Raw genomic sequence first — 113,919 nt, 5'->3', positions numbered from 1 at the left:
TCCGGCCGGTACCACTCGACGATCGAGTTGATCATGCCGAAGACCAGCCTCGTGGCCAGCCGCACCTCCACGTCACCGCGCACGTCCCCCTCCGCGGCGGCCGCCTTCAGCAACTCGGCGACCCGGTGGTCGAAGTCGCGGCGCCGCTCCAGCGCCCACCGTTCGGTGTCCGTGTTGCCGCGCACCCGCAGCAGCAGCGTCACGTACGGCAGTTCGGCGATGAGCACCTCGACCATGCGCCGGACGACGTACTCCAGCCGCCCGGACGCCCGCCCCACGCGCGCGTGCTCCTCGCCGAGGATCCCGAAGAGCTCGTCCAGCGCCCGGCTCACGGCCCGGCGCAGCAGCTCCTCCTTGCCGGTGACGTGGTGGTAGATCGACGACTTGGAGATGCCGGCCGCCTTGGAGAGATGCTCCATGGAGGTGCCGTCGTAGCCGCGCTCGTTGAAGACCCGCACGGCGACCGACAGCAGCGTCTCCGGGGTGTACGTGTCGCGCTTCGCGGTGGTCATGACGTGCTGCCCTCCCGCTTGTCGGAGGCGTACGCGTGGCGGTAGAGCGCGAGGGAGGGGGCGTAGCGCCCCGAGGGGTCGCGCAGGTGCAGGTCGTCCAGGAGGGCGTACGCCCAGTTGCGGCCGAGCCGGCGGCTCCATTCGAAGGGGCCGAGCGGGTAGTTGACGCCCAGGCGCATCGCGGTGTCGACGTCCTCCTCCGTGGCGACGCCCTTGGCGACGGCGTCGTGGGCGAGGTCGACGATCCGCGCGACCGTGCGGGCGACGATCATGCCGGGGACGTCGCCGATGACGCTGACCTTCTTGCCGAGCGCCTGGAACAGGCCGGTGGCCTCGGCGAGGGTCTGCGGGGAGGTGTCCTGGGACGCGGACAGGGCGATGCGGGTGGCCCGGCGGTAGTCCAGGGCGAGGTCGAAGTAGACGACGTCCCGGAACTCCACGGAGGTCTGGCCGTCGGCGAGGGCCAGCTGGCCGCCGCTGGGCAGCACGAACCGGGTGCCGTGGTCCTCTTCCTCCTCGCGGACCTGGATTCCCGCCTCACGGATCAGGGCGAGCAGCTCGGACGCGGGACCCAGGTCGCCCTCCGCGACGACGTGCGCGGGCGGCCGGACGGTTTCCGCGGTGTGCGGTTCGGCGCGCTCGGCGCCCTCCCGGTAGTCGTACCAGCCCTGCCCGGACTTGCGGCCGAGCCGACCGGACTCGACCAGGCGGCGCTGGGCGAGCGACGGCGTGAAACGGACGTCCTGGAAGAAGGACTGCCACACGGACCGCGTCACGGACTCGTTGACGTCCTGCCCGATCAGGTCGGTCAGTTCGAAGGCGCCCATGCGGAACCCGCCGCACTCGCGCAGCACGGCGTCGATGGTGGCGGGGTCGGCGCCGTGCGCCTCGTAGACGGCGAAGCTCTCGGCGTAGAAGGGCCGGGCGATGCGGTTGACGATGAAGCCGGGGGTGTCGGCGCAGGCCACCGGCGTCTTGCCCCAGGCGCGGGCCGTCTCGTACGCGCGTGTGGCCGAGGTGACGTCGGTGGCGAACCCGGAGACCACCTCGACCAGCGGCAGCAGTGGAGCGGGGTTGAAGAAGTGCAGGCCGACGAAGCGGCCCGGGGCGCGCAGTCCGCCGCCGATGGCGGTCACCGACAGCGAGGAGGTGTTGGTCGCGAGCAGACAGTCCTCGGCGACGAAGTCCTCCAGCTCGCGCAGCAGATGCTGCTTGACGTCCAGCCGTTCCAGGACGGCCTCGACGACGAGGGCGGAGTCGGCGAGCTCGGCGAGGCTTTCGGCGGGGAGCAGACGGGCGCGTGCGGCGTCCCGGTCGGCACCGCTGAGCCGCTCCTTCTCGACGAGCCGGTCGAGCCGGGCGCCGATCGCTTCGGCGGCTTCACGGGCGCGCCCGGGGACGGCGTCGTACAGCCGTACGGGGTGGCCCGCGACCAGCGCCACCTGGGCGATGCCCTGGCCCATGGTGCCGCTGCCGACGACGGCCACCGGGCTGCTGAGGTCGAGTGCTGTCATGAACGCGATCCTCCCGCACGGGGTTTTCCACAGATGCGGCGGACCCCCTTGAACCGACCGATCGTTCGGTTACTCTAACTCTGACCGCCTGATCCTGCCCATGTTTCTGCCCAGGTCATGAGCTCGACGAAGAGCTCACAAGACGAGGAGTTGGTCCCGCATGGCCGCCGAACTCACCGCGCACGAGCTGATCGCCCAGCACCGGCCCACCCTCGACCAGGCGCTGGAAGCCATCCGCACACGCGCGTACTGGTCCCCGCACCCCGAGCACCCGAAGGCCTACGGGGAGAACGGCAGCCTGGACGCGGCCGCGGGCAAGGCCGCCTTCGACGCCCTGCTCGGCACCCGCCTCGATCTGGACCAGCCGGGCACAGACGACTGGGTGGGCGGCGAGGTCTCCCCGTACGGCCTCGATCTGGGCATCAGCTACCCGCACGCGGACGTCGACGTGCTGCTGCCCGCCATGCGGGCCGGGCAGCGCGCCTGGCGCGACGCGGGGCCGGAACTGCGCGCGATGGTCTGCCTGGAGATCCTCAAGCGGATCAGCGACCGGACGCACGAGTTCGCGCACGCGGTCATGCACACCTCCGGCCAGGCGTTCATGATGGCGTTCCAGGCGGGTGGCCCGCACGCGCAGGACCGCGGCATGGAAGCGGTGGCGTACGCGTACGTGGAGCAGGTCCGCACCCCCGACACCGCGGAGTGGACCAAGCCGCAGGGCAAGCGCGACCCGCTCGCGCTGACCAAGCGCTTCACGGCGGTCCCGCGCGGCATCGCCCTCATGATCGGCTGTAACACCTTCCCCACGTGGAACGGCTACCCGGGCCTGTTCGCCTCGCTCGCCACCGGCAACGCCGTCCTGGTGAAGCCCCACCCGCGCGCTGTGCTGCCGCTCGCGCTCACCGTGCAGGTCTCGCGCCAGGTGCTCACGGAGGCCGGCTTCGACCCGAACCTGGTCGCCCTGGCAGCCGAGCGGCCCGGTGAGGGCATCGCCAAGACCCTCGCCGTCCGCCCGGAGATCCGGATCATCGACTACACCGGCTCGACGGCGTTCGGCGACTGGCTGGAGGCCAACGCCCGTCAGGCGCAGGTCTACACCGAGAAGGCCGGCGTCAACACGGTGATCGTCGAGTCGACCGGCGACTACAAGGGGATGCTGTCCAACCTGGCGTTCTCGCTGTCGCTGTACAGCGGCCAGATGTGCACCACCCCCCAGAACCTTCTCATCCCCCGGGACGGCATCCGCACCGACCAGGGACCGAAGTCCTTCGACGAGGTGGCCGCCGACCTCGCCCAGGCCGTCGACGGCCTGCTGGGCGACGACGCGCGCGCGAACGCCCTGCTCGGCGCCATCGTCAACCCCGACGTCAAGGCCCGCCTGGAAGCCGCCGCCGGCCTCGGCGAAGTCGCACTCGCCTCCCGTGAGATCACCAACCCCGACTTCCCGGGTGCGGTGGTCCGCACGCCCGTGGTCGTGAAGCTGGACGGCGCCAAGCCGGACGACGAGGCCGCGTACATGAGCGAGTGCTTCGGCCCGGTCGCCTTCGCCGTCGCGGTCGACTCGGCGGCCGACGCGGTGGAGCTGCTGCGCCGGACCGTCCGGGAGAAGGGCGCGATGACCGTCGGGGCGTACACGACCGACGAGGACGTCGAGCGGGCGATCGAGGAGGCCTGCCTGGAAGAGGCCGCGCAGCTCTCGCTGAACCTGACCGGCGGGGTGTACGTCAACCAGACGGCCGCCTTCTCCGACTTCCACGGCTCGGGCGGCAACCCGGCGGCCAACTCGGCGCTCACCGACGGGGCGTTCGTGGCGAACCGGTTCCGCGTGGTGGAGGTACGCCGGGAGGCGTGACCTCTCAGGCCGCCGCGCCCCCGGTGGCGCTCCAGTGGTACAGCGTCATGGCCACGCTGGTCGCGAGGTTGTAGCTGGAGACCTGGGGGCGCATCGGCAACGCCACCAGATGGTCCGCACGCGCGCGTACGGACGCGCACAGGCCGCTGCGCTCCGAGCCGAAGGCGAGCAGGGCGTCGGCCGGCAGCTTCAGGCCACGGATGTCCTCGCCCTCCGGGTCGAGGGCGAACAGCGGGCCGGGCGGCAGCTCCCCCACGTCCAGCCGCTCCACGGCGGTCGCGAAGTGCAGCCCGGCGCCCCCACGGACGACCGTGGGATGCCAGGGGTCGAGCGTGCCCGTCGTGACCACGCCGGTCGCCCCGAAGCCGGCCGCGAGCCGGATCACGGCCCCCGCGTTGCCCAGGTTGCGCGGCTGGTCAAGGACCACGACGGGGGCGGTGCGGGGGGTGCGGGCCAGCGTCCGCAGATTGCCCTCGCGGGACGGCCGTACGGCCAGGGCGGCCACGGCGGTGGGGTGCGGGCGCGGCACCAGGGAGGCGTACACCGGCTCCGGGACCTCGGTGAGCAACGCGGCCAGCGGCTGCCGCAGGTCCGGAGCGAGCTCGTCGGCGAGGGCGAGCGTGGCCGCGCGGTCGGCGGTGACGGCGAGGGGCACCTCGGCGCCGAAGCGCAGGGCGTGCTTGAGGGCGTGGAAGCCGTCCAGCAGCACCGAGGTGCCGGCGAGCCGGTGCCAGTCGCTCACCAGCCGCTGCGCGGAGCCGCCGGTGCCGCTGTCCGCGGGGTCATTCATGCCGTGAAGCCTACGTGGGTCTGTTCGGTGTCCCCGTGCTGATCGGCGGTGTCCGGCGTCCGCTGGGCGGGCACCTTCGGCAGCACGCCCCGGGGCAGCCGTCCCCGCGCGCGTGCCGTCAAGCCGCCGAGGCGGCGCAGGAACGACGTCGGCAGGAAGACCGCGTCCGCCGCGATCATCGCCAGCGAGAAGAACGGCAGCCCGAGCACCACGGCGATCACGGCGTGCTCGATGATCATGGCAGTCAGCAGGACGTTCTTGACCCGCCGGTTGAGCAGTGTGAACGGGAAGGCGACCTGGACGATCACCGTCCCGTACGTCACGAGCATGACGATGGTGCCGCTGGCGGACATCAGGTCGGCCAGGGCGGGCCAGGGCGAGAAGTACTCGAGCTGCAGGGGGTAGTAGACGGCGGTGCCGTCCTGCCAGCGGGAGCCCTGGATCTTGTACCAGCCGGCCGTGGCGTAGATCAGGCAGGCCTCGGCCATGATCACGAACAGCGCGCCGTTGTGCAGGATGCTGGCGATCACGTCGAGCATGATCCGCGGCTCACCGGTGCGGGTGAGGCGCCCGGCGAACCACCACAGGCACTGCGCCACCCACGCGCCCCACAGCAGCGCCGGCACCAGCCAGTCGCCGTCCATCCGGCCGGCCGCGGTCACGACGGTCAGCACGAGCCCGAACACGCCCCACAGCAGCGGGCCCGTCCGATCGGTGACACGCTCCCCACGCGCGCGTGCCTCGCGCGTGCGGCGCGCACGGCGCGCGTCCAGCGACCACACCTGCCCGCACCGGGTGAAGACCAGGTAGATGCACATCAGGTGCAGGACGTTGTCGCCGCCGTCGCCCATGAAGACGCTGCGGTTCTGCAGCGAGAGCACACCGGCCATGAAGAGCACGGACATGGTGCGGGTCCGCCAGCCCAGCATCAGCAGCAGGCTGGAGAGCACACCGAGCGCGTAGACGGTCTCGAACCACAGCTGACCGTCGGACCACAGCAGGGCGGTGAAGGCGCCGTTCTGGCCGACCAGCTGCTCGGCCAGATCCCAGCCCCACGGGCCGTCGGGGCCGTACAGCTCGTGGCGGTGCGGGACCTCCCGCAGCAGGAACAGCAGCCAGGTCGCGGCGAAACCGATCCGGATCACGGCGGTCTGGTACGGGCCGAGGGCGGATCCGGTGACCCGGGCGATGCCACGGGAGACGGCCAGGGTGAAGCGGCTCACCGGGTGCCTCCCTCGGCCTCGTCACGCGGCACCGTCCACCAGGGCAGCTCCCGGTACACCGGCGCGAGCGAGATCCGCTCCTCGCTCCACGCGGGCGGGCGGACGGCGGTCGTCCGCGAGCGGATCTGGACCCGCTCGACGACGCCGCCCGGCCCGGCGGCCTCCGCGCGGTCCAGGCGCAGCACGACGATCCGGCGCACGTACGTCTCGCTCAGGGCGCCACGAAGTCCCGAGGGGCGGTTGCCGGCGTCGTGGGTGGCGGTGAAGAAGTCCCAGGCGCGGCGCAGCTCGTTCTGCTGGGTGTGGCTCGGCAGCGGATTGCCGTCGATGGCCTCGCCGTCCCGTGCGGACAGGTCGTACCAGCCGGTGACGCGGCTGCTGCCGTCACCCGTCCGGATCTGGGCACGGACCTGGACGGCGATGTTCTGCTGGAGCGGGTTGGGCGCGAACAGCTTCCAGTTCTGCTCGAACTCCGGGTAGATCCAGTCGTCGATCGCTTCGCTGTGCTGCTTGGTGACCGTGTTCGACGGGGCGACGTGCAGGAAGACCATCCCGATGTGCACACAGACGGCGATCGCCACGACGGCGAGGGCCAGCGCGACGCCGACCTGATAGCGCGGCGAGAGGGCGGCGACGCCGGTGCGGGACTCCGGCAGGGGCTCGCGCGCGTCAGGGGCTGCGCCCGGCTCGCCCCGCGCGTGCGGGTCGCTCGCCTCCCTGTCGTACGCCCCCCTGTCGTACGAATCCTTCGCGCCCTGCGCGTCCATTCCGCCCCGATTCCGTTCCCGATCCGGTCCACTCCGCCGCCGGCAGCCCCCTCGCACGCGAACGGTACTCAGGCCGACCCGTCGGGCACAGCCCCTTCGATCAGCTCGTCCACAGCCGCGCGGGGTTTTCCACAGCGGTTGACACCTTACGGCGCCCGTCCGACCATGGAATCGCACGAACCGAACGATCGGTCGGGAGCGTGCTCCGGACAGACCCACAGGTCGAGGGGGCCACATGGCGACAGCAGCCGCGCAGAGGACGGACCACACGGCATCGCACACCGACGGGGACAGCACCGCCGGGTACGAGCACGCCTTCGACGCCGCCGTGGCCGCCGAGGAGCGCATCGAGCCGCGTGACTGGATGCCCGACGCGTACCGGGCGACGCTGGTGAGGCAGATCGCCCAGCACGCGCACTCCGAGATCATCGGCATGCAGCCGGAGGCCAACTGGATCACCCGCGCGCCCTCGCTGCGCCGCAAGGCCATCCTGATGGCCAAGGTCCAGGACGAGGCCGGCCACGGGCTGTACCTGTACAGCGCGGCGGAGACCCTCGGCACCAGCCGCGACGAGCTCCTCGACAAGCTGCACAGCGGCCGCCAGAAGTACTCCTCGATCTTCAACTACCCGACCCTGACCTGGGCGGACGTCGGCGCGATCGGCTGGCTGGTGGACGGCGCCGCGATCACCAACCAGGTGCCGCTGTGCCGCTGCTCCTACGGTCCCTACGCGCGCGCGATGGTCCGTATCTGCAAGGAGGAGTCCTTCCACCAGCGCCAGGGGTACGAGCTGCTGCTCGCCCTCAGCCGCGGCACCCCCGAGCAGCACGCGATGGCGCAGGACGCGGTGGACCGCTGGTGGTGGCCGTCCCTGATGATGTTCGGCCCGCCCGACGACGAGTCGCAGCACTCGGCGCAGTCGATGACCTGGAAGATCAAGCGGCATTCGAACGACGAGCTGCGCCAGCGCTTCGTCGACATCTGCGTCCCCCAGGCCGAGTCCCTCGGCCTCACCCTCCCCGACCCGGACCTCCGGTGGAACGAGGAGCGCGGGCACCACGACTTCGGGGCGATCGACTGGACGGAGTTCTGGGACGTCCTCAAGGGCAACGGCCCGTGCAACGAGCAGCGCATCACCCAGCGCAGGCGGGCCCACGAGGAGGGCGCATGGGTTCGGGAGGCGGCCGCGGCGTACACGGTCAAGCACAGCGAGACGGGAGCAACGCGCGCATGACGAACACCGACTGGCCCCTGTGGGAGGTCTTCGTGCGCTCGCGCCGGGGCCTTTCCCACACCCACGCCGGGAGCCTGCACGCCCCCGACGCGGAGCTGGCCCTGCGCAACGCGCGCGATCTGTACACCCGGCGCGGTGAGGGCGTCTCCATCTGGGTCGTGCCCTCCGCCGCCGTCACGGCGTCCTCCCCGGACGAGAAGGACCCGTTCTTCGAGCCGGCCGCCGACAAGCCCTACCGCCATCCGACGTTCTACGAGATCCCCGAGGGGGTGCAGCACCTGTGACCACGACGGTTCCCACGACCGCCGCCCTCGCGCTGGGCGACGACGCCCTGGTGCTCTCCCACCGCCTGGGGGAGTGGGCCGGTCACGCCCCGGTCCTGGAGGAGGAGGTCGCCCTCGCCAATATCGCGCTGGACCTGCTCGGACAGGCCCGAGTGCTGTTGTCGCTGATCGGCGACGAGGACGAGCTGGCGTATCTGCGCGAGGAGCGCGCCTTCCGCAACCTCCAGCTGGTGGAGCAGCCGAACGGCGACTTCGCCCACACCATCGCCCGCCAGCTGTACTTCTCGACCTACCAGCACCTGTTGTACGGCGAACTGGCCATCGGCGACGGCCCCTTCGCCCCGCTCGCCGCGAAGGCCGTCAAGGAGGTCGCCTACCACCGCGACCACGCCCAGCAGTGGACCCTCCGGCTCGGGGACGGCACGGACGAGAGCCATGAGCGCATGACGCGGGCCTGCGCGTCGCTGTGGCGGTTCACCGGCGAGATGTTCCAGCCCCTGGAGGGGCTGGACGTGGACGGCGAGCAGCTGGAGGCGGCCTGGCTGGAGTCGATCGGCGAGGTACTGCACCGCGCCACGCTCACGGTCCCCGAGGGGCCGCGGTCGGGGGCGTGGAGTGCGGGCGCGGGCCGGCAGGGCCTGCACACCGAGTCGTTCGGGCGGATGCTCGCCGAGATGCAGCATCTGCACCGCAGCCACCCGGGGGCGTCATGGTGACCACCACCGCCCTGGAGGAGGAGCTCATCGCGATCGCCGGCTCGGTGCCCGATCCCGAGCTGCCGGTCCTCACCCTGCGCGAGCTCGGCGTCCTGCGCGCGTTGCACCTGCGCGGCGAGGACGCGGTCGACGTCGAGCTGACCCCGACGTACACGGGCTGCCCCGCCATCGAGGCCATGTCCCTGGACATAGAGCGGGCGCTGCACGAGCACGGGGTACGGGAGGTCACCGTGCGCACGGTGCTCACGCCGCCCTGGTCGACCGACGACATCACCCCCGAAGGCCGCCGCAAGCTGCGGGAGTTCGGCATCGCCCCACCCCGGGTGCGCGCGGAGTCCGGGCCGGTGCCGCTGGCGCTGGGCCCGACGCGCACGGTCACCGAGGACCCGGTCACCGCGGAACCCGTGCGCTGCCCGCGCTGCGGCTCCGCCGGCACCGAGTTGCTGAGCCGCTTCTCCTCCACGGCGTGCAAGGCGCTGCGCCGTTGCCTGGCCTGCCGTGAACCGTTCGACCACTTCAAGGAGTTGTGATGGCCCGCTTCCACACGCTCCGGGTGACCGCGGTCGACCGGCTCACCGACGACTCCGTGGCCGTGACGCTCGCGGTCCCCGAGGAGCTGTGCGAGGAGTTCCGGTACGCGCCCGGGCAGCACATCGCCCTGCGGCGGACGGTCGACGGCGTCGACATCCGGCGGACGTACTCGATCTGCTCCCCGGCACCGCGGGATGGCGCGGGGCCGCGTGCTCTGCGGGTAGGCGTGCGGCTGGTGGAAGGCGGGGCCTTCTCCACGTACGCGCTGAAGGAGATCAACATCGGCGACGAGCTGGAGGTGATGACACCGGCCGGCCGCTTCACCCTCGACCCCGCGCCCGGGCTCTACGCCGCGATCGTCGGCGGCAGTGGCATCACACCCGTGCTGTCGATCGCGACGACACTGCTGACGTGCGAGCCCGCGGCCCGGTTCTGCCTGATCCGCAGCGACCGGACGTCCGCCTCGACGATGTTCCTGGAGGAGGTCGCCGACCTGAAGGACCGCTTCCCCGAGCGGTTCCAGCTGGTGACGGTGCTCTCCCGGGAGGAGCAGCAGGCGGGTCTGCCGTCCGGACGGCTGGACAGGGAGCGGCTCACGGGACTGCTTCCGGCGCTGCTGCCGATGGCCGACGTGGCGGGCTGGTTCCTGTGCGGGCCGTACGGGCTGGTGCAGGAGGCCGAGCGGGCGCTGCGCGGACTCGAGGTGCCGCGCGGCCGTATCCACGAGGAGATCTTCCATGTGGACGCGGCTCCGGCGGCCGCCCCGGCGGCCACGCCCGCCCACAGCACGGTGACCGCGCGGCTCGACGGCCGCGGCGGGACCTGGCCGGTCCAGGCCGGTGAATCGCTGCTGGAGACGGTGCTGCGCAACCGTGCTGACGCGCCCTACGCCTGCAAGGGCGGGGTGTGCGGCACCTGCCGGGCATTCCTGGTCTCCGGAGAGGTGCGGATGGACCGCAACTTCGCGCTGGAACGCGAGGAGACGGAGGCGGGCTATGTGCTGGCCTGCCAGTCGCATCCGGTGACGGAGAAGGTGGAGCTGGACTTCGACCGATGAGCCGGCTCCGGACGCCTGCGCCGGCTCCTTGCGGGGCAGCCACCCGGGGCGTCCGGGCCCATTCCCTTCTCCTAGAACCTGTTCTATCTTGACGCTCCGTCAGACAGCCGGAGCCGCCGGGAGGACAGGACCGTGGACTTCACCTTCACCGAGGAGCAGCAGGCGGCGGCCGAGGCGGCACGGGGGGTGTTCGCCGACGTCGCACCGGACACGGTGCCGAGCCCCACGCTGTCCAGGGGCGCCGTGGCCGACGACTTCGACCGCGCCCTGTGGGGCAGGCTCGCCGACGCGGATCTGCTGGGCCTGCTGCTCGACCCGGAGTTCGGCGGTGCGGGCCTCGACCCCGTCGCGCTGTGTCTGATGCTGCGCGAGGCGGGGAAGGTGCTGGCGCGGGTGCCGCTGCTCGAGAGCAGCGCCGCGCTGGCGGCCGTACAGGCCTACGGCGGTGCGGAGTTGAAGTCGGCGCTGCTCGCACGGGCCGGCCGGGGCGAGGTCGTGCTGACCGTCGCCGCGCAGGGACGCACCGGCGGCCACGATCCCGCCGAGCAGGCGGTGACCGCTCGCCCGGACGGGGAGGGCTGGGTCCTGGACGGGGTGCAGACCGCGGTGCCGTGGGTGTACGACGCCGACTTCACCGTCGTACCGGCGCACACCGGCGCCGACCGGAGCGTGCTCGCCCTCGTCCCCCGGGGACACGAAGGTGCCCGGCCGGCCGAGCAGTTCGCGACCAACGGCGAGCGGCTCGGGGAGCTGCGGCTGGAGTCGGCGCGCGTGCCGGAGGAGTACGTCATCGTGGCCGACGGCGCCTGGGAATGGCTGCGGGAGCTCTTGACGACCGGGACATGTGCGCTGGCGCTGGGGCTCGGGGAGCGGGTGCTGCGGATGACCGGCGAGTACACCGGGAAGCGGGAGCAGTTCGGCCACCCGATCGCGACGTTCCAGGCCGTCGCCGTGCAGGCCGCCGACCGCTACATCGACCTGCGGGCGATGGAGGCGACGCTGTGGCAGGCGGCGTGGCGAATCAGCTCGGGAGCGCCGGGGGCGTTGCCCGCCGCCGGGGATGTGGCGGTCGCCAAGATCTGGGCGGCGGAGGGGGTACGGCGGGTGGTGCAGACCGCACAGCATCTGCACGGCGGCTTCGGGGCCGACGTCGACTACCCGCTGCACCGGTACCACGCCTGGGCCAAGCATCTCGAACTGTCCCTCGGCCCGGCGGCGGCGCACGAGGAGGCCTTGGGCGATCTGCTGGCGGCACACGCACCGGGCTGAAGCCCCTGAGCGCCGTCAAGGGGCGGCAGGGCGACACGGGGGCGCCGAGCAGCAGGACGCGTGCGACGCCCCTTACAGAGCCGATGCCCTGCGGAGCCGCACCGGGGCCACGCGGCGTCGCTCACCGCTGGCCGGGGCCGCCGCTCAAGCTCACGCCCGAACGACGACGCGCAGCCCATCACACGCGGGCTCGACCCCCCTGCCCTCTGCTCAAGCTCACGCCCGACCGACGAGGCCCCGGCCGCCACGGGCAGCCCGGACCGCTGCCCCGGCCCGGCCTCACGCCTGGACGACCGCCTCCCGGCCGCCACGGGCAGCCCCTAGACCACTGCCCCCGGCTCCCCGGCGTCCGTGACCACCGGTCGTCCGGTCGCCTGCCACGCCTCCATGCCGCCTGCGACATTCACGGCGTCGATGCCCTGCTGGTTGAGGTACATCGCGACCTGCGCCGAACGGCCGCCGGAGCGGCAGATCACATGGACGCGGCCGTCCCGCGGGGCGGCCTCGGTCAGCTCGCCGTACCGGGCCACGAACTCGCTCATGGGAAGGTGCAGCGCCCTCGCGGCGTGGCCCGCCTGCCACTCCTCGTCCTCACGGACGTCCAGCAGGAAGTCGTCGTCCTTGAGGTCGGTGACCCCGACCGTGGGAACAGCTCCGAAATTCATGGTCCCGACGCTACCCGAACCGCCCCCGGCGACGGGAGGACAGCCTGGCCGGACCGATCACTGGTCGATCAGCGACGCCAGTTCCGCCTCACGCCCCGCGACCTCCCTCAGCAGCTGCTCGGCGATCTCGTCGAGCAGGCGGTCCGGGTCGTCCGGCGCCAGCCGGAGCATGGAGCCGATGGCGCCCTCCTCCAGCTCCCGGGCGACGACCGTGAGCAGTTCCTTTCGCTGGGCCAGCCACTCCAGCCGGGCGTACAGCTCCTCGCTGCGGCTCGGGCGGTGCTCCTCGGGCACCGGTCCGGCGGCCCACTCCTCGGACAGCTCGCGCAGCAGGGCCTCGTCGCCGCGGGCGTAGGCGGTGTTCACGCGGGTCATGAACTCCTCACGCCGCTTCCGCTCGCCCTCCTCCTGCCCGAGGTCGGGGTGGGCCTTACGGGCCAGGTCGCGGTAGAGGCGGCGGGCCTCCTCGCTCGGGCGCACCCGCTGCGGGGGCCGGACCGGCTGGTCCGTGAGCATGGCGGCGGCCTCGGGGAACAGGCCGTCGCCGTCCATCCAGCCGTGGAACAGCTCCTCCACGGAGGGCATGGGCAGCACCCGCGCCCGCAGCTCCTGTGCGCGGCGCACGTCCTCGGGGTCGCCGCTCCGGGCCGCCTTCGCCTCGGCTATCCGCGCGTCCAGCTCTTCGAGGCGGGCGTACATCGGTCCGAGCTTCTGGTGGTGCAGCCGGGAGAAGTTCTCGATCTCGACCCGGAAGGTCTCCACCGCGATCTCGTACTCGATCAGCGCCTGCTCGGCCGCCCGCACGGCCCGCTCCAGCCGCTCCTCGGGCCGGGGCGCGCCGTCCTCGGGCGTCGCCCGCGCCTCACCGGCGACACCACCCTGCTCAGCTTCCGGGGTCGTCACCCGACCAGCGTAGGCCACACCGCGTCCGCCTTCGGAGCATCGGCCTCACACCTCGTGCCGGGCCGATGACTCCCGCGACTGACGCCCGCGACTGACTCACGCGACTGACTCACGCGAAGTCGCCGGCCTCGCAGGGGCTCGGCGTACTTCACCGCGTGCTCCTCAAGGGGCCCACCACGTCCGCCACGTCGCTCACACCGCCGTCTCCGCCGCGATCCTCCCTGCCCGCACCGCCGTCACCAGCGCAGAGTGATCGGCCTCGGTCCGGTCGGCGTACGCGACGGAGAACGTGGCGATCGCTTCGTCCAGCTCCTCGTTCTTGCCGCAGTAACCGGAGATCAGGCGCGGGTCGGCGCTGTGGGAGTGGGCGCGGGCCAGCAGCGCGCCGGTCATGCGGGCGTAGTCGTCGAGCTGGTCGGCGGAGAGCGCCGCGGGGTCCACGCTGCCCTTGCGGTTGCGGAACTGGCGGACCTGGAAGGGGCGGCCCTCGACGGTCGTCCAGCCCAGCAGGATGTCGCTGACGACCTGCATCCGCTTCTGCCCGAGGACCACCCGCCGGCCCTCGTGATCGACAGGCTGCGTCTCGAACCCGGCCGTCCGCAGATGCGGCAGCAGTGCCGAGTCGCGTGCCTCCTTCACCTGGAGGATCAGCGCCTCACCGCGGTGGTCCAGCAGCAGGACGACGTACGAACGCAGGCCGACGCTGCCCGTGCCGACGATGCGGAACGCCACGTCGTGCACCGCGTGCCGGGACAGCAGCGGCAGCCGGTCCTCCGACAGCGTCGTCAGATACTCCTCCAGCGACGCCGCCACCGCCGCCGCCTCGGCGTCCGGGACGCGGCGAAGCACGGGCAGCGCGTCCACGAACCGCCGGCCGCCCTCCTCGGCCGGCTCGGTCGACCGGGCCGCGAACCGCCCGCTGGTGTTGGCCCGCGCCTTCTCCGAGACCCTCTCGAGCGTGCCGAGCAGATCGTGGGCGTCGGTGTGGGAGACCAGCTCCTCGTCCGCGATGGCGTTCCACGCGTCGAGCACCGGGAGCTTGGCCAGCAGCCGCATGGTGCGGCGGTAGGCGCCGGCCGCGTCATGGGCGGCCGCCCGGCAGGTGTCCTCGTCGGCGCCCGCCGCCCGGCCCGCGAGCACCAGCGAGGCGGCGAGCCGCTTGAGGTCCCACTCCCAGGGGCCGTGCACCGTCTCGTCGAAGTCGTTCAGGTCGATGACCAGGCCGCCTCGGGCGTCGCCGTACAGGCCGAAGTTGGCCGCGTGCGCGTCGCCGCAGATCTGGGCGCGGATGCGGGTCATGGGGGTGCGGGCGAGGTCGTACGCCATGAGGCCCGCGGCTCCGCGCAGGAAGGCGAACGGCGTGGCCACCATCCTGCCCACCCTTATCGGCGTGAGCCCGGGAATCCGGCCCTGGTTGGACTCCTCGACCGCGGCCACCGCGTCCGGCCTCGCGCCGTCGACGTCGAGGGTGGCGTGGGCGCGCCTCGGGACCCGCTCGCGCAGGGCCTTCCCCTCCGCCTTCGGCGAGCGCGCGCCCTCGGCCGACCGCTCGGCGAAGCCCCGCACCCGCGGAATCCGCACCGCCCCGGAACCCGCATCCCGCACACCGGCCTCGGTCACCACGACCGCCTCCCCCGTGACTCGCCCGAACATCAACTCGTGCCGACCGTACAACCGCTCGCCGCATCCCGTCAGACCCTGTGGACAACTCCCCACCTGTGGAAAACCACCGAAGCGGGACCGCGTAATGATCCGAGCCCTGGCACCCCCCCGGACCAGCCCCGGCCTCACCCCCGCCCACCCCGCCCACCCCACCGAGCCCCACCGACCCGCCGAGCCACATTGCCCCGCCCAGCCACACCGTCCCGGCCGGCCGCCCCGCCCACCGGCGGACACGTGCCCCCCGGTCGGCGGGGTAGGTCCGGCCACCTGCCGGATGGTTGAACCGGCACGCTTCCTGGAGTCTTGTAGCCAAGTGCCGCGGTCGCCCTCGATCTCCCTCAGGGCTTGCGTGATCCACATGATCCATATCGTGGTGCCATCCGGCGGACCCGCTCATCCCCGCGCGGCCCGCCGGAGTGTATGTTCAGCGGCCGCCAGCCTGCCGGCTTGATCGCACAACCGCCCGGCAGTGTCGCGTACCGATCGGACAAGGAGGTCGGATGGTGACTGTGCGAGTGACGATGCTGTGCATGACCGGCGCGGACGGCAGCGACGGCCCGGTCTTCGGAGACGGCGCCCTGAACGACTGCGGACGGTGGGACGTGGACGCCAGGGTCACGGAAACCCTCCTTCCGGCTTACTCACTGGCGCTCCGGGCGCCCTCCACCCCCTGTGCACGGGCCGCCGAGGCCCTCGCGATCACGGCCAGGCCCGAGAGCGCCCTGCGCGACCTCGACTACGGCAGCTGGTACGGCCGCCGGCATGAGGACGTCGTGGCCGAAGACCCCCTCGGCTTCTCCGCCTGGCTGACGGATCCCGACGCAGCGCCCCACGGGGGCGAGTCCGTCGCCGGGCTCTGCCGTCGGACGGCGGGGTGGCTGAGTTCTCTCCCTACCGGCACGGGCCGCATACTCGCGATCACCGAGGCCGCCGTCGTCCGTGCCGCACTGGTCCACGCCCTGTCCGCACCTGCACGCGCCTTCTGGCACCTCGGGGTTCCGCCCCTGTCCGCGGTCACACTGACCCTGCGCGACGGCTGCTGGAACGCCCGGCCCGGCCGCATGGCCATCCCGCACCAACAGCAGCCGGCCGACCACTCCACCTCCGTCGCGGCACCGGCCACGCGGGCAAGCGGAAGGTATCCGGCGCTCCTGGTCCGGCCCTGACCCCGGGCCCTTGTCGTCACTGGACCGCGTGAACCACGTGACCTGACCCGGAAAACCGGGCTCCCGCCCGGACGGCCGTCCCCGCCCCGACGCAGCGCAGCTCCCGCCCCGACGGCCACCCAGCCCCGCCCCAGCGCAGCTCCCGCCCCGACGCCAGCCCGCGCACCACCGCCCCACCGCCGGACACTCGTCCGACCCCACGCACGTCCACGACGACCCCACCGACCGACGTCCGCGGCGACCCCACCGACGCCTACGCGCCCCCACCCACGTCCACGACGCCCCCTCTCCATCCACGACGCTCCCACCAGCGCCTACGCCACCCCCCACCCCCCTCCTCGCCACCCCACCGCCCCCCACGACCCCCGCCCAGCGGCGGAGCCGCCCTCGACGTGGTACGAATCGGACAGTGGTCCGATATGGCTGGAGCACACGTGATCCGGGTACTGGTGGTCGACGACGAAGCCCTGATCCGCACGGGCTTCCAGCGCATCCTCGACGCCGCCGACGGCATCGAGGTCGTTGGGGCGGTGTCCGGCGGTCAGGCCCTGCGGACGGTGCGCGAGACATGCCCCGACGTCGTACTGCTGGACATCCGGATGCCCGACGTGGACGGCCTCACCGTCCTGAGCCACATTCGTGAACTGCCGGAACCTCCCGTGGTGGCCATGCTGACCACGTTCGACATGGACGAGTACGTCGAGACGGCACTGCGCTCGGGCGCCGCCGGCTTCCTCCTCAAGGACACCGACCCCGAGGCGCTGCCGCTCGCGGTGCGGAGCCTGGCCGGCGGCGGCACGGTGCTGTCGTCCAAGGTGACGCGGGTGGTGGTGGAGGGCTACCTGAGCGCCGGGGCGCAGGAGCACCCGCCGCAGCTCCTCAAGCGCCTGACCGACCGTGAACGCGAGGTGCTCGTCCTCATCGCCGAGGGCCTGTCGAACGCCGACATCGCGACCCGGATGCACCTGAGCACCGGCACGGTCAAGGACCACGTCAGCGCGATCCTCACCAAGCTGGAGGTGAGCGGCCGGGTCCAGGCCGCCCTCTTCGCCCAACGGGCCGGACTGCTCACCAGGGGACCGGGATGACCCGCCGCCCGCCCCCGCTGCTCCTGGACGCCCTGGCGGTGGGCCTGGCCCTCCTCGACGTCTGGGTCCACTGGGAAGCCGAGGAGCCGTGGCGGACGGCCTGCGCCATGGCAGCCGCCGCCGCCCTGCTGCTGCGCCGCCGCCGACCGCTGCTGACCTTCGCCCTGACCCTGCCGGCCGTCCTGCTGTCCGACGCGCTCTTCGCGTGCCTGGTCGCGCTGTACACGCTCGCCTCCCTCAGCCGCAGTCGGGCGTTGCTGGTCCTGTGCGCCCTGATCTACACGGTCAGCGACGCGACGTTCGTGCCGACGCTGAATCTCGATCTGACCGAGCCCTCGACCCTGATCAGGCTCGGCTACACCGCCGCGACGGCGGCCGCCGCCGTGTTCCTGGGGCAGCTCGTGCAGACCCGGCGCGACCTGTCGCTGAAACTGACCGAGATCTCCCAGGCACGAGACCATCAGCAGCTGCTGACCGCGCAGGCCGTCCTGGCGAAGGAACGCGCCCAGCTCGCGCGGGAGATGCACGACGTCGTCTCCCACCAGGTCGGGCTGATCGCCGTGCGTGCCGGAGCGCTGCAGGTCGGAACGAGCGATCCGGAGGCCAGGGAGGCCGCCGCGACGATCAGGCGACTGAGTGTGCAGACGCTCGACGAGCTGCGCCACATGGTCGCCGTCCTGCGCGCCTCCGGTGGCCACCCGACGGAACTGACCCCGCAACCGGCCCTCACCGACCTCCGGAAGCTGGCCGACGGCTGCGGTATCGAGACCGAGCTCAGGACGGACCTTCCCGAAGATCTTCCGCCCACCGTCCAGCGAGCGGTCTACCGCACGGTCCAGGAAGCCCTGACCAACACCCGCAAACACGCCCCCGGCGCCACCGCCCGCATCGACCTGCGCCATGCCGACGGCCGCGTCCGCGTCCGGGTCACCAACACCGCGCCGACCCGGCCGGCCCTGCCCCTCCCCAGCGCACACCACGGTTTGATCGGTCTCCGCCAGCGCACCGAACTGCTCGGCGGCACCATGACCTCGGGCCCGACGAGCGACGGCGGTTACGAGGTCTGCGTGGTGCTCCCGGCGGAGGCCGCGCCCTGAGCCCGTACGAGACCCTGCTCGGCGGCAGCCCACGGCGCGTAGCTGGAGAGGGCGTTGGCGTCGGCTCGTGAGATAGATCACGAGCAGGCTCGTCACGCGGCGTCAGCAAACAGAGAAACGGGCCCCCGCCGTGACTTCCGTCACTTGCGGAGACCCGTCTCATCGGTATCTCTGTGCGCGAGGGGGGAGTTGAACCCCCACGCCCTTGCGGGCACTGGAACCTGAATCCAGCGCGTCTGCCTATTCCGCCACCCGCGCATTGGGTGTGTCTCCGGCCCCGTCCCCTTGGGGTTGGCGCCTTCCGACACCCAGAACATTAGCACGCTGGATGGGGTGGGTTCACATCCCTTATCCAGGGCAGGGGCACCCCCACACCGGCACGCCGAGCGGCCGGAGGACCGCCGCACGTATCAACCTCGTACCGGTCCGGGCCGTCTGCCCAGGAGCCGGACCGAGTCCACAGTCCGGTGCGGGACACTTGTTTGCGACCCCCTCTACGATCCATGCCAGAAGTTCGAAGGGGAGCGCCACAGGGAACTTCGTCAGGCGTCGGCATCCGTCGACACCCGTCGACCGGGCTGACAGGGGGAACCAGCCGATTAACCGGGGCGTGGATACGATCAGTAAGCAGTACCGGGTAGGCAGTACACAGGACGGCAACACCGGAGGAGGTGCCCCATGGGAGTCCTGAAGAAGTTCGAGCAGCGTCTCGAAGGTCTGGTCAACGGCACCTTCGCCAAGGTGTTCAAGTCCGAGGTACAGCCCGTGGAGATCGCGGGCGCGCTCCAGCGCGAGTGCGACAACAACGCGACCATCTGGAACCGCGACCGCACGGTCGTGCCCAACGACTTCATCGTGGAGCTGAGCGCCCCGGACTTCGAGCGCCTCAGCCCCTACTCCGGCCAGCTCGGCGACGAGCTGGCCGGCATGGTCCGCGACTACGCGAAGCAGCAGCGCTACACGTTCATGGGCCCGATCAAGGTCCACCTGGAGAAGGCCGACGACCTGGACACCGGTCTGTACCGGGTGCGCAGCCGTACGCTCGCCTCCTCCACCAGCCAGCAGGCACCGGGCTCCGCGCCCGGCGGTGCCCGCCCCGCCGGTGCCGCCGGTGGCTACGGGTACCCGCCGGCCGGCGCCCCGGCGCAGCCCGCGGGCGCTCCCCCCATGCCCTCGGCACCGCCGCCCGGCGCCCGCCCGGGCGGGTACGGCTATCCCCAGCCGGCCCAGCCCGCCGCCCAGCGTCCCGGGGCCGCGCCCGGCGCCGCCCCTGGCTCCCGGACCAGGTACTGGATCGAGATCAACGGCACCCGCCACCAGATCTCCCGCCAGACGCTGGTCCTGGGCCGCAGCACCGACGCCGACGTGCGGATCGACGACCCCGGCGTGTCCCGCCGGCACTGCGAGATCCGGACCGGAACGCCCTCGACGATCCAGGATCTCGGATCCACCAACGGCATCGTGGTGGACGGGCAGCACACCACCCGCGCTACGCTCCGCGACGGCTCGCGGATCGTCGTGGGCAGCACCACCGTTATCTATAGGCAAGCCGAAGGGTGATCCGGGGGCAATGTCAGAGCTGACCCTCACGGTCATGCGGCTGGGTTTCCTGGCCGTACTGTGGCTGTTCGTGATCGTGGCCGTGCAGGTCATCCGCAGCGATCTGTTCGGTACGCGCGTCACACAGCGCGGATCCCGACGGGACGCGAACCGGGCGCAGCAGGCCACGCGCCAGGCGCCTCCGCAGCAGCGCCAGCAACCGGCCGGCGGCCGGGGGCGGCGCAACGCCCCCACCAAACTCGTGGTGACCGAGGGCACACTCACCGGCACCACCGTCGCCCTCCAGTCCCAGACCATCACCCTGGGCCGGGCGCACGACAGCACGATCGTGCTGGACGACGACTACGCCTCCAGCCGGCATGCCAGGATCTACCCGGACCGGGACGGTCAGTGGATCGTCGAGGACCTCGGGTCCACCAACGGCACCTATCTCGACCGGACCCGCCTCACGACCCCCACGCCGATCGCGCTGGGCGCACCGATCCGCATCGGCAAGACCGTCATCGAGCTGCGGAAGTAGTGCTACATCATGAATGAGCGCGAGCGGAGCGAGCACGCAGCGGCGGTCCACACCCGGGGCCCCGGCGCGCTCCCGACCGGAGGGTGGGCAGTGTGGCTCGACACGATCGGCTGTACCCGGAGCCGACGGGCGAGGTGCGCATGAGTCTGTCACTGCGCTTCGCCGCCGGTTCGCACAAAGGCATGATCCGCGAGGGCAACGAGGACTCCGGATACGCCGGTCCGCGCCTGCTCGCCATCGCCGACGGCATGGGCGGCGCCGCGGCCGGCGAGGTCGCCTCCTCCGAGGCGATCTCCACCATCGTCCAGCTCGACGACGACATCCCCGGCTCCGACGTCCTCACCTCGCTCGGCGCGGCCGTCCAGCGCGCCAACGACCAGCTGCGCCAGATGGTCGAGGAGGACCCGTCGCTCGAGGGCATGGGCACCACCCTCACCGCCCTGCTGTGGACCGGTCAGCGGCTCGGCCTGGTGCACGTGGGCGACTCGCGCGCGTACCTGCTCCGCGACGGTGTCCTCACGCAGATCACCCAGGACCACACGTGGGTGCAGCGCCTCGTCGACGAGGGCCGGATCACCGAGGAGGAGGCCACCACCCACCCGCAGCGCTCCCTGCTGATGCGGGCCCTCGGCAGCGGTGACCACGTCGAGCCCGATCTGTCGATCCGCGAGGTGCGGGCCGGCGACCGCTATCTGATCTGCTCCGACGGCCTGTCCGGCGTCGTCTCCCACCAGACGATGGAGGAGACCCTCGCCAGCTACCAGGGCCCGCAGGAGACCGTTCAGCAGCTGATCGAGCTGGCACTGCGCGGCGGCGGCCCCGACAACATCACCGTGATCGTCGCGGACGTCCTCGACCTCGACACCGGTGACACCCTCGCCGGCCAGCTGTCCGACACCCCGGTCGTGGTCGGAGCGGTCGCCGAGAACCAGAACCACCTGCACGACAACGGCATCATGCAGACCCCGGCCGGCCGTGCCGCGGGCCTCGGCCGCCAGGTGCCCGGGCAGGGCGGCGGGGGCGGCGAGTTCGGCCCGCCCGGCTCCGGCGACACCACCGGCTACATCCCGGCGGACGGCTTCGGCGGCTACAGCGACGACGACTTCGTCAAGCCGCGGCCCCGGCGCCGCTGGCTGAAGAGGTCCTTCTACACCGTCCTCGCGCTGGCCGTCATCGGTGGCGGTCTGTACGGCGGCTACCGCTGGACGCAGACCCAGTACTACGTCGGCACCAACGACGAGCACGTCGCGCTGTACCGGGGCATCAGCCAGGACCTGGCCTGGGTCTCGTTGTCGAAGGTCGAGAAGGACCACCCCGAGATCGAACTCAAGTACCTGCCGCCCTACCAGCAGAAGCTGGTCGAGGCCACGATCGCCGAGGGCGGGCTGAAGAACGCCCAGGCGAAGATCGACGAGCTGGGCGTGCAGGCCTCCGCGTGCAAGAAGGAGGCGCAGCGACGCGCCGCCGAGAGCGAGAACAGCGCGCGGACCGGCCAGGGCGAGGCCGGCGGTACCACGGGAACCACCCGCACCTCCTTCACGTCCAAGGCCACGCCGACCCCGTCGGCCACCGGATCCCCGTCCCCGACCCAGTCCGCGACCGCGCCCACTCCCAGCCCCGGCCCCAGCCTCTCGGAGGAAGAGCAGAAGGTCGTCTCGCTGTGCGGTAAGCAGTAGGCAAGCCGTGAGAGGCCCCGTCACACGATGAGCAGTACTTCCAATCCGTCGACGCAGCACACGTCCACGATCGGCTCGATCGGCACGCCGAGCCGGCGCAACACGGAGCTCGGGCTCCTGGTGTTCGCCGTGCTCATCCCGGTCTTCGCCTACGCCAACGTCGGCCTCGCCGTCAACGACGAGGTACCGGCCGGCCTGCTGGGCTACGGGCTCGGCCTCGGCCTGCTGGCCGGCGTCGGCCATCTCGTCGTCCGCAAGTTCGCTCCGTACGCCGACCCGCTGCTGCTGCCGCTGGCCACCCTGCTCAACGGGCTGGGGCTGGTCGCCATCTGGCGGCTGGACCAGTCCGAGCTGCTGCAGGACATCGGCCAGGCCGGCACCGCCGCCCCGCGCCAGCTGCTGTACACGGCGATGGGCATCGCGCTGTTCATCGTGGTGCTGATCTTCCTCAAGGACCACCGCGCCCTGCAGCGCTACACGTACATCTCCATGGTCGGCGCGCTGTTCCTGCTGCTGCTGCCGCTGGTGCCGGGCCTCGGCCAGAACATCTACGGCGCCAAGATCTGGATCAACGTCGGCGGATTCTCCATCCAGCCCGGTGAGTTCGCGAAGATCGTCCTCGCGGTCTTCTTCGCCGGCTACCTGATGGTCAAGCGGGACGCGCTCGCCCTGGCCAGCCGCCGCTTCATGGGTCTGTACCTGCCGCGCGGCCGCGACCTCGGCCCGATCCTCGTGGTCTGGGCGATGTCGATCCTGATCCTGGTCTTCGAGACCGACCTGGGTACGTCGCTGCTGTTCTTCGGAATGTTCGTCATCATGCTGTACGTCGCCACCGAGCGGACCAGCTGGATCGTCTTCGGTCTGCTGATGTCCGCGGTCGGCGCCGTCGGCGTGGCCTCGTTCGAGCCGCACATCCAGCAGCGCGTCGACGCCTGGCTGGACCCGATGCGCGAGTACACGCTCTCCCGTCAGGGCGTGGGCGGGCACTCCGAGCAGGCCATGCAGGCGCTGTGGGCGTTCGGCTCCGGCGGCACCCTCGGCACCGGCTGGGGCCAGGGCCACTCCGAGCTGATCCGGTTCGCCGCCAACTCCGACTTCATCCTCGCCACCTTCGGCGAGGAGCTGGGCCTCGCCGGTGTGATGGCCCTGCTGCTGCTCTACGCCCTGATCGTGGAACGCGGCGTGCGCACCGCCCTCGCCGCCCGCGACCCCTTCGGCAAGCTGCTCGCCATCGGCCTGTCCGGCGCCTTCGCCCTCCAGGTGTTCGTCGTCGCCGGCGGTGTGATGGGGCTCATCCCGCTGACCGGTATGACGATGCCGTTCCTGGCCTACGGCGGCTCCTCCGTGATCGCCAACTGGGCCCTGATCGGCATCCTGCTGAGAATCAGCGACACCGCGCGCCGCCCGGCGCCGGCCCCCGCCCCCAACCCCGACGCCGAGATGACCCAGGTGGTCCGCCCGTCATGAACAAGCCCCTGCGCCGGATCGCGATCTTCTGCGGACTGCTCGTCCTGACGCTGCTGATCCGCGACAACTGGCTCCAGTACGTCCGGGCGGACGAGCTGGCCTCCGACACCGACAACCGCCGCGTGGCGATCGAGCGCTACGCCACCCCGCGCGGCGACATAATCGTCGACGGCAAGGCCATCACCGGCTCCAAGCGGGCCGCCAGCGGCGACTTCGAGTACGTCCGCACCTACAAGGACGGCCCCATGTGGGCACCCGTCACCGGCTACGCCTCCCAGGCCTTCGGCACCAACCAGCTGGAGAACCTGGAGGACGGGATCCTCACCGGCAACGACGACCGGCTGTTCTTCCGCAACACCCTCGACATGCTCACGGGCAGGAAGAAGGCCGGCGGCAACGTCGTCACCACCCTCAACACGGCCGCGCAGAAGGCGGCGTACGAGGGCCTGGCCGAGCGCGGCAAGGGCGCCGTGGTGGCGCTGGACCCCGAGACCGGGGCGATCCTGGCGCTGGCCTCCTACCCGTCGTACGACCCCTCGACGATCGCCGGGTACTCCGACGACGACCAGAAGGCCTGGAACAAGCTCCAGAAGAAGGACGACGCCAACGACCCGATGCTCAACCGGGCGCTGCGCGAGACCTACCCGCCGGGCTCGACCTTCAAGGTCGTCACCGCGGCGGCGGCCCTGGAGCACGGCCTGTACCCGGAAGCGGACTCGCCCACCAAGACGCCGCTGCCGTGGACCATGCCCGGCACCACGACCGTGCTGAAGAACGAGGGGACCATCCCCTGCAAGAACGCCACCCTCCGGGTCGCCCTGCAGTGGTCCTGCAACACCGTCTTCGGCAAGGTCGGCTCCGACCTCGGCAACGACAAGATGCTGGAGACGGCGAAGAAGTTCGGCTTCACCGAGGAGCAGTTCACGCCCGTCCGCTCCAACGCTTCGGTCTTCTCCGAGGACATGGCTCCCTCCGAGGTGGCGCTGTCCTCGATCGGCCAGTTCAACACCGCCGCGACCCCGCTGCAGATGGCCATGGTCGCCGCCGCGGTCGCCAACGACGGCACGCTGATGAAGCCGTACATGGTCGACAAGCTCCAGGCGTCCAACGTCGACACCATCGAGCAGACCGAGCCGGAGGAGCTGAGCAAGCCGCTGTCCTCGGACAACGCCCAGATCCTGCAGTCGATGATGGAGACGGTCGTCGACAAGGGCACGGGAAGCAACGCGAAGATCGACGGCGTGACCGTGGGCGGCAAGACCGGTACCGCCCAGCACGGCGTCGACAACAGTGAGAAGCCCTACGCCTGGTTCATCTCGTACGCCAAGGCGGAGGACGGCAGCTCGCCGGTCGCCGTGGCCGTGGTCGTCGAGGACGAGGCGGCGGACCGTGGCGATATCTCCGGCGGCGGCCTCGCGGCACCCATCGCGAAGAGCGTGATGGAGGCGGTCATCAAGAGCAAGCAGTGAGAGCCCCGTCACGTCGCCTTCACATTGATGCACGTTGCGATACCGGTCCTGTATCAGCTGACGGGCTTGGCCAGGTCATACAAAGCGAGCCGGGTACGGTAGGCCCGGACGGCAGTCTCCGGCCGCACCACATGCCGGCCGGGACCGACGGAGAGGGCTGGTAGGTAGCTTATGGAAGAGCCGCGTCGCCTCGGCGGCCGGTACGAGCTGGGTCATGTGCTCGGCCGTGGTGGCATGGCGGAGGTCTACCTCGCGCATGACACCCGCCTCGGCCGCACCGTGGCGGTGAAGACGCTGCGTGCGGATCTCGCGCGCGACCCGTCGTTCCAGGCCCGCTTCCGCCGGGAGGCCCAGTCGGCCGCCTCGCTCAACCACCCCGCGATCGTGGCGGTCTACGACACGGGCGAGGACTACATCGACGGGGTCTCGATCCCGTACATCGTCATGGAGTACGTCGACGGCTCCACGCTCCGTGAGCTGCTGCACTCCGGCCGCAAGCTGCTGCCGGAGCGCGCCATGGAGATGACCATCGGCATCCTCCAGGGCCTGGAATACGCCCACCGCAACGGCATCGTCCACCGCGACATCAAGCCGGCGAACGTCATGCTGACGCGCAACGGCCAGGTCAAGGTCATGGACTTCGGCATCGCCCGCGCCATGGGCGACTCCGGCATGACGATGACGCAGACCGCCGCCGTGATCGGCACCGCCCAGTACCTCTCCCCTGAGCAGGCCAAGGGTGAGCAGGTGGATGCGCGCAGTGACCTGTACTCGACGGGCTGCCTGCTGTACGAGCTGCTGACGGTCCGCCCGCCCTTCGTGGGCGACTCCCCCGTCGCGGTCGCGTACCAGCACGTACGGGAAGAGGCGCAGCCCCCGTCGGTCTTCGATCCCGAGATCACGCCGGAGATGGACGCGATCGTCCTCAAGGCGCTGGTCAAGGACCCGAACTACCGCTACCAGTCGGCCGACGAGATGCGCGCCGACATCGAGGCCTGCCTCGACGGCCAGCCGGTCGGCGCCACGGCGGCGATGGGCTCGGTCGGCTACGGCGGCTACCCCGACGACCAGCCGACCACGGCCCTGCGCTCCGACGGCCACGCGGGCGCGACGACCCTGCTTCCCCCGGCCAACCCGGACGACGGCGGTTTCGGCTACGACGACCGCCCGGACCGGCGGCGCCAGAAGAAGTCGAACACCTCGACGATCCTGCTGGTCGTGGCCGCGGTTCTGGTCCTCGTGGGCGCGATCCTGATCGGGCGCTGGGCGTTCGGCGGGGACGGGGTGAGCAACGACAAGGTCGACGTGCCGAACTTCGTGGGCCTGACCCAGGCGGACGCGGAGCAACAGGCGACCAACTCCGATCTTCAGCTGTCCGTCAGCAACAAGCCCTGCGAGGACCAGAAGAAGGGCAACATCTGCGACCAGGACCCGCCGCGGGGCACGAAGGTCGACAAGAACACGTCGATCAACGTGGTGGTGTCCACGGGCGCGCCGAAGGTCGCGGTCCCCAACGTCATCAACGAGAACGTGGACGACGCCACGTCCAAACTCGAGGGCGACGAGTACGAGTTCAAGGTGAAGACGGAGACCCGCGAGTCCTCGGACGACCCGGGCACCGTGCTGGAGCAGGACCCGGTCTCCGGCAAGGAGGTCGAGAAGGGCTCCACGATCACCCTGATCATCGCCAAGGCCGAGGAGAAGGCGACCGTCCCGAACGTGGCCGGCCAGACCTGTGACGACGCCAAGAGGCAACTGCAGGACAACGACCTCACCGGCGAGTGCGCCGACGTCCCGGTCACCGACCCCAACCAGGACGGCAAGGTCATCGAGGTCACACCGCCCGCCGGTTCACAGGTCGACAAGAACTCGACAGTGAACCTCAACGTCGGAAAGCTCCAGCAGAAGACCAAGGTGCCGAACGTCGTCGGGCAGACGGTGGGTCAGGCCAAGCAGACCCTGAACGCGGCCGGCTTCACCAACATCCAGTTCGAGGGCGGCAGCGACCAGAGCGACGGGGCGTTCGTCACGGCCCAGAACCCGCCGGTGGACACCGAGGTCGACGATCCCGCAGGGACGCAGATCACCCTGCGCACCGTGGGCCTGGGCGGTAACAACGGCGGCAACGGAAACGGCGGCGGCATCTTCGGAGGCAACGACGGCGACTGACCGCCACCACGTCGCACGACGGAGCCCCGGCAACCCTCTGAGGGTGCCGGGGCTCGGTCGTACGTCCCGTGCGGCCTAGGGCCGGCGCAGTTCCTCGGGTGGGGTCCGGTCGCCGTCGACCTTCTCGACGCGGTCCAGCTCACCCCAGACGACATACCGGTAGCGGCTGGTGAAGACCGGGGTGCAGGTGGTCAGGGTGATGTACTTGCCGGCCTTCTTGCGGCCGGACTCCTCGGGGATCGCGTCGAGGACCTTGACGTTGTACTTCGAGGTCTCGGGAAGGACGGCGTAGACCTTGTAGACGAACCACTTGTCCTTCGTCTCGAAGACGATCGGGTCGCCCTTCTTCAGCTTGTGGATGTCGTGGAACTTGGCGCCGTGGCCGTCGCGGTGCGCGGCCAGCGAGAAGTTGCCGTTCCCGCCGCTGGTGGGGAGGGTCGCCTTGACGGGGTCGGTGTAGTAGCCGGCGACGCCGTTGTTGAGGAGATCCGTCGCCGTGCCCTTCTTGATCAGGATCTCGTCCTTGTTCATCGCGGGCACGTGCAGGAAGCCGATGCCGTCCTTGGTGTCCAGCCGGCCGGGGCCGGAGGACTCGGAGGTGGCCCAGGTGTCACGGACCTTGTCGCCGTCCTGGTGCGCCTTGCGGTCGGCGAGGACGTTCGTCCACCACAGCGAGTAGACGACGAACAGGCCGAGCACGAGGCCCGCGGTGATGAGGAGTTCACCGAAGACGCTGACCGCCATGGCGATCCGGCCCGCCCCCCGGCGCCTCGGGCCGGGCGCCTCGGGGGCGGTGCCGGTGTGCTCTTCACGATCGGTGGTCGCTGCCACGTGTCATCTGCCCTTAACTGACGAGCGCATCCGGCTTGCCCTTGCTGCGCGGCCGTTCCTCGACCATCTTGCCCCAGACGATCATCCGGTACTTGCTGGTGAACTCCGGTGTGCACGTGGTCAGGGTGATGTAGCGGCCGGGCTCGGTGAAGCCCGACCCGGGCGGGACCGGTTCGAGCACGCTCACGTTGCTCGGCGAGGTCACCGGAAGGATCGAGGCCATGTCGTAGACGTAGTACCGGTCCTGCGTCTCGACGACGATCGGATCGCCCGGCTGCAGCCTGTTGATGTACCGGAACGGCTCGCCGTGCGTGTTGCGGTGGCCCGCGAGCCCGAAGTTGCCGGTCTTGGCGTCAGGCATCGCCGTCTTCAGCGCGCCCTCGGCGTAGTGGCCGACCATGCCCCGGTCGAGCACCTTCTTGCTGTTGATGCCCTCGGCGATCGGCACGACGACGTCCAGCTTGGGGATGTGCAGCAGCGCGAAGCCCTGGCCCGGTTCGAACGTGCCGGGGTTGCGCTTGCCGTTCGCCCAGTCGTCCTGGAGCTGGCTGGCCTCGTTGCCGGCCTGCGCGTGCGCCCGGACGTTGGTCCACCACAGCTGGTAGGTGACGAAGAGGAGCATCAGCACGCCGGTGGTGATGAACACCTCGCCTATCAGCCGGCTGGCGACGACCGCGGGGCCGGGCTTGCGGGCCCGCGCGAGCCGGCGGGCCTCTACGCGGGAGAGCGGGCGGCCCCCGTGGGCGTCCGGTGCCCCCTCCGCGGGCGGGCGGGAGCGCGGCGCGGGGTCGGCGTGGCCGCCATGACGCCCGTGGCGGCGCTTGGCGGCCTTTCTGCGAGCCGCACGGCCGCCCGTGGCGGCTCCGGTGGCTTGGGCGGCTGTTGGCGTTCCTGTGGCCTCTGTGACGCCTGTGGTTCGCGCGGCACGTCGTCCGGCGCCGTGCCGGGCTCCCGCGGAGCCTGTGACACCCCCCGGCGGCTCCGGTATCCGCAGGGCCATCGTCTCCTCGTTCACAGGAGCCCCGCCCAGCGGCGCCTCGCCCGGAGGGACGTCGCCCACCGGTGCCCGGTACGACTGCTGCCCGTACCAGTCCCCGAACCCACCCGCCCCCTCGTACGGCTGCTGCCCGTACGAGGAGCCCTGCTCACCGGCATCGCCGTACGCGGCGGCCCCGGACTCGCGCTCAGGGCGCAGCGCGGTCACGCCGTGGCCCTGCCCACCACCGGGGCGAGCCCCACCGACCTCGCCACCGCACCCTCGTCGCCACACTCCGTCAGCCAGTTGGCCAGCATCCTGTGGCCGTGCTCGGTCAGCACCGACTCGGGATGGAACTGCACCCCTTCGACGGGGAGTTCGCGGTGCCTGAGGCCCATGATGATGCCGTCGTGCGTGCGCGCGGTGACCTCGAGCTCGGCAGGCACCGTGGGCGGCTCGGCGGCCAGGGAGTGGTAGCGGGTCGCCGTGAACGGCGTGGGCAGGCCCGCGAAGACGCCCTTGCCCCCGTGCTCGACCAGCGAGGTCTTGCCGTGCAGCAACTCGGGGGCGCGGTCCACGACACCCCCGTACGCTACCTGCATGGACTGCATGCCGAGGCAGACGCCGAACACGGGCACGCCGGTCGCGGCGCAGTGGCGGACCATGTCGACACAGACGCCGGCCTGCTCGGGTGCGCCGGGGCCGGGCGACAGCAGCACGCCGTCGAAGCCGTCGCCCGCGTGCGTGGTCGAGACCTCGTCGTTGCGCAGGACCTCGCACTCGGCACCCAGCTGGTACAGGTACTGGACCAGGTTGAAGACGAAGCTGTCGTAGTTGTCGACGACGAGAATGCGCGCGCTCACTGGTTGTCCACCGTCACATCGTTGAAGGGCAGCAGTGGTTCGGCCCAGGGGAAGACGTACTGGAACAGGACGTAGACCACGGCCAGGATCAGTGCCAGTGAGATCAGCGCCTTGATCCACGCGTTCCCCGGCAGATGCCGCCAGATCCAGCCGTACATGCCGTCCCTTCCGTCGCACCACGGCACCAGAAACTCACGCCGTACTCCACCAGACTAACGGCGCAGGGCGGCTGGTTTCCCGGCCTCCACAGGCTGCGTGGAATCCAGATGCGCCCAGACGATCAGACGATGGCTGTGGCCCCACTCCGGTTCGCAGGTCGTCAGGGTCAGATAGCGGCCCGGACGTGTGTACCCCGACTTGCGTGGCAGCGGCTCGATCACCTCGACGTCCGTCGGAACTGTCTTGTACGGCCCCTTGTCGATCCGGTACGTGAACCAGGTCGTCCCGTCCGTCAGCACCACCGCGTCACCGGGCCGCAGCCGCGGGAAGTCCTTGAAGGGATCGCCGTAGGTCCGCCGGTGCCCCGCGACGGAGAAGTTGCCCTTCTGGCCGAGCTGCGCGGTCCCGGCGTAATGCCCGAGACCCTTCTTCAGGGTGCTGGTGCCGGTGCCTTCGAGGACGGGCTTGTTCCACGTGAAACCAAGCCGCGGGATGTACATGATCGCGAAGGCCTCGCCGTCCCGGTACGCCACCGGCTTCGGCGGCGCCGCGGTGCCGGAGGTGTCCGCCGGCGCCGTGGTGCGCACACCGCCCATGGCCCACTGCTCCTGGAGCTGGTCGATCTCGTCGTCCATGACGGCGTCGGCCCGCACACCGGTCCAGAACAGGACGTGGACGACGAAGAGCACGATCACGGTGCCGACGGTGATGCACAGCTCGCTGAACGTCCTGATCACTGAGCGCACCGGCGGCTCCTCGGAAGGGGCTCACTCCATGGGCTGGGCGTACCGCAGATCCACTGTGCCCGAGTAGCCCGGCAGAGTCACCGTCCCGTTCTCCTCGACTTTCCAGCCGAGTCCGTAGACGTTGACGTAGACCATGTAGTTCTGGATCGCCGGAGAGGCGGTGAGCGCCTTCTGGAGCTTCTCGGGGTCACCGACCGCCGTGATCTTGTACGGCGGTGAATAGACGCGGCCCTGGAGGATCAGGGTGTTGCCCACGCAGCGCACGGCGCTGGTGGAGATAAGCCGCTGGTCCATGACCTTGATGCCCTTGGCGCCACCCTGCCAGAGGGCGTTCACCACGGCCTGGAGGTCCTGCTGGTGGATGACCAGGTAGTCGGGCTGGGGCTCGGGGTAGCCGGGGAGCTTGGCGGTGGCGTTGGGCGGCGCGTCGTTGAGCGTCACCGTGAGCGCCTCACCGGTGAGCTTGTGGGTCCCGGCCTCCTTCTCCAGGGCGGCGAGCTTGTCGTCCTCCGCCTTGGTGCTGCCGTCGTCCCGCTCGGCCAGGGTCTCCACGTCCTCGCGCAGGGCCGCGTTGGCCTCGTCCAGCTCGCCGTTGTTGCGGCTGCGCTCATGGATCAGGTCGGAGAGCTTCAGCAAGGACGCGTCCGTGCGGATGTTGGTGCCCTTGGCCGTGTGGAAGCTCGTGAAGAAAATGAGGCCCGCGAGAGCGAAGACGGCCACTGTCAGGAGCCGCACAGGCCGCAAGGCCCATCGGCGCCCAGCGCTGGATCCCGTCCCGGGGGAGTCGGCAGAATTGCTCAACGTACCCTTATCTCCTTCGGCGCCACGGAAGCACTACGCTAACGGACGCCCGGGGGAGCGCTCAGTGTCCCCTTGTACGCTGCCCCGAGCCCGACCCACGTTCCCTGCGCGGCCACGCAGCGCATCGACAGGAGAGACCCTCGTGCCGAAGTCACGTATCCGCAAGAAGGCCGACTACACGCCGCCGCCGTCGAAGCAGGCGACCAGCCTCAAGCTGAACAACCGTGCCTGGGTCGCCCCGGTCATGCTCGCACTGTTCCTGGTGGGCCTGGCCTGGATCGTCGTCTTCTACGTGACCAACAGTTCCCTGCCCGTCGAGTCGCTGGGCAACTGGAACATCGTGGTGGGCTTCGGCTTCATCGCGGCCGGGTTCGGCGTCTCCACGCAGTGGAAGTAGCCGCTCTCCGTCCGGTGGGCAGGCCCGTCGAAGGGCGGGCCACCGGACGGTGAACGGAGTTCTGCCCATGGCTATCCGCTGAGTTATCCACAGCCCGGGGAGAATTTCCACACCTGACCTGGGGAAAAGACGACGATCTGTGGATAACCCATCGGACGTTGACGCCGGTACGACCGTCACACGATCCCCCGAAAGCCTGTTCGCCCCCTGTCTGACCTGCGGAAATCACGGTCACCGACAGGGGGCACATACGTTCCCGCACAGGGTGCACAAGATCCGCCACACGCTGTGGACAACCGTGCAGCTCAGTGGATAACCCACCGGCTCAACTGAGCTGGGCCGTGCGCAGCAGCGTCACGCCGACGACCACGGCCAGCATCAACGCACAGACGCCGTACTGCACCAGCGCCCGTCGCTCGCGCGGTGCGTGCACCATCGCGTAGCCGATCACCAGCCCGCCGACCAGGCCACCGATGTGTGCCTGCCAGGCGATGTTGCTCATCGTGAACGTGAAGACCAGGTTGATCGCCAGCAGCGCCAGCACGGGCCGCAGGTCGTAGTTGAGCCGGCGCATCAGCACGGCAGTCGCGCCGAAGAGGCCGAAGACCGCGCCGGAGGCGCCGAGCGAGGCAGTCGTGGGTCCCGCCAGCAGATAGGTCAGGGCGCTGCCCGTGAGGCCGGAGATCAGGTAGAGCGCCAAAAAGCGTGCCCGGCCGAGGGCCGCTTCCAGGGGACCGCCGAGCCACCAGAGGCTGAGCATGTTGAACGCGATGTGCCAGATCGCCTCGTGCGAGAACATCGAGGTCACCAGGCGATACCACTCGCCTTCCGCCACTCCCTCCGTCGGCCCCCAGGGCGCCGGAGGCCACTCGCCGATCAGCACCAGGCTGTTCAGCACCGACGGGCGGGCCTGGACGAGGAGGAACACCGCGAGGTTGATCCCGATCAGGATCTTGGTCAGCAGGCGGGGGTCGGCGGCGACCGTGCCGCCCGCGATGGTGCGGGGACGGGACGCATTCGGCGCGTGGCCGGTGCCGACGGCACCACGGACGCATTCGGGGCACTGGAAGCCGACCGAGGCGCTCACCATGCACTCCGGGCATATCGGGCGCTCACAGCGCGTGCAGCGCACGCCGGTCTCGCGGCCCGGGTGGCGATAGCAGACAGGCGCGCTCTGCGCGTCCGGCTGGCTGCCCTGCGCCTGGTCCATGAGCTCCCCTAAGTCGTGGTGGCACTGCGACGCCCCGCTGCACTGCAACGCCCCGCTCATCTTTACGGACGAGCGGGGCGTTTGGTTCCCCTCCGGGAGGTCCCGGGCCCCTCATCGGGGCACGGTCTCGGCGCTGGCGGGGCCAGGCCCGCGCTTGATCGCGCGGGCCGCGAGCGACCTCGCGGGACTCAGGCCTCGCGGGACTCGACGACGACCGACTCGATGACCACGTCGTTGAGCGGGCGGTCGGTGCGCGGGTTGGTCTGCGCACTCGCGATGGAGTCCACGACCTTCTGGCTGCCCGCGTCCGTGACCTCGCCGAAGATGGTGTGCTTGCGGTTCAGCCACGCCGTCGGGGAGACGGTGATGAAGAACTGCGAGCCGTTGGTGCCCGGGCCGGCGTTCGCCATGGCCAGCAGGTACGGCTTGTCGAACTGCAGGTCAGGGTGGAACTCGTCACCGAACTCGTAACCCGGACCGCCCGTGCCGTTGCCCAGCGGGTCGCCGCCCTGGATCATGAAGCCGCTGATGACCCGGTGGAAGACCGTGCCGTCGTACAGCTTGTCCGTGGACTTCTGCCCCGTCGCGGGGTTCGTCCACTCCCGCTCGCCCTTGGCGAGCTCGACGAAGTTCTTGACCGTGTTCGGCGCGTGGTCCGGGAACAGCCGAACCGCGATGTCGCCGTGGTTGGTCTTCAGGGTGGCGTAGAGCTGCTCAGCCACGATCTGCCTTCCGTTGTCTTCCTGTGACCCCACGATCCTCGCACGGTCCACGCCCGGCGTCGCCCGGCGCCCGCTCACAGCAGCGATTCCGGGCGTTTCGTTCGCGGAATTCCGGACGAGTCGCCCCGGGACACAAGCGCTGGGCGCCGATCCGTGGCATTGTCGACGACAAGCTGATGTTGTCCCTTATTCATCCGCTATTGCGCCGAAATCGTGACCCGGATGCCCGCCCTCGCATGCCGCATCGCTCTCCGACATGCATGATCCGTAAAAGGGTGGAAAGTCGAAATACCGTACGCCACCGAGGAGGAGGAACCCGTGACCCGCATCGACAGCGTGCGCGCCGCAACCGGCTCGGCGAAGGACAGCGTGCTGCACGCCGCGGAAGTGGTGGCGCCCTACGCCGACACGGCCAAGGACCGGGCCGCACACTACGCACACGAGGCACGCGTACGGCTCGCGCCCAGGGTGTCGCAGGCCGCCGGGCAGGCCCGCGTCCAGTACGCGTCGCACCTCGCGCCGCACGTGGAGCAGGCCCGCTACCAGGTCCGCACGCATGTGCCGCCGAAGGTCGACCACGCCGCCCATGAGGCCGCCGTCCGCGCCCGCGAGGCCGCACGGCAGGCCGCAGACTACTCCCGGCCGAAGTTCGAGCAGGCAGTGGCCGCGGCCGGGCCCGTCAAGGACGAGGCGGCAGCCCGGGGCGCCGCTGTGCTGGCCGCGCTGCGCGGCCAGATCTCGCCCGAGGAGATCCAGAAACTCGTCCGCAAGCACGAGCGCCGTGCCAAGGCCGGCCGGGCCATGAAGGTACTGGCCATCGCCGGCCTCGTCGCGGGCGGCGCCTTCGCCGCCTGGAAGTGGTGGGACAAGCAGGCCAACCCGGACTGGCTGGTCGAGCCCCCGGCGGCGACCGAGGTCTCCGAGTCCGGACGGCTCACGTCCGTGGACGGCAGCGGTCAGTCCGTCCTCGACCCCGAGGTGCAGGTCAAGGAGGCCGAGGAGGAGGCCGCGGACCGCGACGACCGCGGCTGAGCCGAACTCGTCCGAACGTCTGTGGGGCGGGTGACCTGAGGGTCACCCGCCCCACAGCGATGTTTCACGTGGAACCAACTGCGATGCGGGTCAGGGGACTTGCCTGCCGCTGCGACGGTGCGCCCCCCGGGGGCCAGGCAGTGATCGCGAATGCAATCCTGAACGGGGCTCATGCCTCGTCACGCTGTGACTGCGGTGGACAGCGGAGGTCATTTGCGCAAAGGGGACCACGCGACGGCCTCGACTCTCGTGCCGGGCCGGACGCCGGGCTCGCCTGGATCAGCTACGAGGGCCGGGGCGAGGATCGGTGCCGAGGGTGGGTGCCGAGGGTAGGTGGGTGCGTGGTGAGTGCGGGCGGCGGCGGTGCGGCCGGGTGGGGAGCCGGGCACTGTGCGAGCCGGTCCGGCCGGGGTGCTTACCGGCACTGGTCCAGCACTGGCGGTGGCATCGGCGGTGGCAGCGGCACAGGCGCTGGCGCTGGCGCTGGCGGCGGCGGTGGTACGAGGCGAAGCGGCAGCCGGCCCCCAGCGGCTCGACCGTGCCGACGAAAAAGCCCTCCGAATCGCGTTTCCGCAGTTCAGAGGGCTTTCGTGCTGTGGAGCCTAGGGGAGTCGAACCCCTGACATCTGCCATGCAAAGACAGCGCTCTACCAACTGAGCTAAGGCCCCGAGTAGGGGACATCCGCCGGAAGTACCGCGTACCGGCAGGCGCCGCAGACCAGAGTAGCGGGTCACCCCCGGTATCTCGCAAAAAGATTGGGGGGTCCCCGTGAACGACCACTCTCCGTAAGATGCTCGGCGTGGTTCGCTACAGCGAACCGCCGTTTTAGGGGAAGCGATGGGGAGACGCAATGGACGCCGCACAGCAGGAAGCCACCGCAAGAGCGCGGGAACTGCAGCGGAACTGGTACGGGGAGCCGCTGGGGGCGCTCTTCCGTAAGCTCATCGACGATCTTGGACTCAACCAGGCTCGTCTCGCGGGGGTGCTGGGACTGTCCGCACCGATGCTGTCCCAGCTGATGAGCGGTCAGCGGGCGAAGATCGGCAATCCGGCCGTGGTCCAGCGGGTGCAACTGCTCCAGGACCTGGCCGCGCAGGTGGCGGACGGCAGCGTGAGTGCGGCCGAGGCCACCGACAGGATGGACGAGATCAAGAAGTCCCAGGGGGGCTCGGTGCTCAGCAACACCACGCAGACGACGAACAGTTCGGGAGCGCCGACGGTCAAGCGGGTCGTCCGCGAGATTCAGTCCCTGCTGCGCTCGGTGTCCGCGGCGGGAGACATCATCGACGCCGCGGACACCCTCGCCCCGACCCACCCGGAACTGGCAGAGTTCCTCCGGGTGTACGGCGCCGGCCGCACTTCCGACGCCGTCGCGCACTACCAGTCGCACCAGAGCTGAACCAGGCGGACCTGTGCCGTAGGGGGTGCGGCACACGTCCGGGAGGGGTCGTACCACTCGTCGAGGGGCAGGCAACGGGGGAGCCCCTGGGACCGACGGGGGCCGAAGGGGGAGGAGCGGCGCACAGCGATGGGTGAGGTCTTCGCCGGACGGTACGAGCTGGCCGACCCGATCGGACGCGGTGGAGTAGGCGCCGTCTGGCGCGCCTGGGACCACCGCCGCCGCCGTTATGTGGCCGCCAAGGTGCTGCAACAGCGCGACGCCCACTCCCTGCTGCGCTTCGTCCGGGAACAGGCGCTGAGGATCGATCACCCGCATGTGCTCGCACCGGCCAGCTGGGCCGCCGACGACGACAAGGTCCTTTTCACCATGGATCTGGTCGCCGGCGGTTCGCTGGTCCATCTCGTCGGGGACTACGGTCCCCTGCCGCCGTCCTTCGTCTGCACCCTTCTCGACCAGCTCCTGTCGGGACTGGCCGCGGTGCACGCGGAGGATGTCGTGCACCGTGACATCAAGCCCGCCAACGTGCTCCTGGAAGCGACCGGCACCGGGCGTCCACGGCTGCGGCTGTCCGACTTCGGGATAGCAATGCGGCTGGGCGAGCCACGCCTTACCGAGACCAATCTCGTGGTGGGAACGCCGGGATACCTCGCCCCCGAACAGATGATGGGCGCGGAACCCGACTATCCGGCCGACCTGTTCGCCGTGGGTCTGGTCGCGCTGTACCTGCTGGAGGGCGCCAAGCCGGACGCCAAGGCGCTCATCCAGTACTTCGCCGAGCACGGGACGCCGGGTGCCCCCAACAAAATCCCGGAACCGCTGTGGCAGGTCGTGGCCTCGCTGTTGCAGCCGGATCCGGTAGCCCGGTTCCGCACGGCCACGGGGGCGCGTAAGGCCCTTGCCGCCGCGGCCGAGCTGCTGCCCGAGCCCGGCCCCGATGACGAGCAGATCGAAATCTTCGACCAACTGGGGCCTCTTCCCCCCGGGTTCGGCCCGAATGGGCCGCTCGCTCCGAGGGCCGGGGCCGGGGCGACGGGGTCGGCCGCGAGCTCCGGGGGCGGAAGCGAGGGGGGCCACTCCGCTGCTCCGCCGAGCGGAAGAAGCGGAGGGCCGGGCGGGGGAGCCGACGCCGGGGGAGCACTCGGCAGCGGCAGCGGCAGCGGCAGCGGCAGCGGCAGCGGCAGCGGCAGCGGCAGCGGCAGCGGCAGCGGCAGCGAGGGGAGCACACCCGAGGCGCCCCAAGGGTGGGGCGGCGGGGTGCGTGCCGAGGGCTCGCAGGCGGGAAGCGGTTGGCCGCAGGCCGAGGGGGCGCATCCGAGGGGCAGCTTCGTACCACCCGACGGATCCGGTCCGGGGAACGGTTCGGTGCCGCCCGAAGTGGCGCAGCCGACGGACGGTCCGGTGCCGCCCGAGGGGGCCCGTCCAGGAGATGGCGCTCCGGTGCTGCCCGATGGGGCCCGGCCGGGAGGCGCTCCGGTGCCGCCCGACGCGCGGGACCGTCAGGAGTTCTCGGACCCCTGGCCCGGCACGGGGTCCGTGACAGCCGGGGCCGGCTCCGTGGACGTACCCGCTGATCCCCGGCATCAGCAGACAGCGCCCCCGCAGTCGCCCAGCATGTCCGACACCGGGAGCTTCCATCTGCCGCCGCCTCAGCCGACGGTCACCACCCGCCGGTCCCCCGCGCAGCCTCAGCAGCCACACCTCGCCACACGGCAACCCCAGCACGCCCCACAACCGGGGCCCGCCCCTCAACCCCCGCATGCCCCAGAACCCCAGCGCGCTCCACAATCCCAGCACGCGCCGCATCCCCAGCACGCCCCAAGGCCGCAACACCCCCCACGACCACACCACGCGTCCTTCGCCTCCCCCCAGCCGCTCGGGCCGCAGCCGCTCCGCCCCACCCCGGTTCCCGCCCAGGCACTCTCGGTGCCGTCGCAGCCCGCTGATGTCTCTACTGCTTCATACACCGCTCAAGACCCGCAGGTTCCGCCCTCGACGGCACCCATTTCACGGCAGCCCTCCGGCCACCGTCGGGCCGGCCGACGGGCCGCCCGCCGCCCCGGACCGCCCGCCAAGGCAGTGATCCCGCTGCTCCTGCTCGCGCTGCTCTGCTACGCCGTGGGGTTCTGGGCGCTGACCCGCATCTGACGGCACCAACCATTGGTCCGGCCGGCGAGCCCAGCCGCAGCTCGCAGCCCCCGCAGCCCCGCAGCCCGCGTCGACCACCCGCCGCCCACCACCCGGGCTTCCGATGGCCCCGGGCTTCCGATGGCCCCGGCCTTCCGGCGGCCCCGGCCTTCCGGCGGCCCCGGCCTTCCGGCGGCCCCGGGCTTCCGGCGGCCCCAGGATTCCGGCGGCCCCAGGATTCCGGCGGCCCCAGGATTCCGGCGCCCGACGATTCCGCCGCCCTACCCGGCGACCCCGCCCCTCCGCCGCGCCACAGCCACCCACACACCGAGCCCCACCAGAATCACGCTGCCCGCGCCGATCCCACCCACGGCGACGGCCGCCATGATCCCGTCCCCGCCGTTTCCCTCCCCCGTATCACCGGCGCCGGCCCCAGGGAAACCGCCCGGTCCCCCACCCCGTACAGCGAAGACGCCCTCCGGCACGGACTCCCCCACATAGTCGGGGCCCCTCTGCGCGTCCCCTTTCACCCCCACCCGCAGCGTCAGCCCGAGCGGCCCGTCCCCGAACTCCTCGGCCACCTCGGCGGACAGGTGCACGACAAGGTGATAGGAGCCGGCGAAGCGCATCGCGCTGACACGGCCCGTGAAGGAGTGACGGTTGGCGTGCTCGACCGGTGGAAGCGCGGCCAGCGCGGCCGTCCGCTGCTTGCCGTCGTAGCCGACGCCCTTGTCCGCGACGAAGGCGCGCACGGGGTTGTAGAGGGAGACGTCCAGCGCACTGCTCACATAGCCGGAACCCCCCGTCGCCGTGCCGAGTTCGGCGGTGGCGGACACCTGCTGACCCCAGTCGACCGGGACCTCGTAGAAGAGCGTCTGGCCGGGTGCGATGTCGTCGGTCCAGACGCCCTGCTCGAGGGAGGCCGCCGTGGTGAAACCGGAGCCACCCCTACGCCGCTGGGGCTCGACCGTAGGCGGTGCCGGTGTGGCCGAGTCCCAGTCCTGCGGCGCCTCGGTGGCGCCGGCCCGCGCCAGTCCCGGCTCCTGCACCGCGGTGAGCTCCAGCTCCCAGTCGGCCGGCGCGGAGTCCGTCGTACCGGCGCGCTCGACGACCACGTAATAGGTGCCCGCCGCCTGGCAGCGGCTTCCGCCGGCCTCGCGTGAACCGCTCGCCGCGATCGGATGCGGGCTGCGCGCGGCGCCGAAGGTCGTCGTCTCGGACGAGCAGGATCGGCCGTCGGCGTCCTGAACGGACACCCTGATGCCTTCGATCGCGGAGACGGTGGCGTCCGGGTCGGGTACGGCGGTGGCGGAGACGTACGCGTTCGACGTCGCGTCGAGTACGAGGCGGTAGTACGCCTCGCCGTTGCCCGGCAGGGTGCTCCGGTACGTGCTGCCCGGCTCCAGGCGTGCGGCGTCGGTCGTCACCGTGGCAGCACGGACGGGAAGGGCGTCGTCCGCGAAGTCGAAGGACGAGGAGACGGAAGAGGCAGATAAGGCCGATGTAGAGGACCAGGGCGAGGCCGACAACGAGGAAGAGGCGGAAGTCGACGATAAAGCTGCCCCGGAGTCACCCGATGTCGCCCCGGCAGCCACCGCCACCCCCGACGACAACCCCGTCGGTCCCATCGGCCCCGCCGACCCCACCGTCCCCTGCAGTACCAGCAGCGCCACGGGCAGCACCACGACCACCGCACGTCCCCACGCCCTACCGCACCGCCCGATCACGTGCAACCCACCCCCGGAAGTTCCGGCCTCGAACCGTCCGTGCCTGGCCCATCCTGCCCCGCGGGTCCCTCGGTGAGCACCGGCATACACGCAAAACCCCGACCGCGAGGCGGCCGGGGTCTGTTCAGATTCGGTTGTCGGTACTCACGAACCCGTGGGCACGGAGTCAGTCGCCTCCGTCCACAGATCCTGCTCGGCGCGATCCGCCTGGATCTGGCGGTACACGAGGAGCCCGCCGATGGCGGCCAGTGCGACCAGGAGAAGCTTCTTCACCGCGCGACCTCGTCTTTCCTTGACGTAGGGGACCTCTGGCGCCCGACTATACACACCGGCCGATATCGATCAGTGACCTGCGTCGGGCCCCCAACTTCCGCCCGGTACCACCGACTAGAAGCGGAGCCGGGGTGGGCTGACGGCGTACGTCGCCACTCCCGTCCGAGGGTGATCACCGCCTTACGGACGGTGAGAATTGCCCTGACTTCGCCCGCCCTCCTCCCCTCATCCAGCTTTTCGGGGTCCTTGCGTCCATCCGTGTGTTGTTCATCGGAAGATCGACGCGCCACGGGCGCAGGTCCAACACTTCGCGAGCCCCATACACATCATGAGGAAAGTACGCAAATCGCCCAACCCGAAAGTGAGGGGCCATGGCCCGGAACACGGTCATGAAGTTGTGGAACGTCCTCGTCACCGCCTTCCTCGCGCTGTTCACGGCGCTCGGACTCGTCACCACCTCCGCCTCCGCGGCGGTAACCCAGCCCGAGCCGGCTCGCAACAGCGCCGCTAGCATCACCGTGCCGACGATGTCCCCCTGGGCCTGGGCACATACAAGGTCCCTGCCCCCCACAATGAAGCAGCGCATCCGGGCCGAGGCCCACGGAAAGTCCCCGAGCTGCCGACAGCGTCCGCTCGCAGAGACCGACCAGGCCGGCACCGCCGACGCCCCGGACACCGCCACCGCCCCTCGGGTCGACGACTGCGACACGGAACCGCTCTTCGCCTCCGGCCCCGATTCCACGCCGCTGCAGCGCTGAGGCTCGCACCGCCTCCCCTTATCCCTTCTGCTCCATCTGCTCCTCCCGCTCTCCCTCCCCCCTCCTTCTCTCACCCTCTTCACACCTGTCGTCGCGGCGAACTTGCGTACCCCGCGTCCATGCCGAGGCCCGGCCACTCCACAGTGGCCGGGCCTTCGCGCTGCCTGGGCCTGGCTGATCACGGTTGCTCGTTCCGGCGAGACCGAGGCCGAACTCATCGCCCGCCTCATGCCCGCCCCCCCAGGAGGTCGCCGCCCACCCCCACTTCGTGGCTGCCGCACATGAAGCCTCTGCTGTGGCGACCGTGGATCCCGTGGCGTTGCGTGACGAAACTTTCGCCGTACGGCCTGGAGGTGGTCCTGGACGAGCTGGCGCTCCGGTTGCCGCAGCGGTGATGACGCGGGTGGACGGCGGGTTGGCCGCAGGGAAGGCGACGCGGGAGGACGGCGGGTTGGCCGCAGGGAAGGTGACGCCGTAGGACGGCGGGTCTGGGCCGAGGACGCGTACGTCATCGGCATAAGGCCCGGTGGCCCCGCCGAGTCGGCCGCGTCCGGGCACCCGGCCACGGAGCCGGAGCTGATCGCCTGAGCCGGCCGGTACGGGACCGCGTCGGGCGCCTCCTCCACCGGGGAGGCGACCGACGTAGGCATGACCAGGCCGCTCCCTGGCGGCTCTGGGAAAATCGGAACAACAATCGGAGACGACCCCCACGACGGCCGCTCCTACGCCGCCCCCCTCATGTGGACGCTCATGCGCCGCCCCCGTCATGTGGAGAGGAACGCCCGTGGACTTCGACGCTGTCGCCGACGAGCTGTACGGGCTGCGGCCTGAGCAGTTCACCGCCGCCCGTGACACCCACGCGGCGGCGGCCCGCAAGGCCGGTGACGGCGCCCTCGCCGGCAAGATCGGCAAGCTGCGCCGCCCGAGCCTGTCCGCCTGGGCCAGCAACCTCCTCGTCCGCGGGCAGCCGGACCAGGTCGAACCGCTGATGCGACTCGGGGAGGGCCTGCGCCAGGCCCACCACGACCTGGACGGCGGACAGCTGCGCGAACTCATCCACCGGCAACGGGTCCTGGTCAGCGCCCTGTCACGCCAGGCCGGCCAACTCGCCGCACAGGCCGGACGCCCGATCACGCCGGACGCCCAACGGGAGGTCGAAAGCACGCTGCAGGCCGTCCTCGCCGACCCGGAAGCGGCCCGGCAATGGGCGGCGGGCAGGCTGGTCAAGCCCCTCGACGCCGCCGTCGGCTTCCCGGCGGTCGCACAGGATGCCGTACGACGGGCTCCTGCCGTGTCCGAAGCGCCACCGCCGGCTGCCTCGCGCAAGCGAGCGGCGGACGCGACGAGGCGCGAGCGTCTTGCGAAGGCGCGCGAGGAGGCCGAGACCGCCGAGAACGACCTGCGGGCCGCCGAGGAGGAGGCGACGCAGGCCACCCGAGAGGCCGAGGACGCCAAGAAGCAGGCGAGCCGGCTCAAAGAGCGCGTCAGCGGCCTGGCCGAGGAACTGGAACGGGCCGAGAAGGAGCACCGGCAGGCCGTCGCCGCCGAGCGCTCGGCCAGGGAACGCACCCGCTTCACCGACCGCCGCGTGACCGAAGCCGCACGCAGGGCCAAGGCAGCGGCCGCCCGCATGGAACGGCTGGCCACGGAAGGCAAGTGACCATGCCCCCTGCCACACCGCGAGCCGGCCCGGGGTCCTTTGGATACTTGCGACGTGGCTTGTCCCTGACAGTCAGCGTCACTGCCACTGAGCACGCGCCGACGGTCCCGGGACGGCCCGGTGACCGGGTCGCCCTTGCGCGCGACCCCAACGCCGGGGGCACACCAAAAAGACCCCCGGTCCAGTGGACCGGAGGTCTTCGTGCTGGTGGGGCTAACAGGATTTGAACCTGTGGCCTCATCCTTATCAGGTCGATTGAGTGTTCTCCCGACCGTGATGTACGTCTGCTGAGCCCTGGCCCGTCTGCCCCCCGAGGTTCGGCGTTGATCGGCGCCGTACGCCGTTGTTGGTGTCAGCCGCTGATGTCAGGCGGCCGAGGCGTCCTTGACAGTTCGACTTCGCTGCCTGCCAGGCTCCGAGCCGCGCTCACATGCCAGGCATCAACCGAGACCAGACGAGAGCAGCAGCACGAACAGGGCAACGGGCGAGAGCAACATCGTCGCCACATGCGCGAGCAGAGCTTTCGGAATGCGCAACAGGGCGAAAGACGCCGCACCTACCACCAGCCAGCCGAAGTACAGCTTCCCGGCAGACTGCCAAGCAGCGGTCTCCTCCGCCCGGGTGGTTGGCTCCGTACCGATGACCCCTATGGACGCCAGGAGCAGCACGGCACACACAAGCAGGTCACCGAGAACGGTGATCGCAGCCACGGGCCCGCCGGCGAGCTTGGCCTGGGCCCAGGGTCGTGTAGCACTCATAAGGTCCGGAGCTTACCCACAGCATCGGAACCCGGTGATGCATCACGTGGCGCAGACGCTGGGCCGGTTGTCCGGCGGGGCGAACGGGACCCGCACAGTGACCATGGACCCGATCACTTACCTCGACCACAATCCACCCTGCTCCCATCCCGTCCGCCGTCGACCCACACACCGTGGAGCGGGCGTGGTTCATGGCGTCCAGGTGGAGCGCGCCACTGTACGAACGACCTGGACGCCATGGGCCGCGTCTGCTCGGCTCTGCCTGGGTCGACGGTGGACGGGATGGGAGCCCACCACGCTCACCACGATGCGCCCGCGGCCAGGAATGGCGCCCCCTCCCACCCGGTGCCGGCCGATCCCCCGCCGGAGGCATCATCGGTGACCGTGGGCCGAAGTCGTCGGGTGCTCGACTCATGTCCTCCGGGCCTATCCACTGTGGGCGGGCGTCGGCGGGAGCGGGGCGGAGCGGGCCGAAGGCAGGAGCGGCAGCCCCAGCGGGAGCCGGGAGCCTGCCCGGCGGAGCGGAGCGCAGCCGGGTGCTTGATGAGGTAGAGAAATCTGTAACAGCTCTCGCCTGGGTCAAGCCGAAGGCGCGTCAGTGGTCAGGAGTCGGCTTGTGAATCCGGCTTGGCACAGGCGCTCGTACGCCTCGAATACGTCGGCGGGTACCGGTTGGCTGATCATGAACCCCTGCTCCGGGTAGATCATCAACCGCTGAAGCGCACCGACCAGCATGTCGATCACCAGGCGGGCGTCACCGATGGAGTCGACGTACTCGTCGAGCGTCATCGGCGTGGAAGCGCTGACGACCTCGATGTCAGGCCAGAGCTTGCGGGCCGTGGCGTACGCTCGCCGCTCCTCGTACGGCTTGCTGATCAGGAGCACCGACGAAACCTCGATACCGGCCTCTTCCAGCAGCTCCCGCGAGAAGCGGATGTTCTCGCCCGTGTTGCGGGCACGCGGCTCCACGAGCACGGCCGTGCTGGGGACGCCAAGCTCCAGCGCCCGTTCCTGGTAGTGGACGGCTTCACCACGGGGCACGCGCTCCCGCGTCGTGGGGCTGGTGGCACCGGTGAACACGAGCAGGGGAGCCATGCCGCGCTTGTACAGCTCTACTGCAGTGTCGGCCACCCCGAGATCGTGGCTGCCGAGCCCGATCGCAACCGAGCACGGCCGCGGTGAGTGGCCCATCTGGTGGTAGTCCCACACGCGCCGGGCATCTGCCCAATCCTGCGTCGAGATCACTGCTGCCCCTCCCTGTCCTTCGCCGAGTCAGGCACCTTGAAGTCGTACTCCCACGCGAAGCGCGACGCCGCGTGTACCCCGATGGCGAACTCCACGACAGTGCCCGCGGCCGTATACGTCGTCCGGTGCAGCTCGACAACCGGTTCGCCGGGCGGCAACTGAAGGAGCTTCACCTCGTCCGGTGTGGCGGCACGGGCAAACAATCGCTCCTTCATGTGATCGATCTCGTAACCGGCGTCGTACAGCACGCGAAATCCGCCGCCCCGGCCGGCGGGGCCTGGCGTGGGGTCCACCAGGCGTGTGCCCTCGACGTGCTCGGGTCGGTAGTAGCTGGTCAGCGTGTGCGTCGGCTGATCGCCTTCCTTGACCAGCCGCGCGCGGGCGTAGACCTCGGCGCCTTCCGGTAGGCCATGTGCGGCTGCCACCTCGGGGGGCGCTACGACCCGACTGACCGTCTGGGTCTGCTCGTTCCGGCGGTACCCCCTTCCGGAGGCCAAACGGTCCGCGATGAAGGCGACCTCGTCACCGTCCCGCCACTTGGCTTTGTCGTACCGCGCGATACCCAGGCGCTTGAGGGGGACTTGCTGGCGCACGACTGTGCCGTGGCCGCGCGACGAGGTGACCAGGCCCTCGGCTTCCAGTGCCTTGTAAGCGGCATGGACGGTGGCCTTGGAGCCCGCGCCGGCCTCGACAAGCTCTCTGATGTGCGGCAGTTGCTGGCCCGGTGCGTAGTCACCCCGCTTGATCTGCTCAGCCAGCTTGTCTGCCAGCTCTCGCCACTTGGGCGCCATCTCGAACCCCTCTCGACGAGGACTAGTGAAACATAGTCCTAGGACTGTTGACAGTCCTAGGACTGAGGTGCACTATCTCTGCGCTGGGGCACCCAGCTCGACGTACGGCCCATCCGCGCCTTCGGCGACGGCGAGGACATCACCGAACAGGCCGTCGCCTCTTACGTCGCCAAGTACGCCACGAAAGCCGCTGAGACGACCGGCACGGTTGACCGCCGCATCGGCAACAAAGAGGCCCTGACCCTGCTCGGTGTGCCCGACCACCCCGCCCGGCTCATCTCCGCCTGCCTCGACCTCCATGCCCTCTACCCGGATCGCAAGCTCCGCGACTGGGCCCACATGCTCGGCTTCCGCGGCCACTTCTCCACCAAGTCCCGCCGCTACTCCACCACCCTCGGCGCCCTGCGCCAGGTCCGCGCCGACTACCGCGCAGCCCAGCAACGCGCCGCCCTCGGCCTGCCCGACCCCGACGACACCGAGGCGACCACGCTCACCCTCGCCCACTGGACCTACGCCGGACACGGCCACACCCCCGGCGAATCCTGGCTGGCCGCCAACATCCGCCGCGACATCCAGCACAACCGCGAGACCGCCCGCGAAGAGCTACCCGCCCTGCTCGACCTGGAAGGAGCCGCTACATGACCACCGCTGCCCCGGAGCTGCTGACCGTGCCCCAGGTCATGGCGCGGCTGAAGGTGGGCCGTACCAAGGTCTACGACCTGATCCGGACCCATCGCCTCGTGTCCATCAAAGTCGACGGGTGCCGGCGCATCCCCGACCACGCGGTCCGCGACTTCATCGTCGGCCAGATCGGGGAGGCTGCCTGATGGCGAAGCGTCGGCCCAACGGCGGCGGCACGATCACCAAGCGGTCCGACGGCCGGTACCAGGGCGCCGCCTACGTGACCGACACGGACGGCAACCGGGTGCGGAAGTACGTGTACGGCCGGACGTGGGACGAAGCGAACGAGAAGCTGGGCAAGCTTCAGGACCAGGAGCGCAACGGCATCCCCGTTGCGGTCCTGGACCCTCGGCGAGTGGCTGGGCTACTGGCTGGAGCACATCGTGGCTCCGGAGCGCGAGCACAACACGTACGTGAAGTACGAGTCCAAGGTGCGGCTGTATCTGCTGCCCCATCTCGGCAAAAAGCCGCTGACCAAGCTCACTCCCGCGCAGATCCGGGCGTTCATGGCCACGCTCACACGGGAGAAGGTCGGCGCCTCGGCCCGCTTCGAGGTCCTGCGGGTGCTCCGCAACGCCCTCAACCGGGCCATGCGCGAGGAGCTGATCACGCGGAACGTCGCTCTCCTGGTCGACATGCCCAAGGTCAGCAAGGACAGGGGTACGGCGTGGAACGCTCGGGAGGCAATCGCCTTCCTGCGCTCCGTGCGCGCCCACCGGCTCTACGCGGCCTGCGTCCTCGTGTTGGTCCTCGGGCTCCGCCGTAGCGAGGTGCTGGGGCTGCGCTGGCAGGACATCGACTTCGAGGCTGGCCGCTTCACCCCGGTCAAGCAGGTGCAGCGCGTCAAGGGCGTCGGCCTGGTACTCAAGACGGAGTCCTCACAGGCCGTGCTTCCGCTCCCCGAGTTCTGCGCCCGAGTCCTGGATGAGCGCCGGGAGCTGCAAGCGCTGGAACGGAAGATCGCCGGTGAGCACTGGTCTCAGGAGCCGGACCATGACCTGATCTTCTCCTCCGAGCACGGCGGCATGATCGACCCGGTGGGCTTTTCCCGCACCTTCGATCGGCTCGTCAAGCGCGCCGGCGTCCGCCGGATCACGGTCCGCCTCGCCCGGCACACCTGCGGGACCCTGCTGGCCTTCCTGAAAGTCCACCCCAAGGTCGCTCAGGCGATCCTCCGACACAGCCAGATCAGCATGACCATGGACGTCTATACGCACGTCGTGGGCGACAGCGAGCGGGAAGCAGTGGGCATGCTCGCCGAACTGCTGGAAGACCCGCTCATCGGATGACATGCCCGCCGGATGGGCGGCGGCGGAACCTGCCGCGCACCCAGATCACGCTGAGAGCCACGGTGCCAACCACGGACAGAAAGATCGCCCCAAGAACCACTGTCACCCCGGCTGAGATCACGAAGATCGCCCACCACGGCGGATCGCCTTCCACAGTCCTCCTCAGCGAAGCATGCGTACCGAGCATGACGCCGGGAGGCTGAGGCTGGTTCCGTGACCGCCGTTGATGTCAGCCATGGATGTCAAAGACCCCCAGCCGTTGCCGACTGGGGGTCTTCGTGCTGGTGGGGCTAACAGGATTTGAACCTGTGGCCTCATCCTTATCAGGGATGCGCTCTAACCAACTGAGCTATAGCCCCGCCGCGCTCTGCGGTGTGTCTCCCGCGCGCTGACTCCTGAAGATTAGCGCACGACTGCGGCACTCCCAAAATCGATAGTCGCTGGATGTTTGGGGGACCGTCACTCGTCCTCTGCCAGCGTCAGCTCCACCCCGCCGACGAAGCCCGCCGAGAGGTTGTAGATGAACGCGCCGAGCGTCGCCAGCGCCGTCGCCAGGACGACGTCGATGACCGCGATGATCGCCGTGAACATCAGGACGTTGGGCAGCGACAGGAAGGCCTGCAGGTCGAAGCCGTTCGACTCGTTCGATCCGGTGGCCTCGGAGATCGTGCCGCCGACCGTGGAGAAGACGCCCATCGCGTCCATGACCATCCACAGCACCGCCGACGCCACGATCGTGCAGATGCCGAGCGCGATGGAGAGCAGGAAGCTGACCTTCATCACCGACCACGGGTCGGCCTTGGCCACCCGCAGTCGTGCCTTGCGCACCCGCGGCGTGGTGCGCGCGCCGGTGCGCGGGCGGCGTACGCCGCTCCCCGGAGCGGCCTGGTAGGCCTGCGGCGGGTGGTACGGCCCGGAAGCCTGCTCCGGCTGCCGCTCCCCGGGCAACGGCGAAGCCGTCTGCTGCGCGCCCGCCTGCTGCGGCTGGGCGCCCGCCGGAGCGGCCGGGCCCGCTCCAGCCGCGTACTGCTGGGTCTGCGGGCCTCGGGTGTCCGTCACAGTTCCCCCCTGGGATCCATGAGTGTCAGGCGAGTTGGAGGGTGTCTGAACGTCCTTCGCGGGCGACTTGATCGGCCGCAGCTGGGTGGTGTGCGGGTCGGTCGCAGGCGCGGCGGAGCCACGGCCGCCGCCGTCCGTCTCCGCGCCGGTCGAGGTACCGGCCGGGATACCGGTCGATCCGGCGCCCGTGGCTCCGCTCACGCTGACTCACTCCTCGTGCTACTCGGACGAGGGCGCCTCGCCCTCGTCCGTGCCGGTGGTGACGGCACCCTCGGCGGATTCGTCGGCGGCCAGAACTCCGTCGACCTCTTCCGCCTCGCGTCCCGCCTCGGCGTTACGAGCGATACCGACCACGGCATCGCGCTTGCCCAGATTGATCAGTTGGACGCCCATGGTGTCACGGCCCGTCTCCCTGACCTCGTTGACTCGCGTGCGAATCACACCGCCGGACAGCGTGATGGCGAGGATCTCGTCGGTCTCCTCGACCACCAGCGCGCCGACGAGCGATCCACGGTCCTCGACGATCTTGGCAGCCTTGATGCCGAGGCCGCCGCGACCCTGGACGCGGTACTCGTCGACGACGGTCCGCTTTGCGTACCCGCCGTCTGTGGCAGTGAACACGAACGTACCGGGTCGAACAACATTCATCGAGAGCAGTTCGTCCCCCTCGCGGAAACTCATGCCCTTCACACCGGATGTCGCACGTCCCATCGGGCGAAGCGACTCGTCCGTCGCGGTGAACCTGATCGACTGCGCCTTCTTGCTGATCAGCAGCAGATCGTCGTCCGGCGACACGAGTTCGGCACCGATCAGTTCGTCGTCGGAACCGTCCTCACGCTCGCGCAGATTGATCGCGATGACCCCGCCCGAACGCGGCGAGTCGTAGTCCTTGAGCGAGGTCTTCTTCACCAGGCCGCCCTTGGTCGCCAGGACCAGGTAGGGCGCCGCCTCGTAGTCGCGGATCGCGAGGATCTCGGCGATCGCCTCGTCCGGCTGGAAGGCCAGCAGGTTCGCGACGTGCTGCCCGCGCGCGTCGCGGCCGGCGTCCGGCAGCTCGTACGCCTTCGCCCGGTACACACGGCCCTTGTTGGTGAAGAACAGCAGCCAGTGGTGGGTGGTCGACACGAAGAAGTGGTCGACGATGTCGTCTTCCTTCAGCTTCGCGCCGCGTACGCCCTTGCCGCCGCGCTTCTGCGCCCGGTAGTCGTCCGTCTTGGTGCGCTTGACGTAACCGCCGCGGGTGACGGTGACGACGATGTCCTCCTCGGCGATCAGGTCCTCGATGGACATGTCACCGTCGTAGGGCACCAGCATGGTCTTGCGGTCGTCGCCGTACTTCTCGACGATCGCGGCGAGCTCCTCGCTGACGATGCCGCGCTGGCGGACCGGCGAGGCGAGGATCGCGTTGTACTGGGTGATCTTCGCCTGGAGTTCGTCGTGCTCCTGGATGATCTTCTGGCGCTCCAGGGCGGCCAGTCGGCGCAGCTGCATCTCGAGGATGGCGTTGGCCTGGATCTCGTCGATCTCCAGCAGCTCCATCAGGCCCGTGCGCGCGATCTCGACCGTCTCGCTGGCCCGGATGAGGGCGATGACGTCGTCGATGGCGTCCAGGGCCTTCAGCAGGCCGCGCAGGATGTGCGCCCGCTCCTCGGCCTTGCGCAGCCGGAAGCGCGTACGGCGGACGACGACCTCGATCTGGTGCGTCACCCAGTGGCGGATGAACGCGTCCAGGGAGAGGGTGCGCGGCACGCCGTCGACGAGTGCCAGCATGTTGGCGCCGAAGTTCGTCTGCAGGTCGGTGTGCTTGTAGAGGTTGTTCAGGACGACCTTGGCGACCGCGTCCCGCTTGAGGACGATGACCAGGCGCTGGCCCGTGCGGGAGCTGGTCTCGTCGCGGACGTCCGCGATGCCGCCGATCTTGCCGTCCTTCACCAGGTCGGCGATCTTCTGCGCGAGGTTGTCCGGGTTCACCTGGTACGGCAGCTCGGTGACCACCAGGCACTGGCGGCCCTGGATCTCCTCGACCTCGACCACCGCGCGCATCGTGATCGAGCCGCGGCCGGTGCGGTACGCCTCCTCGATGCCCTTGCGGCCCACGACCAGGGCGCCGGTGGGGAAGTCCGGGCCCTTGATGCGCTCGATCAGCGCGTCCAGGAGCTCCTCGTGCGAGGCCTCCGGGTTCTCCAGGTACCACTGGGCGCCGGCCGCGACCTCGCGCAGGTTGTGCGGCGGGATGTTGGTCGCCATGCCGACCGCGATGCCGGCCGAGCCGTTGATCAGCAGGTTGGGGAAGCGGGCGGGCAGGACGGTCGGCTCCTGGGAGCGGCCGTCGTAGTTGTCCGTGAAGTCGACGGTCTCCTCGTCGATGTCGCGGACCATCTCCATCGACAGCGGCGCCATCTTGCACTCGGTGTAGCGCATGGCCGCCGCCGGGTCGTTGCCCGGAGAGCCGAAGTTGCCGTTGGAGTCGACGAGCGGCATGCGCATCGACCACGGCTGGGCCAGGCGGACCAGGGCGTCGTAGATGGAGCTGTCGCCGTGGGGGTGGTAGTTACCCATGACGTCGCCGACCACACGGGCGCACTTGTAGAAGCCGCGCTCGGGGCGGTAGCCGCCGTCGTACATCGCGTACAGGACACGGCGGTGGACGGGCTTGAGGCCGTCCCGGACGTCCGGCAGCGCGCGGGAGACGATGACGGACATCGCGTAGTCGAGGTACGAGCGCTGCATCTCCGTCTCGAGCCCGACGGGCTCGACGCGAAGGGTCTGGCCCTCGTCCTCAGGCGTGACAGGAGTGTTCTCGTCGGCCATAGCTGGTGAAGATCCTTCCTGGTGCGGTCAGCTGGGACCGACTCAGATGTCGAGGAAGCGGACGTCCTTGGCGTTGCGCTGGATGAACTGGCGGCGGGCCTCGACGTCCTCGCCCATCAGGACCGAGAACAGCTCGTCGGCCTGCGCGGCGTCGTCGAGGGTGACCTGGCCGAGGACGCGGTGCTCCTGGTCCATCGTGGTGATGCGCAGCTCCTCGGCGTTCATCTCACCGAGACCCTTGAAGCGCTGGATCGAGTCCTCCCGGATCCGCTTGCCGCGCTGCCGGCCCATCTCGATCAGCGCGTCGCGCTCGCGGTCGGAGTACGCGTAGTCGACGTCCTCCCGGCCCCACTTGATCTTGTAGAGGGGGGGACGGGACAGGAACACGTGTCCCGCCTCGACCAGCGGCCGCATGAAGCGGAACAGGAAGGTCAGCAACAGGGTGTTGATGTGCTGGCCGTCGACGTCGGCGTCCGCCATCAGGATGATCTTGTGATAGCGGAGCTTCTCGATGTCGAAGTCCTCGTGCACACCCGTGCCGAAGGCGGAGATCAGTGCCTGGATCTCCTGGTTCTGCAGGATCTTGTCGATCCGCGCCTTCTCGACGTTGAGGATCTTGCCGCGGATCGGGAGGATCGCCTGGTACTCCGGGTTGCGGCCGGACTTGGCCGAGCCGCCGGCGGAGTCACCCTCGACGATGAAGATCTCGCACTTGATGGGGTCGTTCGACTGGCAGTCGGACAGCTTGCCCGGCAGCGACGCGCTCTCCAGCAGGCCCTTGCGGCGGGTCAGGTCGCGTGCCTTGCGGGCCGCCACGCGCGCGGTGGCCGCCTGGATGCCCTTGCGGACGATGTCCGCGGCCTCGTTCGGGTTGCGGTCCAGCCAGTCGTTGAGGTGCTCGTAGACGACCTTCTGCACGAAGGTCTTCGCCTCCGTGTTGCCCAGCTTGGTCTTGGTCTGGCCCTCGAACTGGGGCTCGCTCAGCTTGACCGAGATGATCGCCGTCAGACCCTCGCGGATGTCGTCACCCGTGAGGTTGTCGTCCTTCTCGCGCAGCAGCTTCTTGTCGCGCGCGTACTTGTTGATCAGCGAGGTCAGCGCGGCGCGGAAGCCCTCTTCGTGCGTACCGCCCTCGTGCGTGTGGATGATGTTCGCGAACGAGTAGACACCCTCGGTGTAACCGCTGTTCCACTGCATCGCGACCTCGAGGGACAGGTTCTTGTCCCTGTCCTCCGCCTGGAGGTCGATGACCGACGGGTGCACCACGTCTCCCTTGCGGGAGTTGAGGTACGTCACGAAGTCGACGATGCCGCCCTCGTAGTGGTACGTGACGGTCTTGGGCTCCTGCTTCTCGTCCGCGCCCGCCTCGTCCGCACCGGCCGTGGCCTTGGCCGACTCACGCTCGTCGGTGAGCTTGATCGTCAAGCCCTTGTTGAGGAACGCCATCTCCTGGAAGCGCCGCGAGAGCGTCTCGAAGGAGTAGTCGGTCGTCTCGAAAATGTCGCCGTCGGCCCAGAAGGTGACCGAGGTACCGGTCTCCTCGGTGGCCTCGTGCTGGGCGAGAGGAGCCGTCGGGACGCCCATCTTGTAGTCCTGCGTCCAGCGGTGGCCGTCGGTCCGCACCTCGACGGCGACCTTGGAGGACAGGGCGTTCACGACGGAGACGCCCACGCCGTGCAGACCACCGGAGACCGCGTAGCCACCGCCGCCGAACTTGCCGCCCGCGTGCAGCACGGTCAGCACGACCTCGAGAGCCGGCTTGTTCTCGGACGGGACGATGCCCACCGGAATGCCTCGGCCGTTGTCGACGACCCGGACCCCGCCGTCGGGGAGGATCGTGACGTCGATGGTGTCCGCGTGCCCGGCCAGCGCCTCGTCGACGGAGTTGTCGACGACCTCGTACACGAGGTGGTGCAGTCCTCGCTCACCGGTCGAGCCGATGTACATGCCCGGTCGCTTGCGGACCGCGTCCAGACCCTCGAGGACGGTGATGGCGCTGGCGTCGTACGAGGCCGTGACCTCGCCGCTCGATGCGGGGGCCGCGGCGGTCACGCCGGCGTCGGTGGACGGAATGTTCTCGTTGGGGTTGCCGGAATCGGCCACGAAGCGCCCTTTCTGGCACAGCACGAGCCGGGCTCGTCGGCGGGTTGCCGGAGCGGCTGCGGCATGTTGCGTTGGTAAGCCTTGTTCAGCGTTGCTCAGCTTTTCCCGGACGGTCCCCACGATCGGGGCGGGATTGCCTCCCAGTCTACCGGTAGCGCCGACAGTGATGGGGGTTTGCCGGTACCTGAGTCCGCATGTGCCGCCCTGAACCATCGTCGGCCGGGTCCCGATATGCGGAAGGGGGCTCCAAGAGGCTCACAGAGGCACTCAGCGCTTCCGGGCGTCAACCCTTCGCTACTCCGGCGTCAGGTCAGTATTCGCAACCGCGTGCGGTTGTACGACGATCAGTGCACGCCTGTGGAAAACCCCCGCCACCGGCTCCCGCCGACGTGGCCTGAGTCACTCGCGAAACGTGATGCAGTTCACGCCGAGAGCGGCGTCACTCAGCCGTAGGTGTCGCCGGGTCCGGTGCTCCCCGGGGCGCGCAAGGGGCCGTAGCGACGGGTGGGACCACTGGGACCCTGCACCTTGATCGCCTTGACCGCTCCGTGGCCGAGGTCCTCGTTGAGCCGGGCGACGAGCGTGGGGGCGAGCAGCCGCAGATTGGTGGCCCAGGCGGTCGAGTCGCATCGCACGACGAGCACGCGCTCGTCCTCGTCGTACTTCTCCGGGACGCAGTGCTTGGCCACGTCGTCGCCGACGATCTGCGGCCAGCGGCCCATCACGCCGCCCACCGCGGCCGGGGCCTCCCAGCCGCGCTCACTGATCAGCCGGTTGATCGCGGAGCCGAGCGCCATGGGATCGCGTCCGTCGGCGCGTGCGCCGGAGCGCAGGCCGCCGCGGCGCGCCTGCTTCTTCTGCTGCACCGCGTCCCCACGCGCGCGTGCGGCCTCCTTCGCCGCACGCAGCGCCACACGCGCGAGGTCGACGCCCGAGGGTTCGGGGTTCTTCGGGGCAGGTCCCTGCGTCGTCATGCGCGTTCCACCACCCCGTCGGCCACGCTGTACCGCGCCCCCACCAGCACATGCGGTACGTCGTCGTCGACCGCGGCCGTCACCAGCACCTGCTCGCCGGGCGCGACGAGCTCGGCCAGCCGCTCGCGGCGGCGGGTGTCGAGCTCGGCGAAGACGTCGTCGAGGATCAGCACGGGCTCGTTGCCCTCGGCACGCAGCAGGTCGTAGGAGGCGAGGCGCAGCGCCAGTGCGTAGGACCAGGACTCGCCGTGCGAGGCGTAACCCTTGGCGGGCATCTCGCCGAGGTTGAGGCTCAGATCGTCCCGGTGGGGGCCCACCAGGGTGACGCCCCGCTCGATCTCCTGCTTGCGGGCGTCCGCGAGCGCGGCCATGAGCTGCTCGAAGAGCGCCTCGCGTGTGTGGGCGTCGCCGGGGGACGACGGCTTGTACTCCAGGGCGACCGGACCACCGCCGGGGGCGAGCTGCTCGTACGCCTTGTCGGCGAGCGGCTGGAGGGCGGAGACCAGTTCGAGGCGCTGGGCGAGCAGTTCGGCACCCGCGCGCGCGAGGTGCTGGTCCCAGACGTCGAGCGTGGACAGATCGACGGAACGACCGCCGTGCCGCCGGGCCAGCGCGGCCGACTTCAGCAGGGTGTTGCGCTGCTTGAGGACGCGGTCGTAGTCGGAGCGCACGCCGGCCATGCGCGGGGAGCGGGCGGTGACCAGCTCGTCCAGGAAGCGGCGCCGCTCCCCGGGATCGCCCTTGACCAGGGCGAGGTCCTCGGGCGCGAACAGTACGGTGCGGACGATGCCGAGTACGTCACGCGGCCTGACCTGCGAGGACCTGTTGATGCGGGCCCGGTTGGCCTTGCCCGGGTTGAGTTCCAGCTCGACCAGCTGCTGCCGGTCGCCCTGCCGGACCTGGGCCCGGATGACCGCGCGCTCGGCGCCCATGCGGACCAGGGGCGCGTCGGAGGAGACGCGATGGCTGCCGAGGGTGGCGAGGTAGCCGACCGCCTCGACGAGGTTGGTCTTGCCCTGGCCGTTGGGGCCGACGAAGGCGGTGACGCCCGGGTCGAGCGGGACTTCGACCCGGGCGTACGAGCGGAAGTCGGCGAGCGACAGATGCGTGACATGCATGGTGGTGCGCCGACCTCCCCCAGCGTCCTGTGGTGCTGGTTACTTCTTGTGGGACTTCTGTAGGACTTCTTGTGGGACTTACTTCTTCTCGACCGCGTGGCCACCGAACTGGTTCCGCAGCGCCGCGATCATCTTCATCTGCGGCGAGTCCTCCTGGCGCGAGGCGAACCGCGCGAAGAGGGAGGCCGTGATCGCGGGCAGCGGCACGGCGTTGTCGATGGCGGCTTCCACAGTCCAGCGGCCCTCGCCGGAGTCCTGTGCATAACCGCGCAACCTGTCCAGGTGCTCGTCCTCGTCGAGGGCGTTGACGGCGAGGTCCAGCAGCCAGGAGCGGATGACGGTGCCCTCCTGCCAGGACCGGAAGACCTCCCGCACGTCGGTCACGGAGTCGACCTTCTCCAGGAGCTCCCAGCCCTCGGCGTAGGCCTGCATCATGGCGTACTCGATGCCGTTGTGGACCATCTTCGCGAAGTGGCCCGCGCCGACCTTGCCGGCGTGTACGGAGCCGAAGTCGCCCTCGGGCTTGAGCGCGTCGAAGACCGGCTGCACCTTGGCGACGTCCGCCGCGTCGCCGCCGTACATCAGCGCGTAGCCGTTCTCCAGGCCCCAGACGCCGCCGGAGACACCGCAGTCGACGAAGCCGATGCCCTTGGCGGCCAGCTCCGCGGCGTGCTTCTCGTCGTCCGTCCAGCGGGAGTTGCCGCCGTCCACGACGACGTCGCCGGGCTCCAGGAGCTCGGCCAGCCGGTCGATGGTCGACTGGGTGGCGGCACCGGCCGGGACCATCACCCACACGACGCGCGGGCCGCTGAGCTTGCCCACAAGCTCTTCCAGGCTGTGGACATCGGCGAGGTCCGGATTGCGGTCGTATCCGACGACGGTGTGGCCCGCGCGGCGGATCCGCTCGCGCATGTTGCCGCCCATCTTGCCGAGGCCGACGAGACCGAGCTCCATCAGTTGTGTTCCTTAGGTTGCGACAGGTGTTGCGAGGTGGCGTCGGGCACTTTCGTACCCGTGTCCGAGCCTAGACCCGGACGGTCGCGCACATCTGTGGGCATACGCGCTCACGCGTACCGCCCCACCTGCGGCTTCGCATCCGGTGATCCACAGCCTTCGCGGTCCTGTGGATCACCGGTCTGCCCGGCCCTGACGGCGTCAGCCGCTGAGCCGCACCGGCATGATCAGGTACTTGTACGCCTCGTCCGCCTCGGCGTCCAGCGCCGGCTTGCCGCTGAGCAGCGCGGGCTTGGTGGAGGTCGTGAACGACAGCTGGGCCACCGGGGAGTCGATGGCGCTCAGGCCGTCCAGCAGGAACGTCGGGTTGAAGGCGATCGAGATGTCGTCGCCCTCCAGCTGGGCGTCGACCCTTTCCACAGCCTGTGCGTCGTCGCTGGAACCTGCCTCCAGGATCAGCACGCCCTGCTCGAAGCTCAGCCGCACCGGGGTGTTCCGCTCGGCGACCAGGGCCACACGCTTGACAGCCTCCACGAACGGGGCGGTCTCGATGACGGCGACGCTGTTGAACTCCGTCGGGAACAGCGTGCGGTACTTCGGGAGGTCGCCCTCCAGCAGACGGGTCGTCGTCCGACGGCCGGCGCCCTCGAAGCCGATCAGGCCCTCGCCCGCACCAGAGCCGGACAGCGCCAGCGTGACGCTGTCGCCGCTGGTCAGCGCCTTGGCGGTGTCCAGGAGCGTCTTGGCGGGCACCAGGGCGACCGCCGAGGCCTCCGGGTTCTCCGGCTTCCACAGGAACTCGCGGACCGCGAAGCGGTAGCGGTCGGTGGACGCCAGGGTGACCTTGTCGCCCTCGATCTCGATGCGCACACCGGTCAGCACGGGCAGCGTGTCGTCCCGGCCGGCGGCGATGGCGACCTGGGCGGCCGCGGCGGCGAAGACCTCACCGGGGACCGTGCCCGTCGCGTTCGGCATCTGCGGGAGCGCCGGGTACTCCTCCACAGGCAGGGTGTGGAGTGTGAATCGCGAGGAGCCGCACACCACCGTCGCCCGTACACCGTCTGTGGAAATCTCGACCGGCCGGTTGGGGAGAGCGCGGGAGATGTCGGCGAGCAGCCGGCCGGAGACGAGGACCGTGCCGTCCTCCTCGACCTCGGCCTCCACCGAGACGCGTGCGGAGACCTCGTAGTCGAAGCTGGACAGGCTCAGCTGGCCGTCCTCGGCCTTCAGCAGCAGGCCGGCGAGGACAGGCGCCGGCGGCCGGGCCGGGAGGCTGCGCGCCGCCCAGGCCACGGCCTCCGCGAGTACGTCGCGTTCCACCCGGATCTTCACTGTTGCCGCCTCCTGCTGTTGCCGGCGCTTCTCGCCCTGCCTGGCTTCGTCGTCTGTCTCGGTGTCATCGGACCCTGTGGAGGGAAGGACACCGGGACCAGTCTGACGCACCGCACTGACAGTAGGTGCCTCTCGGGGTCAAGTCGTGACGAGGGGCAGCCGGGCACCGAGCAGCGAGTTGTGCACAGGACCCCCTTCGAAGCGAATTCCCCGCTCTCTCTAGTCGGGAGTAGTAGTAGGGGCTGTGGATACCGTGGATAACCGCGTTTACGCAGCTCAGAGCGGAGATTTTGTCCACGGGCCCTGTGGGCGGCGGCGGTGGACAACCAGGTCTGTCTGTGGAGAAAAGAAAGTTCTGCACACCCCGTGCACAGGCCGGGCCGACTTCTCCCCAACGCTGTCCCCAGCTTTACCCACCTTTCCCACAGCCCAACCTGGCACCTTTGTGTGACGCCTTTCACTCGACCCGGTGATCAGGCGCGTCGGGTTGCCGAACAGTGGACAGCGCTGTGGAGAAGCTGGGGATCGCTGGGGACAACCGCCCCCAGCCTGTGGGTTGCCCGTGGACAACTCCGTGCACAGCTTGTGGACGCGCTCGCTTTCCACAGTCTGTGGAGATCGTTCGTCCACCAATCCACAAGCAGTTGACCTGGTCTGATGGTCTTTCAACAGGCGTGGCTGTGGACACGATCTGGACAACTTCCCAGTCCCCAGCATGTGGACGGGAGAAACTCACCGAATCTGTGGAGAGTGGCCGTAACCCGGCAGGTATTCGAACAGCGGGTTGCCGCGGAACGGCGAAGGGCGCCCCGGGGAACTCGTCCCGGGGCGCCCTCGGCGGCGTACGACGGCCGCTGTCAGCCGTTCTTGATGCGGTTCGTCAGCTCGGTCACCTGGTTGTAGATGGAGCGCCGCTCGGCCATCAGATTGCGGATCTTGCGGTCCGCGTGCATCACCGTCGTGTGGTCGCGGCCGCCGAACAGCGCGCCGATCTTCGGCAGCGACAGGTCCGTGAGCTCACGGCACAGGTACATGGCGATCTGGCGGGCCGTGACGAGCTGGCGGCCCCGGGAGCTGCCGCACAGGTCCTCGACCGTCAGGCCGAAGTAGTCGGCGGTGGCGCTCATGATGGCCGTCGAAGTGATCTCCGGGGTGGAGTCCTCACCGCCGGGGATCAGGTCCTTCAGGACGATCTCCGTCAGGCCCAGATCCACCGGCTGCCGGTTGAGCGAGGCGAACGCCGTCACCCTGATCAGCGCGCCTTCCAACTCACGGATGTTCCGCGAGATCCGCGAGGCGATGAACTCCAGTACCTCCGGCGGGGCGTTGAGCTGCTCCTGCACCGCCTTCTTGCGCAGAATCGCGATCCGGGTCTCCAGCTCCGGCGGCTGGACGTCCGTGATCAGTCCCCACTCGAAACGGTTCCGCAACCGGTCCTCCAGCGTCACCAGCTGCTTCGGTGGCCGGTCGCTGGACAGCACGATCTGCTTGTTCGCGTTGTGCAGGGTGTTGAAGGTGTGGAAGAACTCCTCCTGGGTCGACTCCTTGTCCGCCAGGAACTGGATGTCGTCGACCAGCAGGATGTCCATCTCGCGGTACCGCTTGCGGAAGCTGTCGCCCTTGCCGTCGCGGATGGAGTTGATGAACTCGTTGGTGAACTCCTCCGAGCTCACGTACCGCACGCGCGTGCCCGGGTACAGGCTCCGCGCGTAGTGTCCGATCGCGTGCAGCAGGTGCGTCTTGCCGAGGCCCGACTCCCCATAGATGAAGAGGGGGTTGTAGGCCTTCGCCGGAGCCTCCGCGACGGCCACGGCGGCCGCGTGGGCGAAACGGTTCGAGGCGCCGATGACGAACGTGTCGAACAGGTACTTCGGGTTCAGCCGCGCGGTCGGCTCCCCGGGACCGGTCGCCGGCGCGGGCTGCGCGGCGAGCGGACCGGGGGCGCCGCTGGACACCGGCAGCGAGGCGCCGGCCGGGCCGCGGTGCACCTGCCCGCCGCCGATCTGCTGCTCGGGCAGCTCCCGGCGGGCGTCGCGCTGGTCGTAGTCGCCGCGTGACGGCTCGTACTCCGAGCGCTGCTGCTCGTACGGCCGCTCCCGGCCCTGCGGGCGGTAGTCCTGGGCGGGCGGGCCGTAGGAGTCCTGCGACGGGGCGCCGTACGAGTCCTGTGAGCCGTACGTGTCCTGTGAGCCGTACGTGTCCTGTGAGTCGTACGGCTCGCGCGACGGCGTCGCGTACGGATCGCGCTCGGGGAAGCCGAGGCGTTGCTGCTGCCAGCTGTACTCGTCCTGCGACGGCCGCGGCCAGGCGCCCGGCTCTGGGCGCTGGTACTCCGAGGGATAAGCGGGGCGCGGGCTGGGGAGCTGGTCGCCGGGCGAGCCCGGGAGCTGCTCGGCGCGGTGCCGGCCGTACCTCTCGTACTGCCCGGGCGGGCGCTCCGGCTCCTCGTAGCGCTGCTGGGGCGGGACCGGGGGCGCCGGCGGGGACGGCGGGGGCTCACCCGCGGAGTCGTCGACGGTGATAGCGATCCGGATCGGGCGGCCGCACTCCCGGCTCAGCGTCTCGCTCACGATCGGTGCGAGGCGCCCCTCCAGCACACCCTTCGCAAACTCGTTCGGCACGGCGAGCAGCGCGGTGTCGGCGACCAGCGCGAGCGGCTGGCAGCGCCGGATCCAGTGTTCGTCCTTGGTCTCGACGCCCTGTCCACGGCCCTCACCGAGAAGTTGCTCGAGTACTCGTGGCCACACTGCGGCAAGATCGGCAGGTACGTCAGCCACAGGGCACGCTCTCTCACGGGTCCCACGAACGTGTGGTTGTGGGACGGGTCGGGATGTAAATCGGGTCGGGCGGGGATAAGGGAACGAATCGGAGTCCAGCCACGGTAGTCAGCGCGACGGGTACGGTTCAAGTTGTTGTCCCCAGGCTGTGGACAGTGTCTCCCCGTGGCCCTTGGTTTGACCGGATGGCGTAGCCGCGCGTACCGTAACCAGGTCGAGTTGTCGATGGCTGCTGCCGCCTGCCTCCGATGGGCACAGATCGCGTCAAGGTGATCGGACAGCGGTGCACTCGGGCGTAACGCGAGCTACTCGTGGGCGCACGGTGACAGCCAGGACGGCACCCCGCAAACCCCGATTTCTTCTGGAGCCCCCGAGTGAGCAAGCGCACCTTCCAGCCGAACAACCGTCGTCGCGCCAAGACCCACGGCTTCCGGCTGCGTATGCGCACCCGTGCCGGCCGCGCGATTCTCGCGTCCCGCCGTAGCAAGGGTCGCGCCCGCCTGTCCGCCTGATTCCGATCAGGTCATGACGTCGTGCTGCCCACCGAGAACCGGCTGAGGCGGCGCGAGGACTTCGCGACCGCGGTACGACGAGGACGCCGGGCCGGCCGCCCACTCCTCGTCGTCCACCTTCGTAGCGGTGCCACGGACCCGCACGCGCCTGGGGAGAGCGCTCCCCGGACACGTGCGGGTTTCGTCGTGAGCAAGGCTGTGGGCGGCGCGGTCGTACGCAACACAGTGAAGCGCAGACTGCGCCATCTGATGCGTGACCGGGTCGACCTGCTGCCCCCCGGTAGCCTGGTAGTCGTACGAGCGCTGCCCGGTGCGGGTGACGCCGACCATGCACAGCTGGCCCGAGACCTGGACGCCGCCCTGCAGCGGCTGCTGGGAGGGGGCGCGCGATGAAGTACCCGCTGCTGGCGCTGATCAAGCTGTACCAGTGGACCATCAGCCCGCTGCTCGGGCCGGTGTGCAAGTACTACCCGTCGTGTTCCCACTACGGCTACACGGCCATCGACCGGCACGGTGCCCTCAAGGGCACAGCGCTCACGGCCTGGCGCATCCTGCGCTGCAATCCGTGGTCGCTGGGCGGCGTGGACCATGTCCCGCCGCGCAAGCGTCCGCGGTGGCACGAGATGCTGCGCAACACATGGCGCGCACGCAAGGGCGGGCCCTCCGCCGCCGAAACGGCCACCGAAGCGAACGGACCTTCGAGTCCTTCGAGCGACGTTCCTTCGAGCCCGGCCGCAGAGACCTCGTCCCATGCCCAAGGAGCATGATTAGTGGACACGATTGCCAGCCTCTTCAGCTTTATCACCACACCCGTTTCGTGGGTCATCGTCCAGTTCCACTCGCTGTACGGTGCGCTCTTCGGCCCTGACACGGGCTGGGCCTGGGGCCTGTCCATCGTGTCGCTGGTGATCCTGATCCGCATCTGCCTGATCCCGCTCTTCGTGAAGCAGATCAAGGCGACCCGGGCCATGCAGACGCTCCAGCCCGAGATGAAGAAGATCCAGGAGCGCTACAAGAACGACAAGCAGCGTCAGTCCGAAGAGATGATGAAGCTGTACAAGGAGACGGGCACCAACCCGCTCTCCTCGTGCCTTCCCATCCTCGCGCAGTCGCCGTTCTTCTTCGCCCTGTACCACGTGCTCAACAGCATCGCGTCGAACGACACCATCGGCGTGATCAACACCCGGCTGCTGGAGAGCGCGCAGAAGGCACACATCTTCGGTGCCCCGCTCGCTGCGAAGTTCACCGACAGCGCGGACAAGGTCGAGGCGCTCGGCTCCTCGATCCTCGACGTACGGATCGTCACGGCGATCATGATCGTCCTGATGTCGCTGTCGCAGTTCTACACGCAGCGCCAGCTGATGACGAAGAACGTCGACACCTCGGTGAAGACGCCGTTCATGCAGCAGCAGAAGATGCTGATGTACATCTTCCCGGTCATCTTCGCCGTCTTCGGCATCAACTTCCCGGTCGGCGTCCTCGTCTACTGGCTGACCACCAACGTGTGGACCATGGGCCAGCAGATGTACGTCATCCACAACAACCCGACCCCGGGTTCCAAGGCCCAGGCCTCCTACCTGGACCGGCTGTACAAGCACGTCACGCACCACGGCAAGACCCGCAGCCGGCGTGAGCGTGCGATCGTCAAGGCCATCGTCGCCAAGGGCCGGGACCGCAACGACTACGAGCGCAAGTTCATCAACGGTCTGAGCAAGGCCGGTCTCGCGGCCCAGCCCGACGGCAACGTCGTGAAGAGCGAGGGTGCCGTGGCCACGGTCGCCGAGGACGGTACGCCGACCACCGCCGCCGCTCAGAAGCGTCAGCAGCCGAAGCGGCAGCCGAAGTCCAAGCGTCAGACCACCGGCGGATCCAAGCCCGCGGGCGGGGCCGAGAGGACCGACGCCGAGAACACCTCCGCGCCGGCGACCTCGCTGAGCAAGTCCGACGAGCCGCAGGACGCCGCGGCGGAATCGGCCGGTAAGGCGGCGCCGAAGTCCGGTGGCGGGGGCCGCAGCCGGGCCCAGTCCGGCCAGCGCAAGGGGCCGCAGCGGCCCAAGTCCTCGTCCAAGAAGTAAGAAGGAGTCCATCCCGTGACGGAAGGCACCACCTCCGCCGCTGCCGAGGGTGCAGACACCCTGACCCGCCTGGAGCAGGAGGGCGAGATCGCGGCGGACTACCTCGAAGGTCTGCTGGACATCGCCGACCTCGACGGCGACATCGACATGGACGTCGAGGGCGACCGCGCCGCTGTCTCGATCATCAGCGACGCGGGAACCCGCGACCTGCAGAAGCTGGTCGGCCGGGACGGTGAGGTGCTGGAGGCGCTCCAGGAGCTCACGCGCCTGGCCGTGCACCGGGAGACCGGTGACCGCAGCCGGCTGATGCTGGACATCGCGGGATACCGCGCCAACAAGCGCTCCGAGCTCTCCGAGCTCGGCGCCAAGGCCGCTGCCGAGGTCAGGAACAGCGGTGCTCCCGTGAAGCTCAAGCCGATGACGCCGTTCGAGCGCAAGGTCGTGCACGACGCCGTCAAGGCCGCGGGGCTGCGCAGCGAGTCCGAGGGCGAGGAGCCGCAGCGCTTCGTCGTCGTGCTGCCTGCCTGAGCGGTCCCACGCTCCACCGGCCCCGTCTGTTGCGCAGGCGGGGCCGATCTTTGTCAGCCTGGTAGTCAGCGCGTGCGCGCTGGAGGGTACGGAAGGACGGTCCCCGTGACGGAGGCAGCGGAGCTCCCCACCGCTCCCGAGGAGGCCCGGGCGGTATTCGGCGATCGCTTCGCGGACGCGGTCCGGTACGCGGAGCTGCTGGCCGAGGCAGGCGTGCAGCGAGGGCTCATCGGTCCCCGGGAAGTGCCCCGGCTGTGGGAGCGGCATCTGCTGAACTGTGCGGTGCTCTCGGAGGTCGTGCCTGAAGGGGTCACCGTCTGCGATGTCGGTTCCGGTGCAGGTCTGCCGGGTATCCCGCTGGCCCTGGTCCGCGAGGACCTGAAGATCACGCTGCTGGAGCCTCTGCTGCGGCGGACGAACTTCCTCACCGAGGTCGTCGAGCTGCTCGGCCTGGACCATGTCACGGTCGTGCGAGGCCGCGCCGAGGAAGTCATGGGCAAGCTCCCACCGGTCCATGTGGTCACGGCACGGGCGGTGGCCCCACTCGACCGATTGGCGACCTGGGGCATTCCGTTGCTCCGTCCTTACGGTGAGATGCTCGCGCTCAAGGGCGATACCGCGGAGGAGGAGCTCAAGGCCGCGAGTACGGCGCTGAGCAAGCTCGGCGCAGTAGGCACTTCCATCCTGCACGTGGGAGAGGGCGTCGTGGACCCCCTGTCCACGGTCGTGCGTGTCGAGGTCGGGGAGAGCCCCGGCGGGGTGCGGTTCGCGGCGAAGCGGGCGAAGGCTGCGCGCACGGGACGGGCACGCCGGCGACGCTGATCCGTCCTGAGGACGAGACGTACTCCACACAAGCTGCCAAACCTATGCATCACGGAGTGTCGCGACAGTCCGGTCACGGCTGCTGTGCATCGTGTTTCACGTGAAACGTCGCTCACTGCTGCACGGCATTATCAGCCGCGGCCGCGCCGCGGCCGAACCCCGAGACCGCAAGCCTCTCGGCTCACTCGGCGAGGCCCCGGCCGCTTCCGATGACACTCCGTCCCCCTCACAGGGCACGGAGTTGTCCACAGAGGTGGATTTCTCCACAGAACACCAGGCCTCACTGGTTCACGACCCCGAAGGCATGGGAGGCTCTGTTCATTGCGAGCCTGAAGTCGAGGAGAGTGAATCCTTGCGGTCCGACGCCAACATCGCGGGACCGATGACCGATCCGGTCCCCGGTCCCCGTACCGAGTCGCCGGGGGACGATGTTTCACGTGAAACACCGCCCCCGATGGACGACACTCCCATCGGTCGTGCTGCCCAACTGGCGGTCGAGGCTCTGGGCCGGGCCGGTGAGGGTCTGCCGAGACCTGATCAGACCCGTGTCATCGTCGTCGCCAACCAGAAGGGTGGGGTGGGCAAGACAACGACGACGGTCAACCTGGCCGCTTCGCTGGCTCTGCATGGCGGGCGTGTCCTGGTGATCGACCTCGACCCGCAGGGCAACGCGTCCACCGCTCTGGGAATCGACCACCACGCGGAAGTCCCGTCCATCTACGACGTGTTGGTCGAGAGCAAGCCGCTCTCCGAGGTCGTCCAGCCGGTCCCCGATGTCGAGGGTCTCTTCTGCGCCCCAGCCACGATCGATCTCGCCGGTGCGGAGATCGAGTTGGTGTCGCTGGTGGCGCGCGAGAGCCGTCTTCAGCGGGCGATCCAGGCCTATGAGCAGCCACTGGACTACATCCTCATCGACTGCCCGCCCTCCCTGGGCCTGTTGACCGTCAACGCGCTCGTCGCGGGCCAGGAGGTCCTGATCCCGATCCAGTGCGAGTACTACGCACTGGAGGGTCTGGGGCAGCTGCTGCGCAACGTCGACCTGGTACGGGGGCACCTCAACCCCGCGCTGCATGTCTCGACGATCCTGCTCACCATGTACGACGGCCGGACACGCCTGGCCTCCCAGGTGGCGGACGAGGTTCGTAGCCACTTCGGCGAAGAGGTACTGCGGACGAGCATCCCGCGCTCGGTCCGTATCTCCGAGGCGCCGAGCTACGGGCAGACGGTCCTGACCTACGATCCAGGTTCGAGCGGTGCCCTCTCCTATCTGGAGGCGGCCCGAGAAATCGCGCTGAAGGGTGTGGGCGTCAGCTATGACGCGACGCACGCACACATCGGCGCCCAGAGCGACCAGAGCATGGTGGAGGGGATCCAGTGAGCGAGCGACGGAGGGGACTGGGCCGTGGTCTCGGGGCGCTGATCCCTGCGGCCCCGACCGAGAGGACGCCGGCCCAGACAGCGGTGGGAGGTGCTGCATCCACGTCTCCCACGGCGGTGCCGGTGCTGACATCTGACCGTGGCGTGGCCGCGGCCAAGGTGGCCACACTGCCGCCTGTTTCACGTGAAACCGAAGAGCCGTCGGTGGACGACGGAGTGGACATGCCCGCACCTCCCATGGGCGCCCATTTCGCCGAGCTGCCGCTCGACTCCATCACACCCAACCCGCGTCAGCCCCGTGAGGTCTTCGACGAGGACGCACTGCAGGAGCTCGTCACCTCCATCAAGGAGGTCGGTCTTCTCCAGCCGGTCGTCGTACGTCAGCTGGGTTACGCCCGCTATGAGCTCATCATGGGCGAGCGGCGCTGGCGGGCTTGCCGTGAGGCGGGCCTTGAGGCGATCCCGGCGATCGTGCGTGCCACGGACGACGAGAAGCTCCTCCTGGACGCACTGCTGGAGAACCTGCACCGGGCGCAGCTGAACCCGCTGGAAGAGGCGGCCGCCTACGACCAGCTGCTGAAGGACTTCAACTGCACCCACGACCAGCTGGCCGACCGCATCGGCCGGTCCCGTCCGCAGGTCTCCAACACGCTGCGTCTGCTGAAGTTGTCTCCGGCGGTTCAGCGCCGGGTGGCGGCGGGTGTGCTGTCCGCCGGACACGCACGTGCGCTGCTCTCCGTGGAGGACTCGGAGGAGCAGGACCGGCTGGCGCACCGGATCGTGGCCGAGGGGTTGTCGGTGCGCGCCGTCGAGGAGATCGTGACTCTCATGGGATCGCGGCCCAAGGCGGCTCAGCGTTCCAAGGGGCCGCGGGCCGGCGCTCGCGTCTCCCCGGCACTGACCGACCTCGCGACGCGTCTGTCGGATCGCTTCGAAACCCGGGTCAAGGTCGACCTCGGTCAGAAGAAGGGCAAGATCACCGTGGAGTTCGCCTCCATGGAGGACCTTGAGCGGATTCTCGGCTCTCTCGCTCCGGGCGAGGGACCTGTCCTGCAGAAGAGCCTCCTGGAGGGCGGCGACCCCGAGGAGTCGGACGACTGAGTCTCCGGGCGGCGGCGTGATACCGCTCCGTGGACTTCGCGCGCCGTGCGGGCCGTGTCCGGTGTGTACCGGAACACGGCCCGCACTTTGCTTTCTGGCGGTATCGAGGGAATCGCTTCATGGATACGATGCGTTCGGGTATGGCGCATCCACCTGGCAGTACGTCTGCGGTACGTCTATGGGAGGCGGAGGCCGTGCGAACGATGAGCCGGACCGGACTGCTGAGCGCGGGACTGGGCCTGGGAGCGGTCGGCGGGTTCGTCGGCAGCCTGCTCAGGGAACGGAGTGCTCTGACTGCCGCTCGTGATGCCGCGAGCGAGGGAAGCGAGGAACAGCCTTCATGGGGCGTCGGCTCGTACCGCTCACGCTGGACAACCTTCAGGACCTACCCCGGCGCTGCCGCACGTGTGTCTTCTGGGAGCTCGACCCAGTCAGCGGCGAGGCCGCGGTAAGAGCGGGTACGCCCGCCCTGGAGAAGGAAGCCTGGATCTCGGCTGTCCTGCTCGAGTGGGGTTCCTGCGGCCGGGTCGTCTATGTCGACGACGTACCGGTGGGCTTTGTGCTCTACGCGCCTCCGGCCTATGTGCCCCGTTCGACGGCGTTCCCGACGAGTCCCGTGTCGCCGGACGCGGTGCAGTTGATGACCGCGTTCATCGTGCCGGGGTACCAGGGGCAGGGGCTGGGCCGCGTGATGGTGCAGACCGTGGCCAAGGACCTCTTGCGGCGAGGCTTCAAGGCGATCGAGGCCTTCGGGGATGCGCGGTGGAAGGAGCCTGCCTGTGTGCTGCCCGCCGAGCATCTGCTCGCGGTGGGCTTCAAGACGGTCCGGACGCATCCCACCTTCCCGCGTATGCGACTGGAGCTGCGAACAACCCTCTCCTGGAAAGAGGACGTGGAGATGGCACTGGACCGGTTGCTCGGGGCCGTGCAGAAGGAGCCGGCACTGCGACCGCTGTAGTCGGCAGGGCGATCGCTGGTAAGACGCCGGGCGATCGCCGATACAGCGAATGGGCCAACCCGGCGGGGTTGGCCCATTCGTGTTTCACGTGAAACATGCGCCGCGGTGCGGCGGCGCCGCCTGCTACTCGGCGATGAAGTCCGCGAGGTCGCGCAGGATCGCAGCCTTCGGCTTGGCACCGACGATGGTCTTGGCGACCTCGCCACCCTGGTAGACGTTCAGGGTGGGAATCGACATGACGCCGTACTTGGCGGCCGTGCCGGGGTTCTCGTCGATGTTCAGCTTGACGATTTCGATCTTCTCACCGAACTCGGCTGCGATGGCCTCGAGCGACGGCGCGATCTGGCGGCACGGACCGCACCAGGCGGCCCAGAAGTCCACCAGCACGGGCTTGTCGCTCTTGAGGACGTCCTGCTCGAAGGAGGCGTCGGTCACATTCTTCAGGGTGCCGGCCACGGCGGGCTCCTTAACTGGTTGGTGCGTGGGGGTGGGCGAGGGGTCAGACAGTGGTCTTCTCGGGCTCGGCCTTCTCTTCGTCCGCGAGGGCGGCAAGGAAGCGCTCGGCGTCGAGGGCGGCGGAGCAGCCGGTACCGGCCGCGGTGATGGCCTGGCGGTAGGTGTGGTCCACCACGTCGCCGGCACCGAAGACACCGGTCAGGTTCGTGCGGGTGGAGGGGGCGTTCACCTTCAGGTAGCCCTCCTCGTCCAACTCCAGCTGGCCCTTGAACAGCTCGGTGCGCGGGTCGTGCCCGATGGCGATGAAGAGACCGGTCACCGGCAGGTCCGAGAGCTCGCCGGTCTTCACGTTGCGCAGCTTCAGTCCGGAGAGCTTCGGGTCACCCTGGATCTCCGCGATCTCGCTGTCCCAGACGAAGGAGATCTTCGGGTCGGCGAAGGCACGCTCCTGCATCGCCTTGGAAGCGCGCAGCGTGTCCCGGCGGTGGACGACCGTCACGGACTTGGCGAAGCGCGAGAGGAAGGTGGCCTCCTCCATCGCGGTGTCACCGCCACCGATCACGGCGATGTCCTGGTCCTTGAAGAAGAACCCGTCACAGGTGGCGCACCAGGAGACGCCGCGGCCGGACAGCGCGTCCTCGTTGGGCAGACCCAGCTTGCGGTGCTGCGAACCGGTGGCCACGATCACGGCCTTCGCTCGGTGCACCGTGCCGGCGGTGTCGGTGACGGTCTTGATCTCACCGGCCAGGTCCACGGAGACGACGTCGTCCGGAACGAGCTCGGCACCGAAGCGCTCCGCCTGGGCGCGCATGTTGTCCATGAGCTCGGGGCCCATGATCCCGTCCTGGAAGCCCGGGAAGTTCTCCACGTCCGTGGTGTTCATCAGGGCACCACCGGCGGTGACGGCACCCTCGAACACCAGCGGCTTCAGCGACGCGCGCGCGGTGTAGAGCGCCGCCGTGTAGCCGGCGGGCCCGGAGCCGATGATGATCACGTTACGGACGTCGCTCACGGCTTGATTCCTCGTCTCTGGACTGCGTCGTTCGACCGGTGAGGGCCCTCTCCGGACTCTCACCCCACCCAACGGATCCTAAGGGGCTCGCATTCCCGCTGTGCCCGGGTACACGGAGAGCCGTCTCCGGAGCGGATACCCGTTGGGGCAACTGGCCAGACGAGGGGTGCGGATGCCCTCTGAGGCGCTCTTGCGTTCCAAGGAGGACCGGTGTCCTCAGGAGTGCGCGTAGGAATGCTTCAGCAGCACCTCGGCCGAGGCGGAAGGCGAATCCTTCACGCACGTGGCGTCCACGACATAGGCCGTGACCCGCGAGGGATCCGAGGTGTCAGGCATGACCACGAGCAGGGCAGTCGTCCCCTGATACGTGCCGTTCTCGGTCGCCAGGGCGTCGTCGTCCCGACCGATACCGTTCTGGACGCACTCGGGCACCGGAACGGTGGGTTTGGTGAGGACGCGCGGACCGTCGCTGCGGGGGTCGGATTGCCCCTCCAGGTCGCGGGGGGTACGCGAGGACCCACCGGATTTCTCGCTCTTGGCCAAGAGGTCCGCGACCTGCTGTTCCAGCTTGCCCGCCGCGAAGGTGTCCCCGGCCGAGGGCTTTCGTCCCTGCGCGGTGGTGCCCTGGTCGCCCTGCAGGGAGGACACGAGCAGGGAGGCCAGCCCCAGGGCGCCGGCGGAGAGTACAGCTCCCAGGACGGCCACCCTGCGACGCCCGCCGGGCTTGCGTCCCTTGCGGCCCGGCCCCGTGGTGGCCGTGCGGGCACGCCCCGCGGGACGAGCCGCCGCGGTCGATGTTTCACGTGAAACATGCGCACCGTCGTCCACGCGGGTCGGTTCCACGGGGGCAGCGGCGTTCACCGTGTCCGGCGCCGTGGCATCGAGCAGCGCTTCCGCCGCGAGGGCGGCATCGATGCGCTCTGCGACATCGGCGGGCATGGGTGCCGGTCCCGGCAGCGTGCCGAGCATGCCACGGATCTCTTCCAGTGAGGCGAAAACGTCTGCGCAGAGATCGCACTCGTCGAGATGGCGTCGTACGTCCGCTGTCCGGGACGGTGGCAGCAGGCCCTCGGTGAGGTCGGAGATCTCCGTGACGTCCGGGTGCCCGGCCGTGTCCGTCGTGGAAGTCACGCTCGCCCACCTCCGCCCTTCACAGCAGCTGAGTCGCTTGGCCCTGCATTCCGTGGGCCCGCATCGTGCGGTCCCGCTGCGGGTGGGACGGATGTCCCCTGGGCCCGGTTCCGTCCGGCGGCCGGCTCTTCGTCGTCGCCGGCTTTCTCCGGTCGCAGATGGGTGAGCAGCGGCAGGAGCTTGGCTCTGCCACGGGCGCAGCGGCTCTTGACCGTCCCGGTCGGGACGTCGAGGACGCGGGCGGCCTCGGCGACCGGATAGCCCTGCATGTCCACCAGGACGAGGGCCGCGCGCTGATCGGGCGGGAGAGTGCCGAGCGCTTCGACGAGCTGGCGGTGCAGATCGTTGCGTTCGGCGGGCGCCGAGGCCGACTCATGTGGCTCCAGCAGTTGCTCCAGCCGCTCGGTGTCGTCGACCGGAGCCGTCTTGCGGGACGCCGCCTTGCGGGCGCGGTCGAGGCAGGCGTTCACCGTGATGCGGTGCAGCCATGTTGTGACGGCCGACTGCCCGCGGAAGGTATGGGCGGCACGGTAGGCGGAGACGAGGGCGTCCTGGACGGCGTCAGCGGCCTCCTCGCGGTCTCCCAGCGTCCGCAGTGCGACCGCCCAGAGCCGGTCGCGGTGCCGCCGCACGATCTCACCGAAGGCGTCGGGGTCGCCTTCCACATGGCGGGCGAGCAGATCCTGATCGCTTGCCGTCTCGTACCCGGCGCCTTCCGCCATCGGACCCCCTCCCCCTTCGGTGAGACGTCAGCCCGTGAACTTCACGTCGGTCACGGCCTGCTTGTAACCGGCGCCGCTGTAGCCGTCGGTGGGTGCGTTCGGCACTGCGGTGATCCACAACAGCACGTACTGGGTCTTCACCGACTTCGACGCCTTCACGCTGAGAGAGGTGCCGCTCGCCGTGGCGGTTCCGATCTCCTGCATTCCGTCGACCCCGGTCGAAGGGGTCAGCGAGTCGGTGGCGTAGAGGTGAACCGTCGTGTGGTCACCCGGGTACCGGAGCCCTATTGACGCGGCCGAGACCTCCTGGGACGAGCCGAGGTCGTAGACGATGCCCACGCCGGGCTTGTAGGGAGCAAGTTCCGGACCGTCGTTGTAGCGGTTGGTGCGCCAGTACGTCGAGCTGTCGCCATCGTAGGTGAGGCCGACGTCGCCGGGGGCCTGGGCCTCGCCGCTGGCGACGTACTCCTGTGCCCCGTCGATGGTGAGCGGCTCGGCAGCCGGCTTCTTCTCCCCGGAACCCTTTTCGTTCCCGTCCGTCGTCTGTGACCTGTTCGGGTCGTCCGACTGGTTGCCGCGCTCCATCAGTGCGTCCGCGAGCTGCCAGCTGCCCAGCCCCAGCGCGGCGATGAGCAGCGCGGAGACGGCCCACTTCAGGGCCTTGCCGGTACGGCTCTGCAGCGGAGGCGGCGGGGACGCGACCGGCTGGGTGCTGCCGGGGTGGGGTGCGGGGCGGCCGTACGTGCCCTGCTGGTATGTCGTGCGCTGGTAGTCCGGCGGCGCGCTGAACGTGGTCTCCGGCGGGCGGATGCGGGGCATCTCGCCGATCGCCTTCACCAGCTCCTCCGGCGTCGTGCAGGGGGACTCGTGCCGGGACGCGGTCGCACCGTCGTTGACGAGGGCACGCATGGCGAGCTCCGACAGGCCGCGGTGGACCCCGGCCCGCACCTGGTCCGGAGGAATGAGGCCGACGTCCTTGGGCAGCCCTGCCAGACCGTAGGCGTCGCTCTCGTACGGCCAGCGCTGCACGAGCGACGCGTACAGCAGGGCCCCGATCGCCTCGGTGTCGGCGCGCTGCGGGGTGTCGGAACTGATGCCGCGCAGCGCGGCGTTCACGGCCAGTCCGCGGATGCGCCACTGCCCCGTGGACGTGCGCAGGAGGGCGTTGGGGTTCAGCCGGAGATGCGCGAGGCCCTCGCGGTGGGCGGCGGCCATGGCGGCGGAGACCTGGCTGACCATCTGGTAGGCGTCGTGCGGCTCCAGCGGCCCGGCGGACAGGAGCGTGGTGAGCTCCGTGGCGTCGGGCAACCACTCGTGCACGACGTACACGAGGTCGTTCTCCTCGACCGCGTCGAGAACCTGGACGAAGCGGGGGTCGCCGAGCAGCGCGGAGGAGCGGGCGGCGGCCAGGACGGCCCGTGCCCGCGAGTGGTCCGCCGGCAGGACGTGCACGCCGACGGCGCGGCGCAGCTTCTCGTCCACCGCACGCCAACTGCTGAAACCGTCCAGACGGGTGACGCAGTCCTCGAGTCGGTAGCGTCTTGCGAGCTTGTGACCGCTGTGCAGTTCGGGCGGCGTCGCCTTTGCTCCGGGACCCTCGGCCCCGCCACTCCCCTGTGCCACGTCGTGTTCCGTGATCCGCTCCGGGTTCTTGGCCACCCCGTCGGCCGTGGACTGGTCCGCCTTGGCGGTCAGCGGCTCGTCGCCGCTGTTGTCTGCCACGTCGACGGCAGCCGTGCTCCGTTCCGCCACCGTCGTTCCTGCCTCCCCATCCATAGCGCGCCGGACGAACTCCGTTGCGCGCCGTCCGACGCCGACACCAATTGTGCCCACAGTCCGCCGCTATGCACGACACGCGATGGCGGACGATGGTTGTGCGCGTACCCCCCGATTCAGCGGCCCAGGCGCCCTCGGACCATACCGACCAGCGAGTTCAGCTCCTCGATACGCATACGCCGGGCGGCCACGTAGAAGACGCCCAGCAGGATGGCTCCGCCGGCCACCAGCGCGGCCAGCGAACCGGCGACGCCCTGTCCAAGAGCCTTGGAGATGTAGTAGCAGGCCGCGCCGCTCAGCAGGGCAGCGGGTACCGAGGCGATGCTCAGGCGCGCGTACGTCCGCATGACGCGGGCACCGTCCAGGTCACCGCCCAGCCGCTTGCTCAGCCGGCGCCACGCGACACCGACGCCGATCACGTAGGCCAGGCCGTAGGAGGCGGCCATGCCGACCACGGCCCAGCGGGACGGGAGTACGAAGTAACACAGGGCCGATGCCCCGGCGTTGACGCCGGCCACGATCACCGTGTTGTAGAACGGGGTTCGGGTGTCCTCGTACGCGTAGAAGGCCCGCAGGACGACGTACTGCACGGAGTACGGGATCAGTCCGAGGCCGAAGGCCATGAGCATGAAGCCCATGTTGGTGGCCTCGCTGGTGCCCGAGGAGCCGAACATCAGCGTGCACATCGGGATGCCGAGCGCGAGGAAGCCGAAGGCGACGGGAACGATCGCCACGGCCGTCGTCCTCAGACCCTGGGAGATGTCGTCGCGGACGGCACCGGCGTCCTCCTCCGCCGCGGAGCGCGCGAGGCGGGGCAGCAGGGCGGCCATGAGGGAAACGGTGATGATGGCCTGCGGAAGGCCCCAGATCAGCTGGGCGTTGGCGTAGGCGGCGAAGCCCGTGCCGTCGACGGGCGAGGCCTTGCCGGCCGCCGTGGACAGCTGGGAGACGACGATGGCGCCCGCCTGGTTCGCGAGGACGAACAGCACGGTCCACTTCGCGAGCGTCACGGCCTTGCCGAGGCCGTGACCCTTCCAGTCGAACCGCAGCCGGAGCCGGAAGCCGGTCTCGCGGAGGTACGGGATCATCGCGAGCGCCTGCACGACGAGGCCGAGCAGCACGCCGATGCCGAGGAGCCGCTCGCCCTCCGGCGGGATGCTCGTGACCTTCATCCCGGAGTGCTCGGCCGTGCCGTAGACCCACAGGAACATGCCGAGCGTCGCGATGATGACGATGTTGTTCAGGACCGGCGTCCACATCATGGCGCCGAACCGGCCGCGTGCGTTGAGGATCTGGCCCATCACGACGTGGATGCCCATGAAGAAGATCGAGGGCAGGAAGAAGCGCACGAAGGTGACGCCGACCTCGTTGGCCGCCGGATCGCTCGCCACCGCGTCGGACAGCAGGCGGATCAGGAGGGGTGCGCCGAGGAAGGAGAGCACGGTGAGCGCGCCGAGCGCCACCATGACCAGTGTGAGCAGCCGGTTCGCGTAGGCCTCGCCGCCGTCGTCGTCCTCCTTCATGGCCCGTACGAGCTGCGGTACGAAGACCGAGTTGAGGCCACCGCCGACGGTCAGGATGTAAATCATGGTCGGCAGCTGGTAGGCGACCTGGAAGGTGTCACCGAGCAGGCCGACGCCCAGCGCCGAAACGATCAAGGCCGACCGGATGAACCCGGTGAGCCGGGACACCATCGTGCCCGCCGCCATCACGGCGCTCGACTTCAGCAGACCCGCGGCCCGCCCGCCCTTCGCCGGGGCGGCGGCAGCGGGCGCGGACTCGGCGGCGTGCCGCGGCGCGGGCGCCTGGTGCTGCTCGGTGGGCGCCTGGGCTCCGCCGCCGTACTGGCCCTCCGGGGCCGGCATCCCGTCGTGCCGGCCCGCCGGCCCGTGCCCGGTGCCCGGAGCGGCGGCCGGACCCGGCACGCCCGCGTAGTCCATCGGGGGGCGGGCGCCGGTCTGCTGCTGGTCGCGGAACAGGTGCGCGAAGGCGTCGTGCTCGTGACGCTGGTCACCGGCCTCGGTCACCAGGTCGTCGACACCCACGTACTGGGTGGTCCGCGGGTCGTCGCCGTACGGCAGGTGCTGTGTGGGGCCCTCCGGCTCGGGGGCCGGGGTCTGGGCCCACACGCGGGGGTCGGGGGCGTACGGCGACTGCGGCGGCTGGGCGTACAGGTGCTGCTGCGGCGGGTACGTACCCGGGGGCGGCGGCGGGTGCGCGGCGCGGTCGTAGAGCGCCTCGGTGACCGGGTCCTGGGCGGCCAGGTCCTGCGCCCGGTAGGGGTCCTGCTCGTAGGCGTCCTGGAGGTACATGTCCGCGGGGTGCTGCGGCGGCACCTGGCCGTGCCCGGGCGGCGGGCCCTCGGGGTGGCCCGAGCTGCCCGCGGCCTGGCCGCGGTCACCGTCGTACGGCGCGTTCATGGTTACCCCACCTCATCGTCCCGGGCCCACCGGCCACGACATATCAACGGTCCACTCTCTCACCCGTCCCGGACGGGTCGGCGCTTTCCGCTGGGGTGTCCGGCCCAGGGTCACTCGGCTGCTCCGGGGCGCCTGCCCCGGGCCGCGGGCCGGACTCCTCCTGGAGACGGTCGGCGGGGCCGTCGGGGTTCTGCGAGGCCTCGGCGGAGTCGTCGGACATCTCCGTGCCGTCCTCCTCGGTCTCCCGGGCGGCCGCCCGCTTGCGCTGGGTGTACATCCGGAAGCCGGCGAGGACGAGGAGCAGCACGCCGCCGCCGATGACCAGCATCACCGTGGCGGTGATCTCGGTGACCTTCACGTCGAAGTACACGGCCCGCCCGTAGGCCCTGCCGTCCTTCGTGAACAGCTGGGCCTTCACGGTCACCCGGCCGTTGGCGTTGGCCGAGGTGCCGAACTTCACCGACTGGCTGTGCCCGCCCGAGACGGTGACGGGCTGTTCGGCGTAGCCCTTGCCGCTGAACTCCAGCCTCGTCGGACTGGTCGAGGTGAGGCGGAGGACCAAGTGGTCGACGTCCTGCACCAGGTTGTTCTGGACGGTCACGGGGATCGTCGCGCTGCGGCCGGAGAGCTTGGTCTCCGACTTGTCGATCAGCGTGACCCCCTCGGCGAGACCGTCCAGGTAGTCCTCCACCCCGTCGCGGTAGTTCTGGGCCTCGGTGGCCCGGCCGCGCCAGGACGTGGACATCTCCCGGTTTATGGCCCTTCCGAAGGGCGTCACCACGCGGGACTGGTCGGTGAGGATGACCCGGAAACCGTCGAGTTTGGTCTGCGTCCGCGCGATCTGCTCGAAAGCCCAGCGCGGCAGTTCCTGCTTGCGCAGCGACGAGGGGTAGTCGGAGGCCGACGGCACCTTCCTGGTGGCCGCGGGGTCCGGCTTGGCCTTGGCGGCCGCGGCCAGGCTCTGGGACTCGCTCCAGCCGCCGGTCTGCAACGACGAGATCGCCTCGGCCATCGCCCGGGCCTGGCTGGCGGTCGGCATGCGCTGAGGGGCGACGACGATGCTGCGCTGCTGGTTCGTCTGGAGGTTGAGGGCGAGGCTCTGGGCGAGGAACTGCTGCACGGACAGCGTCTTGGCGGAAGCCCTCGTCAGATCGCCCTGGAAGGCCCTGGACAGCCGCGCGTCCGCGACCACCGCAGTGGTGCCGCCGCCGATGGGACGCGCCGCGGAGGGCGTGTACGACAAAGTGCTGGTCTCCTCCAGGCTGTCGCTGCGGGCGATCACCTTGTCGGCGCCGGCGGAGGTGGCGACCTTGACGATCGACGGGTCCACGGCGCCGTCGACGGGCCAGGCGAACTCTGTGTTCGGCTTCACATGGAGGATGGGCTCCACGGTGTTGGCGACGACGTCCGTCGCTTCCTTGAGGCGGCTTAGCGAGCCGGTGACGTTCGTGCCGTTGTGGGCGAGGGAGGCCAGGTCCGGATCGGCGTAGGGCAGGGCGACGACCTCCTTGTCCGTCACCGCCTTCTGCAGATCGGCCAGCCACTTCTTGGCGACCGCCTGGTGCTTGCCCGGGACGGTGGCATCGCCTTCGCCCTGCACGCGGTAGCCGCGCGCCATCGCGTCGACGGAGGCCAGCACGTCCGGGTCGATCACCCAGGTGACATCGAGGTCCCTGCCCCGCGACACCAGCTGCTCCAGGCGGCCGCCCGGAGAGATCTCCTTGGCCAGCTCGTCGTTGCGGAAGACCGGCGTCTGCTGCTCGTTCGAACCCGTCTCAGCCGTCATGTGCGCGGTCGAGACGATCGGCCACAGGAACGTCGTCCTCGTCTTGGTCTCGGCCTCTTCCGGCTGCCACGGCAGGAACGTCCGCTGGATGCCGAGCACCTGGTCCCAGGGCTGCGCGGATGTCTCGCCGGAGAGGGCGACACCGAGCTGGTAGACGCCGCTGTCACCGAGGTCCAGTTCGTCGACGGGCACCGAGATGCTGAAGCGCTGGGCGACGCCCGGCGTGAGCCTGTCGAACTCCTGGCGGTAGGTGTCGTCGATCTGTGTGCCGTCGGCCTCCGGGGAGTGGCCGGTGCGCTTGGCGACGCTGTCGATCGACGAGCGGGTGTTGATCTCGGGACCCGTGCGCAGGTCCACATGGGCGTCGGTGATCGTCTGCTTGCCCTTGTTGGTCACCGTGCCGGAGACGGTCAGGGTGTCTCCGCCGGTGGGGGCGCTGGGGCTGAGTGAGTCGAGGGCGACGGAGACGGTACGGGAGCCGGAGGCCTCCTGCACGGGGGTCTGCCCGGCGGCGTCCGCGGCAGGGGCTCCTGGCAGCTGGAGCAGCCCTGCCAGCAGGGGCGCCCCGGCCAGCAACGCTCCGGTACGCCTCAGCCACCGGCAGGCAGCTGAGGGACTTGTCCCCTGGAAGTCTGCCGCCTCGGCCACGCGCTTGCCCGTCCCTCGTCGTCAGTGGTCGTCGGAATGTGCGTCCACGCATGGTAACGATGCCCTCTGAGGGTAAGTGCCGCGGTCCGGCCCACAAGATCGGGGGAGCGGGTGCCGCTGTCCCGATGGTGAGCCTATGAAGAGGAACACTTCCGAACGTCGTGAGGGCGGGCCTTGTGACGGGTCGGCGGCGGTGTTCGCCCGCCCTTAATCGAGACGCTCGCGGTCGTCCGGGCCACGTACCCTGTTCTGTTGTGCCGAACGCCAACGATGACACCCGTGCCCTGAGTCAGGTGCCGCCCCACGCGACGAGTGAGCCGCTGCGGGTCGCGCCTGTCGCCGATGACCTTGCCCGCCGCTTCCAGGAGGCCGGGTTCTCACTCGCCCTGGTCGGTGGCTCGGTCCGGGACGCGCTGCTCGGCCGGCTCGGTAATGATCTGGACTTCACCACCGACGCCCGTCCCGAGGACGTGCTGAAGATCGTCCGGCCGTGGGCGGACTCCGTGTGGGACGTCGGGATCGCCTTCGGCACGATCGGTGCTCAGAAGGACGGCTTCCAGATCGAGGTGACCACCTACCGGTCGGAGGCCTACGACCGGACCTCGCGCAAGCCGGAGGTGTCGTACGGCGACTCCATCGAGGAGGACCTCGTCCGGCGCGACTTCACGGTGAACGCGATGGCTGTCGCGCTGCCGGAGAAGAAGTTCATCGACCCGCACGGCGGTCGTGACGACCTCGCGGCCCGGGTGCTGCGTACGCCGGGCACGCCCGAGGAGTCGTTCTCGGACGACCCGCTGCGGATGATGCGGGCCGCGCGTTTCGCCGCACAGCTCGACTTCGAAGTCGCTCCCGAGGTCGTCACGGCCATGAAGGAGATGGCGGGGCGCCTGGAGATCGTCTCGGCCGAGCGGGTCCGGGAGGAGCTGAACAAGCTGGTCCTCTCCTGCAACCCGCGCAAGGGACTCACGCTGCTGGTCGACACCGGGCTCGCCGATCACGTGATTCCCGAGCTGCCGGCCCTACGGCTGGAGAGTGATGAGCACCACCGTCACAAGGACGTCTACGACCACTCACTGATCGTCCTGGAGCAGGCCATGGCACTGGAGGAGGAGGGTCCCGACCTGACTCTCCGCCTGGCCGCGCTGCTGCACGACATCGGCAAGCCGCGGACCCGTCGTTTCGAGAAGGACGGCCGGGTCTCCTTCCACCATCACGAGGTGGTCGGGGCGAAGATGACCAAGAAGCGGATGGCGGCGCTCAAGTACTCCAACGAGCTCGTGAGGGATGTCTCCCGCCTGGTCGAGCTTCATCTGCGCTTCCACGGCTACGGCACCGGTGAGTGGACCGACTCCGCCGTCCGCCGCTACGTCCGGGACGCGGGGCCCCTTCTGGACCGCCTCCACAAGCTGACCCGCTCCGACTGCACCACGCGGAACAGGCGCAAGGCAGCGGCACTGTCACGGGCGTACGACGGCCTGGAGGAGAGGATCTCCCAACTCCAGGAGCAGGAGGAGCTGGACGCCATCCGGCCCGACCTGGACGGCAACCAGATCATGGAGATCCTGGACGTCAAGCCGGGCCCAGCGGTCGGCCGCGCCTACAAGCACATGCTGGAGCTCCGTCTGGAGAACGGCCCGATGGGCCGCGATGCGGCGGTCGCGGCGCTCAAGGAGTGGTGGGCGGAACAGAGCTGAGGCGGCGTGACGGGTCGACGTTTCACGTGAAACATAGGCCCGTCACAGAGTCTCCAGGATGCGAAGAGGGGCGATGTTTCACGTGAAACATCGCCCCTCTTCGCATGAGTCGGATCAGGCGTTCCCGAGGCAGAGCAGGAACTCGGTCCCGTCACCCGTCTCGGCGTAGTACCCGGTCACGTTCTCGACCGTGCGGCACGCGGGCTCGGCAGTAATCTCAGTGAAGTGGCCGTCGACCTTCTTCAGCACCTTGACTTCGGCCTCGGAGGAGGTGCAGTCCACGACCTCCATGCGGTCCGTGGAGGATGAGGCGGACTTCAGGCAGTCACCCACGGCGGCCTGATCGGCGTCGTCCCGGCTGGCGATGTAGCCGCCGATGGCCGCGGTCAGTACCGCGATGACGATGACCACGTTCTTGATCGTCTTGAAGCTCAGCTTGCGGCGCGGCTGCTCCGGCGGGACCGGGGCATACGGGGCGCCCTGCTGCTGGGGGAAGCCACCCTGCGGCGGGAACGGAGCCTGAGTCTGGCCCTGCGTGAACGGGTTCTGGCCCTGCGGCTGCTGGCCCTGCGCGAAGGGGTTGCCCTGGGGCGGCGGAGTGGTCACTTATGGGTCCCCCAAGAAATCTGGACGTGTGGATGCGCGGCTGCCGCGCGTAAGACCCACGTAAGCCATAGCGCCCCACTGACAACTTCGAACCCAGGAGTGACTCTGTTTCTCTGATGTGATACTCACCGGTGTTCAGAGCGGGCCATAGCCACCGCAACCGAGGCGTAGATCGCTGCGACCGTGAGCACCAGGGGAACCGAGCGTCCGTCCGGGGGCAGCATCAGGGCGGCCACACCGGCGGCGGCGACGAAGGAGGCGTTGAACAGCACGTCGTAGAGCGAGAAGACCCGGCCCCGGTAGCCGTCGTCCACGGAGGACTGCACGAGGGTGTCCGTGGAGATCTTCGCGCCCTGCGTCGTCAGGCCCAGGACGAAGGCAGCGGCCAGCATGGGCTCCGTGGCGAAGGGGAGCCCGAGGGCGGGTTCCAGGACGGCGGCGGAAGCGGCGCAGACGGCGATCCAGCGCCCGGGACCGAAGCGTCCCGCAGCCCATGGGGTCAGTACCGCCGCAGCGAAGAAGCCGGCCCCCGAGATGCCGACCGCCAGGCCCAGCAGAGCGAGACCGTCGTCGGTGTTCGTGCTGAAGGCGTATCGGCAGAGCATCAGCAGCATGACGGTCAGGGCGCCGTAGCAGAACCGCATCAGCGTCATCGACGCGAGCGCCCAGGTGGCTTCCCGCCGTGCGGGCGCGGCGAGATGACGCAGGCCTGCCACGAGATCGCGCACGGTACCGGAGAGCGCGGCTCTCAGCCGCGGCTGCACCAACGCCTTGTCGGGGCCCAGCAGTTCTCGTCCCATACGCAGCGACGCCAGCGCCGAGCACAGGTACAGCGCGGCGCCCAGGAGCACCACGGCGGCGTCCGAGTCCGCGATCAGCAGTCGTACGACGAAGGCGAGGCCGCCGCCGGCGGTCGCGGCCAGCGTCCCCGCGGTCGGGGAGAGGGAGTTGGCCATCACCAGACGGTCCTCGTCGACCACGCGGGGCAGCGCCGCGGACAGGCCCGAGAGGACGAAACGGTTGACGGCGGTGACGCACAGGGCGGAGACGTAGAACAGCCAGTCCGGGGCCTGGCCGAGCGTCAGGACGGCCGTCGCCGAGGCCAGCAGGGCCCGCAGCAGATTGCCGTACAGAAAGACCTGGCGGCGGCGCCAGCGGTCCAGCAGGACGCCGGCGAACGGGCCCACGAGGGAGTACGGGAGGAGCAGGACCGCCATGGCCGAGGCGATCGCGGCGGGCGACGTCTGCCGTTCCGGGGAGAACACGACGTAGGTGGCGAGTCCGACCTGGTATACGCCGTCGGCGCCTTGGGAGAGCAGCCGCACCGCGAGCAGGCGCCGGAAGTTCCGGAAGCGGAGCAGGACGCGTAGATCACGTACGACGGCCATGGGCACAGCCTCACATACGGGGAGGGCCCCCGGGCGCACTGCCTCGGGGACCCTCTGCCCGGAATGAGGTGAGCGCTTAGCGCTCGACCTCGCCCTTGATGAACTTCTCGACGTTCTCGCGGGCCACGTCGTCGAAGTACTGCACCGGCGGGGACTTCATGAAGTAGCTCGACGCGGAGAGGATCGGGCCGCCGATGCCGCGGTCCTTGGCGATCTTCGCGGCGCGCAGGGCGTCGATGATGACACCGGCCGAGTTCGGGGAGTCCCAGACCTCGAGCTTGTACTCCAGGTTCAGCGGGACGTCACCGAAGGCACGGCCCTCGAGGCGGACGTAGGCCCACTTGCGGTCGTCGAGCCAGGCGACGTAGTCGGACGGGCCGATGTGGACGTTCTTCTCGCCGAGCTCCCGGTCGGGGATCTGCGAGGTGACGGCCTGCGTCTTGGAGATCTTCTTCGACTCCAGGCGCTCGCGCTCGAGCATGTTCTTGAAGTCCATGTTGCCGCCGACGTTCAGCTGCATCGTGCGGTCCAGGACGACGCCCCGGTCCTCGAACAGCTTCGCCATGACGCGGTGCGTGATGGTGGCGCCGACCTGGGACTTGATGTCGTCACCGACGATCGGCACACCGGCCTCGGTGAACTTGTCCGCCCACTCCTTGGTGCCGGCGATGAAGACCGGGAGGGCGTTGACGAAGGCGACCTTGGCGTCGATGGCGCACTGGGCGTAGAACTTCGCCGCGTCCTCGGAGCCGACGGGCAGGTAGCAGACCAGGACGTCGACCTGCTTGTCCTTGAGGATCTGGACGACGTCGACCGGCTCCTCGGCGGACTCCTCGATGGTCTGGCGGTAGTACTTGCCGAGACCGTCCAGGGTGTGGCCGCGCTGGACCGTCACGCCCGTGCTGGGCACGTCGCAGATCTTGATGGTGTTGTTCTCGGAGGCGCCGATGGCATCCGCGAGGTCGAGGCCGACCTTCTTCGCGTCGACATCGAACGCGGCGACGAACTCCACGTCACGGACGTGGTAGTCGCCGAACTGGACGTGCATCAGGCCGGGGACCTTGGACGCCGGGTCGGCGTCCTTGTAGTACTCGACTCCCTGCACCAGCGACGCGGCGCAGTTGCCCACGCCGACGACGGCTACGCGAACCGAACCCATTCCGGTTGCTCCCTGTGTGTACTCGGTGAGGCCCTGACAGGGACCTCACATGGCGGTGTCGCCGGGCGAATCCGGCCGGGAGGTGTCCCCGGGCCGGGGCAGGTCGCCCGACGCTCCAGATGTGGTGTCCTGCTGAGCGGACCCCCCGGTGGCGGAACCGCGAAGGTCCCGCCCGGCCCGCTCGCTCTCGATGAGCTCGTTCAGCCAGCGCACTTCGCGCTCCACGGACTCCATCCCGTGGCGCTGGAGCTCAAGGGTGTAGTCGTCGAGGCGCTCCCGGGTGCGGGCGAGGGAGGTGCGCATCTTCTCCAGACGCTCCTCCAGCCGGCTGCGGCGTCCCTCCAGCACGCGCATGCGTACGTCACGGGAGGTCTGGCCGAAGAAGGCGAACCGGGCGGCGAAGGTCTCGTCCTCGTACGCATCCGGGCCCGTCTGCGCGAGCAGCTGCTCGAAGTGCTCCTTACCTTCCGCCGTCAACCGGTAGACGATCTTGGCGCGGCGTCCGGCGAGGGGAGCGGCGAGGGCGTCCTCGGAGGTGTTCCCCGGCTCCTCGATCAACCAGCCGTTGGTGACCAGCGTCTTGAGGCAGGGGTAAAGCGTCCCGTAGCTGAACGCCCGGAACACGCCCAGTGACGTGTTGAGTCGTTTGCGCAGCTCGTAGCCGTGCATCGGAGATTCGCGGAGCAGGCCGAGTACGGCGAACTCAAGGATCCCGGAGCGCCGGCTCATGGTCGCCTCCTCTCTGCTGCGGTCGGGCCGTCACGGTCTTTATGTCGAGCTGATGTATCGACTCGATACATCACGACGATAGAACGGCCCCTCGATTGCGACAAGAGGGGGAATCGTGAGCGGCGTCACATCACTGATTCGTAGGAAGCAACTTGCCTGTTTTGGGGTGAACTTCTGGACTAGGCGCGTTTTGGTGCTGCGTAGTCTGTGCGGCATGCACACCACCGGGAACCAAGTTGCCTCTGGGGGCGTCCTTGTCCCCGGTGCAGTACGGGTGAATGCGGAACCGACCACATCCGTACTTCGGGGGGACCGGAAACCAGCCGCCGTTTCCAGGCGCGCCAGGGTGCGCCTGCCCTAGGAGTAGTCGTTCGATGAGCGAGCACCGTCGCAAACCGCCGCAGCCGCAGGGAGGCGGACGTGCCGCGGCCCGACGCGGCCAGTCCGGTTCGTCCTCCGGCCGCCGTGCGGCTCCGCGAGGCGCCACCGGGTCTCCTTCCGACGCGTACGGGTCGGGTTCCTCTGGGCCGGGAGCCGAGGAGCGGCCGTACGGCGGCCGCGCCGAAGCGCGCCGCGCGGCACAGAGAAGTGGTGGCAGTCGCCGCAGAGCAGCCGAGCCCGGCCGGGGCAGTCGGCGCGCGAGTGCGGCTGGACCGGGCCGGGGGCGCGCAGCGGCTTCCGGCAAGAAGCGGATCATCGACTACCCGCGTGCCGGCCGGTACGGCTGGCGTCGCTGGGTGCCGTCCTGGAAGCTCGTCTCCGGCACGTGCTTGGGCTTCCTCGGCAGCATGGTGGCCGTAGCGGGCATCGGGTACGCCATGGTGGGTGTCCCGAACGTCGCCGATACCGCGAAAGCCCAGAACAACGTCTACTACTGGTCCGACGGCTCCGAGATGGTGTCCACGGGCGGGGAGACGAACCGGCAGATCATCAATCTGTCGCAGATCCCCAAGAACATGCGATATGCGGTCATCTCGCAGGAGAACAAGACCTTCGAGACGGACAGCGGCATCGACCCCAAGGGCATCGGCCGCGCGGTGTTCAACATGGCCCGGGGCGGCGAGACGCAGGGTGGTTCCACCATCACCCAGCAGTACGTCAAGAACGCCATGCTGGACGACCAGTCGCAGACGGTCGCCCGTAAGTTCAAGGAGCTCTTCGTCTCCATCAAGGTGGGCGCCTCCGTCCCCAAGAACGACATCATGGCGGGCTACCTCAACACCGCGTACTACGGCCGCAGCGCCTTCGGGATCCAGGCGGCCGCCCGTGCGTACTTCAACAAGGACGCCGTCGACCTGAACGCCGGCGAGTGCGCGTTCCTGTCGGCCATGCTCAAGGGCGCCACGTACTACGACCCGGCCGGCGCCACGTCCATCGACCCTGCTGCCACGGCGGAAGCCAACCAGAGGCGGGCCCTGCGGCAGATGCAGGACACGCTGGACAAGATGGTCGAGTACGGACATCTGGACGCCGCGGAACGGGCGAAGCACACCAAGCTCCCGAAGGTCGAGAACCCTCGGGCCAACAGGGCACTGAGCGGGCAGATCGGTTACCTCGTCGACCTGGCCAACGGCTATCTGGTCAACAACAGTGAGAAGACCGGCGTCACCGAGCGCAAGCTCCGGGAGGGTGGTCTCTCCGTCTACACGACCTTCGACAAGAAGAAGATCGACCAGCTCGAGAAGTCGGTGAAGAAGGTCCAGAAGGCCAACATCGATCCGAAGAAGCGCCCCAAGACGGATACGCACGTCCAGTTCGGTGGCGCCTCCGTGGATCCGAAGACCGGCGCCATCGTGGCCATCTACGGCGGTGAGGACGCGACCAAGCACTTCACCAACAACGCCAACGAGACCGGTGCCCAGGTCGGCTCGACGTTCAAGCCGTTCGTGCTGGCGGCCGCGATGAAGTGGGGCGTGCGTGATCCCGATCTGGGCCCCACGCAGGCACAGGACGAACGCACCGTCGTCTCACCGAAGAGCCTGTACAGCGGCAAGAACAAGCTCAAGATCGAGAACTACGACAAGACGGTCTGGCAGGACGACAAGGGCAAGGAGTGGCTGCAGGTCAACGACGGTGACGAGACCTTTGGCGACGCACCGAACTACAAGATCGACCTCCGTGAGGCGATGCAGTACTCGGTGAACTCGGCCTATGTGCAGCTCGGCATGGACGTCGGCCTGGACAAGGTGAAGGAGGCGGCCGTCGACGCGGGCGTCCTGGAGACCAGCCTGGCGGGCATCGACTATCCGTCGTTCTCCCTGGGCACCTCCGACCCCAGCGCGATCCGCATGGCCGGTTCGTACGCCACCTTCGCGGCCAGCGGCAAGAGGCATGACCCGTACTCCGTCCAGAAGGTCACGGACAAGGACGGCACGCTCTACGAGCACGAGACGAAGGCCCAGCAGGCCTTCGCCGCGAACGTGGCCGACAACGTCACCGACGTCCTGAAGACCGTGGTCGAGGACGGCACCGGCACCAACGCGGCGCTGACGGGCCGGGAGGTGGCAGGCAAGACCGGTACCACCGACGGCAACAAGTCCGCCTGGTTCGTCGGGTACACGCCGCAGCTGTCGACCGCGATCAGCATGTTCCGGTACCCCGACGACGAAAGCATCAAGAACCGCACGTTCCTCGAGATGTACGGAACGGGCAACCAGAAGTCGATCCACGGTGCCTCGTTCCCGTCCGAGATCTGGCACGACTACATGGAGCAGGCCCTGAAGGGCCAGAAGCCGGAGAAGTTCCCGGTTCCCGAGCCCATCGGTGAGGTGATCAACGAGGAGCCGCTGCCGTCGCCGACGCCGGTAGTCACGGAGACCGAGGAGGAGAGTCCGTCGCCGACACCGACTCCCACGGCGTCCGAGACCATCCCCTCACCCTCGCCGAGTGACACCTGTGAGCCCTTCGACTGGGACTGCGAGGACATCGGTGGCTCGGAGAACGGTGGTGCGGACGTCGGCGGCACCGATGGCGGCGTCACCGCATCGCCCGGGCCCACGGAGACCGGCGAGGAGAACGGCAACGGCGGCAACGGCGGGAACGGCAACAACAACGGAGGCAACCTTTTCGGGGGCCCGGACAATTAGCCGCCGTATCGCCCACGACGGGTGTTTCACGTGAAACAAGATGGTTGTTTCACGTGAAACGTGGGCCGCCGCACCGCTCAGGTGCGGCGGCCCACGACGTATTCCCAGACGCGTACGGCAGGATGTGCCCCATGCCCAGTGCAGAGACGACGCAAGCGAGCGGGAGCGAGCCGGCCGTGGTGCGGCCCACTACGGCCGACGAGGTCGCCGCGAGTGGCAGTGAGCTGATCGGCGGTCCCCTCGGAAGGCGTGCCCTGCTCGGAACGTCCTGGTGGACCCCGGTGCGCGTGATCACGCTCGTCGCGATCGGAATGTTCGCCCTCGGGCTGGTCCAGAAGGCGCCCTGCTACAACGGCGCCTGGTTCTTCGGCGCCAGTTCGCAGTACACGCACGCGTGCTACTCGGATATCCCGCACCTGTACAGCGGGCGCGGTTTCGCCGAAGGGCTGGTGCCGTACTTCGACAGGCTGCCCGGCGACATGGAGTACCTCGAGTACCCGGTGCTCACCGGAGTGTTCATGGAGGTCGCCTCCTGGATCACGCCCGGCAGCGGCAGCATCCAGGACCAGCAGCAGTGGTACTGGATGGTCAACGCCGGGATGCTGATGGTCTGCGTGGCGGTCATCGCCGTCTGCGTGACCCGGACGCACGCCCGGCGTCCCTGGGACGGTCTGCTGGTCGCCCTGGCGCCTGCCTTCGCCGTGACCGCCACCATCAACTGGGACCTGCTGGCGGTCGCTCTGACGGCCGCGGCGATGCTGATGTGGTCCCGGGGCCGTTCCGTCGCCTTCGGGGTGCTCCTGGGGCTCGCCACGGCCGCCAAGCTCTATCCGCTCTTCCTGCTGGGCCCGCTGTTCGTCCTCTGCTGGCGTGCGGGCAAGTGGCGGGATCTCGGCAGGGGGCTGTCGGGCGCGGCCGTCGCCTGGCTGGTCGTGAACCTTCCGGTGATGCTCTTCGCGTTCGACGGCTGGTCGAAGTTCTACACGTTCAGCCAGGAGCGGGGCGTCGACTTCGGATCCTTCTGGCTGATCCTGGTCCAGAACTCCAGTGACCCGCTGAGCACCGAGACGGTCAACACGCTCGCCACGCTTTTGATGCTGCTGTGCTGCGTCGGCGTCGCGGCACTCGCCTTCACCGCGCCGCGCCGGCCGCGCTTCGCCCAGCTGGCCTTCCTGGTCGTCGCGGCGTTCATCCTCACGAACAAGGTCTACTCCCCGCAGTACGTCCTGTGGCTGGTCCCGCTGGCTGCTCTGGCCCGGCCGAAATGGCGGGACTTCCTGATCTGGCAGGCGTGCGAAGTGGCGTACTTCCTGGGGATCTGGATGTACCTCGCGTACACGACCAGCGGGGACGCCCACAAGGGACTGCCGACGGACGGCTACCACTGGGCGATCGCCGTGCACCTGCTGGGCACCCTGTATCTGTGCGTCCTGGTCGTGCGGGACATCCTCATGCCGGACCGGGATCCGGTGCGCCGCAACGGCGAGGACGACCCCTCCGGAGGTGTGCTCGACGGGGCGGAGGACGTGTTCGTTCTCGGGGCCGCTGCCCATCCACCCCGGCACGCGGCCCAATTCGAAGGGCCTCAGGTCGAGTGGGGCAAGGGCAAGGCGAGCGGGGGTTCGCTGTGAGCGAACAGGTTTTCAGGATGCCGTAGGTGCAGGGCAGTCAAGGGAAAGGCCGTACACGGAGACGCCGTGTACGGCCTTTCGGGCTGTCAGGGGGAGGCCGGTGCCGTCAGCGGTCGACGATGCGGTCGAACTGCGTGGTGGTGTGGCGCAGATGGGCCACCAGCTCGTCGCCGACCTTCGGCTCCGGGGCGTCCGAAGGGACGAACAGGATGGACACCTGCATGTGCGGGGGCTCGGCGAACCAGCGCTGCTTGCCGCCCCAGACGAACGGCGAGAGGTTCCGGTTCACCGTGGCGAGGCCGGCCCGGGCGACGCCCTTGGCGCGTGGCATGACGCCGTGCAGCGCCTTGGGGGCCTCCAGGCCCACTCCGTGCGACGTACCGCCCGCCACGACGACCAGGAAGCCGTCCGACGCCGCCTTCTGCTGCCGGTAGCCGAAACGGTCGCCCTTGGAGACACGGGTGACGTCCAGGACCGCGCCGCGGTACTCGGTGGCGTCGTGGTCCCCCAGCCACAGCCGGGTGCCGATCCGGGCGCGGAAGCGGGTCTGCGGGAACTGTTGCCGCAGACGGGCGAGTTCCTCGGCCTTGAGGTGGCTGACGAACATCGTGTGCAGCGGGAGCCGGGCTGCGCGCAGCCGGTCCATCCAGCCGATGACCTCCTCGACGGCGTCCGAGCCGTCGGTGCGGTCCAGCGGCAGGTGGATGGCGAAGCCCTCCAGCCGGACGTTCTCGATGGCGGAGTGCAGCTGCGGCAGGTCCTGCTCGCTGATGCCGTGCCGCTTCATCGAGGACATGACCTCGATGACCACACGGGCGCCGACGAGGCCGTAGACGCCGTCGATCGACGAGACCGAGCGGATGACGCGGTCGGGCAGCGGCACAGGCTCCTCGCCGCGCCGGTACGGCGTCAGCACCAGCAGGTCACCGCCGAACCAGTCCTTGATGCGCGCGGCCTCGTACGTGGTGCCCACGGCGAGGACGTCCGAGCCCAGCCGGGTGGCCTCTTCCGCCAGGCGCTCGTGCCCGAAGCCGTAGCCGTTGCCCTTGCAGACCGGGACGAGGCCCGGGAACTGCTCCTGCACGTGCTTGTGGTGCGCCCGCCAGCGCGCGGTGTCGACGTAGAGCGTGAGCGCCATGGCCGGACCTGGAACCTTTCTGGTGGCTGCGGTGTATCAGAGGTGTGGAAGCGATCGGAGCTGTCGAAGCGAACGGCCGGGGCCGGCCCCGCTCAGCGGCGGGACATGTAGATGTCCAGGGCCTTGTGGAGCAGCTTGTTGAGCGGGAAGTCCCACTCGCCGAGGTACTCGGCCGCCTGCCCGCCCGTGCCGACCTTGAACTGGATCAGACCGAAGAGGTGGTCCGACTCGTCCAGCGAGTCGGAGATGCCGCGCAGGTCGTAGACGGTGGCGCCGAGCGCGTAGGCGTCGCGCAGCATCCGCCACTGCATCGCGTTCGAGGGCCGGACCTCACGGCCGATGTTGTCGGAGGCGCCGTACGAGTACCAGACGTGCCCACCGACGATCAGCATCGTGGCCGCGGACAGGTTCACCCCGTTGTGGCGGGCGAAGTACAGCCGCATGCGGTTGGGGTCCTCGCTGTTGAGGGCCGTCCACATGCGCTGGAAGTACGCCAGCGGGCGGGGCCGGAAGTGGTCACGCACGGCCGTGATCTCGTACAGCCGCTGCCATTCCTCCAGGTCCTGGTAACCGCCCTGGACGACCTCGACGCCGGCCTTCTCGGCCTTCTTGATGTTGCGGCGCCACAGCTGGTTGAAGTCCTTGTGGACCTCTTCGAGCGACCGGTTCGCCAGCGGCACCTGGAACACATAGCGGGGCTGGACGTCGCCGAATCCGGCGCCCCCGTCCTCACCCTGCTGCCAGCCCATACGACGGAGCTTGTCGGCGACCTCGAAGGCACGCGGCTCGATGAAGTCGGCCTCGATGTCCCGCAGGCGCTTGACGTCCGGGTCCTGGATGCCCTTCTTGATGGACGCGGCCTCCCAGCGCCGGATGATCACCGGCGGGCCCATCTTCACGGAGAACGCGCCCTGCTGCTTGAGGTGCGCCAGCATCGGCTGGATCCAGTCGTCCAGATTCGGCGCGAACCAGTTGATGACCGGCCCCTCGGGCAGGTAGGCGAGGTAGCGCTTGATCTTGGGCAGCTGGCGGTAGAGAACGAGCCCCGCGCCGACGAGTTCGCCGGTCCGCTCGTCGAACCAGCCGAGGTTTTCCGCACGCCATTCCGCCTTGACGTCCGCCCATGCCGGGACCTGCATGTGGCTCGCCGACGGCAGGCTCTGGACATAGGCCAGATGCTGCTCTCGACTGATGGTCCTCAGGGTCAGACTCATTCGGGGCGCTCCTCGGGCTGGTGTGTCCCCATGGGTTCAGGGGCTCCGGCTCTCGCGCCGAAGCCTACTGCGCCCCACGAGCGCCCTCACTGGGCGTACGGGTCCTTCGCCCCGGCCTGTCACGGCCGTGACGGTGGGCGCCGGGCCCCGAAGGGCTCGGCGCGGGGTCAGATGAGTGTGCCCCGGCGGGTCAGAACAGTCCGCCGAAGAGCCCACCGTGGGCCATGCCCAGGAAGAAACCGACGGCCGAGGCGCCGAGCCCCAGCACCAGTCCGAAACGTTCGCGGGTCGTCTCCGAGATCCACTGGCCGTACGCCCCGGTGAGGATTCCCACCAGGCCGGTCCAGGAGCTGATCAGATGAAGGCTGTGGAACATCGCCGTGATGAAGGAGACCACTCCGAGTAGCAGGGTCACCGCGAGCAGCGCGTCCTGGACGGGATGAGGCCGCCCGTCGGTGGCGAGAAGGGATCCGGCGGTGTTGGGTCGCAATGCCTGTGCCATGGGGCACCTCCTGCGGAAAACGGCGCATCGTAGCGCCATACACACCCGACGTGTACAGATTGTCGGCCACCCCGGACGGATTTCAACCGGAAGCCGGTGTGCGGGTAGTCTGTACCGTCTGCACCGGTGTCTGCCCAGGCCATGTCAGGAAGCCCCCACAAGGGCATCCGAATGTCAGTGGTGGCCGATACCGTTGCGTACGCATCACAACCCTCCTGCCACGGATCGACCGTGGCCGCTGAGTCCAAAGGAGGTGGGTTCCACATGCGTCACTACGAGGTGATGGTCATCCTCGACCCCGATCTCGAGGAGCGCTCTGTCTCCCCGCTGATCGAGAACTTCCTTTCTGTCGTCCGTGACGGCGGCGGAAAGGTCGAGAAGGTCGACACCTGGGGCCGTCGTCGTCTCTCGTACGAGATCAAGAAGAAGCCCGAGGGCATCTACTCGGTCATCGACCTGCAGGCCGAGCCTGCGGTCGTCAAGGAGCTCGACCGCCAGATGAACCTGAACGAGTCGGTCCTCCGGACCAAGGTCCTCCGTCCCGAGACCCACTGAGCTTCCACTCAGCTGATCCCGGGATTCGAGTAGCACCACCAGCAGCCAGCAGCAAACCCGCCGAGAGGTTCCCCCATGGCAGGCGAGACCGTCATCACGGTCATCGGCAATCTTGTCGACGACCCCGAGCTGCGCTTCACCCCCTCCGGTGCGGCGGTCGCGAAGTTCCGTGTCGCGTCCACGCCCCGCACCTTCGACCGTCAGACCAATGAGTGGAAGGACGGCGAGAGCCTGTTCCTGACCTGCTCGGTCTGGCGCCAGGCGGCGGAGAACGTCGCCGAGTCGCTCCAGCGAGGCATGCGCGTCGTCGTGCAGGGCCGGCTGAAGCAGCGGTCCTACGAGGACCGCGAGGGAGTCAAGCGCACGGTCTTCGAGCTGGACGTCGAGGAAGTCGGCCCCAGCCTGCGCAACGCCACGGCCAAGGTCACCAAGACCACCGGCCGAGGTGGCCAGGGTGGTTACGGCGGCGGCGGTGGCGGCCAGCAGGGTGGCGGCGGCTGGGGCGGTGGCCCCGGTGGCGGCCAGCAGGGTGGCGGCGCGCCCGCCGACGACCCGTGGGCGACCGGCGCTCCTGCCGGTGGCAATCAGGGCGGCGGCGGTGGCGGCGGCTGGGGCGGTGGCTCCGGCGGCAGCGGTGGCGGCTACTCGGACGAGCCCCCCTTCTAGGCCTCACGGCCGAAGGTGGGTCGCACCCACACTTCTTGATCACACAGGAGAATCACCATGGCGAAGCCGCCTGTGCGCAAGCCGAAGAAGAAGGTCTGCGCTTTCTGCAAGGACAAGGTCACGTACGTGGACTACAAGGACACGAACATGCTGCGGAAGTTCATTTCCGACCGCGGCAAGATCCGTGCCCGCCGCGTGACCGGCAACTGCACGCAGCACCAGCGTGACGTCGCCACGGCCGTGAAGAACAGCCGTGAGATGGCGCTGCTGCCCTACACGTCCACCGCGCGATAAGGGAAGGGTGACCTACTCATGAAGATCATCCTCACCCACGAGGTCTCCGGCCTCGGTGCCGCGGGCGACGTCGTCGACGTCAAGGACGGTTACGCTCGCAACTACCTGATCCCGCGGAAGTTCGCTATCCGCTGGACCAAGGGTGGCGAGAAGGACGTCGAGCAGATCCGTCGTGCTCGCAAGATCCACGAGATCCAGACCATCGAGCAGGCCAACCAGGTGAAGGCCCAGCTCGAGGGCGTCAAGGTCCGTCTGGCCGTTCGCTCCGGCGACGCCGGCCGTCTCTTCGGTTCCGTCACCCCGGCCGACGTCGCCTCGGCGATCAAGGCTGCCGGTGGCCCCGAGGTCGACAAGCGGCGTATCGAGCTCGGTGCGCCGATCAAGACGCTGGGCGCTCACGAGACGTCCGTCCGTCTGCACCCCGAGGTTGCCGCCAAGGTCAACATCGAGGTCATCGCTGCGTAAGCGCTGCGCTTGCTGAAGCAGGGAGTGGGGCCGCACCCTCAGGGGCGCGGCCCCATTCGCATGTCGAAGCCCCGTTGGTCGTCGAAGGGGTCGGCGTTTCACGTGAAACATCGGCAAGCAGTCCCGCTGTTGCACGTGAAGCAGCCGCTGTTTCACGTGAAACAGCGAGGCGGGCACGACTCCGCCTCCTGCCCCCTTCCGAACGCCCGATCAGCGGGTCGCCCCCGTGACGAGCCAGCGGCCCGAGCGGGTGCGCAGCCACAGGGTGAGCATGCGGACGGTCATCATCAGCGTCATGGCCACCCAGAGCGCCGTGAGGCCACCACCGACGGTGGGCACGAGAAGCGCCACAGGGGTGTAGATCGCCAGAGTAAGAAGCATCGCCCAGGCGAGATAGCGGCCGTCGCCGGCTCCCATCAGGACGCCGTCCAGGACGAAGACCACTCCGCAGATCGGCTGGGAGAGCGCCACCACCAGCAAGGCGGGGAGAGCGGCGTCCTTCACGGCGGAGTCACTGGTGAACAGAGGGAGGAAGGCCGGCCGGGACACGATGACAAGGACGCCGAGTACAAGACCGACCCCGATGCCCCACTGCACCATGCGTCGGCAGACATCGCGCGCTCCCTGGGGATCGTCGGCACCTAGGTAGCGTCCGATGATGGCCTGCCCGGCGATGGCGATGGCGTCGAGCGCGAAGGCCAGCAGGCTCCACAAGGAGAGAATGATCTGGTGGGCCGCAATGTCGGCGTCACCGAGGCGGGCGGCGACAGCTGTCGCGATCATCAGGATTGCCCGCAACGAGAGTGTGCGGACGAGGAGGGGCGCCCCGGCCTGCGCGGAGGCCCAGAGCCCGGCGGCGTCCGGGAGCAGTGAGGCGCCGTGTCTGCGGGCCCCGCGGACGACAACGACGAGGTAGACCGCAGCCATGGCGCACTGGGCGATCACGGTTCCCCAGGCCGAGCCGGCGATACCGAGGCCGGCGCCGTAGACGAGCGCCACGTTGAGGACGCCGTTGGCGACGAAGCCTCCTACGGCGACCCAGAGCGGTGTCTTCGTATCCTGCAGGCCACGCAGGACTCCGGTCGCGGCGAGAACGACGAGCATGGCGGGGATGCCGAGGGAAGAGATGCGCAGATATGTGGTCGCGTAGGGGGCTGCGGTCTCCGAGGCGCCGAAGAGTTCCACGAGAAACGGTGCGGTGGGCAGGACGACGGCGATGACGCCGGCGCCGAGCAGGAGTGCCAGCCAGATACCGTCCATGCCCTGGCGGATCGCTGCCGGTAGGTCCCCGGCGCCGACCCGCCGGGCCACGGCCGCTGTGGTGGCGTAGGCGAGGAAGACGAAGATGCTGACGGCGGTCGTGAGAAGCGCCGAGGCGATGCCGAGTCCGGCGAGTTGAGCGGTGCCGAGGTGGCCGACGATCGCGCTGTCGGCCAGGACGAAAAGGGGCTCGGCGACCAGTGCGCCGAAGGCCGGGACGGCCAGCGAGACGATCTCCCGATCGTGATGTCGCCGGGCAGCCTTGGAGGTCGCGGGAGCCTGTGTCATGAGCACCAATCTAATCTTCCACAGGTAAGAGACGCAAAGCAATTGTGACCCTTACTCATCTTGTTGCGGAGTGTAGTGTCGCGCACTGTTCGAAGCGATCTTGGGCCGACTGGGAAAGTTTTTCTTCTGCACAGCCGGTGGATGGGAAAGCTGCAGGTCAGAGCCGGTTCCGGTGAAGCGGTGCGGGCTTGTTCACAGCCCTGTCCACCGTGTCGTGCACAGGTTTCGTGGAGTTCTCCACAGCATCCGGCCCGTCGTCCACATGGCCTGTGGATAACCAGATTGGCTGACGGTGCCGGGGGGCCTAACGTGGTCCGGCGCCCGCTCCCTCCGCCAGCCCGTGAAACCGTCACAAAACCGACGCGTCAGAACCGGAGCCGGGCCTCTTAGTTGTCAGTGCCGTGCCGTAGAAATGAGGGGCATGGAGAGGTCCGCTCGGCGGACGGGAGGAGGTGGCTCGGTGAGTATTTCCGAGCCCTTGGACGACCCGTGGGCCGACAGCGGTCCCAGTGATCGTCTGCCCTCCCGCCGCCGTGCGGAAGGCGGCCGGGGCCGAGAAGAACAGCATGAGCGGGGCCGGGAGAACGACAGCTGGGACGGCGGAGGTTCCTCCTTCGAGCGGGTTCCGCCGCAGGATCTCCATGCCGAACAGTCCGTGCTGGGCGGCATGTTGCTGTCCAAGGACGCCATTGCCGACGTCGTGGAGATCCTCAAGGGCCACGACTTCTACAAGCCGGCGCACGAGACGATCTACCAGGCGATCCTCGATGTCTATGCGAAGGGCGAGCCGGCCGACCCCATCACCATCGCCGCCGAGCTCACCAAGCGCGGCGAGATCAACAAGGTCGGCGGCGCCTCGTATCTGCACACGCTCGTCCAGACGGTGCCGACCGCGGCGAACGCCGAGTACTACGCGGAGATCGTCCACGAACGGGCCGTCCTGCGCCGCCTCGTGGAGGCAGGCACTCGTATCACGCAGATGGGATACGCGGGCGACGACGACGTCGACGAGATCGTCAACCGGGCCCAGGCCGAGATCTACGCCGTCACCGAGCAGCGCACCAGTGAGGACTATCTGCCGCTGGGCGACATCATGGAGGGCGCGCTCGACGAGATCGAGGCGATCGGGTCACGCACCGGTGAGATGACCGGTGTGCCCACCGGATTCACCGACTTCGACTCTCTGACCAATGGTCTCCATCCAGGCCAGATGATCGTCATCGCCGCGCGTCCGGCGATGGGTAAGTCGACGCTGGCACTGGACTTCGCCCGAGCCGCGTCGATCAAGAACAACCTGCCGAGCGTCATCTTCTCGCTCGAAATGGGGCGCAACGAGATCGCGATGCGTCTGCTCTCCGCCGAGGCCCGTGTCGCGCTGCACCACATGCGCTCCGGCACGATGACCGACGAGGACTGGACGCGGCTGGCGCGACGGATGCCGGACGTCTCCGCCGCCCCCCTCTACATCGACGACTCCCCGAACCTGTCGATGATGGAGATCCGTGCCAAGTGCCGCCGCCTCAAGCAGCGCAACGACCTTCGGCTGGTCGTCATCGACTACCTCCAGCTGATGCAGTCCGGCGGCTCCAAGCGCGCCGAAAGCCGTCAGCAGGAGGTCTCGGACATGTCCCGGAACCTCAAGCTCCTGGCCAAGGAGCTGGAACTCCCGGTCATCGCGCTCTCGCAGCTGAACCGTGGTCCCGAGCAACGTACCGACAAGAAGCCGATGGTCTCCGACCTGCGTGAATCCGGCTCCATCGAGCAGGACGCCGACATGGTCATCCTGCTGCACCGCGAAGACGCCTACGAGAAGGAGTCGCCCCGGGCAGGCGAGGCAGACCTGATCGTCGCAAAGCACCGAAACGGTCCGACCGCCACGATCACGGTCGCCTTCCAGGGCCACTACTCGCGGTTCGTGGACATGGCCCAGACCTGATCCCCACCCCGCTCATCTGGCACTCGGCGCGGTCCACGTGCAGGTCCAGAATGTGCTGGACGTCCGCCGTCCGGCCGGATGGACTGGGGGCATGACAACAGCTCAGGAAGAACTGCTCCCCGGTACCCGCCGGGCGTTGCTGCACCGGCTCGCGGTGGCCCAGTCCGAGGGACGCGCCCCGTCCATGGTCGCGGCGGTCGTGCGGGGCGGGCGTACCGTCTGGCAGGGGGCGCGCTCGTCGGTGGACGGCGAACTGCCGGACGGGAACGTGCAGTACCGGATCGGGTCCATCACCAAGACGTTCACCGCGGTCCTTGTACTGCGGTTGCGTGACGAGGGCCTTCTCGACCTCGGCGACAGGCTGGAGAAGCATCTGCCGGGTACGGGTGCCGGCGAGGCCACCATCGCCGAACTGCTGGCGCACACCAGTGGGCTGGCAGCCGAGTCCCCCGCGCCATGGTGGGAGCGCAGCCCGGGATCGCTGCGCCCGGAACTGGCCGACGTGCTCGGTGACCGGCCCCTCCTCCATCCGGCCGGGCGGCGTTTCCACTACTCGAACCCCGGCTACACGCTGCTGGGCGCGCTCGTCGAGAAGCTTCGTGGCGCTCCCTGGGAGGAGGTGCTGCGACGTGAGGTGCTTGAACCCCTGGGTCTCGACCGGACGAGTGGGCAGCCGTCCGCCCCGCACGCCGGTGGCTGGGCGGTTCACCCCTGGGCCGATGTGCTGCTGCCGGAGCCTGCTGAGGACCTGGGCCGGATGGCGCCTGCCGGTCAGCTGTGGTCGACCACGGGAGACCTGGCACGGTTCGCCGTATTCCTCGCGGAGGGCGACGAACGAGTGCTGAGTGCGGAGACCGTACGGGAGATGCGGGCACCAGCGGCACCGGCCGAAGCCACGGACCTGGCCGACGGGGCGGCGTACGGACTCGGATTGCAGATTCAGCACCGGGACGGCCGGCTGCTGGTGGGCCACTCCGGCTCGCTGCCCGGTTTCCTCGCGAACCTCACCCTCAGCGTCGCGGACGACGTCGCCGTGGTGGTGCTTGCCAACTGCACCTCCGGTCCATTTCTGTCGTTGGTGGGAGCCGACCTTGTTCGCACCGTCGCCGAGGCCGAGCCGCGGATCCCCGAACCGTGGCGCCCGCTACCCGAAGCCGACCCGTCCGTGCTGGAGTTGGCGGGCCAGTGGTACTGGGGTACCTACGCCTTCGGGCTACGCCTGACGGGAGGCGGTGGGGTGTCGCTGGAGCCGCTGTCCGGGAAGGGACGTCGTGCACGCTTCCGGGCCAACGGGGACGGCACCTGGACCGGCCTGGAGGGCTACTACGCCGGAGAGCTGTTGCGGCCCGTACGGCGGGCGGACGGGTCGGTGAGTCATCTGGACCTCGGGTCGTTCGTGTTCACACGCCAGCCGTACGAGGAGACGGCGGAAGTGCCGGGTGGAGTGGACCCGGACGGATGGCGGGGGATCGGTTAGGGGTCCACGCTCCGGTGCACGGCAAGGGCCATGTTTCACGTGAAACATGGCCCTACGACGTGTGGCGCACTCTTGATGGTCAGTGCCCTTCCGGTGTGCATTGTCCGTCGTACTCCCGAGCCTCAGAGCTGGAGCTTGAAACCCACGTGGGAGGCCGTGAAGCCGAGCCGTTCGTAGAAGCGATGGGCGTCGACGCGGGAGGTGTCCGACGTCAACTGGACCAACTGGCAGCCCTGGCGGCGGGACTCCTCGACAGCCCACTCGATGAGCTGGGTGCCGAGCCCGCTGCCGCGCTCGCGGCTGTGGATACGGACGCCCTCGATGATTGACCTGGTGGCTCCACGTCGGGAGAGGCCGGGAATGATCGTGAGCTGAAGCGTGCCCACGACGCGATCCCCTCGCACGGCGACGACGAGGTGCTGATTCGCGTCGGCAGCGAGCCGTTCCAGCGCGGCCCGGTAGGGGGTCAGGTCGTCCGGTGACTCGCGCTGCGCGCCGAGAGGGTCGTCGGCAAGCATGCCGACGATCACGGGGAGGTCCTCCGTGACCGCGGCTCGTATTTCAAGATCTCCCATGCTCGCACCCTATGCGGGCACGTTGACCGACTCCACGACCCGGACCAGCGGAGCCAGCTCAGGGATCTTCGCCGCCTCGTCGAGCGCCTCGCGCAGGGCGGCGTCATTGGTCGGCCGCGCCTCGGCCAGCAGTTTCAGGCCCGCCTCGGTCACGTTGGTGTAGATGCCGCGGCGGTCGGTGGGGCACAGATACCGCGCCAGCAGGCCGCGATCCTCAAGGCGGGTGACCAGTCGCGTGGTGGCGCTCTGGCTGAGTACGACCGCGTCCGCGACCTGCTTCATCTGCAGATGCCCACCGTCACCGTCGTGCTGCCGGCTGAGTACGTCGAGCAGGGAGTACTCGCGCACGCTGAGGGCGTGCCCAGCCTGCAGGGCGCGCTCGATGTGCCCCTCGATCCTCCCGTGCAGCAGAGAGAGGGCGCACCAGCCCTGGGCGAGGGCGGTGAGCGCGGGGTCCGTCGCTGTCATGGGGTTCCTCCGTCCCGGAGCGGCTGAATCCAGGATAGAGCAACAGCGCAATAGTCATCGGTTGCATATAGCCCGCGTCTGCAACTATTGTGTACGCACGTAAAGCGCTCCTGCAATCTTCTGGGAAGGTTATCCTCCATGCCTCTCGCGCTTCTGGCTCTCGCGATCGGGGCCTTCGGAATCGGCACGACCGAATTCGTGATCATGGGCTTGCTGCCCGAGGTCGCGATCGACTTCGGGGTCTCCATCCCGACAGCCGGCTTCCTGGTGACCGGCTACGCACTCGGCGTGATGTTCGGTGCACCGCTGATGACCGTGCTCGGTACCAAGATCTCCCGCAAGCGGATGCTGATGGTGCTGATGGGGTTGTTCATCATCGGCAACCTGCTCTCCGCCCTCGCCCCCGCCTTCTCCGTGATGCTCGTCGGCCGCGTGGTCGCCTCACTCGCCCACGGTGCCTTCTTCGGTATCGGCTCGGTGGTCGCCGCCGAACTGGTCGCCCCGGACAAGAAGGCCGGGGCCATCGCGATGATGTTCACCGGCCTGACCGTCGCCAACGTCGTCGGCGTCCCCCTGGGCACGCTCGTCGGCCAGTCCCTGGGCTGGCGCGTCACCTTCACGATCGTCGCGGCGCTCGGTGTCCTCGGTCTGGCCGGCATCGCCAAGCTCGTCCCGGAGGTACCCAAGCCCGAGGGTGTGCATCTGGGGCACGAGCTCGCCGCCTTCAAGAACGTCCAGGTACTGCTCGCCATGGCGATGACCGTCCTGGGCTTCGGCGGCGTCTTCGCGGCCATCACCTACATCGCGCCGATGATGACCCACGTCGCAGGCTTCGCCGAAGGCTCCGTCACCTGGCTGCTGGTCCTCTTCGGCCTTGGCATGGTCGGCGGCAACCTCGTCGGCGGCAAGTTCGCCGACCGGGCCCTGATGCCAATGCTCTACGTCTCCCTGGGCGCCCTCGCGGTCGTACTCGCGCTCTTCACACTCACCGCACACGACAAGATCCTCTCGGCCGTGAGCATCGCGCTGATCGGCGCCTTGGGCTTCGCGACCGTACCGCCGCTGCAGAAGCGCGTCCTCGACCAGGCGCACGGCGCCCCGACTCTCGCCTCCGCGGTGAACATCGGCGCCTTCAACCTGGGCAACGCGCTCTCCGCCTGGCTCGGCGGCGTCGTCATCGCGGCCGGACTCGGCTACACGGCCCCGAACTGGGTCGGCGCCATCCTCGCCGCCGCGGCTCTGCTCCTCGCCGTCGTCTCGGCCGCGCTGGAGCGTCGTGACAGCACTCCCAGTGCCGTCGTCGCTGCCGGTGTCCCTGCCGAGGAGCGCGCCGCCGTCCACCGCTGACACTGCCTGCCGGACCCAGCGGGCCGTACGCCCGTCGAAGCTCTCAAACCGTCCCCGCGTCACCGATCGGGAGCCGGGCCCACGTGGGGCCAGGGCCGTCCCCGCGCCGCCGGATCCCTCACCAGCACCACGCGTAAGGAGAAACCGACATGAGTACCACCACCGCCGTCGCGCCTCTGACCATCCATGACGCCGAGGTTCTCGTCACCGCTGCCCACCGGGCCGCCGAGGCAGCCGGAGTGACCGTCAGCGTCACCGTCGTGGACGCGGGCGGACATCTGCTGGCATTCCGGCGCGACGACCAAGCCGTACTGATCTCCGGGGAGACGAGCACCCGCAAGGCGTACACCGCCCTTCAGTTGAACGCGGCGACGGCCGACCTCGTCGACCTGGTGAAGCCCGACGGGCCGTTCCACTCGCTGCAGACCGCTCTCGATCGGCCGCTGTTGTTCATCGCGGGCGGTCTGCCGATCCACCGCGACGGCCGCCTGATCGGTGCGATCGGAGTGGGCGGCGGAGCGCCTGAGCAGGACCACGGCTTCGCCACGGCCGCCGTGGAGAGGCTCGCCTGAGAGAAGTCCCGCGCCACGCTGGACGCCGGTCCCCGAGGGGCCGGCGTCTTCGTCGGTCCTCAGCCCGCAGCCACCGTCAGCGGGGCAAAGCGCCGGCTCCAGTCACCAGGTAGCTCGGACACCCCGTACGTCATCACCGCGTTGAAGGCGACCGATACCAGGCCGCGCTCCTTCACCCACGCCAGAAGCTCCTCGTGGCGGACGTCGATGTCGGTGCGCAAGGGGCGTTCCGTCTGGGCGGCGAGCGAGGCGATCAGCGCTTTGGCGGCCTCCGTGTCCCGCGCGATCAACGGGCCGACGACATGGGTCTCCATGTTGGGCCAGACGGCCGCGTAGCCGATGATCCGGCCGTCTTCCTCGGCGACACGCACGTGGTCGGCGAAGGCGGGCAGACGCGTGATGATGTGCGTGCGGTCGGCGCCGAACACCTCGGCGTCAAGACGGAGGATGGTGGAGAGGTCCTCGCCGGTTGCGGGACGGGTGCCCACCCTGGGCTCGGGGCCGCCGGGCACGAAAAGGCCGCGCAGCATCTCTGCGCGGCCCGTGACCTTGAAGCCGAGTTCTTCGTAGAGCGGCCGACCGTTCGGCGTCGCATGCAGGGTCAGTGGTGTGGTGCCCATCATCGACACCACGTGCCGCATCAACCGGCGCCCGACTCCTTGCCGCGCATACCGTTCGGCGACCAGAACCATGCCGACGGCTCCGAGTTCGGGGTGTTCCGGTGGCCCGTACTCGGTGACCGCACAGGCGGCCACGAGCCCTCCCTGGGGGTCGTCGATGCCATACCCCTTCCCCGCGGTGAGGAGGAAGCCCCACTTGTGCTCCTCGCGCGGCCACCCCCGGTCCTCGGACAAGTCGGCGCAGGCCTTGAGGTCGCGACGGGTCAGGCGGCGGATCGGCAGAGCAGCGAGGGAAGGAGTAGGCACGCAGGTCAGGCTGTCTGACGGGTGCCCTTGACGTCCACCTGTTTCGGCAGAGACGTACGTCCTTTTGGCCAACTGGGCCAAGTGCGGCTGGACGCGGGGACAAGCGCGTGGTGTTTCACGTGAAACATCGGCGAACGACGAGCGTCCATCAGTCCCGTCGATCGGGCCGACCAGCGAGTAGCCCGACGCATGCCGCACTAGCCTCCGTTGTCATGGCGAGACTCCATCTTTTCGATCTCGACGGCACGCTGCTCCACGGCACCTCCGCTCCCCTGGAGATTTCCCGGCAACTCGGGCTGGAGCCTGAAACAATTGCGCTGGAACGGGAGATTGCCGCAGGGTTGATCGGCCCGCCGGAGTACGCGCACCGAGTACACGCGTTGTGGAGCGGCCTCACCGAGGCGCACGTGGTGGCGGCTTTCGAGGCAGCGCCTTGGCTGAGGCGCATCCGCGAAGTCTGGGCGGAGATCAGGCGCCAGGGTGACTACTGCGCGGTGGTGTCGCTGTCCCCCTCGTTCTTCGTCGAACGGCTCACGGGCTGGGGCGCGCACGCGGCGCACGGTTCGCTGTTCCCCGCCGTTCCGTTCACCCAGCCTCTGGACCCCACCGGGGTGCTGAGCGCCGCGGCCAAGGTCCTCATCGCCGACCGCCTGTGCCGGGAGTTCGGAGTGACACGAGCGGACTGTGTCGCGTACGGGGACTCGTCGTCGGACAAGGAACTCTTCGGAGTCGTCCCCGTCTCCGTGGCCGTCAATGCCGACCGGCACCTGACCGGCCTCGCGACCCACTCGTACGCCGGGAAGGATCTGTGGGATGCCTACGAATTGGTGCGGCACGCCCAGTAATTGCGGGAATCGCTGGATCTCCCCATCGTCAAATTCGTGGGCACGCAAGGGGGGACTTGTGTGCGGGGCGGGGGCCGGTAGGGTCGACTCCGGTTCCCGCACGGAAGGCGGAGCATCCTTCCCGTCGGGGCCGAGAGCAAGGCAATGCAGCCTAACGGGACGGAGAGATCGAAACCCGCATTCTCGGCTAAGCGACCGGGTGCCCGGAGGAAGTGGGACGCTCGGCGAGAACACTGCGGCCAATGTCACACTCTCTTCCTACTTGTCCGTACGGATCGGGGACAAGGGTTGACTATGGCTGCGTTGGCAGCGACGCCGAACGGGAAGAGCAACCGGCTGCGGTGGAAGCAGGCATCTTCCGACTGAGGAAGTGCGCAGACCGACCGAAAGATGTTCGAGGCGAGGCACACCATGGACGCTCCGACCACCACGTCGGCCGACAACGGCACTTCGGACGGCGGGGGCGGCTGGTTCACGCCGCGCAGGAAGCCGGCGCCGGCGCAGGGCACCGAGCGGGATGCCGCAGACGGCAGCCGCCTGGCAGGCATGCGTACGGTGGGCAGGGCCACTCCCGGCGCCGATTCGGGCGCGCCCGTGGACGAGGCCGCACCCCACGCCAACTCGCCGCACACGCAGGCGGAGGAACCTCTCGAAGCCGATGTGCCGCTTGCCCGGCCGTACGTCACGGAGGCACTGTCCCGGCCGCACGCGCCGGATCCGGCCGCCGGCGGTCGGAGCACCCCGGCTTCCGGAGGCCGAGCCACCGGTCCTGTGCCGGACACCGAGCCGGGACCGCCGGCACGCGGTACGGGGGCATCCTCGTGGAGGCGGGAGCCGGAGGCGGCTACCTCGGGCTCACCGGCCGGAGCACCGCCCTCTGAGCCGCACGCACGGGCGTACGAGCCAGAGCCGCCCGGACAGGCGCAAGCCCCGCAGACAGCCCCCACGGGGAGCTGGGCCGCGTCACAGACTCACGACATGCGGACCGATGCCCCCGCCTTTGCGGCCGACCTCGGGCGAATAGGCCAGGCGGCCGCGTCCCCACCCGCGCCGCCCTCGACCCGCACCGAAGCGCGCTCCTACGACCAGCGCGCGACAGCCACCACCGAGGCACCGCCTGTCCCGTACCGTGTGCCCACCCAGCGCCACGCCCCGGCAGACCACGCGGACCACACAGAGCCGTCCCCCTTCGCCGACGGCGGCACGTCATCCACGGCTCCTGCCCCGCAGGCCGAGCGCTCTGAGGCTCTGTACACAGAGCCGCCCGGCCGCGCCTCGCACGTGCAGGCACCCGGCCCCGCTCCGGCTCCCGCCCCGCAGGCGAACCGCCACACCCCGGACTCACCCGCGCCCGGACACCCCACCCCGGCTTCGCACTCGGACGCCGCACCTGGTGGTCTCCGCACCGAGCAAGCCGCACCTCCCAGCCCGGCTCCCAACGCCGAACCGGCCGCCTCTGGGGCGCAGGACGCCTCTCCGGACGCCGTCCTCGTCCGGCGCACCATGTCCACGGTGGCTCCCGTCGCCGACAAGGTCACCTCGTACTTCTACGCACTGCTCTTCGTGCGCCACCCGGATCTGCGGCCCCTCTTCCCCGCCGCGATGGACGCCCAGCGGGACCGCCTGCTGAAGGCGTTGCTCACCGCCGCCGAGCACATCGACAACACCGACGTGCTCGTCCCCTACCTGCAGAACCTCGGCCGTGGCCACCGCAAGTACGGCACGCAGGCCGAGCACTATCCGGCCGTCGGCGAGTGCCTGATCGGCGCGCTGAGCCGGTATGCCGAGTCCGTCTGGAACGACGAGACGGAGGCGGCCTGGATACGGACCTACACCACGATCTCGCAGATCATGATCGATGCGGCAGCCTCGGACGAGTTGCGCTCCCCGGCCTGGTGGCACGCGGAGGTCGTCGCGCACGACCTCAGGACGCCCGACGTCGCCGTCGTCACCGTCCGCCCGGACCAGCCCTACCCCTTTCTGGCGGGGCAGTACACCAGCTTGGAGACACCGTGGTGGCCGCGTGTCTGGCGCCACTACTCCTTCGCCTCGTCACCCCGATCCGACGGCCTGCTCAGCTTCCACGTGAAGGCGGTCCCGGCGGGCTGGGTCTCCAACGCCCTGGTCCACCGCGCCCGGCCCGGCGACGTGATCCGCCTCGGCCCGCCGGCCGGTTCGATGACCGTGGACCACACCACCGACAGCGGACTGCTGTGCCTGGGCGGCGGCACCGGCATCGCGCCGATCAAGGCCCTGGTCGAGGACGTCGCCGAGCACGGCGATCGGCGGCCGGTCGAGGTGTTCTACGGCGCTCGGACCGACCACGACCTGTACGACATCGACACGATGCTCAGGCTCCAGCAGGCTCACCCCTGGCTCTCGGTACGCGCGATCATCGACCAGCAGTCGCACCTTCAGCTCCCCGACGCCGTAAGGCAGTACGGCCCCTGGAACGAGTACGACGCCTATCTCTCCGGCCCGCCCGGCATGATCCGCAGCGGCGTGGACGCCTTGAGGGACGTAGGCATCCCGTTCGAGCGCATACGGCACGACTCCCTCGAGGAACTCGTCGCCACCGGAAGCTGACCGCCGCAACACGAGGAGGACGGCAGTGCGGGCAGAGCGCCGATCAGGGGCCGCTCAGCCCAGGTCAGGGGCGTGCATGGCTCGTACGCCCTCGATGTTTCCGTCGAGGTAGTGCCGTAGGGACAACGGCACCAGGTGCACGGAGGCGATTCCGACGCGGGTGAACGGGACTCTCACGATCTCGTACTCGCCCGAGGGTTCTTCCACCTCGGGACCGTGCCGCAGGGACGGATCCATGGACTCGAGCCGGCAGACGAAGAAGTGCTGCACCTTCACGCCGGTCGCGCCGCCGTCCTCGCCGATGTGCTCGACGGTGTCGACGAAACACGGCACGACATCGGTGATCTTGGCGCCCAGTTCCTCATACACCTCGCGGTGCAGGGCGTGGACGACGGTGGGGTCACCGGGTTCGACCCCGCCGCCGGGGGTGACCCAGTAGGGATCGACGCCCGGCTTGGTGCGCTTGATCAGGATCAGGTCGTCACCGTCCAGGAGAACGGCGCGGGCGGTGCGCTTGACCACGGGTCGGACGGTCATGGGAGAAATGTGGCCCGCGATGTTCCACGTGAAACATCGCGGATCGTCACCTTGCGGGCCCGGTGAGTGAAGGTGCCTTGCGCCAGGGCCGCCGCCGGTCAACAGCGCAACCGCACCGCCGGATGAAGCACCCGTCAGCACCAGTCGACAGCCGCCCGCTGAAGCCATTCATGCGCCCGGGCGATGTGCGGCATGGCCAGCGTTCCGGTGCGCACCACCAGGAAGTACGTGCGCAGGGGCGGCACAGCCGGTTCATGCAGCGCGACCACATCGCCGCAGCGCAGGGCAGGGGCACACAAGTAGCGGGGCAGCACCGCGAGCCCCGCCCCCGCGGCCGCGCAGGCCAGGACGGCCCGCAGATCGGGGACGATCACGGTTCCTGACGCGGCGGGACGGGAGTCGAAGACGGAGGCCCAGTACCGGGCCACGAACGGCAGCGACTCGTGCACCTCGACGACGGGGAGGTTCTCCAGGGCGGGAGCGCCCCTGTGGCGCAGGGTCCCGGCGTCGATCTCCTTCACCCAGCGCGGGGCGGCGAGCAGGACGTGTTCCTCGTCGCAGAGCGGAGTCGCCGTGAGCAGGGCGCCACGCGGCCGGGCGGTGCTGATGGCCAGATCATGATGCCCCGCGGCCAAACCCTCCAGCGTCTCCTCCGCGTTGCCGAAGGAGGCGCGCAGGGCGAACCCCTGGCCGTCCTCCCCGGTCAGTTCCACGAGCGCGGGCAGCGCCCGTTCGGCGGTGAACTCCGGAGGACCGGCCAGATGCAACGTACGCAGTGAGGACTCGTCGTCGAGGCCACTCTCGGCGATCTCGACCAGCGCATCCAGATGCGGAGCGGCTTTGTGCGCGAGCTCGTCGCCCGTGGTCGTCGGCGTCACGCCGCGCGCCTGTCGCAGGAAGAGGGGGCGACCCAGCTGCCGTTCGAGGGTGCGGATCTGGGAGGTGACCGCCGGCTGGGAGAGACCCAGCAGGGCGGCGGCACGGGTGAAGGAGCCGGCCCGGTGCACGGTCACGAACGTGCGCAGCAAGGCCAGATCCATGGCGCGCCCACCCCTTCCGTGCGCTGCTCCCACCCCTGAAGCAGGGCCCAACTATAAATAAGTCGATAGGTCTCTGTCGCTACTGTGATTGGACACTGACAGAGAGTCAACTAGCCTTGGTCGCGCGGTTCTTGGCGGCGGAACCGCGGACGGTCCGAGCCACGAGGGGGGAGGCTCGGACCGTCCGGTCTACGTAGGCGGACCTCCCCAGGGTGTCCGGAAAGCGGTCATGGCGCGGACTCGGCCAGCGCGCGCAGCACATCCGCGACGAGGTCGTCGCAATCCTCGGCACCGACCGACAGCCGGATGAAGCCTTCCGGAACCGCATCCCCTCCCCAGCGCGCCCGGCGCTCGGCGGTGGAGCGCACCCCGCCGAAGCTGGTCGCGTCGTCGACGAGTCGCAGCGCGTCCAGGAAACGGTCCGCACGCGCGCGGGTGGGCAGCGTGAACGACACGACGCACCCGTAGCGGAGCATCTGCTCCGATGCGATCTTGTAGGACGGGTCGCTCATCAGTCCCGGATAGCGCACACCGAGGTCCTCGGGCCAGTCCCGCAATGCCTCGGCCACCGCCAGGGCACCGGCGTTCTGCCGCTCGACGCGCAGCTGGAGTGTGGCGATCGAGCGATGCGCGAGCCAGGCCTCCATCGGTCCCGGAATCGCCCCGACGATCTTGCGCCAGCGGCGTACGGCGGCCATGGCCTCGGCGTCGCGGCCGACGACGTAGCCCAGCAGGATGTCGCCGTGCCCCGTGAGCTGCTTGGTGCCGCTGGCCACGGAGAAGTCCGCGCCCAGCTCCAGGGGGCGCTGCCCGAGTGGTGTGGCGAGCGTGTTGTCGACGGCGACCAGGGCGCCACGCGCGTGCGCCGCGTCGGCGAGGCGCCGGACGTCGCACACGTCGAGCCCGGGGTTCGAGGGGGTCTCGATCCACAGCAGCTTCGCCCCGTCGAGGACGCCGAGCTGAGCGTCCGCGCCGGTAGGGGCGGTGCGCACCTCGATGCCGTAGGCCTCCAGCTGCTGTCGCACCAGCGGCAGCACCTGGTAGCCGTCGCTGGGCAGTACGACCGCGTCACCCGCGCGCAGCTGCGAGAAGAGCACCGAGGAGATGGCGGCCATCCCGGAGGCGAACACGAGCGTCTCGGCGCCGGACGTGCCGGGCGCCTCCAGCTCGCCGATCGCCCGCTCGAGGTGCGTCCACGTCGGATTCTCGTCGCGGCCGTAGGCGTACCCTCCCGTCGGGTCGCCCGGCAGATGGAAGTGGGCGGCGAACACGGGGCCCGGCAGGGTCGGCTCGTGCTTCACCGGCTCGGGCAGCCCCGCCCGCACCGCGCGCGTGCCCTCTCCGATGCTCCGCCCCGCGCCCGTGCCGCCTGCCGAATCACTCATGCCGCCCGTCCTTCCACGTGCTCGCGTACCGCGGCGAGCAGTCCCGTGCTCGCCGCCTCCACCATCTCAAGGACCTCCTCGAAGCCCTCCCCTCCCCCGTAGTAGGGGTCGGGGACGTCGAGATCGTCGCCGGCGGCGGGGTCGTACGAGCGCAGCAGGCGCACCTTCGCCGCCTCCTGCTCGGTGGGAGCGAGGCGGCGCAGCGCCTGCAGATGGCCGGTGTCGAGTGCGATGACGAGATCGAGCCGGGCGAACCACGACGGCTGGAACTGCCGGGCGATGTGCGCACCGTCGTAGTCGTGTGCCTCCAGCACGGCCACGGTGCGTGGGTCGGCCGGCTCACCCTCGTGCCAGCCGCCCGTGCCGGCGCTGTCGACCTCGACGAGCCCGTCCAGCCCGGCCTGCGCCGACCGCGCCCGGAAGACGGACTCGGCCATCGGGGAACGGCAGATGTTGCCGGTGCAGACGAAGCAGATGCGGTAGGTCATGGGGCTCAGTCCCGGTCGGGCAGGATGACGTTGAGAGCCCAGGAGACGATCGAGATGATCAGGCCGCCCAGGACGGCCGTCCAGAAGCCCTCGACATGGAAGCTCAAGTCCAGCTTGTCGGCGAGCCATGAGGTCAGCAACAGCATCAGGGCGTTGACGATCAGGGTGAACAGGCCGAGCGTGAGGATGAGGAGCGGCAGGCTCAGCAGGTTAACGATCGGCTTGACCAGAACGTTCACCAGGCCGAAGATCAGCGCGACCACGAGCAGCGTGCCGACCTTCTTCCCGGTGCTGTCCCCGGTCAGGGTGATCTTGTCGAGCAGCCATACGGCGACCGCCAGGGCGCCCGCGTTGGCAATCGTCTTGACTGCAAAATTCATCATGTGTCTGATCGTGGCAGACGAGATCGGATACGAGTACGGGTGTGAGGGCGACGAAGCGATGAAGGCATTCCGGCTGGACGAACTGGAGGCGGAGCGCGCCGCCAACGACGGCGCCTACCTTCAGTTTCTGCGCGAGCGGAACATGTCGGTTGGTCTGTACGCGCTCAACGCGGGCGAGCACGACCCGCAGAAACCGCACAACCAGGACGAGGTGTACTTCGTCGTCAGCGGCCGTGCAGCGATCACCGTCGGCCTGGAGACCACCGAGGTGGCCCGGGGCAGCGTGGTGTACGTCCCGGCCGGAGTGGCACACAAGTTCCACCACATCAGCGAGGACCTGCGGGTAGTCGTGGTCTTCTCGCCGCCCGAGACCTGACCGCGGGCCGTGAACCGACCTGCGGGCTAGGGGTTTCCGGCTTCCGCGTCCTCGGATTCCCTAGGGGATCGGTCAGGGGAGGACAAGGGCTGCGAGGCCCCCGTCCGGCGTCGGGCCGGCCATAGCATCGAGGCAGGACACCAAAGGACCTGGCGGGACCGCAGGGCTCAGTGGGAGCCGTGCGGCCGTCGGGCAGAGAGAGGGACAAGGGCGATGCGAGAGATCTTCGCGGGTCTGCCGTGGTGGGTGAAGTGGATCGCGGTGCCGGTCATCGCTCTGGTCGTGTTCGGCGGCGTGATCGCCAGCGTCGTGGGCTTCGTGATCGGACTGCTGTTCAAGCTGCTGGTCTTCGTCGCACTGGTCGGGGGACTCATCTACGTCGTACGGAAGTTCACGGCCGGCTCCTCGTCGCGGGGCGACTGGTAAGAGGAGTGGGTGACGGGAACCGGCAGCGACAACTGCCGGTTCCCTCGGGGGAGGGAAGTTTCCCGGGCGGAGGGTCTGCGAGCGGTGGCAGGCCAATAGAGTCCGGAACTCGACGCGGGGAGTGCCCCGCGAGCGGCGTACGAACCCATACACCCCCTCCCGTGTTACCCCTGCACGGGCTGCCCCCCCTCGCGCTTCGGGAGTGACCCTTGGCCACGGCAGACACCGCACCCGCAGATCCCTGCTCACCCCCCACGTCCCCGCACAACGCCACGCTCATCGGCTCCGTGCAGCGCGCCATCCGCCTGCTGGAGGCCGTCGCCTCGCACGAGTACGGCGCCCCCGCCAAGCAACTGGCCCGCGAGACAGGCCTGGCGCTCCCCACGACGTACCACCTGCTGCGCACCCTGGCGCACGAGGACTATCTGCGCCGGGAGAGAGGGCTGTTCTTCCTCGGTGAGGCGGCCGAGAGGCTGAGCAGCAGTGGAGCCGCGCAGAAACGTCGCAGCACGGTCACCGACACGATGGCCCGCTGGCGGGATTCCATCGGGGTGCCCGTCTACTACGCGATCTACCGCGACGGCGAGATCGAGATCATGTGTGTCTCCGACACCCCCGGCAACCCGGCGGTGGAGGAATGGGCCGACTTCCGCGAGACCGGCCACGCGCACGCCATCGGTCAGTGCCTGCTGTCCCAGCTGAACGAGAACATCCGCCGGGACCATCTCGCTCGTCATCCCGTGCAGTCGATCACCCCGTACACCGTCCGCGACAGCCGAACCCTGCTGCAACGACTCGAACGCACGAGCCGGATGGAACCGGTGACCGAACGCCAGGAGTACGCACTGGGGACGGTGTGCGCCGCGATTCCGATCACTGTGGGTGACATGGCCGGAACGATGGCCATCTCCCTTCCCAGTAATCAGGCGGACCGACTGCTGCCCGCGGTACGGCAGTTGCAGCGCGAGGTGGGCCGTGCACTCGGGTCACTCGCGATCTCTATCAGTATCTGAAAACTCACTCCTTGTGATCTGGTGTGTACTTTCAGCAAGATGCCACCAGGTATCAGAGGTTTCATTCCCGGCCAATCGAAGCGGCAAGTGACGGGGTAGGCGATGCGCGAGTCCGTACAGGCAGAGGTCATGATGAGCTTTCTCGTTTCGGAGGAGCTCTCCTTCCGCATCCCTGTGGAGCTGCGCTACGAGACGTGCGATCCCTACGCCGTGCGGCTGACCTTTCATCTGCCCGGGGATGCCCCGGTGACCTGGGCCTTCGGCCGGGAGTTGCTGATCGACGGGGTCGGGCGGCCGTGCGGGGAGGGTGATGTGCGGGTCTCACCGGTCGAACCCGAGTCGCTGGGCGATGTGCTGATCCGGCTTCAGGTGGGCAGCGACCAGGCGCTGTTCCGTTCCTCCACGGCACCGCTGGTCGCCTTCCTGGACCGCACGGACAAGCTCGTGCCGCTGGGCCAGGAGGGAACCCTCGCCGACTTCGACGCGCACCTCGACGAGGCGCTGGACCGGATTCTGGCGGAGGAGCAGAGCGCGGGGTGAGCCGCGCCATGGGAGAGCGTGGTGTAACGCTTCGCCTGGGGTGAGTGGGGTCGGTGTGCCCGGCTGAGGCTATGTGTGGCTGTGTGAGGCCTGAGTTGCGGCTTGTGGTGGCCGGGTAGCCGGCCCGGCTTGCTGGGCGGCTCGCGGCGCGCGGTAGTTGCGGCTACGGCCGTGGCAACCGGCCGTGCAGGAACGCTTCTGCCGGGCGTCCAGAGGGTGAGGGGCCGCCCGGGACGCCCGGGGGCGTGACGCGGCGCCGTGGATGCCGGCGTCGACGGCGCTCAACGCTTGCGCCGTCGCCCCCTGCCCGTGCGGGCCGGAACGGGAGCCTCGCCGCCACCGCCGGCGGCCGACGCCGTGCCGGGCGTCTGGCCGGGCCGGTCTGCCGACACCACCAGGGCCGCGAGCGCCGTGGTGACCGGCACCGAGGCCACCAGGCCGATCGAGCCGACCAGTGTGCGCACGATCTCCTCGGCGACCAGCTCGCTGTTGGCAACCGTGCCTACGCTGCTCTGAGCGATGGAGAAGAGCAGGAGCAGCGGCAGTGCGGCGCCCGCGTAGGCGAGGACGAGGGTGTTGACGACGGAGGCGATGTGGTCGCGGCCGATACGGATGCCCGCCCGGTACAGTCCGCGCCAGCCCATCGTGGGGTTGGCCTCGTGCAGCTCCCAGACCGCTGAGGTCTGGGTCACCGTCACGTCGTCCAGGACACCGAGCGAGCCGATGATGATGCCGGCCAGCAGCAGACCGCTCATGTCGATCGACGGGTACAGGCCGTGAATGAGCCCGGTGTTGTCGTCCGTGTTGCCCGTGAGCGCCGCCCAGTCGATGAACACCAGACCGAGGATGCCGATCAGCACCAGCGAGATCAGCGTGCCGAGCACGGCCACGGATGTTCGGGCCGACAGGCCGTGACACAGATAGAGCGCGATCAGCATGATGGCGCTCGCCCCTACCACCGCCACGACGAGGGGGTTCGAGCCCTGGAGAATCGCGGGCAGGATGAAGAAGTTGAGCACCAGGAAGCTGATGGCCAGCGCGATCAGCGCCATGACACCGCGCAGCCGTCCGACGGCCACGACCGCCAGGGCGAAGATGCCGGCGAGGACTGTCATCGGGAGGCGGCGGTTCACGTCGGTGACCGAGTACTGCAGGTCCTCGGGCGCGGAGGGCTCGTAGGCGACCACCACCTTCTCGTCCTGGTGCAACTGCCGTGACTGGTCGGGCTGCACGATCTCGGTGAAGGTGCGGCCCTTGTCCTCGCCGGTGTCGATCCGGATCGTCGCGCGTTTGCAGGTGCCGTCCGCCTGCTGCTGGGCCGAGGAGCCCTCGGCGGTGGACGTGTCGCCGTTGGGTGTGGCCGCGGAGCCGTTGACGCGGTCGCAGGGCAGCTCCTCGACCTTGGTGACCGTGGCCTGCTGGGTCTGCCGGTCGAAGCCGACGCCGGTGCGCTCGTGCGGCGGAGCACCGCCGGGCCACAGAACGGCGAGGCCGACCACGACAGCGGCGGCGAAGGGGATGAGTACCGCCGCGATGATCTTGCGCAGGTGCATGGAGACGGGGGCAGCGGGGCCGTGGGCGTGGCTGTGCGAGTGGCCGTGACCCTGTCCGCCGCCGGAGCCGTGCCCCGGGCCGTCGTCGTGCCCGTGGCCGCGTCCTTGGCCACTGCCGGGTCCCTGTCCACTGCCCGAGCCCTGCTGGCCGCCGCCGGGCCCACGGCCCTGTGGTGGGCCTCCAGCCGGCCCGGCGTGGCCGTACCCCTCACCGTGGTCCGGATCGTCACCGTGGCCGTGACCGGCGCCGTGTCCACCGTGCCGGCCCTGATGACCGTCCCAGCCCTGACCGCTGCCCTGACCCGGATCCCCGCTCCAGCTCTCATTCATGGCCCGGCCTTGATCACTGCCCGGGCCAAAACCACCGCTGTGGCCGTAACCACCGGCCGGTCCGAAACCGTGGCCCCGGCCACCGTCCGCGGCAGCAGCACGCCCCGGTCCGTCTCCGGGACCGGAGCCCTGCCCGGGCACGCCTCCGGCACCGGCCCCGTGTTCGTACCGGCCGCGCGAGCCCATTCCGGAGGCAGACCCACCCTGCCCGAAGCCCGCCCCGCCCCGCGAGCCGAAGCCGGGCTCGCCATCCGCACCGAAGCCCGCCCCGCCCCGCGAGCCGAAGCCGGGCTCGCCATCCGCACCGAAGCCCGCCCCGCCCCGCGAGCCGAAGCCGGGCTCGCCATCCGCA

The 113,919-nt window shown here is 69.4% G+C and carries 103 protein-coding genes, 3 tRNA genes and 2 pseudogenes (1 of these 108 cut by a window edge); 52 read left to right on the top strand and 56 right to left on the bottom strand.

Translation table 11 applies throughout. The features are described 5' to 3' along the window. Nucleotides 1-512, bottom strand: partial view of a TetR/AcrR family transcriptional regulator gene (locus ACIHCM_RS05690; protein ID WP_399889567.1) — the 5' portion only. It extends 109 nt beyond the left edge of the window; only the first 512 of its 621 coding nucleotides appear in the window; it begins with the start codon at nt 510-512; its stop codon lies off the left edge, out of view. After that, a complete protein-coding gene (locus tag ACIHCM_RS05685; protein ID WP_399889564.1) occupies nt 509-2,026 on the bottom strand; it encodes a 3-hydroxyacyl-CoA dehydrogenase in 1,518 nt (505 codons plus the stop codon). Before ACIHCM_RS05685 ends, ACIHCM_RS05690 begins: the two co-directional genes overlap by 4 nt. Nucleotides 2,027-2,186: 160 nt before the next feature. Here ACIHCM_RS05685 and paaN point away from each other — a divergent pair, with 160 nt between their 5' ends. Continuing rightward, a complete protein-coding gene (paaN, locus tag ACIHCM_RS05680; protein ID WP_399889561.1) occupies nt 2,187-3,878 on the top strand; it encodes a phenylacetic acid degradation protein PaaN in 1,692 nt (563 codons plus the stop codon). 4 nt (nt 3,879-3,882) lie between these two features. On the opposite strand, the gene ACIHCM_RS05675 is transcribed toward paaN, so the two are convergent. From ACIHCM_RS05675 to ACIHCM_RS05665, 3 genes are read right to left on the bottom strand one after another with little or no spacing between them, the layout of a single operon-like run. Next, nucleotides 3,883-4,668 carry a TrmH family RNA methyltransferase gene (locus ACIHCM_RS05675; protein WP_399889557.1) on the bottom strand — a complete coding sequence of 262 codons (786 nt, stop codon included), beginning with the start codon at nt 4,666-4,668 and terminating at the stop codon, nt 3,883-3,885. Continuing rightward, nucleotides 4,665-5,891, bottom strand: a complete 1,227-nt coding sequence (locus ACIHCM_RS05670) for an HTTM domain-containing protein (RefSeq protein ID WP_399889554.1) — start codon at nt 5,889-5,891, stop codon at nt 4,665-4,667. Before ACIHCM_RS05670 ends, ACIHCM_RS05675 begins: the two co-directional genes overlap by 4 nt. Further along, entirely contained in the window at nt 5,888-6,658 is a 771-nt protein-coding gene (locus ACIHCM_RS05665; protein WP_399889551.1) for a DUF5819 family protein, read from the bottom strand. The genes ACIHCM_RS05670 and ACIHCM_RS05665 overlap by 4 nt, the downstream gene beginning before the upstream one ends. Before the next feature lie 235 nt (nt 6,659-6,893). Here ACIHCM_RS05665 and paaA point away from each other — a divergent pair, with 235 nt between their 5' ends. The 6 genes from paaA to ACIHCM_RS05635 all read left to right on the top strand — a co-directional run bounded on the left by paaA (nt 6,894) and on the right by ACIHCM_RS05635 (nt 11,749). Continuing rightward, nucleotides 6,894-7,892, top strand: coding sequence for a 1,2-phenylacetyl-CoA epoxidase subunit PaaA (gene paaA / locus ACIHCM_RS05660; protein WP_399889548.1), 999 nt, complete (start codon nt 6,894-6,896; stop codon nt 7,890-7,892). Then, entirely contained in the window at nt 7,889-8,176 is a 288-nt protein-coding gene (gene paaB / locus ACIHCM_RS05655) for a 1,2-phenylacetyl-CoA epoxidase subunit PaaB (RefSeq protein ID WP_399889545.1), read from the top strand. Before paaA ends, paaB begins: the two co-directional genes overlap by 4 nt. Further along, nucleotides 8,173-8,892: a 1,2-phenylacetyl-CoA epoxidase subunit PaaC gene (gene paaC, locus ACIHCM_RS05650; RefSeq protein WP_399889542.1), complete on the top strand. Its 720-nt coding sequence runs from the start codon at nt 8,173-8,175 to the stop codon at nt 8,890-8,892. The genes paaB and paaC overlap by 4 nt, the downstream gene beginning before the upstream one ends. Beyond that, entirely contained in the window at nt 8,886-9,422 is a 537-nt protein-coding gene (gene paaD / locus ACIHCM_RS05645) for a 1,2-phenylacetyl-CoA epoxidase subunit PaaD (RefSeq protein ID WP_399889540.1), read from the top strand. Before paaC ends, paaD begins: the two co-directional genes overlap by 7 nt. After that, a complete protein-coding gene (locus tag ACIHCM_RS05640) occupies nt 9,422-10,480 on the top strand; it encodes a 2Fe-2S iron-sulfur cluster-binding protein (RefSeq protein ID WP_399889537.1) in 1,059 nt (352 codons plus the stop codon). Before paaD ends, ACIHCM_RS05640 begins: the two co-directional genes overlap by 1 nt. 132 nt (nt 10,481-10,612) lie before the next feature. Next, entirely contained in the window at nt 10,613-11,749 is a 1,137-nt protein-coding gene (locus ACIHCM_RS05635; RefSeq protein WP_399889534.1) for an acyl-CoA dehydrogenase family protein, read from the top strand. A gap of 320 nt (nt 11,750-12,069) precedes the next feature. On the opposite strand, the gene ACIHCM_RS05630 is transcribed toward ACIHCM_RS05635, so the two are convergent. The 3 genes from ACIHCM_RS05630 to ACIHCM_RS05620 all read right to left on the bottom strand — a co-directional run bounded on the left by ACIHCM_RS05630 (nt 12,070) and on the right by ACIHCM_RS05620 (nt 14,970). Beyond that, complete coding sequence (locus ACIHCM_RS05630; protein WP_399889531.1) at nt 12,070-12,414, bottom strand: rhodanese-like domain-containing protein; 345 nt, start codon at nt 12,412-12,414, stop codon at nt 12,070-12,072. Nucleotides 12,415-12,471: 57 nt separating this feature from the next. Continuing rightward, nucleotides 12,472-13,317 (bottom strand): hypothetical protein, encoded by an 846-nt coding sequence (locus ACIHCM_RS05625; protein ID WP_399889528.1) that lies wholly within the window; start codon nt 13,315-13,317, stop codon nt 12,472-12,474. A 192-nt stretch (nt 13,318-13,509) separates the two neighbouring features. Beyond that, nucleotides 13,510-14,970, bottom strand: a complete 1,461-nt coding sequence (locus tag ACIHCM_RS05620; RefSeq protein WP_399889525.1) for a DUF2252 domain-containing protein — start codon at nt 14,968-14,970, stop codon at nt 13,510-13,512. A 509-nt stretch (nt 14,971-15,479) separates the two neighbouring features. On the opposite strand from ACIHCM_RS05620, the gene ACIHCM_RS05615 reads away from it, so the two are divergent. The 3 genes from ACIHCM_RS05615 to ACIHCM_RS05605 all read left to right on the top strand — a co-directional run bounded on the left by ACIHCM_RS05615 (nt 15,480) and on the right by ACIHCM_RS05605 (nt 18,330). Next, on the top strand, nt 15,480-16,145 hold the full coding sequence (locus tag ACIHCM_RS05615) for a histidine phosphatase family protein (protein ID WP_399889522.1): 666 nt from the start codon (nt 15,480-15,482) through the stop codon (nt 16,143-16,145). A 434-nt stretch (nt 16,146-16,579) separates the two neighbouring features. Then, nucleotides 16,580-17,233: a response regulator gene (locus tag ACIHCM_RS05610; RefSeq protein WP_399890557.1), complete on the top strand. Its 654-nt coding sequence runs from the start codon at nt 16,580-16,582 to the stop codon at nt 17,231-17,233. Then, complete coding sequence (locus ACIHCM_RS05605; RefSeq protein ID WP_399889519.1) at nt 17,230-18,330, top strand: sensor histidine kinase; 1,101 nt, start codon at nt 17,230-17,232, stop codon at nt 18,328-18,330. Before ACIHCM_RS05610 ends, ACIHCM_RS05605 begins: the two co-directional genes overlap by 4 nt. A 174-nt stretch (nt 18,331-18,504) precedes the next feature. Here the strand turns inward: ACIHCM_RS05605 and ACIHCM_RS05600 are convergent. Next, nucleotides 18,505-18,588, bottom strand: a tRNA-Leu gene (locus ACIHCM_RS05600). Between the two features lie 420 nt (nt 18,589-19,008). Here ACIHCM_RS05600 and ACIHCM_RS05595 point away from each other — a divergent pair. From ACIHCM_RS05595 to pknB, 6 genes are all read left to right on the top strand, one after another. After that, complete coding sequence (locus ACIHCM_RS05595; RefSeq protein WP_399889516.1) at nt 19,009-19,890, top strand: FhaA domain-containing protein; 882 nt, start codon at nt 19,009-19,011, stop codon at nt 19,888-19,890. A 10-nt stretch (nt 19,891-19,900) separates the two neighbouring features. Then, entirely contained in the window at nt 19,901-20,410 is a 510-nt protein-coding gene (locus tag ACIHCM_RS05590) for an FHA domain-containing protein (protein ID WP_399889513.1), read from the top strand. A 140-nt stretch (nt 20,411-20,550) separates the two neighbouring features. Beyond that, nucleotides 20,551-22,086, top strand: coding sequence for a Stp1/IreP family PP2C-type Ser/Thr phosphatase (locus ACIHCM_RS05585; protein WP_399890554.1), 1,536 nt, complete (start codon nt 20,551-20,553; stop codon nt 22,084-22,086). 27 nt (nt 22,087-22,113) lie between these two features. Next, the gene (locus tag ACIHCM_RS05580) at nt 22,114-23,553 is read left to right on the top strand and encodes an FtsW/RodA/SpoVE family cell cycle protein (RefSeq protein ID WP_399889510.1); all 1,440 of its coding nucleotides are present in this window, start codon (nt 22,114-22,116) and stop codon (nt 23,551-23,553) included. Then, nucleotides 23,550-25,022, top strand: coding sequence for a peptidoglycan D,D-transpeptidase FtsI family protein (locus ACIHCM_RS05575; RefSeq protein WP_399889507.1), 1,473 nt, complete (start codon nt 23,550-23,552; stop codon nt 25,020-25,022). Before ACIHCM_RS05580 ends, ACIHCM_RS05575 begins: the two co-directional genes overlap by 4 nt. 171 nt (nt 25,023-25,193) lie before the next feature. Next, the gene (gene pknB / locus ACIHCM_RS05570) at nt 25,194-27,191 is read left to right on the top strand and encodes a Stk1 family PASTA domain-containing Ser/Thr kinase (RefSeq protein ID WP_399889504.1); all 1,998 of its coding nucleotides are present in this window, start codon (nt 25,194-25,196) and stop codon (nt 27,189-27,191) included. Nucleotides 27,192-27,266: 75 nt separating this feature from the next. On the opposite strand, the gene ACIHCM_RS05565 is transcribed toward pknB, so the two are convergent. From ACIHCM_RS05565 to ACIHCM_RS05540, 6 genes are read right to left on the bottom strand one after another with little or no spacing between them, the layout of a single operon-like run. Beyond that, nucleotides 27,267-28,022 carry a class E sortase gene (locus tag ACIHCM_RS05565; protein ID WP_399889501.1) on the bottom strand — a complete coding sequence of 252 codons (756 nt, stop codon included), beginning with the start codon at nt 28,020-28,022 and terminating at the stop codon, nt 27,267-27,269. 13 nt (nt 28,023-28,035) lie between these two features. Beyond that, complete coding sequence (locus ACIHCM_RS05560; RefSeq protein ID WP_399889498.1) at nt 28,036-29,226, bottom strand: class E sortase; 1,191 nt, start codon at nt 29,224-29,226, stop codon at nt 28,036-28,038. Further along, nucleotides 29,223-29,861 carry an aminodeoxychorismate/anthranilate synthase component II gene (locus tag ACIHCM_RS05555; protein WP_399889495.1) on the bottom strand — a complete coding sequence of 213 codons (639 nt, stop codon included), beginning with the start codon at nt 29,859-29,861 and terminating at the stop codon, nt 29,223-29,225. Before ACIHCM_RS05555 ends, ACIHCM_RS05560 begins: the two co-directional genes overlap by 4 nt. After that, nucleotides 29,858-30,019, bottom strand: a complete 162-nt coding sequence (locus ACIHCM_RS05550; RefSeq protein ID WP_399889492.1) for a hypothetical protein — start codon at nt 30,017-30,019, stop codon at nt 29,858-29,860. Before ACIHCM_RS05550 ends, ACIHCM_RS05555 begins: the two co-directional genes overlap by 4 nt. Before the next feature lie 54 nt (nt 30,020-30,073). Continuing rightward, a complete protein-coding gene (locus ACIHCM_RS05545) occupies nt 30,074-30,766 on the bottom strand; it encodes a class E sortase (RefSeq protein ID WP_399889489.1) in 693 nt (230 codons plus the stop codon). A 21-nt stretch (nt 30,767-30,787) separates the two neighbouring features. Beyond that, nucleotides 30,788-31,567, bottom strand: a complete 780-nt coding sequence (locus ACIHCM_RS05540) for a DUF881 domain-containing protein (RefSeq protein ID WP_399889486.1) — start codon at nt 31,565-31,567, stop codon at nt 30,788-30,790. Between the two features lie 142 nt (nt 31,568-31,709). Here ACIHCM_RS05540 and crgA point away from each other — a divergent pair, with 142 nt between their 5' ends. After that, nucleotides 31,710-31,964, top strand: coding sequence for a cell division protein CrgA (gene crgA, locus ACIHCM_RS05535; protein WP_399889483.1), 255 nt, complete (start codon nt 31,710-31,712; stop codon nt 31,962-31,964). Nucleotides 31,965-32,289: 325 nt separating this feature from the next. Here crgA and ACIHCM_RS05530 read toward each other — a convergent pair whose 3' ends face one another. Then, entirely contained in the window at nt 32,290-33,174 is an 885-nt protein-coding gene (locus ACIHCM_RS05530) for a rhomboid family intramembrane serine protease (protein WP_399889480.1), read from the bottom strand. Between the two features lie 188 nt (nt 33,175-33,362). Next, complete coding sequence (locus ACIHCM_RS05525; RefSeq protein ID WP_399889477.1) at nt 33,363-33,896, bottom strand: peptidylprolyl isomerase; 534 nt, start codon at nt 33,894-33,896, stop codon at nt 33,363-33,365. 318 nt (nt 33,897-34,214) lie between these two features. Between ACIHCM_RS05525 and ACIHCM_RS05520 the strand changes: the two genes are divergently transcribed. Next, nucleotides 34,215-34,928 (top strand): DUF5324 family protein, encoded by a 714-nt coding sequence (locus tag ACIHCM_RS05520; protein ID WP_399889474.1) that lies wholly within the window; start codon nt 34,215-34,217, stop codon nt 34,926-34,928. 596 nt (nt 34,929-35,524) lie between these two features. On the opposite strand, the gene ACIHCM_RS05515 is transcribed toward ACIHCM_RS05520, so the two are convergent. Next, nucleotides 35,525-35,597 (bottom strand) — tRNA-Ala (locus ACIHCM_RS05515). Nucleotides 35,598-35,779: 182 nt separating this feature from the next. Between ACIHCM_RS05515 and ACIHCM_RS05510 the strand changes: the two genes are divergently transcribed. Beyond that, nucleotides 35,780-36,328, top strand: coding sequence for a helix-turn-helix domain-containing protein (locus ACIHCM_RS05510; protein WP_399889471.1), 549 nt, complete (start codon nt 35,780-35,782; stop codon nt 36,326-36,328). Between the two features lie 129 nt (nt 36,329-36,457). Continuing rightward, nucleotides 36,458-38,476 carry a protein kinase gene (locus tag ACIHCM_RS05505; RefSeq protein ID WP_399889469.1) on the top strand — a complete coding sequence of 673 codons (2,019 nt, stop codon included), beginning with the start codon at nt 36,458-36,460 and terminating at the stop codon, nt 38,474-38,476. Nucleotides 38,477-38,736: 260 nt separating this feature from the next. Here the strand turns inward: ACIHCM_RS05505 and ACIHCM_RS05500 are convergent, their stop codons facing one another. Together ACIHCM_RS05500 and ACIHCM_RS05495 are read right to left on the bottom strand one after the other, a co-directional pair. Further along, complete coding sequence (locus ACIHCM_RS05500) at nt 38,737-39,882, bottom strand: hypothetical protein (protein WP_399889466.1); 1,146 nt, start codon at nt 39,880-39,882, stop codon at nt 38,737-38,739. A 444-nt stretch (nt 39,883-40,326) separates the two neighbouring features. Further along, entirely contained in the window at nt 40,327-40,455 is a 129-nt protein-coding gene (locus ACIHCM_RS05495; RefSeq protein WP_003999697.1) for a DLW-39 family protein, read from the bottom strand. Between the two features lie 371 nt (nt 40,456-40,826). Here ACIHCM_RS05495 and ACIHCM_RS05490 point away from each other — a divergent pair, with 371 nt between their 5' ends. Both ACIHCM_RS05490 and ACIHCM_RS05485 read left to right on the top strand, forming a co-directional pair. Continuing rightward, a complete protein-coding gene (locus ACIHCM_RS05490; RefSeq protein WP_399889463.1) occupies nt 40,827-41,213 on the top strand; it encodes a DUF6344 domain-containing protein in 387 nt (128 codons plus the stop codon). A 784-nt stretch (nt 41,214-41,997) separates the two neighbouring features. After that, the gene (locus ACIHCM_RS05485; RefSeq protein ID WP_399889460.1) at nt 41,998-42,873 is read left to right on the top strand and encodes a hypothetical protein; all 876 of its coding nucleotides are present in this window, start codon (nt 41,998-42,000) and stop codon (nt 42,871-42,873) included. Nucleotides 42,874-43,313: 440 nt separating this feature from the next. On the opposite strand, the gene ACIHCM_RS05480 is transcribed toward ACIHCM_RS05485, so the two are convergent. The 3 genes from ACIHCM_RS05480 to ACIHCM_RS05470 all read right to left on the bottom strand — a co-directional run bounded on the left by ACIHCM_RS05480 (nt 43,314) and on the right by ACIHCM_RS05470 (nt 45,667). Next, nucleotides 43,314-43,583, bottom strand: a complete 270-nt coding sequence (locus ACIHCM_RS05480; RefSeq protein ID WP_399889458.1) for a hypothetical protein — start codon at nt 43,581-43,583, stop codon at nt 43,314-43,316. Nucleotides 43,584-44,210: 627 nt separating this feature from the next. Next, on the bottom strand, nt 44,211-44,876 hold the full coding sequence (locus tag ACIHCM_RS05475; protein ID WP_399889455.1) for a YdcF family protein: 666 nt from the start codon (nt 44,874-44,876) through the stop codon (nt 44,211-44,213). Continuing rightward, a complete protein-coding gene (locus ACIHCM_RS05470) occupies nt 44,873-45,667 on the bottom strand; it encodes a GntR family transcriptional regulator (RefSeq protein ID WP_399889452.1) in 795 nt (264 codons plus the stop codon). The genes ACIHCM_RS05475 and ACIHCM_RS05470 overlap by 4 nt, the downstream gene beginning before the upstream one ends. A 69-nt stretch (nt 45,668-45,736) precedes the next feature. On the opposite strand from ACIHCM_RS05470, the pseudogene ACIHCM_RS05465 reads away from it, so the two are divergent. The 3 genes and pseudogenes from ACIHCM_RS05465 to ACIHCM_RS05455 all read left to right on the top strand — a co-directional run. Further along, nucleotides 45,737-46,309: pseudogene (locus ACIHCM_RS05465) on the top strand (replication initiator); the annotation flags it as partial. Further along, a complete protein-coding gene (locus ACIHCM_RS05460; protein WP_399889449.1) occupies nt 46,306-46,494 on the top strand; it encodes a helix-turn-helix domain-containing protein in 189 nt (62 codons plus the stop codon). The pseudogene ACIHCM_RS05465 and the gene ACIHCM_RS05460, both read left to right, overlap by 4 nt. 186 nt (nt 46,495-46,680) lie before the next feature. Beyond that, entirely contained in the window at nt 46,681-47,637 is a 957-nt protein-coding gene (locus ACIHCM_RS05455) for a tyrosine-type recombinase/integrase (RefSeq protein WP_399889446.1), read from the top strand. Nucleotides 47,638-47,919: 282 nt separating this feature from the next. Here the strand turns inward: ACIHCM_RS05455 and ACIHCM_RS05450 are convergent. From ACIHCM_RS05450 to dnaA, 9 genes are all read right to left on the bottom strand, one after another. Then, nucleotides 47,920-47,996, bottom strand: a tRNA-Ile gene (locus tag ACIHCM_RS05450). 100 nt (nt 47,997-48,096) lie between these two features. Next, on the bottom strand, nt 48,097-48,897 hold the full coding sequence (locus ACIHCM_RS05445; protein WP_399889443.1) for a DUF3566 domain-containing protein: 801 nt from the start codon (nt 48,895-48,897) through the stop codon (nt 48,097-48,099). Nucleotides 48,898-48,915: 18 nt separating this feature from the next. Next, nucleotides 48,916-51,507 carry a DNA gyrase subunit A gene (gene gyrA, locus ACIHCM_RS05440; protein ID WP_399889441.1) on the bottom strand — a complete coding sequence of 864 codons (2,592 nt, stop codon included), beginning with the start codon at nt 51,505-51,507 and terminating at the stop codon, nt 48,916-48,918. Nucleotides 51,508-51,549: 42 nt separating this feature from the next. Beyond that, nucleotides 51,550-53,610 carry a DNA topoisomerase (ATP-hydrolyzing) subunit B gene (gene gyrB, locus ACIHCM_RS05435; RefSeq protein WP_399889438.1) on the bottom strand — a complete coding sequence of 687 codons (2,061 nt, stop codon included), beginning with the start codon at nt 53,608-53,610 and terminating at the stop codon, nt 51,550-51,552. A 443-nt stretch (nt 53,611-54,053) separates the two neighbouring features. Then, nucleotides 54,054-54,584, bottom strand: a complete 531-nt coding sequence (locus ACIHCM_RS05430; RefSeq protein WP_399889436.1) for a DUF721 domain-containing protein — start codon at nt 54,582-54,584, stop codon at nt 54,054-54,056. Next, nucleotides 54,581-55,702 carry a DNA replication/repair protein RecF gene (recF, locus tag ACIHCM_RS05425; RefSeq protein ID WP_399889433.1) on the bottom strand — a complete coding sequence of 374 codons (1,122 nt, stop codon included), beginning with the start codon at nt 55,700-55,702 and terminating at the stop codon, nt 54,581-54,583. The genes ACIHCM_RS05430 and recF overlap by 4 nt, the downstream gene beginning before the upstream one ends. A 78-nt stretch (nt 55,703-55,780) precedes the next feature. After that, the gene (gnd, locus tag ACIHCM_RS05420) at nt 55,781-56,656 is read right to left on the bottom strand and encodes a phosphogluconate dehydrogenase (NAD(+)-dependent, decarboxylating) (protein ID WP_399889431.1); all 876 of its coding nucleotides are present in this window, start codon (nt 56,654-56,656) and stop codon (nt 55,781-55,783) included. A gap of 201 nt (nt 56,657-56,857) precedes the next feature. Next, nucleotides 56,858-57,988 (bottom strand): DNA polymerase III subunit beta, encoded by a 1,131-nt coding sequence (dnaN, locus tag ACIHCM_RS05415; RefSeq protein WP_393103220.1) that lies wholly within the window; start codon nt 57,986-57,988, stop codon nt 56,858-56,860. Between the two features lie 857 nt (nt 57,989-58,845). Next, a complete protein-coding gene (gene dnaA, locus ACIHCM_RS05410) occupies nt 58,846-60,765 on the bottom strand; it encodes a chromosomal replication initiator protein DnaA (RefSeq protein ID WP_399889427.1) in 1,920 nt (639 codons plus the stop codon). Nucleotides 60,766-61,139: 374 nt separating this feature from the next. Between dnaA and rpmH the strand changes: the two genes are divergently transcribed. The 9 genes from rpmH (at nt 61,140) to ACIHCM_RS05365 (ending at nt 68,138) form a co-directional block, all read left to right on the top strand. Further along, nucleotides 61,140-61,277: a 50S ribosomal protein L34 gene (gene rpmH, locus ACIHCM_RS05405; protein ID WP_003956500.1), complete on the top strand. Its 138-nt coding sequence runs from the start codon at nt 61,140-61,142 to the stop codon at nt 61,275-61,277. A gap of 21 nt (nt 61,278-61,298) precedes the next feature. Beyond that, nucleotides 61,299-61,670: a ribonuclease P protein component gene (gene rnpA / locus ACIHCM_RS05400; RefSeq protein ID WP_393103216.1), complete on the top strand. Its 372-nt coding sequence runs from the start codon at nt 61,299-61,301 to the stop codon at nt 61,668-61,670. Then, nucleotides 61,667-62,044, top strand: coding sequence for a membrane protein insertion efficiency factor YidD (yidD, locus tag ACIHCM_RS05395; RefSeq protein ID WP_399889423.1), 378 nt, complete (start codon nt 61,667-61,669; stop codon nt 62,042-62,044). The genes rnpA and yidD overlap by 4 nt, the downstream gene beginning before the upstream one ends. Nucleotides 62,045-62,047: 3 nt before the next feature. Continuing rightward, a complete protein-coding gene (gene yidC / locus ACIHCM_RS05390) occupies nt 62,048-63,352 on the top strand; it encodes a membrane protein insertase YidC (RefSeq protein WP_399889420.1) in 1,305 nt (434 codons plus the stop codon). Nucleotides 63,353-63,367: 15 nt separating this feature from the next. Beyond that, entirely contained in the window at nt 63,368-63,880 is a 513-nt protein-coding gene (locus ACIHCM_RS05385; RefSeq protein ID WP_399889417.1) for a protein jag, read from the top strand. A gap of 105 nt (nt 63,881-63,985) precedes the next feature. Next, on the top strand, nt 63,986-64,702 hold the full coding sequence (rsmG, locus tag ACIHCM_RS05380) for a 16S rRNA (guanine(527)-N(7))-methyltransferase RsmG (protein ID WP_393103207.1): 717 nt from the start codon (nt 63,986-63,988) through the stop codon (nt 64,700-64,702). Nucleotides 64,703-65,006: 304 nt separating this feature from the next. Continuing rightward, nucleotides 65,007-66,080, top strand: coding sequence for a ParA family protein (locus tag ACIHCM_RS05375; protein WP_399890551.1), 1,074 nt, complete (start codon nt 65,007-65,009; stop codon nt 66,078-66,080). Continuing rightward, entirely contained in the window at nt 66,077-67,180 is a 1,104-nt protein-coding gene (locus ACIHCM_RS05370) for a ParB/RepB/Spo0J family partition protein (RefSeq protein WP_399889413.1), read from the top strand. Before ACIHCM_RS05375 ends, ACIHCM_RS05370 begins: the two co-directional genes overlap by 4 nt. 340 nt (nt 67,181-67,520) lie before the next feature. Beyond that, the gene (locus ACIHCM_RS05365; protein ID WP_399889410.1) at nt 67,521-68,138 is read left to right on the top strand and encodes a GNAT family N-acetyltransferase; all 618 of its coding nucleotides are present in this window, start codon (nt 67,521-67,523) and stop codon (nt 68,136-68,138) included. 123 nt (nt 68,139-68,261) lie between these two features. Here ACIHCM_RS05365 and trxA read toward each other — a convergent pair whose 3' ends face one another. The 7 genes from trxA to ACIHCM_RS05330 all read right to left on the bottom strand — a co-directional run bounded on the left by trxA (nt 68,262) and on the right by ACIHCM_RS05330 (nt 78,089). Continuing rightward, entirely contained in the window at nt 68,262-68,594 is a 333-nt protein-coding gene (gene trxA / locus ACIHCM_RS05360; protein ID WP_399889407.1) for a thioredoxin, read from the bottom strand. A 43-nt stretch (nt 68,595-68,637) separates the two neighbouring features. Continuing rightward, nucleotides 68,638-69,606 (bottom strand): thioredoxin-disulfide reductase, encoded by a 969-nt coding sequence (gene trxB / locus ACIHCM_RS05355; RefSeq protein ID WP_399889404.1) that lies wholly within the window; start codon nt 69,604-69,606, stop codon nt 68,638-68,640. A 216-nt stretch (nt 69,607-69,822) separates the two neighbouring features. Then, the gene (locus ACIHCM_RS05350) at nt 69,823-70,737 is read right to left on the bottom strand and encodes an anti-sigma factor family protein (protein WP_399889401.1); all 915 of its coding nucleotides are present in this window, start codon (nt 70,735-70,737) and stop codon (nt 69,823-69,825) included. After that, on the bottom strand, nt 70,734-71,459 hold the full coding sequence (sigM, locus tag ACIHCM_RS05345; protein ID WP_399889398.1) for an RNA polymerase sigma factor SigM: 726 nt from the start codon (nt 71,457-71,459) through the stop codon (nt 70,734-70,736). Before sigM ends, ACIHCM_RS05350 begins: the two co-directional genes overlap by 4 nt. Nucleotides 71,460-71,486: 27 nt before the next feature. Beyond that, a complete protein-coding gene (locus ACIHCM_RS05340) occupies nt 71,487-73,211 on the bottom strand; it encodes a serine/threonine protein kinase (protein ID WP_399889395.1) in 1,725 nt (574 codons plus the stop codon). 140 nt (nt 73,212-73,351) lie between these two features. Further along, complete coding sequence (gene murJ / locus ACIHCM_RS05335) at nt 73,352-75,655, bottom strand: murein biosynthesis integral membrane protein MurJ (RefSeq protein ID WP_399889392.1); 2,304 nt, start codon at nt 75,653-75,655, stop codon at nt 73,352-73,354. A gap of 43 nt (nt 75,656-75,698) precedes the next feature. Then, nucleotides 75,699-78,089, bottom strand: a complete 2,391-nt coding sequence (locus ACIHCM_RS05330; RefSeq protein ID WP_399889389.1) for a DUF6049 family protein — start codon at nt 78,087-78,089, stop codon at nt 75,699-75,701. Between the two features lie 254 nt (nt 78,090-78,343). On the opposite strand from ACIHCM_RS05330, the gene ACIHCM_RS05325 reads away from it, so the two are divergent. Next, on the top strand, nt 78,344-79,783 hold the full coding sequence (locus ACIHCM_RS05325) for a CCA tRNA nucleotidyltransferase (RefSeq protein WP_399889386.1): 1,440 nt from the start codon (nt 78,344-78,346) through the stop codon (nt 79,781-79,783). A gap of 114 nt (nt 79,784-79,897) precedes the next feature. On the opposite strand, the gene ACIHCM_RS05320 is transcribed toward ACIHCM_RS05325, so the two are convergent. The 4 genes from ACIHCM_RS05320 to ACIHCM_RS05305 form a co-directional block, all read right to left on the bottom strand. Continuing rightward, the gene (locus ACIHCM_RS05320; RefSeq protein WP_399889382.1) at nt 79,898-80,389 is read right to left on the bottom strand and encodes a hypothetical protein; all 492 of its coding nucleotides are present in this window, start codon (nt 80,387-80,389) and stop codon (nt 79,898-79,900) included. Between the two features lie 125 nt (nt 80,390-80,514). Continuing rightward, the gene (locus tag ACIHCM_RS05315; protein WP_399889379.1) at nt 80,515-81,777 is read right to left on the bottom strand and encodes an MFS transporter; all 1,263 of its coding nucleotides are present in this window, start codon (nt 81,775-81,777) and stop codon (nt 80,515-80,517) included. A 76-nt stretch (nt 81,778-81,853) separates the two neighbouring features. Then, complete coding sequence (locus tag ACIHCM_RS05310; protein ID WP_399889376.1) at nt 81,854-82,936, bottom strand: inositol-3-phosphate synthase; 1,083 nt, start codon at nt 82,934-82,936, stop codon at nt 81,854-81,856. 45 nt (nt 82,937-82,981) lie between these two features. Next, the gene (locus tag ACIHCM_RS05305) at nt 82,982-83,665 is read right to left on the bottom strand and encodes a PadR family transcriptional regulator (protein WP_393113995.1); all 684 of its coding nucleotides are present in this window, start codon (nt 83,663-83,665) and stop codon (nt 82,982-82,984) included. 374 nt (nt 83,666-84,039) lie between these two features. Here ACIHCM_RS05305 and ACIHCM_RS05300 point away from each other — a divergent pair, with 374 nt between their 5' ends. Continuing rightward, nucleotides 84,040-86,751, top strand: a complete 2,712-nt coding sequence (locus ACIHCM_RS05300) for a transglycosylase domain-containing protein (protein WP_399889371.1) — start codon at nt 84,040-84,042, stop codon at nt 86,749-86,751. A 122-nt stretch (nt 86,752-86,873) separates the two neighbouring features. Beyond that, entirely contained in the window at nt 86,874-88,382 is a 1,509-nt protein-coding gene (locus tag ACIHCM_RS05295; RefSeq protein ID WP_399889369.1) for a glycosyltransferase family 87 protein, read from the top strand. A 106-nt stretch (nt 88,383-88,488) separates the two neighbouring features. Here the strand turns inward: ACIHCM_RS05295 and ACIHCM_RS05290 are convergent, their stop codons facing one another. The 3 genes from ACIHCM_RS05290 to ACIHCM_RS05280 all read right to left on the bottom strand — a co-directional run bounded on the left by ACIHCM_RS05290 (nt 88,489) and on the right by ACIHCM_RS05280 (nt 91,236). Beyond that, nucleotides 88,489-89,520 carry an alanine racemase gene (locus ACIHCM_RS05290; protein WP_399889366.1) on the bottom strand — a complete coding sequence of 344 codons (1,032 nt, stop codon included), beginning with the start codon at nt 89,518-89,520 and terminating at the stop codon, nt 88,489-88,491. Nucleotides 89,521-89,612: 92 nt separating this feature from the next. Beyond that, complete coding sequence (gene femX, locus ACIHCM_RS05285; protein ID WP_399889363.1) at nt 89,613-90,734, bottom strand: peptidoglycan bridge formation glycyltransferase FemX; 1,122 nt, start codon at nt 90,732-90,734, stop codon at nt 89,613-89,615. Nucleotides 90,735-90,924: 190 nt separating this feature from the next. Further along, a complete protein-coding gene (locus ACIHCM_RS05280) occupies nt 90,925-91,236 on the bottom strand; it encodes a hypothetical protein (protein ID WP_399889360.1) in 312 nt (103 codons plus the stop codon). A 264-nt stretch (nt 91,237-91,500) separates the two neighbouring features. On the opposite strand from ACIHCM_RS05280, the gene rpsF reads away from it, so the two are divergent. The 4 genes from rpsF to rplI all read left to right on the top strand — a co-directional run bounded on the left by rpsF (nt 91,501) and on the right by rplI (nt 93,216). After that, a complete protein-coding gene (gene rpsF, locus ACIHCM_RS05275) occupies nt 91,501-91,791 on the top strand; it encodes a 30S ribosomal protein S6 (RefSeq protein WP_019324683.1) in 291 nt (96 codons plus the stop codon). A 75-nt stretch (nt 91,792-91,866) separates the two neighbouring features. After that, nucleotides 91,867-92,457 (top strand): single-stranded DNA-binding protein, encoded by a 591-nt coding sequence (locus ACIHCM_RS05270; protein WP_399889357.1) that lies wholly within the window; start codon nt 91,867-91,869, stop codon nt 92,455-92,457. A gap of 57 nt (nt 92,458-92,514) precedes the next feature. Further along, nucleotides 92,515-92,751: a 30S ribosomal protein S18 gene (gene rpsR, locus ACIHCM_RS05265; RefSeq protein WP_003949403.1), complete on the top strand. Its 237-nt coding sequence runs from the start codon at nt 92,515-92,517 to the stop codon at nt 92,749-92,751. 18 nt (nt 92,752-92,769) lie between these two features. After that, nucleotides 92,770-93,216: a 50S ribosomal protein L9 gene (rplI, locus tag ACIHCM_RS05260; protein ID WP_399889354.1), complete on the top strand. Its 447-nt coding sequence runs from the start codon at nt 92,770-92,772 to the stop codon at nt 93,214-93,216. Between the two features lie 210 nt (nt 93,217-93,426). On the opposite strand, the gene ACIHCM_RS05255 is transcribed toward rplI, so the two are convergent. Beyond that, nucleotides 93,427-94,764 (bottom strand): MATE family efflux transporter, encoded by a 1,338-nt coding sequence (locus tag ACIHCM_RS05255; RefSeq protein ID WP_399889350.1) that lies wholly within the window; start codon nt 94,762-94,764, stop codon nt 93,427-93,429. Nucleotides 94,765-95,224: 460 nt separating this feature from the next. On the opposite strand from ACIHCM_RS05255, the gene dnaB reads away from it, so the two are divergent. Both dnaB and ACIHCM_RS05245 read left to right on the top strand, forming a co-directional pair. Next, on the top strand, nt 95,225-96,700 hold the full coding sequence (gene dnaB / locus ACIHCM_RS05250) for a replicative DNA helicase (protein ID WP_399889347.1): 1,476 nt from the start codon (nt 95,225-95,227) through the stop codon (nt 96,698-96,700). A gap of 91 nt (nt 96,701-96,791) precedes the next feature. Continuing rightward, the gene (locus tag ACIHCM_RS05245; protein WP_399889344.1) at nt 96,792-98,177 is read left to right on the top strand and encodes a serine hydrolase domain-containing protein; all 1,386 of its coding nucleotides are present in this window, start codon (nt 96,792-96,794) and stop codon (nt 98,175-98,177) included. A gap of 122 nt (nt 98,178-98,299) precedes the next feature. On the opposite strand, the gene ACIHCM_RS05240 is transcribed toward ACIHCM_RS05245, so the two are convergent. Together ACIHCM_RS05240 and ACIHCM_RS05235 are read right to left on the bottom strand one after the other, a co-directional pair. Further along, the gene (locus tag ACIHCM_RS05240; RefSeq protein WP_399889341.1) at nt 98,300-98,752 is read right to left on the bottom strand and encodes a GNAT family N-acetyltransferase; all 453 of its coding nucleotides are present in this window, start codon (nt 98,750-98,752) and stop codon (nt 98,300-98,302) included. Between the two features lie 9 nt (nt 98,753-98,761). Beyond that, the gene (locus ACIHCM_RS05235; RefSeq protein WP_399889338.1) at nt 98,762-99,220 is read right to left on the bottom strand and encodes a MarR family winged helix-turn-helix transcriptional regulator; all 459 of its coding nucleotides are present in this window, start codon (nt 99,218-99,220) and stop codon (nt 98,762-98,764) included. Between the two features lie 138 nt (nt 99,221-99,358). Here ACIHCM_RS05235 and ACIHCM_RS05230 point away from each other — a divergent pair, with 138 nt between their 5' ends. Both ACIHCM_RS05230 and ACIHCM_RS05225 read left to right on the top strand, forming a co-directional pair. Then, the gene (locus tag ACIHCM_RS05230; RefSeq protein WP_399889335.1) at nt 99,359-100,567 is read left to right on the top strand and encodes an MFS transporter; all 1,209 of its coding nucleotides are present in this window, start codon (nt 99,359-99,361) and stop codon (nt 100,565-100,567) included. A 149-nt stretch (nt 100,568-100,716) separates the two neighbouring features. Next, nucleotides 100,717-101,139: a heme-binding protein gene (locus ACIHCM_RS05225; RefSeq protein WP_399889332.1), complete on the top strand. Its 423-nt coding sequence runs from the start codon at nt 100,717-100,719 to the stop codon at nt 101,137-101,139. A 59-nt stretch (nt 101,140-101,198) separates the two neighbouring features. Here the strand turns inward: ACIHCM_RS05225 and ACIHCM_RS05220 are convergent, their stop codons facing one another. Continuing rightward, on the bottom strand, nt 101,199-102,065 hold the full coding sequence (locus ACIHCM_RS05220) for a GNAT family N-acetyltransferase (protein WP_399890548.1): 867 nt from the start codon (nt 102,063-102,065) through the stop codon (nt 101,199-101,201). Between the two features lie 212 nt (nt 102,066-102,277). On the opposite strand from ACIHCM_RS05220, the gene ACIHCM_RS05215 reads away from it, so the two are divergent. Both ACIHCM_RS05215 and ACIHCM_RS05210 read left to right on the top strand, forming a co-directional pair. Next, a complete protein-coding gene (locus ACIHCM_RS05215; protein ID WP_399889328.1) occupies nt 102,278-102,910 on the top strand; it encodes an HAD family hydrolase in 633 nt (210 codons plus the stop codon). Nucleotides 102,911-103,888: 978 nt separating this feature from the next. Then, nucleotides 103,889-105,496: a globin domain-containing protein gene (locus tag ACIHCM_RS05210; protein ID WP_399889325.1), complete on the top strand. Its 1,608-nt coding sequence runs from the start codon at nt 103,889-103,891 to the stop codon at nt 105,494-105,496. A gap of 54 nt (nt 105,497-105,550) precedes the next feature. Here the strand turns inward: ACIHCM_RS05210 and ACIHCM_RS05205 are convergent, their stop codons facing one another. The 5 genes from ACIHCM_RS05205 to ACIHCM_RS05185 form a co-directional block, all read right to left on the bottom strand. After that, nucleotides 105,551-106,033, bottom strand: coding sequence for an NUDIX domain-containing protein (locus tag ACIHCM_RS05205; protein WP_399889322.1), 483 nt, complete (start codon nt 106,031-106,033; stop codon nt 105,551-105,553). A gap of 134 nt (nt 106,034-106,167) precedes the next feature. After that, nucleotides 106,168-107,073, bottom strand: coding sequence for a LysR family transcriptional regulator (locus tag ACIHCM_RS05200; RefSeq protein ID WP_399889318.1), 906 nt, complete (start codon nt 107,071-107,073; stop codon nt 106,168-106,170). Between the two features lie 227 nt (nt 107,074-107,300). Next, the gene (locus ACIHCM_RS05195) at nt 107,301-108,458 is read right to left on the bottom strand and encodes a cystathionine gamma-lyase (protein ID WP_399889315.1); all 1,158 of its coding nucleotides are present in this window, start codon (nt 108,456-108,458) and stop codon (nt 107,301-107,303) included. After that, complete coding sequence (locus ACIHCM_RS05190; protein ID WP_399889312.1) at nt 108,455-108,946, bottom strand: low molecular weight protein-tyrosine-phosphatase; 492 nt, start codon at nt 108,944-108,946, stop codon at nt 108,455-108,457. The genes ACIHCM_RS05195 and ACIHCM_RS05190 overlap by 4 nt, the downstream gene beginning before the upstream one ends. Nucleotides 108,947-108,951: 5 nt before the next feature. After that, entirely contained in the window at nt 108,952-109,329 is a 378-nt protein-coding gene (locus ACIHCM_RS05185) for a phage holin family protein (protein WP_399889308.1), read from the bottom strand. A gap of 58 nt (nt 109,330-109,387) precedes the next feature. Between ACIHCM_RS05185 and ACIHCM_RS05180 the strand changes: the two genes are divergently transcribed. The 4 genes from ACIHCM_RS05180 (at nt 109,388) to ACIHCM_RS05165 (ending at nt 111,684) form a co-directional block, all read left to right on the top strand. Next, complete coding sequence (locus ACIHCM_RS05180; RefSeq protein WP_399890545.1) at nt 109,388-109,705, top strand: cupin domain-containing protein; 318 nt, start codon at nt 109,388-109,390, stop codon at nt 109,703-109,705. Between the two features lie 213 nt (nt 109,706-109,918). Next, nucleotides 109,919-110,131, top strand: a complete 213-nt coding sequence (locus ACIHCM_RS05175) for a DUF5326 family protein (RefSeq protein WP_393114046.1) — start codon at nt 109,919-109,921, stop codon at nt 110,129-110,131. Between the two features lie 209 nt (nt 110,132-110,340). Continuing rightward, nucleotides 110,341-111,144, top strand: a complete 804-nt coding sequence (locus ACIHCM_RS05170; protein WP_399889305.1) for an IclR family transcriptional regulator — start codon at nt 110,341-110,343, stop codon at nt 111,142-111,144. A 102-nt stretch (nt 111,145-111,246) separates the two neighbouring features. Continuing rightward, nucleotides 111,247-111,684 carry an SsgA family sporulation/cell division regulator gene (locus tag ACIHCM_RS05165; protein ID WP_399889302.1) on the top strand — a complete coding sequence of 146 codons (438 nt, stop codon included), beginning with the start codon at nt 111,247-111,249 and terminating at the stop codon, nt 111,682-111,684. A 281-nt stretch (nt 111,685-111,965) separates the two neighbouring features. Here ACIHCM_RS05165 and ACIHCM_RS05160 read toward each other — a convergent pair whose 3' ends face one another. Then, nucleotides 111,966-113,567: a YibE/F family protein gene (locus ACIHCM_RS05160; RefSeq protein ID WP_399889299.1), complete on the bottom strand. Its 1,602-nt coding sequence runs from the start codon at nt 113,565-113,567 to the stop codon at nt 111,966-111,968. Between the two features lie 39 nt (nt 113,568-113,606). Here ACIHCM_RS05160 and ACIHCM_RS05155 point away from each other — a divergent pair. Further along, nucleotides 113,607-113,919: pseudogene (locus ACIHCM_RS05155) on the top strand (hypothetical protein); the annotation flags it as partial.

Origin of the sequence: Streptomyces sp. NPDC052023 (assembly GCF_044548465.1) — a bacterium.
Classification (GTDB): domain Bacteria; phylum Actinomycetota; class Actinomycetes; order Streptomycetales; family Streptomycetaceae; genus Streptomyces.
Note: the sequence above shows the minus strand (reverse complement) of the source record. Positions and strands in the feature narration are given on the sequence as shown.

Coding starts and splice junctions, on each gene's coding strand:
- ACIHCM_RS05685 (WP_399889564.1), bottom strand. CDS start 2,026: ATGACAGCACTCGACCTCAGCAGCCCGGTGGCCGTCGTCGGCAGCGGC.
- ACIHCM_RS05640 (WP_399889537.1), top strand. CDS start 9,422: ATGGCCCGCTTCCACACGCTCCGGGTGACCGCGGTCGACCGGCTCACC.
- ACIHCM_RS05665 (WP_399889551.1), bottom strand. CDS start 6,658: ATGGACGCGCAGGGCGCGAAGGATTCGTACGACAGGGGGGCGTACGAC.
- recF (WP_399889433.1), bottom strand. CDS start 55,702: ATGCATGTCACGCATCTGTCGCTCGCCGACTTCCGCTCGTACGCCCGG.
- femX (WP_399889363.1), bottom strand. CDS start 90,734: ATGAGTCTGACCCTGAGGACCATCAGTCGAGAGCAGCATCTGGCCTAT.
- ACIHCM_RS05505 (WP_399889469.1), top strand. CDS start 36,458: ATGGGTGAGGTCTTCGCCGGACGGTACGAGCTGGCCGACCCGATCGGA.
- sigM (WP_399889398.1), bottom strand. CDS start 71,459: ATGGCGGAAGGCGCCGGGTACGAGACGGCAAGCGATCAGGATCTGCTC.
- ACIHCM_RS05185 (WP_399889308.1), bottom strand. CDS start 109,329: ATGATGAATTTTGCAGTCAAGACGATTGCCAACGCGGGCGCCCTGGCG.
- ACIHCM_RS05585 (WP_399890554.1), top strand. CDS start 20,551: ATGAGTCTGTCACTGCGCTTCGCCGCCGGTTCGCACAAAGGCATGATC.
- ACIHCM_RS05315 (WP_399889379.1), bottom strand. CDS start 81,777: ATGGCCGTCGTACGTGATCTACGCGTCCTGCTCCGCTTCCGGAACTTC.
- rplI (WP_399889354.1), top strand. CDS start 92,770: ATGAAGATCATCCTCACCCACGAGGTCTCCGGCCTCGGTGCCGCGGGC.
- ACIHCM_RS05205 (WP_399889322.1), bottom strand. CDS start 106,033: ATGACCGTCCGACCCGTGGTCAAGCGCACCGCCCGCGCCGTTCTCCTG.
- gnd (WP_399889431.1), bottom strand. CDS start 56,656: ATGGAGCTCGGTCTCGTCGGCCTCGGCAAGATGGGCGGCAACATGCGC.
- ACIHCM_RS05210 (WP_399889325.1), top strand. CDS start 103,889: ATGCGGACCGATGCCCCCGCCTTTGCGGCCGACCTCGGGCGAATAGGC.
- ACIHCM_RS05190 (WP_399889312.1), bottom strand. CDS start 108,946: ATGACCTACCGCATCTGCTTCGTCTGCACCGGCAACATCTGCCGTTCC.
- ACIHCM_RS05160 (WP_399889299.1), bottom strand. CDS start 113,567: ATGAATGAGAGCTGGAGCGGGGATCCGGGTCAGGGCAGCGGTCAGGGC.
- ACIHCM_RS05675 (WP_399889557.1), bottom strand. CDS start 4,668: ATGAATGACCCCGCGGACAGCGGCACCGGCGGCTCCGCGCAGCGGCTG.
- ACIHCM_RS05490 (WP_399889463.1), top strand. CDS start 40,827: ATGGCCCGGAACACGGTCATGAAGTTGTGGAACGTCCTCGTCACCGCC.
- paaD (WP_399889540.1), top strand. CDS start 8,886: ATGGTGACCACCACCGCCCTGGAGGAGGAGCTCATCGCGATCGCCGGC.
- ACIHCM_RS05620 (WP_399889525.1), bottom strand. CDS start 14,970: ATGTTCGGGCGAGTCACGGGGGAGGCGGTCGTGGTGACCGAGGCCGGT.
- ACIHCM_RS05230 (WP_399889335.1), top strand. CDS start 99,359: ATGCCTCTCGCGCTTCTGGCTCTCGCGATCGGGGCCTTCGGAATCGGC.
- ACIHCM_RS05590 (WP_399889513.1), top strand. CDS start 19,901: ATGTCAGAGCTGACCCTCACGGTCATGCGGCTGGGTTTCCTGGCCGTA.
- murJ (WP_399889392.1), bottom strand. CDS start 75,655: ATGAACGCGCCGTACGACGGTGACCGCGGCCAGGCCGCGGGCAGCTCG.
- yidD (WP_399889423.1), top strand. CDS start 61,667: ATGAAGTACCCGCTGCTGGCGCTGATCAAGCTGTACCAGTGGACCATC.
- ACIHCM_RS05195 (WP_399889315.1), bottom strand. CDS start 108,458: ATGAGTGATTCGGCAGGCGGCACGGGCGCGGGGCGGAGCATCGGAGAG.
- ACIHCM_RS05605 (WP_399889519.1), top strand. CDS start 17,230: ATGACCCGCCGCCCGCCCCCGCTGCTCCTGGACGCCCTGGCGGTGGGC.
- ACIHCM_RS05595 (WP_399889516.1), top strand. CDS start 19,009: ATGGGAGTCCTGAAGAAGTTCGAGCAGCGTCTCGAAGGTCTGGTCAAC.
- paaB (WP_399889545.1), top strand. CDS start 7,889: ATGACGAACACCGACTGGCCCCTGTGGGAGGTCTTCGTGCGCTCGCGC.
- ACIHCM_RS05430 (WP_399889436.1), bottom strand. CDS start 54,584: ATGACGACGCAGGGACCTGCCCCGAAGAACCCCGAACCCTCGGGCGTC.
- ACIHCM_RS05305 (WP_393113995.1), bottom strand. CDS start 83,665: ATGAGCCGGCGCTCCGGGATCCTTGAGTTCGCCGTACTCGGCCTGCTC.
- ACIHCM_RS05375 (WP_399890551.1), top strand. CDS start 65,007: ATGGGAGGCTCTGTTCATTGCGAGCCTGAAGTCGAGGAGAGTGAATCC.
- ACIHCM_RS05200 (WP_399889318.1), bottom strand. CDS start 107,073: ATGGATCTGGCCTTGCTGCGCACGTTCGTGACCGTGCACCGGGCCGGC.
- ACIHCM_RS05175 (WP_393114046.1), top strand. CDS start 109,919: ATGCGAGAGATCTTCGCGGGTCTGCCGTGGTGGGTGAAGTGGATCGCG.
- ACIHCM_RS05310 (WP_399889376.1), bottom strand. CDS start 82,936: ATGGGTTCGGTTCGCGTAGCCGTCGTCGGCGTGGGCAACTGCGCCGCG.
- ACIHCM_RS05215 (WP_399889328.1), top strand. CDS start 102,278: ATGGCGAGACTCCATCTTTTCGATCTCGACGGCACGCTGCTCCACGGC.
- ACIHCM_RS05460 (WP_399889449.1), top strand. CDS start 46,306: ATGACCACCGCTGCCCCGGAGCTGCTGACCGTGCCCCAGGTCATGGCG.
- ACIHCM_RS05280 (WP_399889360.1), bottom strand. CDS start 91,236: ATGGCACAGGCATTGCGACCCAACACCGCCGGATCCCTTCTCGCCACC.
- rpsF (WP_019324683.1), top strand. CDS start 91,501: ATGCGTCACTACGAGGTGATGGTCATCCTCGACCCCGATCTCGAGGAG.
- ACIHCM_RS05240 (WP_399889341.1), bottom strand. CDS start 98,752: ATGGGAGATCTTGAAATACGAGCCGCGGTCACGGAGGACCTCCCCGTG.
- ACIHCM_RS05290 (WP_399889366.1), bottom strand. CDS start 89,520: ATGGCGCTCACGCTCTACGTCGACACCGCGCGCTGGCGGGCGCACCAC.
- ACIHCM_RS05255 (WP_399889350.1), bottom strand. CDS start 94,764: ATGACACAGGCTCCCGCGACCTCCAAGGCTGCCCGGCGACATCACGAT.
- paaN (WP_399889561.1), top strand. CDS start 2,187: ATGGCCGCCGAACTCACCGCGCACGAGCTGATCGCCCAGCACCGGCCC.
- ACIHCM_RS05575 (WP_399889507.1), top strand. CDS start 23,550: ATGAACAAGCCCCTGCGCCGGATCGCGATCTTCTGCGGACTGCTCGTC.
- pknB (WP_399889504.1), top strand. CDS start 25,194: ATGGAAGAGCCGCGTCGCCTCGGCGGCCGGTACGAGCTGGGTCATGTG.
- ACIHCM_RS05165 (WP_399889302.1), top strand. CDS start 111,247: ATGCGCGAGTCCGTACAGGCAGAGGTCATGATGAGCTTTCTCGTTTCG.
- rpsR (WP_003949403.1), top strand. CDS start 92,515: ATGGCGAAGCCGCCTGTGCGCAAGCCGAAGAAGAAGGTCTGCGCTTTC.
- ACIHCM_RS05235 (WP_399889338.1), bottom strand. CDS start 99,220: ATGACAGCGACGGACCCCGCGCTCACCGCCCTCGCCCAGGGCTGGTGC.
- ACIHCM_RS05245 (WP_399889344.1), top strand. CDS start 96,792: ATGACAACAGCTCAGGAAGAACTGCTCCCCGGTACCCGCCGGGCGTTG.
- ACIHCM_RS05295 (WP_399889369.1), top strand. CDS start 86,874: ATGTGCCCCATGCCCAGTGCAGAGACGACGCAAGCGAGCGGGAGCGAG.
- ACIHCM_RS05225 (WP_399889332.1), top strand. CDS start 100,717: ATGAGTACCACCACCGCCGTCGCGCCTCTGACCATCCATGACGCCGAG.
- gyrA (WP_399889441.1), bottom strand. CDS start 51,507: ATGGCCGACGAGAACACTCCTGTCACGCCTGAGGACGAGGGCCAGACC.
- ACIHCM_RS05630 (WP_399889531.1), bottom strand. CDS start 12,414: ATGAATTTCGGAGCTGTTCCCACGGTCGGGGTCACCGACCTCAAGGAC.
- paaA (WP_399889548.1), top strand. CDS start 6,894: ATGGCGACAGCAGCCGCGCAGAGGACGGACCACACGGCATCGCACACC.
- ACIHCM_RS05365 (WP_399889410.1), top strand. CDS start 67,521: ATGGGGCGTCGGCTCGTACCGCTCACGCTGGACAACCTTCAGGACCTA.
- ACIHCM_RS05550 (WP_399889492.1), bottom strand. CDS start 30,019: ATGTACGGCTGGATCTGGCGGCATCTGCCGGGGAACGCGTGGATCAAG.
- ACIHCM_RS05530 (WP_399889480.1), bottom strand. CDS start 33,174: ATGGACCAGGCGCAGGGCAGCCAGCCGGACGCGCAGAGCGCGCCTGTC.
- ACIHCM_RS05510 (WP_399889471.1), top strand. CDS start 35,780: ATGGACGCCGCACAGCAGGAAGCCACCGCAAGAGCGCGGGAACTGCAG.
- ACIHCM_RS05300 (WP_399889371.1), top strand. CDS start 84,040: ATGAGCGAGCACCGTCGCAAACCGCCGCAGCCGCAGGGAGGCGGACGT.
- ACIHCM_RS05615 (WP_399889522.1), top strand. CDS start 15,480: ATGGTGACTGTGCGAGTGACGATGCTGTGCATGACCGGCGCGGACGGC.
- ACIHCM_RS05270 (WP_399889357.1), top strand. CDS start 91,867: ATGGCAGGCGAGACCGTCATCACGGTCATCGGCAATCTTGTCGACGAC.
- ACIHCM_RS05580 (WP_399889510.1), top strand. CDS start 22,114: ATGAGCAGTACTTCCAATCCGTCGACGCAGCACACGTCCACGATCGGC.
- ACIHCM_RS05470 (WP_399889452.1), bottom strand. CDS start 45,667: ATGGCGCCCAAGTGGCGAGAGCTGGCAGACAAGCTGGCTGAGCAGATC.
- ACIHCM_RS05180 (WP_399890545.1), top strand. CDS start 109,388: ATGAAGGCATTCCGGCTGGACGAACTGGAGGCGGAGCGCGCCGCCAAC.